The organism is Henriciella sp. (assembly GCF_029936995.1).
Taxonomy (GTDB): domain Bacteria; phylum Pseudomonadota; class Alphaproteobacteria; order Caulobacterales; family Hyphomonadaceae; genus Henriciella.
On the sequence record NZ_JAPYRE010000005.1, the window covers coordinates 109121 to 218446 of the forward strand.

115 protein-coding genes are annotated in these 109326 nt (G+C 60.2%); 59 read left to right on the top strand and 56 right to left on the bottom strand.

What is annotated here, in order from left to right:
• Positions 1–11 precede the first annotated feature (11 nt).
• The gene (gene lgt, locus Q1K31_RS12585) at positions 12–947 is read left to right on the top strand and encodes a prolipoprotein diacylglyceryl transferase (protein ID WP_300380067.1); all 936 of its coding nucleotides are present in this window, start codon (positions 12–14) and stop codon (positions 945–947) included.
• On the top strand, positions 944–1984 hold the full coding sequence (locus tag Q1K31_RS12590; protein ID WP_300380070.1) for an SAM-dependent methyltransferase: 1041 nt from the start codon (positions 944–946) through the stop codon (positions 1982–1984). Before lgt ends, Q1K31_RS12590 begins: the two co-directional genes overlap by 4 nt.
• Here the strand turns inward: Q1K31_RS12590 and Q1K31_RS12595 are convergent.
• Genes Q1K31_RS12595 through Q1K31_RS12605 form a run of 3 tightly spaced genes read right to left on the bottom strand, consistent with a single transcriptional unit; the run spans position 1981 to position 4451 of the window.
• Positions 1981–3294, bottom strand: coding sequence for an ATP-binding protein (locus Q1K31_RS12595; protein WP_300380072.1), 1314 nt, complete (start codon positions 3292–3294; stop codon positions 1981–1983). The two genes, Q1K31_RS12590 and Q1K31_RS12595, sit on opposite strands and share 4 nt — an antisense overlap.
• Positions 3295–3300: 6 nt before the next feature.
• A complete protein-coding gene (locus tag Q1K31_RS12600) occupies positions 3301–3978 on the bottom strand; it encodes a response regulator transcription factor (RefSeq protein WP_300380074.1) in 678 nt (225 codons plus the stop codon).
• On the bottom strand, positions 3975–4451 hold the full coding sequence (locus Q1K31_RS12605; protein WP_300380077.1) for a hypothetical protein: 477 nt from the start codon (positions 4449–4451) through the stop codon (positions 3975–3977). The genes Q1K31_RS12600 and Q1K31_RS12605 overlap by 4 nt, the downstream gene beginning before the upstream one ends.
• Before the next feature lie 53 nt (positions 4452–4504).
• Between Q1K31_RS12605 and Q1K31_RS12610 the strand changes: the two genes are divergently transcribed.
• The gene (locus tag Q1K31_RS12610; RefSeq protein WP_300380079.1) at positions 4505–5389 is read left to right on the top strand and encodes a branched-chain amino acid aminotransferase; all 885 of its coding nucleotides are present in this window, start codon (positions 4505–4507) and stop codon (positions 5387–5389) included.
• Between the two features lie 315 nt (positions 5390–5704).
• Here Q1K31_RS12610 and Q1K31_RS12615 read toward each other — a convergent pair whose 3' ends face one another.
• Positions 5705–6340: a peroxiredoxin gene (locus tag Q1K31_RS12615; RefSeq protein WP_300380081.1), complete on the bottom strand. Its 636-nt coding sequence runs from the start codon at positions 6338–6340 to the stop codon at positions 5705–5707.
• Between the two features lie 122 nt (positions 6341–6462).
• Between Q1K31_RS12615 and Q1K31_RS12620 the strand changes: the two genes are divergently transcribed.
• Positions 6463–6978, top strand: coding sequence for a histidine phosphatase family protein (locus Q1K31_RS12620; protein WP_300380084.1), 516 nt, complete (start codon positions 6463–6465; stop codon positions 6976–6978).
• Between the two features lie 89 nt (positions 6979–7067).
• On the opposite strand, the gene Q1K31_RS12625 is transcribed toward Q1K31_RS12620, so the two are convergent.
• Positions 7068–7262 carry a hypothetical protein gene (locus tag Q1K31_RS12625; protein ID WP_300380087.1) on the bottom strand — a complete coding sequence of 65 codons (195 nt, stop codon included), beginning with the start codon at positions 7260–7262 and terminating at the stop codon, positions 7068–7070.
• Between the two features lie 200 nt (positions 7263–7462).
• Positions 7463–7642 (bottom strand): DUF2256 domain-containing protein, encoded by a 180-nt coding sequence (locus Q1K31_RS12630; RefSeq protein WP_300380091.1) that lies wholly within the window; start codon positions 7640–7642, stop codon positions 7463–7465.
• 122 nt (positions 7643–7764) lie between these two features.
• Here Q1K31_RS12630 and Q1K31_RS12635 point away from each other — a divergent pair, with 122 nt between their 5' ends.
• From Q1K31_RS12635 to Q1K31_RS12675, 9 genes are all read left to right on the top strand, one after another.
• Entirely contained in the window at positions 7765–8772 is a 1008-nt protein-coding gene (locus tag Q1K31_RS12635; RefSeq protein ID WP_300380094.1) for an FAD-dependent oxidoreductase, read from the top strand.
• A 40-nt stretch (positions 8773–8812) separates the two neighbouring features.
• A complete protein-coding gene (locus Q1K31_RS12640) occupies positions 8813–10315 on the top strand; it encodes a glycosyltransferase family 2 protein (protein WP_300380097.1) in 1503 nt (500 codons plus the stop codon).
• A complete protein-coding gene (locus tag Q1K31_RS12645) occupies positions 10282–10515 on the top strand; it encodes a hypothetical protein (RefSeq protein ID WP_300380100.1) in 234 nt (77 codons plus the stop codon). Before Q1K31_RS12640 ends, Q1K31_RS12645 begins: the two co-directional genes overlap by 34 nt.
• Positions 10516–10579: 64 nt before the next feature.
• Complete coding sequence (locus Q1K31_RS12650) at positions 10580–11572, top strand: alpha/beta hydrolase (RefSeq protein ID WP_300380104.1); 993 nt, start codon at positions 10580–10582, stop codon at positions 11570–11572.
• 84 nt (positions 11573–11656) lie between these two features.
• Positions 11657–12028 (top strand): SnoaL-like domain-containing protein, encoded by a 372-nt coding sequence (locus Q1K31_RS12655; protein ID WP_300380106.1) that lies wholly within the window; start codon positions 11657–11659, stop codon positions 12026–12028.
• A 125-nt stretch (positions 12029–12153) separates the two neighbouring features.
• Complete coding sequence (locus Q1K31_RS12660) at positions 12154–13368, top strand: acyl-CoA dehydrogenase family protein (protein WP_300380109.1); 1215 nt, start codon at positions 12154–12156, stop codon at positions 13366–13368.
• A gap of 9 nt (positions 13369–13377) precedes the next feature.
• The gene (locus Q1K31_RS12665) at positions 13378–13662 is read left to right on the top strand and encodes a hypothetical protein (RefSeq protein ID WP_300380112.1); all 285 of its coding nucleotides are present in this window, start codon (positions 13378–13380) and stop codon (positions 13660–13662) included.
• A 10-nt stretch (positions 13663–13672) separates the two neighbouring features.
• Complete coding sequence (locus Q1K31_RS12670; RefSeq protein ID WP_300380115.1) at positions 13673–14809, top strand: acyl-CoA dehydrogenase family protein; 1137 nt, start codon at positions 13673–13675, stop codon at positions 14807–14809.
• 372 nt (positions 14810–15181) lie between these two features.
• Positions 15182–16771, top strand: a complete 1590-nt coding sequence (locus Q1K31_RS12675; protein WP_300380118.1) for an FMN-binding glutamate synthase family protein — start codon at positions 15182–15184, stop codon at positions 16769–16771.
• 12 nt (positions 16772–16783) lie between these two features.
• Here Q1K31_RS12675 and Q1K31_RS12680 read toward each other — a convergent pair whose 3' ends face one another.
• Together Q1K31_RS12680 and Q1K31_RS12685 are read right to left on the bottom strand one after the other, a co-directional pair.
• Positions 16784–18754 carry a transglycosylase domain-containing protein gene (locus Q1K31_RS12680; RefSeq protein WP_300380121.1) on the bottom strand — a complete coding sequence of 657 codons (1971 nt, stop codon included), beginning with the start codon at positions 18752–18754 and terminating at the stop codon, positions 16784–16786.
• 115 nt (positions 18755–18869) lie between these two features.
• Positions 18870–19346, bottom strand: a complete 477-nt coding sequence (locus Q1K31_RS12685) for a thioredoxin family protein (RefSeq protein ID WP_300380123.1) — start codon at positions 19344–19346, stop codon at positions 18870–18872.
• Between the two features lie 58 nt (positions 19347–19404).
• Between Q1K31_RS12685 and Q1K31_RS12690 the strand changes: the two genes are divergently transcribed.
• Positions 19405–20847 carry a sodium:alanine symporter family protein gene (locus Q1K31_RS12690; protein WP_300380126.1) on the top strand — a complete coding sequence of 481 codons (1443 nt, stop codon included), beginning with the start codon at positions 19405–19407 and terminating at the stop codon, positions 20845–20847.
• Between the two features lie 56 nt (positions 20848–20903).
• Here the strand turns inward: Q1K31_RS12690 and purB are convergent, their stop codons facing one another.
• On the bottom strand, positions 20904–22196 hold the full coding sequence (gene purB, locus Q1K31_RS12695; protein ID WP_300380128.1) for an adenylosuccinate lyase: 1293 nt from the start codon (positions 22194–22196) through the stop codon (positions 20904–20906).
• Between the two features lie 83 nt (positions 22197–22279).
• The gene (ispH, locus tag Q1K31_RS12700; RefSeq protein ID WP_300380131.1) at positions 22280–23230 is read right to left on the bottom strand and encodes a 4-hydroxy-3-methylbut-2-enyl diphosphate reductase; all 951 of its coding nucleotides are present in this window, start codon (positions 23228–23230) and stop codon (positions 22280–22282) included.
• Positions 23231–23346: 116 nt separating this feature from the next.
• Between ispH and Q1K31_RS12705 the strand changes: the two genes are divergently transcribed.
• The 5 genes from Q1K31_RS12705 to Q1K31_RS12725 all read left to right on the top strand — a co-directional run bounded on the left by Q1K31_RS12705 (position 23347) and on the right by Q1K31_RS12725 (position 27925).
• Complete coding sequence (locus Q1K31_RS12705; protein ID WP_300380134.1) at positions 23347–23913, top strand: hypothetical protein; 567 nt, start codon at positions 23347–23349, stop codon at positions 23911–23913.
• Positions 23914–23944: 31 nt separating this feature from the next.
• Positions 23945–25708, top strand: a complete 1764-nt coding sequence (gene argS / locus Q1K31_RS12710; protein ID WP_300380137.1) for an arginine--tRNA ligase — start codon at positions 23945–23947, stop codon at positions 25706–25708.
• Positions 25709–25877: 169 nt separating this feature from the next.
• On the top strand, positions 25878–26303 hold the full coding sequence (locus Q1K31_RS12715; RefSeq protein WP_300380140.1) for a hypothetical protein: 426 nt from the start codon (positions 25878–25880) through the stop codon (positions 26301–26303).
• Between the two features lie 95 nt (positions 26304–26398).
• Positions 26399–26746, top strand: a complete 348-nt coding sequence (locus Q1K31_RS12720) for an acyl-CoA thioesterase domain-containing protein (protein WP_300380143.1) — start codon at positions 26399–26401, stop codon at positions 26744–26746.
• Positions 26747–26935: 189 nt separating this feature from the next.
• Entirely contained in the window at positions 26936–27925 is a 990-nt protein-coding gene (locus Q1K31_RS12725; protein ID WP_300380145.1) for an alpha/beta hydrolase, read from the top strand.
• Positions 27926–27947: 22 nt separating this feature from the next.
• Here the strand turns inward: Q1K31_RS12725 and Q1K31_RS12730 are convergent, their stop codons facing one another.
• The 4 genes from Q1K31_RS12730 to Q1K31_RS12745 form a co-directional block, all read right to left on the bottom strand.
• A complete protein-coding gene (locus Q1K31_RS12730; RefSeq protein ID WP_300380147.1) occupies positions 27948–28871 on the bottom strand; it encodes a thioesterase family protein in 924 nt (307 codons plus the stop codon).
• A 104-nt stretch (positions 28872–28975) separates the two neighbouring features.
• Positions 28976–29461 (bottom strand): transcriptional repressor, encoded by a 486-nt coding sequence (locus Q1K31_RS12735; RefSeq protein ID WP_300380149.1) that lies wholly within the window; start codon positions 29459–29461, stop codon positions 28976–28978.
• A 58-nt stretch (positions 29462–29519) separates the two neighbouring features.
• Positions 29520–29960 (bottom strand): hypothetical protein, encoded by a 441-nt coding sequence (locus Q1K31_RS12740; protein ID WP_300380151.1) that lies wholly within the window; start codon positions 29958–29960, stop codon positions 29520–29522.
• A 138-nt stretch (positions 29961–30098) separates the two neighbouring features.
• Complete coding sequence (locus Q1K31_RS12745; RefSeq protein ID WP_300380154.1) at positions 30099–31280, bottom strand: acyl-CoA dehydrogenase family protein; 1182 nt, start codon at positions 31278–31280, stop codon at positions 30099–30101.
• Here Q1K31_RS12745 and Q1K31_RS12750 point away from each other — a divergent pair.
• Positions 31261–32091 carry a rhomboid family intramembrane serine protease gene (locus tag Q1K31_RS12750; protein ID WP_300380156.1) on the top strand — a complete coding sequence of 277 codons (831 nt, stop codon included), beginning with the start codon at positions 31261–31263 and terminating at the stop codon, positions 32089–32091. The genes Q1K31_RS12745 and Q1K31_RS12750 overlap by 20 nt on opposite strands.
• A 3-nt stretch (positions 32092–32094) precedes the next feature.
• On the opposite strand, the gene Q1K31_RS12755 is transcribed toward Q1K31_RS12750, so the two are convergent.
• Both Q1K31_RS12755 and Q1K31_RS12760 read right to left on the bottom strand, forming a co-directional pair.
• A complete protein-coding gene (locus Q1K31_RS12755) occupies positions 32095–33042 on the bottom strand; it encodes an NAD regulator (RefSeq protein WP_300380158.1) in 948 nt (315 codons plus the stop codon).
• Positions 33039–33665 (bottom strand): HD family hydrolase, encoded by a 627-nt coding sequence (locus Q1K31_RS12760; RefSeq protein ID WP_300380160.1) that lies wholly within the window; start codon positions 33663–33665, stop codon positions 33039–33041. Before Q1K31_RS12760 ends, Q1K31_RS12755 begins: the two co-directional genes overlap by 4 nt.
• 155 nt (positions 33666–33820) lie before the next feature.
• Between Q1K31_RS12760 and Q1K31_RS12765 the strand changes: the two genes are divergently transcribed.
• Positions 33821–33970 (top strand): hypothetical protein, encoded by a 150-nt coding sequence (locus tag Q1K31_RS12765; RefSeq protein WP_300380162.1) that lies wholly within the window; start codon positions 33821–33823, stop codon positions 33968–33970.
• Here the strand turns inward: Q1K31_RS12765 and Q1K31_RS12770 are convergent.
• From Q1K31_RS12770 to Q1K31_RS12785, 4 genes are all read right to left on the bottom strand, one after another.
• Complete coding sequence (locus tag Q1K31_RS12770) at positions 33967–34845, bottom strand: pirin family protein (protein WP_300380164.1); 879 nt, start codon at positions 34843–34845, stop codon at positions 33967–33969. The two genes, Q1K31_RS12765 and Q1K31_RS12770, sit on opposite strands and share 4 nt — an antisense overlap.
• A gap of 18 nt (positions 34846–34863) precedes the next feature.
• On the bottom strand, positions 34864–35982 hold the full coding sequence (locus tag Q1K31_RS12775) for a beta-ketoacyl-ACP synthase III (RefSeq protein ID WP_300380166.1): 1119 nt from the start codon (positions 35980–35982) through the stop codon (positions 34864–34866).
• Positions 35983–36104: 122 nt separating this feature from the next.
• Positions 36105–36314, bottom strand: coding sequence for a hypothetical protein (locus tag Q1K31_RS12780; protein WP_300380168.1), 210 nt, complete (start codon positions 36312–36314; stop codon positions 36105–36107).
• Entirely contained in the window at positions 36311–36913 is a 603-nt protein-coding gene (locus tag Q1K31_RS12785; protein ID WP_300380170.1) for a DNA-3-methyladenine glycosylase I, read from the bottom strand. Before Q1K31_RS12785 ends, Q1K31_RS12780 begins: the two co-directional genes overlap by 4 nt.
• A gap of 62 nt (positions 36914–36975) precedes the next feature.
• On the opposite strand from Q1K31_RS12785, the gene Q1K31_RS12790 reads away from it, so the two are divergent.
• Complete coding sequence (locus Q1K31_RS12790; protein ID WP_300380172.1) at positions 36976–37332, top strand: DUF488 domain-containing protein; 357 nt, start codon at positions 36976–36978, stop codon at positions 37330–37332.
• Here Q1K31_RS12790 and Q1K31_RS12795 read toward each other — a convergent pair.
• Positions 37329–38147 (bottom strand): folate-binding protein, encoded by an 819-nt coding sequence (locus Q1K31_RS12795; RefSeq protein ID WP_300380174.1) that lies wholly within the window; start codon positions 38145–38147, stop codon positions 37329–37331. The two genes, Q1K31_RS12790 and Q1K31_RS12795, sit on opposite strands and share 4 nt — an antisense overlap.
• 217 nt (positions 38148–38364) lie before the next feature.
• On the opposite strand from Q1K31_RS12795, the gene Q1K31_RS12800 reads away from it, so the two are divergent.
• The 4 genes from Q1K31_RS12800 to Q1K31_RS12815 all read left to right on the top strand — a co-directional run bounded on the left by Q1K31_RS12800 (position 38365) and on the right by Q1K31_RS12815 (position 42603).
• Entirely contained in the window at positions 38365–38814 is a 450-nt protein-coding gene (locus tag Q1K31_RS12800) for a hypothetical protein (RefSeq protein ID WP_300380176.1), read from the top strand.
• Positions 38815–38883: 69 nt separating this feature from the next.
• Positions 38884–40227 carry a dihydroorotase gene (locus Q1K31_RS12805; protein WP_300380178.1) on the top strand — a complete coding sequence of 448 codons (1344 nt, stop codon included), beginning with the start codon at positions 38884–38886 and terminating at the stop codon, positions 40225–40227.
• A gap of 109 nt (positions 40228–40336) precedes the next feature.
• Positions 40337–40954 (top strand): sulfotransferase family protein, encoded by a 618-nt coding sequence (locus tag Q1K31_RS12810; protein WP_300380180.1) that lies wholly within the window; start codon positions 40337–40339, stop codon positions 40952–40954.
• A gap of 239 nt (positions 40955–41193) precedes the next feature.
• Positions 41194–42603: a M20/M25/M40 family metallo-hydrolase gene (locus Q1K31_RS12815; RefSeq protein ID WP_300380182.1), complete on the top strand. Its 1410-nt coding sequence runs from the start codon at positions 41194–41196 to the stop codon at positions 42601–42603.
• Here the strand turns inward: Q1K31_RS12815 and Q1K31_RS12820 are convergent.
• Both Q1K31_RS12820 and Q1K31_RS12825 read right to left on the bottom strand, forming a co-directional pair.
• Entirely contained in the window at positions 42581–42949 is a 369-nt protein-coding gene (locus Q1K31_RS12820) for a hypothetical protein (RefSeq protein ID WP_300380184.1), read from the bottom strand. The two genes, Q1K31_RS12815 and Q1K31_RS12820, sit on opposite strands and share 23 nt — an antisense overlap.
• On the bottom strand, positions 42946–44622 hold the full coding sequence (locus Q1K31_RS12825) for a S41 family peptidase (RefSeq protein WP_300380185.1): 1677 nt from the start codon (positions 44620–44622) through the stop codon (positions 42946–42948). The genes Q1K31_RS12820 and Q1K31_RS12825 overlap by 4 nt, the downstream gene beginning before the upstream one ends.
• Positions 44623–44785: 163 nt before the next feature.
• Here Q1K31_RS12825 and Q1K31_RS12830 point away from each other — a divergent pair, with 163 nt between their 5' ends.
• Genes Q1K31_RS12830 through Q1K31_RS12840 form a run of 3 tightly spaced genes read left to right on the top strand, consistent with a single transcriptional unit; the run spans position 44786 to position 49039 of the window.
• Complete coding sequence (locus Q1K31_RS12830; protein WP_300380187.1) at positions 44786–45568, top strand: ion transporter; 783 nt, start codon at positions 44786–44788, stop codon at positions 45566–45568.
• Positions 45565–47430, top strand: coding sequence for a feruloyl-CoA synthase (locus Q1K31_RS12835; protein ID WP_300380189.1), 1866 nt, complete (start codon positions 45565–45567; stop codon positions 47428–47430). The genes Q1K31_RS12830 and Q1K31_RS12835 overlap by 4 nt, the downstream gene beginning before the upstream one ends.
• A 40-nt stretch (positions 47431–47470) precedes the next feature.
• Complete coding sequence (locus Q1K31_RS12840; protein WP_300380191.1) at positions 47471–49039, top strand: acetolactate synthase large subunit; 1569 nt, start codon at positions 47471–47473, stop codon at positions 49037–49039.
• Between the two features lie 106 nt (positions 49040–49145).
• Here Q1K31_RS12840 and Q1K31_RS12845 read toward each other — a convergent pair whose 3' ends face one another.
• On the bottom strand, positions 49146–49934 hold the full coding sequence (locus Q1K31_RS12845) for a hypothetical protein (RefSeq protein ID WP_300380192.1): 789 nt from the start codon (positions 49932–49934) through the stop codon (positions 49146–49148).
• 163 nt (positions 49935–50097) lie between these two features.
• Between Q1K31_RS12845 and Q1K31_RS12850 the strand changes: the two genes are divergently transcribed.
• Together Q1K31_RS12850 and Q1K31_RS12855 are read left to right on the top strand one after the other, a co-directional pair.
• A complete protein-coding gene (locus tag Q1K31_RS12850; protein WP_300380194.1) occupies positions 50098–51186 on the top strand; it encodes a class I SAM-dependent methyltransferase in 1089 nt (362 codons plus the stop codon).
• Positions 51173–51982 (top strand): SDR family oxidoreductase, encoded by an 810-nt coding sequence (locus Q1K31_RS12855; RefSeq protein WP_300380196.1) that lies wholly within the window; start codon positions 51173–51175, stop codon positions 51980–51982. The genes Q1K31_RS12850 and Q1K31_RS12855 overlap by 14 nt, the downstream gene beginning before the upstream one ends.
• A 41-nt stretch (positions 51983–52023) precedes the next feature.
• Here the strand turns inward: Q1K31_RS12855 and hemW are convergent, their stop codons facing one another.
• Together hemW and rdgB are read right to left on the bottom strand one after the other, a co-directional pair.
• A complete protein-coding gene (gene hemW, locus Q1K31_RS12860; RefSeq protein WP_300380198.1) occupies positions 52024–53190 on the bottom strand; it encodes a radical SAM family heme chaperone HemW in 1167 nt (388 codons plus the stop codon).
• On the bottom strand, positions 53187–53786 hold the full coding sequence (gene rdgB / locus Q1K31_RS12865; RefSeq protein ID WP_300380200.1) for an RdgB/HAM1 family non-canonical purine NTP pyrophosphatase: 600 nt from the start codon (positions 53784–53786) through the stop codon (positions 53187–53189). The genes hemW and rdgB overlap by 4 nt, the downstream gene beginning before the upstream one ends.
• Before the next feature lie 139 nt (positions 53787–53925).
• On the opposite strand from rdgB, the gene Q1K31_RS12870 reads away from it, so the two are divergent.
• From Q1K31_RS12870 to Q1K31_RS12885, 4 genes are read left to right on the top strand one after another with little or no spacing between them, the layout of a single operon-like run.
• On the top strand, positions 53926–54432 hold the full coding sequence (locus Q1K31_RS12870) for a DUF2975 domain-containing protein (RefSeq protein ID WP_300380202.1): 507 nt from the start codon (positions 53926–53928) through the stop codon (positions 54430–54432).
• Positions 54433–54449: 17 nt separating this feature from the next.
• The gene (locus tag Q1K31_RS12875) at positions 54450–54695 is read left to right on the top strand and encodes a helix-turn-helix transcriptional regulator (protein WP_300380204.1); all 246 of its coding nucleotides are present in this window, start codon (positions 54450–54452) and stop codon (positions 54693–54695) included.
• 55 nt (positions 54696–54750) lie between these two features.
• A complete protein-coding gene (locus Q1K31_RS12880) occupies positions 54751–55251 on the top strand; it encodes a CreA family protein (RefSeq protein WP_300380206.1) in 501 nt (166 codons plus the stop codon).
• A 53-nt stretch (positions 55252–55304) separates the two neighbouring features.
• Entirely contained in the window at positions 55305–55739 is a 435-nt protein-coding gene (locus Q1K31_RS12885) for a group III truncated hemoglobin (RefSeq protein ID WP_300380208.1), read from the top strand.
• Between the two features lie 32 nt (positions 55740–55771).
• On the opposite strand, the gene rph is transcribed toward Q1K31_RS12885, so the two are convergent.
• Together rph and Q1K31_RS12895 are read right to left on the bottom strand one after the other, a co-directional pair.
• Positions 55772–56497: a ribonuclease PH gene (rph, locus tag Q1K31_RS12890; protein WP_300380210.1), complete on the bottom strand. Its 726-nt coding sequence runs from the start codon at positions 56495–56497 to the stop codon at positions 55772–55774.
• On the bottom strand, positions 56494–57885 hold the full coding sequence (locus tag Q1K31_RS12895; RefSeq protein WP_300380212.1) for an MFS transporter: 1392 nt from the start codon (positions 57883–57885) through the stop codon (positions 56494–56496). The genes rph and Q1K31_RS12895 overlap by 4 nt, the downstream gene beginning before the upstream one ends.
• 112 nt (positions 57886–57997) lie before the next feature.
• Between Q1K31_RS12895 and hrcA the strand changes: the two genes are divergently transcribed.
• Together hrcA and grpE are read left to right on the top strand one after the other, a co-directional pair.
• A complete protein-coding gene (hrcA, locus tag Q1K31_RS12900; RefSeq protein WP_300380214.1) occupies positions 57998–59077 on the top strand; it encodes a heat-inducible transcriptional repressor HrcA in 1080 nt (359 codons plus the stop codon).
• Positions 59078–59092: 15 nt separating this feature from the next.
• On the top strand, positions 59093–59692 hold the full coding sequence (gene grpE / locus Q1K31_RS12905) for a nucleotide exchange factor GrpE (RefSeq protein WP_300380216.1): 600 nt from the start codon (positions 59093–59095) through the stop codon (positions 59690–59692).
• 31 nt (positions 59693–59723) lie between these two features.
• Here grpE and Q1K31_RS12910 read toward each other — a convergent pair whose 3' ends face one another.
• From Q1K31_RS12910 to Q1K31_RS12920, 3 genes are all read right to left on the bottom strand, one after another.
• Positions 59724–60650, bottom strand: a complete 927-nt coding sequence (locus tag Q1K31_RS12910; RefSeq protein WP_300380218.1) for a hypothetical protein — start codon at positions 60648–60650, stop codon at positions 59724–59726.
• Between the two features lie 67 nt (positions 60651–60717).
• Complete coding sequence (locus Q1K31_RS12915; protein ID WP_300380220.1) at positions 60718–61809, bottom strand: aldo/keto reductase; 1092 nt, start codon at positions 61807–61809, stop codon at positions 60718–60720.
• Positions 61810–61889: 80 nt separating this feature from the next.
• Positions 61890–62177, bottom strand: a complete 288-nt coding sequence (locus Q1K31_RS12920; RefSeq protein WP_300380222.1) for a DUF2061 domain-containing protein — start codon at positions 62175–62177, stop codon at positions 61890–61892.
• A gap of 336 nt (positions 62178–62513) precedes the next feature.
• On the opposite strand from Q1K31_RS12920, the gene dnaK reads away from it, so the two are divergent.
• Positions 62514–64427, top strand: a complete 1914-nt coding sequence (dnaK, locus tag Q1K31_RS12925) for a molecular chaperone DnaK (RefSeq protein ID WP_300380224.1) — start codon at positions 62514–62516, stop codon at positions 64425–64427.
• A 105-nt stretch (positions 64428–64532) separates the two neighbouring features.
• Positions 64533–65867, top strand: a complete 1335-nt coding sequence (locus Q1K31_RS12930) for a mechanosensitive ion channel family protein (protein ID WP_300380228.1) — start codon at positions 64533–64535, stop codon at positions 65865–65867.
• Between the two features lie 117 nt (positions 65868–65984).
• Here Q1K31_RS12930 and ctrA read toward each other — a convergent pair whose 3' ends face one another.
• From ctrA to Q1K31_RS12985, 11 genes are all read right to left on the bottom strand, one after another.
• Positions 65985–66710, bottom strand: coding sequence for a response regulator transcription factor CtrA (gene ctrA / locus Q1K31_RS12935; RefSeq protein WP_300380231.1), 726 nt, complete (start codon positions 66708–66710; stop codon positions 65985–65987).
• Between the two features lie 123 nt (positions 66711–66833).
• A complete protein-coding gene (locus Q1K31_RS12940) occupies positions 66834–67685 on the bottom strand; it encodes an AAA family ATPase (RefSeq protein WP_300380234.1) in 852 nt (283 codons plus the stop codon).
• A 1-nt stretch (position 67686) separates the two neighbouring features.
• The gene (locus tag Q1K31_RS12945) at positions 67687–68697 is read right to left on the bottom strand and encodes a flagellar biosynthesis protein FlhF-like protein (RefSeq protein ID WP_300380237.1); all 1011 of its coding nucleotides are present in this window, start codon (positions 68695–68697) and stop codon (positions 67687–67689) included.
• A 140-nt stretch (positions 68698–68837) separates the two neighbouring features.
• On the bottom strand, positions 68838–69098 hold the full coding sequence (gene fliN / locus Q1K31_RS12950) for a flagellar motor switch protein FliN (RefSeq protein WP_300380240.1): 261 nt from the start codon (positions 69096–69098) through the stop codon (positions 68838–68840).
• A 96-nt stretch (positions 69099–69194) separates the two neighbouring features.
• Positions 69195–69560: a hypothetical protein gene (locus tag Q1K31_RS12955; protein ID WP_300380242.1), complete on the bottom strand. Its 366-nt coding sequence runs from the start codon at positions 69558–69560 to the stop codon at positions 69195–69197.
• Positions 69557–70504, bottom strand: a complete 948-nt coding sequence (locus tag Q1K31_RS12960) for a FliG C-terminal domain-containing protein (RefSeq protein ID WP_300380245.1) — start codon at positions 70502–70504, stop codon at positions 69557–69559. The genes Q1K31_RS12955 and Q1K31_RS12960 overlap by 4 nt, the downstream gene beginning before the upstream one ends.
• On the bottom strand, positions 70501–71202 hold the full coding sequence (locus Q1K31_RS12965; RefSeq protein ID WP_300380247.1) for a hypothetical protein: 702 nt from the start codon (positions 71200–71202) through the stop codon (positions 70501–70503). Before Q1K31_RS12965 ends, Q1K31_RS12960 begins: the two co-directional genes overlap by 4 nt.
• 132 nt (positions 71203–71334) lie before the next feature.
• A complete protein-coding gene (locus tag Q1K31_RS12970; protein WP_300380380.1) occupies positions 71335–71610 on the bottom strand; it encodes a DUF1153 domain-containing protein in 276 nt (91 codons plus the stop codon).
• A gap of 218 nt (positions 71611–71828) precedes the next feature.
• Positions 71829–73007, bottom strand: a complete 1179-nt coding sequence (gene mnmA, locus Q1K31_RS12975) for a tRNA 2-thiouridine(34) synthase MnmA (protein ID WP_300380249.1) — start codon at positions 73005–73007, stop codon at positions 71829–71831.
• A gap of 188 nt (positions 73008–73195) precedes the next feature.
• On the bottom strand, positions 73196–73834 hold the full coding sequence (locus Q1K31_RS12980) for an HAD family hydrolase (RefSeq protein WP_300380252.1): 639 nt from the start codon (positions 73832–73834) through the stop codon (positions 73196–73198).
• A 61-nt stretch (positions 73835–73895) separates the two neighbouring features.
• Positions 73896–74624, bottom strand: coding sequence for a hypothetical protein (locus Q1K31_RS12985; protein ID WP_300380255.1), 729 nt, complete (start codon positions 74622–74624; stop codon positions 73896–73898).
• Positions 74625–74765: 141 nt separating this feature from the next.
• Between Q1K31_RS12985 and Q1K31_RS12990 the strand changes: the two genes are divergently transcribed.
• From Q1K31_RS12990 to Q1K31_RS13005, 4 genes are all read left to right on the top strand, one after another.
• Positions 74766–76184 (top strand): cytochrome ubiquinol oxidase subunit I, encoded by a 1419-nt coding sequence (locus Q1K31_RS12990; protein ID WP_300380258.1) that lies wholly within the window; start codon positions 74766–74768, stop codon positions 76182–76184.
• Positions 76185–76196: 12 nt separating this feature from the next.
• Positions 76197–77231, top strand: a complete 1035-nt coding sequence (cydB, locus tag Q1K31_RS12995) for a cytochrome d ubiquinol oxidase subunit II (protein WP_300380261.1) — start codon at positions 76197–76199, stop codon at positions 77229–77231.
• A complete protein-coding gene (locus Q1K31_RS13000; protein WP_300380264.1) occupies positions 77224–77382 on the top strand; it encodes a hypothetical protein in 159 nt (52 codons plus the stop codon). The genes cydB and Q1K31_RS13000 overlap by 8 nt, the downstream gene beginning before the upstream one ends.
• Before the next feature lie 99 nt (positions 77383–77481).
• Positions 77482–77817: a YegP family protein gene (locus Q1K31_RS13005; RefSeq protein WP_300380267.1), complete on the top strand. Its 336-nt coding sequence runs from the start codon at positions 77482–77484 to the stop codon at positions 77815–77817.
• Positions 77818–77823: 6 nt separating this feature from the next.
• Here the strand turns inward: Q1K31_RS13005 and Q1K31_RS13010 are convergent, their stop codons facing one another.
• On the bottom strand, positions 77824–78399 hold the full coding sequence (locus Q1K31_RS13010) for an NUDIX domain-containing protein (protein ID WP_367187587.1): 576 nt from the start codon (positions 78397–78399) through the stop codon (positions 77824–77826).
• A gap of 11 nt (positions 78400–78410) precedes the next feature.
• Positions 78411–79307 (bottom strand): acyl-CoA desaturase, encoded by an 897-nt coding sequence (locus tag Q1K31_RS13015; RefSeq protein WP_300380271.1) that lies wholly within the window; start codon positions 79305–79307, stop codon positions 78411–78413.
• 226 nt (positions 79308–79533) lie between these two features.
• Here Q1K31_RS13015 and Q1K31_RS13020 point away from each other — a divergent pair, with 226 nt between their 5' ends.
• Complete coding sequence (locus tag Q1K31_RS13020) at positions 79534–80079, top strand: cupin domain-containing protein (protein WP_300380274.1); 546 nt, start codon at positions 79534–79536, stop codon at positions 80077–80079.
• A gap of 107 nt (positions 80080–80186) precedes the next feature.
• Here Q1K31_RS13020 and Q1K31_RS13025 read toward each other — a convergent pair whose 3' ends face one another.
• Genes Q1K31_RS13025 through Q1K31_RS13050 form a run of 6 tightly spaced genes read right to left on the bottom strand, consistent with a single transcriptional unit; the run spans position 80187 to position 85919 of the window.
• Positions 80187–81596, bottom strand: coding sequence for an FAD-binding oxidoreductase (locus tag Q1K31_RS13025; RefSeq protein ID WP_300380276.1), 1410 nt, complete (start codon positions 81594–81596; stop codon positions 80187–80189).
• Positions 81593–82198, bottom strand: coding sequence for an FMN-binding negative transcriptional regulator (locus Q1K31_RS13030; RefSeq protein ID WP_300380279.1), 606 nt, complete (start codon positions 82196–82198; stop codon positions 81593–81595). The genes Q1K31_RS13025 and Q1K31_RS13030 overlap by 4 nt, the downstream gene beginning before the upstream one ends.
• 10 nt (positions 82199–82208) lie before the next feature.
• Complete coding sequence (locus Q1K31_RS13035) at positions 82209–83153, bottom strand: L-threonylcarbamoyladenylate synthase (protein ID WP_300380281.1); 945 nt, start codon at positions 83151–83153, stop codon at positions 82209–82211.
• Positions 83154–83177: 24 nt separating this feature from the next.
• Positions 83178–84383: a cytochrome b/b6 domain-containing protein gene (locus Q1K31_RS13040; RefSeq protein WP_300380284.1), complete on the bottom strand. Its 1206-nt coding sequence runs from the start codon at positions 84381–84383 to the stop codon at positions 83178–83180.
• Positions 84384–84389: 6 nt separating this feature from the next.
• Positions 84390–85244 (bottom strand): YceI family protein, encoded by an 855-nt coding sequence (locus Q1K31_RS13045; protein WP_300380287.1) that lies wholly within the window; start codon positions 85242–85244, stop codon positions 84390–84392.
• Positions 85245–85277: 33 nt separating this feature from the next.
• Positions 85278–85919, bottom strand: coding sequence for a YceI family protein (locus tag Q1K31_RS13050; RefSeq protein ID WP_300380290.1), 642 nt, complete (start codon positions 85917–85919; stop codon positions 85278–85280).
• A gap of 121 nt (positions 85920–86040) precedes the next feature.
• Here Q1K31_RS13050 and Q1K31_RS13055 point away from each other — a divergent pair, with 121 nt between their 5' ends.
• Positions 86041–87807: an acyl-CoA dehydrogenase gene (locus Q1K31_RS13055; protein ID WP_300380292.1), complete on the top strand. Its 1767-nt coding sequence runs from the start codon at positions 86041–86043 to the stop codon at positions 87805–87807.
• Positions 87808–87851: 44 nt separating this feature from the next.
• Here Q1K31_RS13055 and Q1K31_RS13060 read toward each other — a convergent pair whose 3' ends face one another.
• Both Q1K31_RS13060 and Q1K31_RS13065 read right to left on the bottom strand, forming a co-directional pair.
• Positions 87852–89060, bottom strand: a complete 1209-nt coding sequence (locus Q1K31_RS13060; RefSeq protein ID WP_300380296.1) for a nitrate/nitrite transporter — start codon at positions 89058–89060, stop codon at positions 87852–87854.
• A gap of 43 nt (positions 89061–89103) precedes the next feature.
• On the bottom strand, positions 89104–89736 hold the full coding sequence (locus Q1K31_RS13065) for a nitroreductase (RefSeq protein WP_300380299.1): 633 nt from the start codon (positions 89734–89736) through the stop codon (positions 89104–89106).
• Between the two features lie 184 nt (positions 89737–89920).
• Here Q1K31_RS13065 and Q1K31_RS13070 point away from each other — a divergent pair, with 184 nt between their 5' ends.
• From Q1K31_RS13070 to Q1K31_RS13080, 3 genes are read left to right on the top strand one after another with little or no spacing between them, the layout of a single operon-like run.
• Entirely contained in the window at positions 89921–90583 is a 663-nt protein-coding gene (locus Q1K31_RS13070; protein WP_300380302.1) for a TetR/AcrR family transcriptional regulator, read from the top strand.
• 22 nt (positions 90584–90605) lie between these two features.
• Positions 90606–91781 carry an efflux RND transporter periplasmic adaptor subunit gene (locus Q1K31_RS13075; RefSeq protein WP_300380305.1) on the top strand — a complete coding sequence of 392 codons (1176 nt, stop codon included), beginning with the start codon at positions 90606–90608 and terminating at the stop codon, positions 91779–91781.
• 6 nt (positions 91782–91787) lie between these two features.
• On the top strand, positions 91788–94916 hold the full coding sequence (locus Q1K31_RS13080; RefSeq protein WP_300380308.1) for an efflux RND transporter permease subunit: 3129 nt from the start codon (positions 91788–91790) through the stop codon (positions 94914–94916).
• Between the two features lie 10 nt (positions 94917–94926).
• Here the strand turns inward: Q1K31_RS13080 and Q1K31_RS13085 are convergent, their stop codons facing one another.
• On the bottom strand, positions 94927–96183 hold the full coding sequence (locus Q1K31_RS13085; RefSeq protein ID WP_300380311.1) for a TadE/TadG family type IV pilus assembly protein: 1257 nt from the start codon (positions 96181–96183) through the stop codon (positions 94927–94929).
• Between the two features lie 153 nt (positions 96184–96336).
• Here Q1K31_RS13085 and Q1K31_RS13090 point away from each other — a divergent pair, with 153 nt between their 5' ends.
• The gene (locus Q1K31_RS13090; RefSeq protein ID WP_300380314.1) at positions 96337–96876 is read left to right on the top strand and encodes a GYF domain-containing protein; all 540 of its coding nucleotides are present in this window, start codon (positions 96337–96339) and stop codon (positions 96874–96876) included.
• Here the strand turns inward: Q1K31_RS13090 and Q1K31_RS13095 are convergent.
• Positions 96873–98516, bottom strand: coding sequence for a choline dehydrogenase (locus Q1K31_RS13095; protein WP_300380317.1), 1644 nt, complete (start codon positions 98514–98516; stop codon positions 96873–96875). The two genes, Q1K31_RS13090 and Q1K31_RS13095, sit on opposite strands and share 4 nt — an antisense overlap.
• Before the next feature lie 140 nt (positions 98517–98656).
• Between Q1K31_RS13095 and Q1K31_RS13100 the strand changes: the two genes are divergently transcribed.
• The 6 genes from Q1K31_RS13100 (at position 98657) to Q1K31_RS13125 (ending at position 103212) form a co-directional block, all read left to right on the top strand.
• Positions 98657–99274 (top strand): PilZ domain-containing protein, encoded by a 618-nt coding sequence (locus Q1K31_RS13100; RefSeq protein ID WP_300380320.1) that lies wholly within the window; start codon positions 98657–98659, stop codon positions 99272–99274.
• A gap of 72 nt (positions 99275–99346) precedes the next feature.
• Positions 99347–100150 carry a serine O-acetyltransferase gene (cysE, locus tag Q1K31_RS13105; RefSeq protein WP_300380322.1) on the top strand — a complete coding sequence of 268 codons (804 nt, stop codon included), beginning with the start codon at positions 99347–99349 and terminating at the stop codon, positions 100148–100150.
• Between the two features lie 63 nt (positions 100151–100213).
• Positions 100214–100552: a hypothetical protein gene (locus tag Q1K31_RS13110; protein ID WP_300380325.1), complete on the top strand. Its 339-nt coding sequence runs from the start codon at positions 100214–100216 to the stop codon at positions 100550–100552.
• A gap of 105 nt (positions 100553–100657) precedes the next feature.
• Positions 100658–100867 (top strand): DUF3126 family protein, encoded by a 210-nt coding sequence (locus Q1K31_RS13115; RefSeq protein WP_300380328.1) that lies wholly within the window; start codon positions 100658–100660, stop codon positions 100865–100867.
• Positions 100868–100885: 18 nt separating this feature from the next.
• The gene (locus Q1K31_RS13120; protein ID WP_300380331.1) at positions 100886–101656 is read left to right on the top strand and encodes an ABC transporter ATP-binding protein; all 771 of its coding nucleotides are present in this window, start codon (positions 100886–100888) and stop codon (positions 101654–101656) included.
• Positions 101653–103212, top strand: coding sequence for an ABC transporter permease/substrate-binding protein (locus tag Q1K31_RS13125; RefSeq protein ID WP_300380334.1), 1560 nt, complete (start codon positions 101653–101655; stop codon positions 103210–103212). The genes Q1K31_RS13120 and Q1K31_RS13125 overlap by 4 nt, the downstream gene beginning before the upstream one ends.
• Before the next feature lie 52 nt (positions 103213–103264).
• Here Q1K31_RS13125 and Q1K31_RS13130 read toward each other — a convergent pair whose 3' ends face one another.
• Complete coding sequence (locus Q1K31_RS13130) at positions 103265–104065, bottom strand: PhoH family protein (RefSeq protein WP_300380337.1); 801 nt, start codon at positions 104063–104065, stop codon at positions 103265–103267.
• A gap of 244 nt (positions 104066–104309) precedes the next feature.
• Between Q1K31_RS13130 and Q1K31_RS13135 the strand changes: the two genes are divergently transcribed.
• On the top strand, positions 104310–104843 hold the full coding sequence (locus Q1K31_RS13135; RefSeq protein WP_300380340.1) for a gamma carbonic anhydrase family protein: 534 nt from the start codon (positions 104310–104312) through the stop codon (positions 104841–104843).
• A 9-nt stretch (positions 104844–104852) separates the two neighbouring features.
• On the opposite strand, the gene Q1K31_RS13140 is transcribed toward Q1K31_RS13135, so the two are convergent.
• The gene (locus Q1K31_RS13140; protein ID WP_300380343.1) at positions 104853–105401 is read right to left on the bottom strand and encodes a PAS domain-containing protein; all 549 of its coding nucleotides are present in this window, start codon (positions 105399–105401) and stop codon (positions 104853–104855) included.
• Between the two features lie 198 nt (positions 105402–105599).
• Here Q1K31_RS13140 and Q1K31_RS13145 point away from each other — a divergent pair, with 198 nt between their 5' ends.
• From Q1K31_RS13145 to Q1K31_RS13155, 3 genes are all read left to right on the top strand, one after another.
• Positions 105600–106538, top strand: coding sequence for a hypothetical protein (locus Q1K31_RS13145; RefSeq protein ID WP_300380346.1), 939 nt, complete (start codon positions 105600–105602; stop codon positions 106536–106538).
• 219 nt (positions 106539–106757) lie between these two features.
• Positions 106758–107897 carry a TonB-dependent receptor gene (locus tag Q1K31_RS13150; RefSeq protein WP_300380349.1) on the top strand — a complete coding sequence of 380 codons (1140 nt, stop codon included), beginning with the start codon at positions 106758–106760 and terminating at the stop codon, positions 107895–107897.
• The gene (locus tag Q1K31_RS13155) at positions 107875–109305 is read left to right on the top strand and encodes a TonB-dependent receptor (RefSeq protein WP_300380352.1); all 1431 of its coding nucleotides are present in this window, start codon (positions 107875–107877) and stop codon (positions 109303–109305) included. The genes Q1K31_RS13150 and Q1K31_RS13155 overlap by 23 nt, the downstream gene beginning before the upstream one ends.
• Positions 109306–109326 lie beyond the last annotated feature (21 nt).

A 109326-nucleotide genomic window follows, 5' to 3' on the forward strand; every position in this document is an offset into this window, starting at 1 on the left:
AAAGACGCCGCATGCATACACTCATGACCGCCGCGCTCAGTTTTCCGGAGATGAGTCCGGCCCTGTTCGAGCTGGATCTCGGCTTTCTAGGTCTCGGCAGTTTCCCGATCCGCTGGTATGCGCTGGCCTATATTGGCGGGCTTGTGATTGGTTGGCGCTATGCGCTCGCCATGGTCCAACGTCCCGCCCTGTGGGGCGGCAAGAGCCCGGCCACACGCGATGATATCGACGACCTGCTTTTCTATGTCACCCTCGGCGTGATCCTGGGCGGACGGATCGGCTATATCCTGTTCTACCAGCTTCCGTTCCAGTTCGAGAGCGTCCAGCGCGACCCATGGGGCCTGTTGCGCATCTGGGAAGGCGGAATGTCGTTTCATGGCGGCTTGCTCGGGGTCGCCATCGCTATCCTGCTCGTCGCGAAAGCGCGCGGTATCAAGCTGATGCCAATTGCCGACATTGCAGGTGTCGTCACGCCGATCGGGCTGTTCCTCGGCCGCTGTGCGAACTTCATCAATGCCGAACTCTATGGCCGGCCGACCGATGCGCCTGTCGGCATGGTTTTCCCGCAGGGCAATGCTGGCGGTACCCCGCCTGCCTATGACTGGCAGGCGAATGAATGGGTCTATACCGGTGCGGAAGTCGCCCGCCATCCGAGCCAGCTCTACGAGGCCTTTCTTGAAGGTCTCCTGCCGGCCATCATCATTTCCGTTCTGGTCTGGCGGTTCGGCCTGCTCAAGCGCAAGGGCCTCGCGGCCGGAATGTTCCTCGTGCTCTACGGTATCGGACGGTCGATCTCCGAACAGTTCCGCGAGCCCGACCGGTTTACGTGGGGGGTCATGCCGGACTGGCTGACTATGGGGCAGCTCCTGTCGCTTCCCATGTGGCTGGGCGGGGCCTTCCTGATCTGGAACGCGCTGCGCAAACCGCCGGAGCAGGCATCGGTGTGAGCCTCAAGGACGACCTCAAAGCCCTCATCGAAGCGGGTGGGCCGCTGCCTGTCTCGGCTTACATGAATGCCTGCCTGCATGACCCGAAACACGGCTATTATGCCACCCGACCGGGTATCGGGCGGGACTTCATCACAGCGCCTGAGATCAGCCAGGTCTTCGGTGAACTTCTCGGACTGTGGGCCTTGCATGAATGGCAGGCCATGGGGGCGCCTGCGCCTTCACGTCTTGTGGAAATTGGCGGGGGACGCGGCGCCATGATGGCCGACATGCTGCGCGCTGTTGGGCGTGCACGCGGCGGCGAAGCGCTGAGCGTGGCGATGAGTGAGGCCAGCCCGGTACATGCCGAACAACAGAAGCAGGCCCTTTCAGCCTTCCATCCGGATTTTCTGGGGGCCTTCCAGAGCCTGGGTGATGCGCCGTTCATCCTGATCGCCAATGAATGGCTGGACTGCCTGCCAGCACGGCAGTTCCTGAAAGGACAAGCTGACTGGCACGAAAAGGTTGTCGGGCTTGATGAGGCCGGAGAACTGGCGTTCGGACTGGCAGCGGATAAAGCCAGTGATGCACCGTCCGGGGCAGGCGAGGAGGCAGCAGAGATCCAGCCGGCCCTGGAAACGCTTGTCGATGTCCTGAAAGATGCCTTCGAGGCGGTTCCGGGACGTGCGCTCTTTATCGACTATGGCCCGGTCAACCATGTGCCGGGCGACACGTTGCGTGCCTTCTACAAGGGCGAACAGGTCGATCCGCTGGCCATGCCGGGCGTGAGCGACCTGACCGTGGATGTCGATTTCGGACGGCTGGCCCGGTTGGCCGGAAAGGCGGGGCTTGGCGTGGCTGGCCCTGTTGAGCAGGGGGCTTTTCTGATGTCGCTTGGGGCAGAGGCGCGCATGCAGGCGCTCATCAAGGCCAATCCGGACCGGGCAGAGGCCATCCATGATGGTGTGCGCCGGCTTGTCGATCCGGCAGAAATGGGAAGGCGCTTCAAGGTGATCTGCCTAAGCGCGCCGGGCCTGCCTGCGCCTGCCGGCTTCTAACTCGGCAGTCTGAGCCTGACCCGCAAGCCACCAAGCGGGCTGTCTTCCAGCCTGATGTCGCCGCCATGCTGGCGCGCGGTATCCCTTGCCACAGAGAGGCCGAGCCCGGTGCCGGGCACATTCTGGTTGCGCGCGGCATCAAGGCGGTGGAAGGGCCGGAAGGCTTCTTCGCGGCGGGCTTCGGGGATGCCCGGCCCGTCATCATCGACGACCAGTTCCGCCATGTGCGGCCCGTCAATGACTTCCGCTTCCACCTTCGTGCCATAGCCGAGCGCATTGGAGAGGATATTGGACACCGCCCGGCGTATAAGGCCGCGACGGGCAATGATGGAGACAGGATCAGTCCGGCGCAGCGTGACATCTCCTTCAAGCTCGCTGGCAATTTCGTTGACCAGCGTGTCGAAGCGGAAGGCTGCAGGCTGCTCGCCCTCCTTGCCGCTTGCAAAGGCGAGGTACTCTTCCAGCATTGCCGACATCTCTTTCAGGTCTGCCCGTGCAGCGCGGATTTCGTCTGTCTCTTCCATCATGGCAAGCTGTAGCTTGAGCCGTGTCAGTGGCGTACGCAGGTCATGGCTGATGCCTGCGAGCATTGTGGTGCGCTCCTCGGCAAAGGTCGTCAGGCGTGTGCGCATCTCCATCACGGCGCGGGCAGCATCGCGTATCTCGGTTGCCCCGGACGGGCGATAGTTCGGCAGGTCCCGCCCGCGTCCATAGGCCTTGGCCGCCTCTGTCAGCTTCAGCATGGAGCGGACCTGGTTGCGCAGGAAGCCAAGCGCCAGCGCGATGAGAATGCCGGTCGCGCCAATCACCCAGACGATAAAAATGTGGCCCGTGGTCGAGAAGGTCCGGTCCCGTTCGGCCATGAAACGCAGGATGTCGTCGCCATCCTGGACCTGTATCTCGACGGTTTCTCCATAGCCTGAGAGGTCGAACCAGAAAGGCTGGTCGAGCGCGACATCAAGTTCCCGTGTGAGAATTTCGTCCAGGGCCGTGAAAAAGAGCTGTTTCTGCTCTGTTGGCAGTGTCGCCTCCTCGATCACGGTCACATCCAGCGACATTGCTTCGCTGGCTTCCCGGCTGAGGGCGGTAAACTCGCCCGGATATTGCTGGCGGAGGCTGACCATGAACTCGATTTCGCTGGCCATGGTCTGGCTGAGCTTGCGCGAGGTGTGGCGCCAGTGGCTGTCATAGAAAATATAGGTCACTGCCGAGAGCAGCAGGATAACCGGCAGGACGACCATCAGCACCGAGCGCGGATAAAGGCCCCGGGGCGTGATGTCTCTCAGGCGGAGGGGGAAACGTTTCGGCATGACAGGTCAGTCCGGCATCAGCTTGTAGCCGACGCCGCGCACCGTCTGGATGTGAAGCGGCATCTTCGGGTCCGGCTCGATCTTGCGGCGCAGGCGCGTCACCTGCACATCGATTGAGCGCTCTGTCGCGCCGGAGGATTGCGCGGCGAGTTCCTCGCGGCTGACGGCCTCCCCGGCCCGTGCGGCCAGCATGGCCAGCAATTGCAGTTCCGCCTCGGTCAGCTTGATCCGCTGGTCGCCTTCGGTCAGTTCGCGGCGGCGGGAATTGAACACCATGCCGGACATCTCGATCTCGTCGGGAATGGGCTCGACATGCGTGCGCCGCAAAATGGCGCTGATGCGCAGGGCCAGTTCCTCCGGCTCGAACGGCTTGGGCAGGTAGTCGTCGGCCCCGGCTTTCAGCCCCTCGATCCTGTCAGCGGTTTCGCCCCGCGCCGTAAGCAGGAGGACAGGAGTTTTCACCCCGCCATCGCGAATGGACTCAAGCAGTTCCAGACCGGACTCGCCCGGCATCATGATGTCGAATATGCCGAGATCGAAATCGAACGTGGCAAGCAGTTTACGCGCATTGGCAGGACCCGTAGCGACGGTGACGCGATAGCCCTGCCTGTCGAGATACTGTTTCAGAAGCGTGCGGATACGGTCATCGTCATCGACAACCAGGATGTGTTGCGGTTCGCTCATCGTGTCAGTGCCTCGAGGACCGAGCGTGTCCCGGCGACAGCACTTGCCCCGGCTTCACGATACGCCTCACGCAAACCGGCGCGCAGATCGGAAATCACGGGTGTGAGCAGTTCTTCGCCTTCATCCGACAGCGAGAGCCGCCGCCGGCGGGCGTCACGTCCGCCGGGCTGCTTGTTGATGAGGTGCAGTTTGTCGAGCTCGCCAAGCAGGCGTGCCAGCGTTGGCGTGGTTGCGCCCGTCAGGTCCCGCAATTCGCTTACGGTCAGCCCTGGCTGGAAGCGGATCGTGATCATCAGGCGGAGGCTTGGCATGTTGAGACCGGTCCTGTCCTGGTTGCGGCGAAGCGCCGCTGAAACTGCCCGTTCACTCGCCAGTAAAAGCGCAATACCATTGTCCAGCTCCTCCTCTCGAAGGAACAGTCGCGGGTCTACCCGCCCCGTTTCGCCCGGCTTCTGGTTGACTTCGGATGCCACAATCTGAGAATGGAGCGGTTTTCCGGCAGAAGTTCAAGCAAGGACATACAAAAATGACTTCCATCCCGTATCATGACCGCGACGGATACATCTGGATGGATGGGCATTTCGTCCCGTGGCGTGAGGCCAACATTCATGTCCTGACCCATGGGCTGCACTATGCCTCGTCCGTTTTCGAAGGCGAGCGTGCCTATAACGGCCATATTTTCGAATCACGCCGTCATTCAGAGCGCCTGCACAAGTCTGCCGAAATTCTCGATTTCAGCGTGCCGGGTACGGTCGACCAGCTTGAGGAGGCAAAGGCCGAAGCGCTTGCCAAGTCCGGCCTCGAGAACGCTTACATACGTGCCTTTGCCTGGCGTGGCAGCGAGATGATGGGTGTTTCGGCACAGGAGAACCGGATTCATCTGGCGATCGCGGTCTGGCACTGGGGTGACTATTTCAAGGACAAGATGAAGGGGATCGCGCTGACCCACTCAAAGTGGCGCCGGCCTGATCCGATGACAGCCCCCTGTGATGCGAAAGCGGCTGGTCTCTACATGATCTGCACGCTCTCGAAGCACGCGGCCGAGCGTGAGGGCTATGCCGACGCGCTGATGCTCGACTGGCGCGGCCATGTTGCTGAAGCGACAGGCGCGAACATCTTCTTCCTGCAGGATGGTGCCCTGCATACACCGACGCCGGACTGTTTCCTGAACGGCATCACACGTCAGACGGCCATCAAGCTCGCCAAGGCACGCGGCATCGAAATCATCGAGCGCACGATCATGCCGGAAGAGCTGCCGAATTTCTCGGAATGCTTCATCACGGGCACTGCTGCTGAGCTGACCCCGGTCCGTTCTATCGGGGACGTGACCTATACGCCGGGAGAAGTGACCGAGGCACTGGTGACGGATTACTCCGATCTTGTGAATGGCAAGATCAAGATGCCGGCCTAAGCGGTGTTCGGCACGGCCCGGCCTTCGGATAAGACCGGTTCTGTGTTATAAGGCGTGCATATCCAGAGAGGTGTGTCATCGCTTTGAAGGGAAAGAAATCCAGAAGCCAGAAGGCTTTGAAGCGGCTGAGAACGCTTCGCTCAATCTATGAGCAGCCTCAGTCCCTGCGCAAAAAGTTCGGCCTGAAACGCCGCAAGCTCAGTAGTAGCCAGAAGCTGATGTGGTTGCTGTCTTCGAGATAGGCTAGAAGGACCTGCAATAAAAAAAACCGCGCCGGGTTTCGGCGCGGTTTTCATTTTTCTGGCTGGGCTGTCTTTACTTATCCGGCTGCGGCGTCGTGCGCAGATAGGGTTTCAGCGTCTTGTAACCTTTGGGGAACAACTTGTCGGCATCTTCATCCGAGACGCTCGGCACAATGATCACATCTTCACCCTGTTCCCAGTTCACCGGGGTTGCCACCTTGTAGCCATCGGTCAGCTGAAGCGAGTCGATGAGGCGCAGGATCTCATTGAAGTTACGCCCGGCACTCGGCGGATAGACGATCGAGGCGCGAATCTTCTTGTTCGGGTCGATCACATAGACGGCACGCACAGTCACTTTCGCATCCGCATTGGGATGGATCATGTTGTAGAGCGTCGCAATCTTCTTGTCCGGGTCCGCGATCATCGGGAAATTGACGGCACAGCCCTGGGTCTCTTCAATATCACCGACCCACTTATTATGATCTTCGAGGCTGTCGGCGGAAATGACGATGGCTTTCGCGTTGCGCTTGGCCAGCTCATCCTTCAGCTTTGCCGTATACCCGAGTTCTGTGGTGCAGACCGGTGTGAAATCTGCCGGGTGTGAGAAGAACACCGCCCAGTCGTCACCGATCCAGTCGTGGAAATTGATCTTGCCCTGGGTTGTTTCCGCTTCAAAATCAGGGGCAGTATCGCCTAGCAGAAGGCTCATGGAAGTCTCCAGTCATTGCTTTGTCTGGGATGGAAGATGGTCTGGCTGGTGCAAGCCAACAAGCTTTACGGACTTACTCCGTTGTTTAATTTTACTAAGCGTCAAAAGGCACTCTCATACGCATGAAACGACTTATCCTGATGCGCCACGCCAAGACGGAGCCCTGGAATGAAGGGCTAACCGACCGCGACCGCAAGCTGACCCCGCGTGGACATGGCGACGCTGAAGCCATGGCCGTGGCCCTGCAACAGCAGGACTGGGTGCCGGATGTGGCGCTCGTTTCCAGTGCCCGGCGCACGCGTGAGACCTGGCAGCACCTGACGCTGGCTTTCCCGGACTGCAAGCGCATCGTGACCGATGACCTGTATCTCGCCAGCATTACCGGCATTGAAGATCTGATAGCCGAACATGCCAGTGATGCCCGCACCCTCATGATCATCGGGCACAATCCTGGGCTGCACGAACTTTCCGGAACCATACTGCGGCAGGCGGGAACGGAAAATCACAGTGCAGCCATGCGCCTGGCAGCGAAGATGCCAACCTGTGCCGCTGCGCTGTTCGAGCGTGAAGACGAAGGCGATTATGTTCCCGTGCTCTTCAAGCTGATCGATTTTCTCAAGCCAAAAAATCTCGTCTGACATGAATAACCGCCCTGCCGGGCGGGGCAGGGCGGTTGGTCAGGGCTGACCGGGCAGGCGCATCATTTGCCCTGTCGCCCCGGTTCCGGCTAGTGGCGCACGGAGCGCCGGTTGTGCCTGCGGCGGCGCTGGACCAGAAGGCTCGGTTTCCACGCGAGCGTGTCGTTACTCTCCGGTGTGCCAGCCATCATTGGAGAGGCCGATGGGCCTTCGTTGCAGGCGAGCGTAAAGGCGTGAAAGCCATTCTCGGAAGCTGTTGAGCTCTGGGAGGTGAGCAGTGTCATTATTGTTTCTCCTTCGTTGCAAGTTTCCGGTCTTGATGCCGGTCTGTTTCAGTCTGTCGGCGCCTCGGTATCTGCGGCGTCGATGAATATGATATAGATCAAGTATTATCGAAAATCAATAATGAATTTTTGAAAAACAACAAATCTGATGTAAATCAAAGTGCTTTCTATATTGTTTTTCGATATTTCCTAGCCTCCGGCTAGTCGGGAAACCTGCGCCGGCACCGTTCGGAGCAGAATCGCACCTCGTCCCAGACCGCCTTCCATTTCTTGCGCCATGCAAACGGGCGCCCGCACTGCGCGCAGGTTTTCACGGGTAGATGTCCTTTTCCGCGCTTTCCCGCACTCTTGGCGGTATGTCCCGAACCTCTGCGTGCCATATGCGTCTCCACGTTTGTCTGGGTGAGCTAGCGTGACAGTAGATCCTGGCCAGATGCGCTCTTGTCATTCCCTGGGCCGGGCTAGTTTCTTCGTTCATGAGAGATCGAGGCGGGTATAAAACATGACCACGGCAATCATTGGCGCTGGTATCGCGGGGCTCAGTACTGCGGCGGAGATGAAAAGCGCCGGGCGAAAGATTAGAGTGTTCGATAAGGGCCGTGGCCCTGGCGGCCGATTGTCCACGCGCCGGGCTCAGACGCCGCTTGGCGAAATCCGGTGGGACCATGGCGCGCAGTATTTTACTGCACACTCGGATGCTTTTCAGGATGAAATTGCGCGCCTGCGGGCAGCTGGCGCCGTCACGCGCTGGCGGCCAAGACTGGCCGATATACGCCGGGGGCGGGACGGCTGGACCCTCGGCGTGCAGCCATCAAATCCTGAGGAAAAGGCCCTTTTTGTCGGAACACCCGCCATGAACAGCGTGATCAAGGCGTTGGCCGGCAGCCTCGATGTCGAATGGGGCCGGCGGGTCTCGGAGATTAAATGCGGAGCAGAGGGGAAGTTCCTGATATTTGAAGATGGTTCAGAAGAAGGTCCATTCGAGCATGTGATCAGTGCTGTACCTGCTGAGCAGGCTGCTGAGCTGCTTATCGGGACAAGCGACCGGCTGGCCGGAGAAGCAGCTGCGGCACATTCGGCACCATGCTGGGCGGTGATGCTGGCATTCGGGGCTGCCGTTCCCGTCAACTGGGATGCGGCAAGAGTATCCGGTAACGCGATAAGCTGGGCTGCGCGGAATCAGTCAAAGCCGGATCGTGGTAGTCACGAAAGCTGGGTCTTACATGCCAGCACTGACTGGAGCCGGGCCCATACCGGTATGAGCAGGGAGGATGTTGCCGACAGGTTGAGCCATGAATTCCTTGATATGTCCGGCATGCGGGCAGGCCCTGTGCATGTGAGCGCACACCGCTGGCTTTACGCTAAGGTCGAACAGGCGGCTGAGACCCTATATGGCTGGGATCCGCAGACGGGAATTGCTGCGGTTGGAGACTGGCGTTCCGGCCCCCGTGTGGAGGCTGCCTGGTTGAGCGGGCGCGCCTGCGGAAAATTTCTAGTCAGGATTGTATAAGTAACTTGAAATTAAGTCCGAATTACAATTTCTTCCCGGCATGGGTGATGGGGCGCACGCAGGCTTAACGGTCATTCCGTTTGCCAGAGAGGGAACCGGGCCGACCGGCAAGAGCGGGGCAGGCGGTACGCTTGGGGAAGCGATCGCCCGTTCTGAAGCCCTGCCGCCTGAGCTGAGTGCGCGGAAGGTTCTTTCTGCTGCGCAAAAGACCACGGCCTTGCTTATCCTGTCGGGTGGGCTGGCCGCTTTTGTCTTGCAACCATACTTTACCTCGCTCGCCCTGCGTTTTCTCTTCTGGTCTGTGTTCTTCCTCATCGTGAGCTGGCGTTTCGGTCTGGCTGTCGCCGCCCTCAGCCAGCGCCTGGTCCGGGAGGCGCCCGCAAGGCATGCAGCGGACGAAGAGGAAACGGAGCTGCCCGTCTATTCGGTGCTGATTGCCCTGCGCGACGAAGCGGGGATGATGCGCCAGCTGGCTGAAAGCCTTTCCAGGCTGGACTGGCCGGCAGACAGGCTCGAAATCTTTCTCCTGGTCGAGGAGGATGATCCTGAAACACGTGAAGCTGCCGAAACTGCAATGTTTCCGGCCGGTACGCATATTCTAACCGTCCCGGCGGGTGTTCCCCTCACAAAGCCACGCGCGCTGAATTATGGCCTGGCGCGAGCCCGCGGCAGATATGTCACGATTTATGATGCGGAAGACCGGCCGGGTCCTCAACAATTGAAGCAGGCGCATGAGGGTTTCAGGCGTTTTGCCCCGGATGTGGTCTGCCTGCAGGCTCCTCTTGTTGCCACAAATGGGGCATCGAGCTGGATCGCCTCGCAATGGGCGCTTGAGTATGCGGTGCAGTTCGGCCTCTACGTGCCGGCACTTTCAGCGCTAGAGCACCCTGTGATGCTGGGAGGGACCAGCAACCACTTCCTGCGCGAGGATCTTGTCTCGATGGGCGGCTGGGATGCCTGGAACGTGACCGAGGATGCAGATCTCGGCATCCGTGCTGCCCGGCTTGGCGCGCGCACGCGAACCATTACGAGCCCGACCCTGGAATCGGCACCCGAGAGTTTCTCCATATGGCTCAAGCAGCGTGGGCGCTGGATAAAGGGATACATGCAGACATGGCTGGTCTGTATGCGCAAGCCGGTGAGCCTTGTGCGGGAGCTCGGCCTGATGCGCTCGATCAGCCTTCAGCTGACGCTTGGTGGAAGCATTCTGAACGCCTTTCTCTATGGCCCGATGACGATCTATGTCGTTGCCGGGCTTGTTTTCCCGGATGTGCGTCTGGATACGATCAGTTTCGCGCTTTTCAGCTTTGGCTGGTTTGCCAGCACGCTCTGTGACTTCGCCGCGCCGGGCCGCTGGTCTTTCACGCGTGTGCTTGCGGCCCTGACGCGCCCCCTCTACTGGCCCTTGCAGACGCTGGCTGCGGTAAATGCCGTTTACGGGCTTGCAGTCAAACCCTTCTTCTGGGCAAAGACCCCGCACCGTCCTGAAGAAGAGGCCGAGCAGAGAGCATGGCAGGCTGGATCATCACAATTACCGTCATAGTCATTGGCGTGGCCGGTATCGTCATGGCAAATTTCAGGATGGGCAAGATACGCAAGGATGGCCGTCCCAATCAGGTGCCGTGGGGCATGGTCATGGTTTTCTGTGTGCTGGCCATCTTCATGGCCGTGGTCCACGGGATAAACCTTGCAGGCTTCGAGACCGGCCCGGAGCATAGCCTGCTCGGGCGTTTCGGCAGATAATCCGAGACCCTGTTGCGTGTGGCGCCTGATTGAAGGACAAAGCCCGCGAGCAGGGAGTAATGACATGCGGATAATCCTCAGCGCACTGGCGGTTCTGTTCAGCACACCGGCAGCACAGGCCGGCCCCATGCTGGCTGATTTCGAATATCCTTGGCCGGTAGAGCGCCACGCCCTTGTCAGTCAGGGACAGGCGCTTGAAATGGCCTATCTCGATATCAGGCCGGAAGCCGACAATGGCCGCACCGTTGTCCTGCTGCATGGCAAGAATTTCTGCGCCGCCATGTGGGAAAAGACCGCCCGTTTCCTTCTTGAGGCCGGATACCGCGTGATCGCGCCGGACCAGATCGGTTTTTGCAAGTCCTCAAAACCTCAAGGCTACCAGTATGGCCTGCACACACTGGCGGCGAACACGAATGGCCTTCTGAAGGAGCTTGGGGTCGAAAAGCCTGTCATCATGGGGCACAGCATGGGCGGCATGCTGGCGGCACGCTATGCGCTCCAGTATCCCGATGAAACCGGGGCGCTCGTCATGCTGAACCCGATCGGGCTGGAAGACTGGCGCGCCAAGGGTGTGCCGGAGATCACTGTCGATGAGCTTTATGAAAGCCAGCTCAAGACCACGCGTGAAGGCATCAAGGGCTATCAGCAATCGACCTATTATGTCGGCAACTGGCAGCCACGCTATGACCGCTGGGTGGATATGCTGTGGAGCATGTACCAGGGAGAAGGCGGCAACATCACCGCCTGGCATCAGGCCCTGACAGCCGACATGATCTTCAACCAGCCGGTCGTGCACGAATTTCCCGCCATCGCGGTGCCAACGCTCCTTCTGATCGGGGAGAAGGACAACACTGCCCTTGGCAAGGGCCGGGCGAGCGAAGCGGTGCGGGCGCAGCTTGGCAATTACACCGAACTGGCGCGTGCGACCGAGGCAGCTATTCCTGACGCGACACTGGTGACGTTTCCAGAGCTTGGCCACAGCCCGCATGTCGAGGCTCCCGAAAAGTTCCTGCCCGCTTTGAGAGATGGGCTGCGCGCTCTCCGCGCGACCGAGTAGAAAGTCTCCACTTGGCCGTATTCTGCTTGTGCTGTGCGGCGTTCTAGTATAGAACATAAAAAGAACAAAATGGGAGGTGGTGTCATGGACCGGAATGAACTTAAAGCCCTCGGCGAGCGTGTCGTCGCGGCCAACAATGATGGCAGCTACAAATCGTTGCTCGACAGTGTTTATGCCTCCGGTTGTGTCTCCGTGGAATCGGCGCCGATGCCGGATGGCAGCGCGGAAACAGCCGGCCTGGAAGGCATTGCCGGGAAATGGGCCTGGTGGGAGGACAATCACACGGTTCACGACACGAAGGCGACCGGGCCGTTCCTGCATGGCGATGACCGCTTCGGCGTGATCTTCGAGATAGACGTGACCGTGAAAGAGTCCGGCGAACGCATGCAGATGCAGGAAGTCGCCGTCTACACGGCCCGCGATGGCCTGATCGTTCGGGAAGAATTCTTCAATTAGCCACAGTAGCGGGTAATTGGCTGCGTCAGATAGGCTCTGACGCAAAGGAAGGCTTGGACCTTGTCTTCAGCTCACGCTAGTGTGCTATCAGCAAGTATAGAGAGAGCCCGGAGGAAGCCAAACCCATGCCGTACGATACACCGTCTGACCTTGAAGCCTTCCGCACCGAAGTGCGCGAATGGCTTGATGAAAACTGCCCGGAATCCATGCGCACTCCCATGCCGGAAGACGAAGTTGTCTGGGGCGGGCGCCGCGAAAAGTTCAAGAACCCTGACTCGAAAATCTGGCTTGAGCGGATGGGCGAGAAGGGCTGGACGGCGCCGACCTGGCCAACCGAGTATGGCGGTGGCGGGCTCTCGCGCGAGCAGGCCAAGGTGCTGGATGAGGAGATGCGCCGCATCAATGCGCGCACGCCACTTTTCTCCTTCGGCCTCTGGATGTTCGGCCCGGCCCTGATCGAGTTCGGCAATGAAGAACAGAAGAAGCGTTTCCTGCCGGATATCGTGATGGGCAAGACGCGCTGGTGCCAGGGTTACTCCGAGCCAGGTGCAGGCTCTGACCTCGCCGGTCTTCAGACCAAGTGCGAGGACAAGGGCGATCATTACCTGATCAACGGTCAGAAGGTCTGGACGTCATATGCCGATCAGGCCGACTGGATTTTCTGCCTGGTGCGCACGGACAGCTCGGTGAAACATGAAGGTATCAGCTTCATCCTGTTCGACATGGAGAGTGAAGGCGTGGAAACCCGCCCGATCAAGCTCATTTCCGGTTCGTCGCCCTTCTGCGAAACCTTCTTCAACGATGTAAAGGTCCCGAAGGACCAGCTCGTCGGCGAGGTGAATGGCGGCTGGAAGATCGCCAAGCGCCTGCTGCAGCATGAGCGGTCCTCCATCTCGGCCAGCGGTTTTGGTTCGGCCCGTGGTTCCGGCATGCTCGGCCCGGAGGAATATGCCAAGATCCATGTCGGCACCGACAAGGACGGCAAGGTACTCGACGGGGACCTGCGCGGACGCATCGCCGATCACATGATGTACGCGAAAGCCTTCAATCTGACGGTCAGGCGCTCCGGCGAGCAGGCCAAGGCCGGCCAGGAAGTCGGCCACACCGCGTCCATCATCAAGTATGCCGCCGCCAAGATGAACCAGGACAAGTTCGAGCTGATGATCGAGGCGCTCGGCACGGAAGGGCTCGGCTGGGAAGGCGAGGGTTTCGACAAGGGCGCGAAGATGGCGACCCGTGGCTGGCTGCGCTCCAAGGGCAACTCGATCGAGGGCGGCACGAGCGAGGTCAACCTCAACGTCGTGGCCAAGCGCGTGCTCGGCCTGCGCGAGCACCAGTAGAGACTGGAAATGCCGACATGGGTGTACCTGCTTGTGATCATCGGCCTGCCTGTTCTGGCAGGCGTGATCAACGGGCTTATTCGGGAGCGGACCGGGCTGCGCAAGTTCGTCTGGATGGCAGCAGCCGCTCCCGTGGTGATCTATCTCGTGCTCGGCATGGCTGCCGGTCAGCGCATGCCGGTGGATGTCGTCCTGATTTTCGGGGCGATCGCCTTTTTCTGGCTCGCGCTTGGCTGGACCAGCAAGAAAATTACCAAGGAAGTTCGGGACGCAGTTCTCGATAATATGGGTTGAGGAACAAAAGATGACGTTTGTACTGACTGAAGACCAGGAGATGCTGCGCGATACCGCAGTGAATTTCACGCGAGATGAGCTGCCGGTAAAGCACCTGCGCACGCTCCGCGACAATGGCAAGAACGGGGTCGACGCTGAAGCCCGCCAGAAACTCGCGGAGCTCGGTTTCTTCGGCGTGCTGATACCGGAAGAATATGACGGGGTGGGCATGGGGCTCACTGCAATGGGGCAGGTCATGGAAGCGCAAGGCCGCACGCTCGCGTCCACGCCGCTGCTCCAGACGGCCTGTATCGGCGCGTCCGCCATCCTGCTTGGCGGCACTGAAGCCCAGAAGAAAGAATGGCTGCCAAACATCGCCTCCGGAGAAGTGACGACCGCACTCGCACTGGACGAGGGCAGTCACCACAATCCCACCGGCGTTGCCACTGAAGCCGAGAGCAATGGGCAGGGCTACACGCTGAACGGTGCGAAAAAGTATGTTCAGGATGGCCACCATGCCGATGTCTTCATCGTGGTTGGGCGCACATTTGGTGAAGCCGGCGACACCCACGGCCTGACGCTGTTCCTTGTCCCGCGGGATGCCAAGGGCGTGAGTGTCCAGACGCTGAACACGGTCGACAGTCACGGCGCAGCGCATCTCACACTGGAAGACGTGCAGGTTGATGAAGCCCATGTCCTCGGCGCGCCCGACAAGGGCCACGATATCCTTGAGCCCGTGCTCGATCGGGCCCGGATCGCGCTCGCAGCAGAAATGCTTGGCTCATCGCTTGCCGCTTTCGAGATGACGCTGGAATACCTCCAGACCCGCAAGCAGTTCGGCCAGCTGATCGGTTCATTCCAGGCGCTTCAGCACCGGGCCGCGCAGATGTTTACCGATATCGAGCTGACCAAGTCCTGCGTGGCTGCGGCGCTCTCGGCTGTCGACGAGCAGCGCAATGATATTGCCGAGCTGGCAAGCCTCGCCAAGGCGCGGGCAGGCGAGACGGTCCATCTCGTTTCGAATGATACGGTACAGCTGCATGGTGGTATCGGCATGACCGATGATCACGAGTCCGGTTTCTATATGAAGCGCGCGCGTGTGCAGGAAGCCCTGCTTGGCTCAGCGAGCTTTCATCGTGACCGCTATGCCCAGATGAACGGCTTCTAGGCCAGCAAAACAGACCCTGACCGCATAAAAACAGACCGGAGCTTCTTATCGAAGCCCCGGCCTGTCTGCCGTGCATAGTGAATGGTCCGGTTACGCATGCACGGCACCAGACGTATCTGGAACAAAGATAACACCAGAGCGGCAAACGCGGTTCCACGCGAACGGAAATTAGATAGCTGATCCTGTGGACAGATTTACGCAGGAAGCCCTGTTTGGCGGTACTTGCAGTGGTCTGAGGATGGTCTGACGACGGGCCAGAAAATGCTGCTGCAAGGTCCCGGCACTGCATGCCCTGTCACATCAGGCAACCATTGAAGCACAACGCGCGAGGGCTAAGGTAAGTCTCCTGAGACAAGGAGATTGCCACCCCTCATGCATCGTTTTCTGCCACTCGCCGCCGCGTTACTCCTGACTGCGTGTTTCGCCGTATTATTGACGTTCAGTGCCTGGTTCGCCGTCGGGCTCGTGATGTTCGCCGCGCTTTCCCTGCTCGGTATTTACGATGTCTTCCAGACCCATCATACGCTGTGGCGGAATTTTCCGATCCTGGCGCGCATCCGCTGGATCATGGAGGAGCTGAGGCCATTCTTCAGGGCCTACATGGTCGAGAGCGAGATGGAGGGCCGTCCTTTCAACCATGAGCAGCGCGCCATGGTTTATCGCCGGGCAAAGGATGTCACCAGCGTCGAACCTTTCGGTTCACAGCTGGAAATCGACAGGCCGCCTTATGAGTGGCTTTCACACTCGGTTGCTGCGCAGACCCCGGCGACGTCTGATCCGCGGGTCATTGTCGGGTCGGACTCCTGTGCGAAGCCTTATTCGGCGAGCGTGTACAACATTTCCGCAATGAGTTTCGGTGCCCTGAGCGCCAGGGCGATAGAGGCGCTCAACCGAGGTGCGGCGATGGGCGGGTTTTATCATGATACGGGTGAAGGCGGCGTCTCTGACTATCACCGCGCCGGCAATGGCGATCTCGTTTGGGAAATCGGCTCGGCCTATTTCGGCTGCCGCACAAAGGACGGCAGGTTCGATCCCGAGAAGTTTGCCGAAACAGCCCGGTCCGACCAGGTGAAGATGATCGAGATCAAGCTAAGCCAGGGCGCGAAGCCCGGGCATGGCGGTGTCCTGCCCGGCGCGAAAGTCACGGCGGAAATTGCGGCTGCGCGCGGAATCGAGATTGGCCAGACCTGTATTTCCCCACCAGCACATTCGGCCTTCTCGACGCCGCTTGAGATGATGGAATTCGTCGCCCGCCTGCGCGAGCTTTCAGGCGGCAAGCCGGTTGGTCTCAAATTCTGTGTCGGCAATCGCTGGGAAGTTCTCGCTATGTGCAAGGCGGCGCTCGAGACCGGCATTGCCCCGGACTTCATGGTCGTGGATGGCGCAGAAGGCGGCACAGGGGCCGCACCGGTCGAGTTCCTCGACCATGTCGGCTCTCCCCTGCGTCAGGGGCTCGTGCTGACGCGGAACGCGCTTGTCGGCACAGGCCTGAAGGGGCGTGTACGGCTGGCTGCCTCTGGCAAGCAGATATCGGCGTTCCAGATCGCGGCCTCCATGGCACTCGGCGCAGACTGGGTGAATTCAGCCCGCGGATTCATGTTCTCGCTGGGCTGCATCCAGGCCAAGCATTGCCATGACAATACCTGCCCGACCGGGATCACGACGACAAACAAGGGCCGCCAGCGCGGGCTTGTCATTCCCGACAAGGCAGAGCGTGTCTGCCAGTTCCAGAAGAATACGGTGCACGCGCTCATGGAAGTGGTAGGGGCCGCCGGATGCCAGCATCCATCGGAACTCACGCCGCGCCATATCATGCACCGGGTAACTGAAGACATCGCAGAGCCCGGCCACAGGGCTTACAAACTACTCGAAGATGACTGCCTCATTTCCGATCCATCAGGCACGCACCTGGCGCGGGAATGGTCGCTGGCCCAGTCACACAGTTTCGAGCCGGCGCGCTAGCGACTGGCCAGTTCAGTTGGTCGCCGCGCCTGCAAAGGCCTGGCTGAGATCGCGATAGAATGAAATACGCTGGCGCTGGCGCGGCGAAAGGGTGACGAGCGAGTCGGCTCCCGCAAGCGGCTGGGGCTCAAGGTCCTGATGAGCCAGCACCATCATGTCGTGCCACAACCGGGCAGGCAGGCCGCCGCCTGTAACCCGCGACATTGGGCTGTCATCATCATTGCCGACCCAGACGGCACCAACGCGAACCGCTGAAAAACCGGCAAACCATGCATCGCGCGATTCCTGGCTGGTGCCGGTCTTGCCGGCCAGCTGCCAGCCGTCGATCCGGGCCCGTGTGCCGGTACCTTCAGCGATGACGCGGGTCATCATGCCGACCATGGTTTCAGCATCTTCCTGATCATAGACGCGTTCGGGATCGTATTGCGGGCGCTCATAAAGGACATCGCCGCGCGAGTTGGAGATGCGCTCGACGATATAGGGGTCCATGCGTTTGCCGCCCGTCATGAAGACGCCATAGGCGCGCGCCATGTCCTTCAGGCTCACGCCCTGGCTGCCCAGTGCGATCGAGGGCAGGGGCCGCATGTCGCTGGTAATGCCGAAGCGTTTCGCCAGCGCGATGATTGATTCCTCACCGACTTCCTGTCCCAGCTGTGCGGCGACCGTATTGATGGAATCGCGCAGGGCTTCGGTCAGGGTCATGGCACCGGCATGAACGCGCGAATAGTTCTGAGGAGACCAGCCATCAATCGTGACCGGGCGGTCGCGGCGGATGTCATACGGGGTGATGCCGGACTGTATCGCTGCGGCATAGACAAAGGGCTTGAAGGCCGAACCCGGCTGGCGGCTGGCCTGCGTGGCGCGGTTGAACTGGCTCTCATTGTAATCGACCCCGCCATACATGGCGAGAATCCGGCCCTTAGGATCCATGATGATCGCGGCGGCCTGGCTGGCATTCTGCTTGCTGCCTTCCTCCTCCATGCGCTTGGCGAAAGCATCGTCAATCCCGGCCTGAAGCTCGGAGTCGATGGTCAGCTGGACGATAAGGTCGCCAGGCAGGGTCGGCAGGATTTCATTGATGCGTTCGGTGGCGACATCCAGCGCATAGCCGAACTGGGGATCGCGTTCTGGTGCGTCAGCAAGTGAGATGTCCTCGGCCTCGGCGGCTTCAGCCTCTTCCGGCCTGATGAAACCGGCATCGACCATTTCCCTAAGGACATAGCGCTGGCGTGGCTTGGCGTCGGTCATGTTGTCGGTCAGGGCAAGGCGTGAGGGGGCCTTGGGAAGAGTGGCGAGCAGGGATGCTTCGCCGATCGTCAACTCCTCCGGCTGCTTGCCGAAATAGAAGCGGGAGGCAGCCCCGAGCCCATAAAAACCGGCACCGAAATAGATGCGGTTGAGATAAAGTTCGAGCACTTCGTCCTTGCTGAGGCGTTCCTCGAGCCGCCGGGCGAGCCGGATTTCCTGCGCCTTGCGTTTCAGGGTCTGCTCAGGCGAAAGGACGAGATTCTTGACCAGCTGCTGGGTAATGGTCGAGGCACCAGAGACGGTCTCGCCAGCCGTGACGTTCGCCCATACGGCCCTGGCGATGGCGCGCGTGTCTGCGCCATTGTGTTCGTAGAAGCGTTTGTCTTCAGCGGCGATGAAGGCCTGCGGGACATGCGGTGGCAGGTTTTCGAGCTTGATGGCGCGGCCATAGCGCGGGCCGCGAATCGCCATGGTCTCGCCATTGGTATCGGTAAACTCGATCGCCTGCTCCCGGCCGGTTGCCCAGAGTTCGTCATTCGAGGGCAGGGACGGCATGCCGCGATAGAGGCTCTGCCAGTAAAGCCATACAACGATCAGCGCGATGAGGCAGAGGCTGAAGCCGGTAATCAGCGTCCATTTGAGGATCGGCCTATGGGACAGGAAACCGCCGCCATTGTCTGAACCGAGGGTGGGCGGACGGCCTGACTGGCTCCGGTTTGGGGGTCTTGCTGCCACGAAGCTCCTTCCAGTCCAGCTTTCGCCTCTCGGGTCGCGCTAATGTAATCTAATTGAGGCCATGTGAAGGCAGTGTGAATTTTCAAACGCCACGACAGGCAGATGTGTTGCAAATCTATCCCGCTCGACCTGCACAATCTGCATGGGCTGGCACTTGCCCGGCTTTTGCCATGCCGCGGCTCGTGGCCGCTGCGAGCTTCAGGCGTCCAGCCATTTCGCGGGCCGAGAGGTCGCTCGTCAGGCAGTCGAGGGCCGTGCCTGTATCCGCATCTATGACAAAGGCGAGCCCGGTGCGGGCTTTGTGCTTCTCCCATATCCATGTCGCCTTGTGCAGACGCAGGCGGGCTTCTGTTGCGGCAGACAGGCCGCGCCGGGCTTCGTCACTGGCTGTCATGGCGGTCAGGTCAATGTCGATGTAGCGAACCGTGCCGGACGGCGTCTCCTCAAGCGCACGAGCCAGCGCCGGTTCGAGGACATGACATCGCGCGCACCAGTCTGCTGTCAGGGCGATCACCTTGAGCGGCGCCTCACCGAGAGCTGCCTGTGGCGTGGCCAGGGCAAGCACCAGGAGGGCTGGAACACAGCGTATCATTTTACTCGCCGCCCGCTGGCCTCTAAGACAAACCAGAACCAGACCTAACAAGGATGTCATGCTCGATTTTCTGAATGACCTCATCGGAGGCAAGATCCTCATTGCCGTGCTTATTCCGCTCGGCCTGATTTTTACACTCTGGTCGAGGGGGGTCCAGTTCAGACTGTTCGGCTCCATGTTCTCCGTACTGGGACAAGGCTTCCAGCATGAAACCGACCAGCCGTCCTCCTTCCAGGCACTTGCCCTGTCTGTGGCCGGCCGTGTTGGTGGTGGTAACATCGCCGGTGTCGCCGCCGCCCTGGCGCTTGGCGGGCCGGGGGCGATCTTCTGGATGTGGGTGGTCGGCCTGGTCGGCATGGCGACCAGCTTCTTCGAATGTACGATTGCCCAGCTCTACAAGCAGAAGGAGCCGAATGGCGACTTCCGCGGCGGGCCGGCCTATTACATCAAGCACGGTCTCGGGAAGAAGCTCGGCAAGGGCGCGCCTGTCATGGGCTTTGTCTATTCGCTGCTTCTGCTCGTCACGTTCGGGTTCGCGTTCATCTGCTTCCAGAGTTTTGCGACTACCAGCTCCATCGATTCGGCCTTTGGCGCGCCCCGCATCGGGTCGGGCATCGTTCTGGCCCTCCTGATCAGTGTCGTCATCTTTGGCGGCGTCCGCCGGATTGCCAGCGTGGCGGAGGTCATCGTGCCGGTCATGGCGGTCTTCTATGCGCTGCTCGGGGCGTTTGTCCTGCTGACACACCTGCCGCAGATCCCCGGCGCATTCATGGAGATCGTGACCAGCGCCTTCGGGCTCAATGAAGCCGTCTCCGGCGGCATGGGCGCTGCCATCATGATGGGCGTCAATCGCGGCCTGTTTTCCAATGAAGCGGGTCTTGGCTCGGCCCCGAACGTGGCCGCAGCCGCCTATGTCGAGCATCCGGCCCAGCAGGGCATGGTCCAGTCGCTGTCGGTCTTCATTGATACGATCATCATGTGTACCTGCACGGCGCTGATCATCATCTTGTCATCGCAGTCCTATCTCGGTGTCTCCGATGACGCGCAGGGTGTGCTGACACAGCTTGCCCTGGCAGATCATGTCGGCGTCTGGGCGGAGTATTTCATCGCGGTCGCGCTGTTCCTCTTCGCCTTCTCCTCGATCATGTATTCCTACTATCTCGGGGAGAATGCGGTCGATTACTACATTCCGGACAACAAGCTTGCCGTGATGATCTACAGGGCCGTGGTGATCGGCTTTGTGCTGCTGGGGGCGACCATCCAGCTGGCAGACGTGCTGAGCTTTACCGACATCACGATGGGCCTGCTGGCACTGGTGAACCTGCTCGCCGTGGCGTTGCTGTTCCCCATCGGGCTACGCATCATGCGGGACTTCGACGAGCAGCGTAAGGCAGGCGTTAAAGTGCCGGTTTTCGATGTCGAGAAGTTCGATGATCTCGATCTCGACAAGGCGGCCTGGCAGCTGACAGAGCGCGAAGGCGTTGAGATCGACAGATCATAAAAGAAAGGCCGGTCCAGTGCGGACCGGCCTTCGTCTACTCGCGAGTGCTTGGGCGTCTACCCGAAGACGCGCGTGAAAATGCGGTCGACCTGCTTGAAATGATAGTCGAGGTCGAACAGGGCTTCGAGCTCATCATTGCTGAGTTTGGCTGTAACGTCGCCGTCGGCCTTGAGGTGGTCGAGGAAGGCGCCTTCGCCAGCCCAGGTCTTCATCGCATTGCGCTGGACGAGCGTATAGGATTCCTCCCGGCTGACACCGGCTTCGACAAGGGCAAGCAGGACACGCTGCGAGTTATGCAGGCCACCCATGCGCTCCATGTTCAGCATCATCCGGTCTGGATAGATCAGCAGGTTCTCGACAACCCCGGCAAGACGGTGCAGCGCGAAGTCCAGGTGGATGGTCGCGTCCGGGCCGATGCCGCGCTCGACGGAGGAATGCGAGATATCACGCTCATGCCAGAGCGCCACATTCTCCAGCGCAGGCGTGACCGCCGAGCGGATCAGGCGGGCCAGCCCGGTCAGATTTTCCGTCAGCACCGGATTGCGCTTGTGCGGCATCGCGGATGAACCCTTCTGGCCCTTGGAGAAGAACTCTTCGGCCTCGAGCACTTCGGTGCGCTGGAGGTGGCGGATCTCGGTGGCCAGCCGCTCGACCGACGAAGCGATGACGCCGAGCGTGGCGAAGAACATGGCATGACGATCACGCGGGATAACCTGCGTGGAGACCGGTTCCGGCTGAAGCCCGAGCTTTTCAGCGACATATTCCTCGATGCGTGGATCGATATTGGCGAAGGTGCCGACTGCGCCGGAGATCGCGCAGGTAGCGACTTCCTCGCGGGCGGCAACGAGGCGCGCACGGCCGCGGGCAAACTCGGCATGGAAGGTGGCGAGCGTCACACCGAAGGTCGTCGGTTCGGCATGGATGCCGTGACTGCGGCCGATCTTGGGGGTGTATTTATGCTCCTCGGCGCGCTTTTGCAGCGCGTCCAGAACGCGGTCCATACCCTTGAGAAGCAGGTCGCTGGCGCGCACCAGCTGCACATTGAGGCAGGTGTCGAGCACGTCAGACGAAGTCATGCCCTTGTGCAGGAAGCGGGCGGGCTCTCCGACATGTTCGGCAACATTGGTCAGGAAGGCGATGACGTCATGCTTCACCTCGGCCTCGATCTCGTCGATCCGCTCGACTTCAAAGCTGGCTTTCTCGCGCACGGCCTTCGAGGTGCCTTCGGGAATCTGGCCAAGGCTTTCCATGGCCTCGGCGGCGAGCGTCTCGATCTCCAGCCAGATGCCGTATTTGCTTTCCGGCGACCAGATGGCGGTCATGTCAGGGCGGGCATAGCGTTCGATCATGGGTGTCTCCGTCTGTTGCGCCGGGTTCTACGCATGTAGGCGGAAGGGGCAAGACCTTTGCTGAGCAATGAAGGGTTGGAAGGTCAGACTTCCTCCGCCAACACCCGTGGCAGTTTGAAGGTTACCGTTTCCTGCGCGGTGGTGATGTGCTCGACCTCGATGTCAAAACGCGCGCGGCAGGCGGCGATAAGGCCCTGGACGAGGTCTTCCGGCGCTGAGGCGCCTGCTGTCAGGCCGAGCGTGTCCACGCCTTCGAACCAGTCCCAGTTCACGTCCAGTGCGCTGGCGACAAGACGCGAATCCTTTGCCCCGGCGCGCTTGGCCACTTCCACGAGACGTTTGGAGTTCGACGAGGTTTCCGCCCCGATGACGAGGAAGAGGTCGGCCCCGTCGGCCATCGCTTTCACGGCTTCCTGGCGGTTGGTGGTTGCGTAGCAGATGTCTTCCTTGTGCGGTGTGGCGATGCCGGGAAAGCGCTCCTGCAGGATATTCACGATACTGGCCGTGTCATCGACAGACAGCGTGGTCTGGGTGACGAAGGCGGTATTGGCCGGATCCTGCGGGGTGAAGGCACGCGCATCGTCCTCTGTCTCGATCAGCGTGATCGCGCCATCCGGAAGCTGGCCCATCGTGCCGATAACTTCGGGGTGGCCGGCATGGCCGATCAGCACGATCTCGCGGCCTGCCTTGTGATGACGCTCGGCCTCGACATGCACCTTGGAGACGAGCGGGCAGGTCGCGTCGACATAGATCATCTCCCGGCGTTCGGCCTCGGCAGGCACCGCCTTGGGCACACCATGCGCGGAAAAGACGACCGGCCTGTCTACCGGGCACTCGTCCAGTTCCTCGACAAACACCGCGCCAAGCCCTTCAAGGCGTGAGACGACATGCTGGTTGTGCACGATTTCATGGCGCACATAGACGGGCGCGCCCCATTTCTCGAGGGCTTCCTCGACGATCTGGATTGCGCGGTCGACGCCCGCACAGAAGCCGCGTGGGGCGGCGAGCCGGATTGTAAGTTTGCGCCGTTCCATGGTCTTCCTCCTGCAGTGCAAGCAGATCGGGCGTTGCGCCATCGGCTGGTGCCCGGTAACACTCCCCCATTACATGGAGAGCCTGAAGGTTCAGGCCAAGAGTGACAAGGCATTCAATGATGCGCGTATTTGCCGTAATTGCAGCCGGACTGATGCTTGCCTCCTGCGGGAGCAACTCTGTGAGCCGGGCGCTGGACTCCCGCCAGAATGCCGGGCCATGCCCGCCAGCCTCGATTCTTTATGATGCCTCCCGTGTCGTCGAGCTTGATGGGGCAGGGCAGGATTACAACAATATCACCTACACCGGCGAGATGACCGATGTGGAGATGTTCTGCCGCTATGTAGACGACCAGCCGCTGCGCGCGTCCATCGAGATTGATTTCGCATTCGGCAAGGGGCCGCAGGCGACAGCGAACCAGCACCAGTACACTTACTGGGTGGCCGTGACGCGCCGCAGCTCCAAGGTTCTGGCCAAGCAGTACTTTTCCGTGGATGCCAATTTTGCCGATGGCAAGGTCGATGGCCGGACGGAAGTGGTCGAGGACATCGTAATCCCGCGTCTGGATTCGACGATTTCCGGGGCCAACTTCGAAGTGGTTGTAGGCTTTGATCTGACCGATGAGCAGCTGACCTTCAACCGCGAGGGCCGCCGTTACCGCCTCGACGCAGGCTCAGGCAGCTAGACAGCAGAAACAGGACAATCCGGGGACCAGCATGAGCGATCTCGCCACGGAACTTTCGGCGGCGTGTGCGGCCGCGTTTGAAGCTGAAGGCTTTGAAACCCGCTGGGGCGCGGTGCGCCGCTCCGACCGGCCGGAGCTGGCCGATTTCCAGTGTAATGGCTGCATGGGCGCGGCAAAGTCGCAGGGGCTCAATCCGCGTGAGCTGGCCGCGAAGGTCGCCGAGCGGATCAGCGGGCAGGGACCGATCGAGCGGGTCGACGTTGCCGGGCCGGGCTTTCTCAATATCCGGGTCAGCGGCGAGGCGCTGTCGAAACAGGCGGAATTCATCCGCGCGGATGAGAAAGCGGGCGGCGGCAGGCTGGAGCAGACTGAAAAGGTCGTGATCGATTTTGGCGGGCCGAACGTGGCCAAGCCGATGCATGTCGGACACCTGCGTTCAGCCGTGATCGGTGACACGCTGGTGCGCCTGTTCAGTTTCCTCGGGGATGATGTGACAGGGGATGCGCATCTTGGTGACTGGGGCCTGCAGATGGGCCATCTGATCACGGAGCTTTTTGCCGAGCAGCCCGATCTCGTCTATTTCGACCCCGATTTTTCCGGTCCGTACCCGGACGAACCGCCGGTCACGATTGACGATCTCGGACGCCTCTATCCGCAGGCGTCGGCCAAGGCGAAGGAAGACCCGCAGCGCAATGAGGCAAGCCAGCTGGCCGTGGCAGAGATGCAATCCGGCCATCCAGGCTACCGCGCGCTGCTGAAGCATTTTATCGATGTCTCGGTCGAGGCGCTGAAGGTCGATTACAGTTTTCTGGGGGTCGAGTTCGACCTCTGGAAGGGCGAAAGCGATGTCGACGGGCTGATTCCTGGCATGGTCGAGGACCTGAAGGACAAGAAGCTCGCCCGCATGGATGACGGTGCGTGGATCATCGATATTGCGCGCGACGGCGACAAGAAGGAAATGCCGCCCTTCATGCTGATCAATTCGCGCGGCGGCACCGGCTATCACTCCACCGACCTGGCAACCATCGTTGATCGGATGGACGAGATCGGGCCGGACCGTATTCTCTATGTCGTCGACCAGCGTCAGGCCCTGCACTTCGAGCAGGTCTTCCGCGCAGCCGATCTCGCCGGGCTTATCAGCGAGGACAGGCTGGAACATATCGGCTTCGGCACGGTGAACGGCACTGATGGCAAGCCTTTCAAGACGCGTGAAGGCGGCGTGCTGCGCCTGTCGGACCTCAACCGCATGGCGCTTGAGGAAGCTGAAAAGAAGATCGGCGAGGCCGGGCTGTCCGGCGATATCAGCGATGCCGAGCGCGGCAATATCGCCAAGCTGGTGGCGCGTGCGGCCCTGCGCTTTGCCGATCTCCAGAATGTGCGCACCACAAACTATGTCTTCGATCTCGAGCGCTTTACCAGCTTCGAGGGCAAGACCGGGCCGTACATGTTGTATGCCGCGGTGCGGATCAAATCCCTGTTGCGCCGCGCGAAAGAGGCAGGCAACGCGCCGGGGCCTGTCAGCATCGAGCGCGATACAGAGCGCGCGCTCGTGCTCGCCATGGACGGGTTTGCCGGGGCACTCGCTCATGCCCATGCCAAGCGCCAGCCGCATGTCCTGTGTGAACATGTCTATTCACTCGCCCAAGCGTTCAGCGCGCTTTATGCCGATGCGCCGATTGCGAACGCAGATGATGAGGCAGTGCGCGCCTCACGGCTTGGCCTGTGCGAGGCGGTGCTGAAGCAACTTGAAGCCGGGCTTGGCATTCTCGGCATCGAAGCGCCGGAGCGGATGTAGCCTACGCCGGCGATTCCTTAACGAAACAGCCGCAAATCTTTACGCTTCCTAACAGGCTTTAAGACTTCGCGTTCAAAAATGAATGTGAAGCGGCCCTGCTGGTAACCTTAACGCAAGGGCCTCACGCATACGCTGCCCATTCAAGGCGCAGACATATGAGGAGGCTGCCATGCTGTATGACCTGATCAGGTTCACGGCGAAGAAGACCGGGCTGAGCGATGCTCAGGCGCGCCAGGCGCTGGGCATTCTCTTTAACACCGCAGAACGCCAGGGCGCATCCATGGTCCAGGTCGTTTTCGACCATGTGCCGGGCGCGCGTCTCCTGTCGACCAGTACGGGCATCCAGACGGGGGCTGCCACCGGCCCGATTGCCCAGCTGATCGAGCAGACACCGGGCGGGCGCCGTCATATGGCCATGACCATGTTTTCCCGTTTTCACGAAATCGGGCTGGGGCATGAACAGGTGTCACGCCTGTTGGGCTGCGTCGGCACGTATATGAAGAAAACTCACAAGGTCGATGGCATTGGCCATCTTGGTGACCTTGTGGCTGTTGATGCGGCGCATGAGGACGTGCCGCACCGCGCGGTTGCCTGACAAGGCCCGCTTCGGTTTCGACTTCAGGAACGGCCTGTACGCTCTCCATGCGGCAGGCCTTTTCTTTTGGCAGCGCCCGGACTAGCAAACAGGCCATGACAAAAGATGCTGGCCTGACCGATTCCCTGCCCGACCTTCAGATCAAGGCGCCCGGCGATGCCGTTGCGAAGCTGCCGGAGGGCGCCGATGAGTCCGTACTCTCGGCCCTCATCATTCGTGCCATGCAGGCACACGCCGATTCGCTTGCCGAGGCCCGGCAGGCTAGGACTGTCTCTGTCAGCCTTGACATGACCGGCAAACCCTTTGCCGGCGGCGAGGTCTCTCTACGCTCGAAAGTCGACCGGCAGACACGCACCATCATTTTCATGGGCGGTGAGCTGTGTGTGCAGGGGGATGTCATTCAGAAGGCGACGGCTATTTTCCGTCTGACCGAAGCAGGCTAGGCAACTGCATCTCGCGCAGAGAGTTTTGTGAACATTGCAGATGTGAAGCTTTACAAGCCGCTGTGCTCTGCACAGGATCGCGCAGCATATTCGCATGCATGGCCGCCTGAGCGGACCTATATGTGTGTGGTGTGAGGGCTTAGGGCAGGAAGGGCAGATGATGCACCAATCGATATTGGGTGTGGCCTGATGCGGCGGTATCAGACCGAGACGCCTGAAGGCGAGATGAAGGCTATCGAGTTCGGCAATCCCGAGATGGACACTGCCGCGATATGGCTGCACGCGACCGGTTTCAACGCCATGACCTACCAGTCCATACTGGCGCCGCTGGGCCAGCGCACACGTGTGGCCGCGCTGGATATGCGCGGACATGGACGCACGACCCTTCCCGCAGAGCCGAAGTCCCTGAAATCCTGGCACACCTACCGTGATGACGTGATCGAGTTCCTCGAGAAAACGGTCACGAAGCCTGTCGTCCTGAGCGGTCATTCGATGGGTGGTTGCGTGGCGCTTCTGGTGGCGGGCAAGCGTCCGGACCTCGTGAAGGGCCTTGTTCTTGTCGACCCGGTCATCCTGTCAAAGCGCTTTTATTTCATGAAGCACGCCTTTCCGTTTCTCGGCCCGCTCATGAGTGCCGGCAATGGCATGTCCCGCCAGGCCCGCAAGCGCCGGGCAGAGTTTGCAAGCCCCGCTGACGCCAAGAAAGCTTACAAGGGGCGCGGGGCCTTCAAGACGTGGCGTGAACCCTTCCTGGAGGACTATCTCACGGATGGCCTGACCCGCACCGAGGGGAATGAGGCCGACAGTGATGGCGAAAGCTGGCGGCTTAGCTGTGACCCGGCCTGGGAGGCGGCGACATTCAATGCGCAGCGCAACCAGCCGTGGGGCGCGCTGAAGACAGTTCGCGCGGAAAACATCCCGACAGTAATCCTGCGGCCGACGCAGGCGCCTGTGATGACGAAACGGGTTACCAATCTCATCATCTCGAAATATCCGGGGATTATCCTGAAGGAGCGTCCCTACACCTCGCATTTCCACCCGATGGAAGTGCCCTATGAGGTGCGCAGTGAGCTTTCGACAACGATCTCACGCCTGATTGACGGGTTCTCTGCTGCCGATGAAGGCGCGGTGCGTCGCAGCTTCCACGGCTCCGGAGAGTTCGGAGATTTTGACCGTTAGGCCCTGCTGGCGCCAGTTGCGATCAGAGTGAGAGATTGCCCGGCGCGAGACTGGCGAGGTCATCCATCATGCCGGCGGGTGTCGCGATCACCTTGCGTTCATTCATGTCGAAGGTGACGGCGACAACTTCAGCCGTTATCCAGGGCCGGCCAGTCAGGGGGTCCAGCACCCAGTGGACCAGCGAGTGGGTTTTCTCCTCGGCCTTCGCCAGTGCCGTACGCACCTGGAAAAGGTCGCCTGCGCGCGGCCAGCGCCGGTAGATGATCCGGTTTTCCAGAACGGCGGCGCCCATCTTGCGGCCCGGCACCGAATTGGCGACGCGGGTGCGCCAGTCATAGAGCAGGTTCGGTACTGAATCTGACACCCGCCCAATGAACCATGACGGCGCCATGCGTCCGAACAGGTCACAATGCTGGGGCGGGACCATGCCCTGTCCGATAACACTCACTCCCTGCGCGTCGGCAATTTCTTTCGAAATATCCTCATCCGGCAGCGGCGTCTTTTCCACATCCAGCCCGCGCGGTGCGGTCTGCGCAGGCGGGGTGTCCCTGAAACTTTCCAGCGCGGCGCGTGTGCGATCACTCCAGCTGAAAGGTTTCAGCGTACGCGCATCGACATGCTCCAGACGTGTGCGGAAGGCAGCGGCTACCGTCCCGTCGCCATGTGTCAGTTGCTGGTAGACGGTTGCCGTCGTGTCGTCTGTTTCAAGCACGCAGCCTGTCATCGAAAGCGGACGGCCGGGATGGACTTCGCGTATGAAGCGGATGTGCTGTTCACGCGGGATCAGCGTGGAAGGGGCATTTTCGCGGTAGATGTGGCTGAGATGTGAACGCCCGGCCAGCATGCCGAGCCCTTCGAATGCCTTTTCGAGATAGACGCGCACATTCATGTGCCCCATCTCGTCGCAATCCCACGTATTCGCGCTTCCCTTCCAGAGATCGATCAAGGAATCAGCCTCCACCTTGCTTCAATCCGGAGGGGTAGCGCCGGGCTGTTGCGTGCGCAATACGAAAGGCGAAATCACTTTGGCCGGGCGGGCACGGCGTGGCCTCAGGACGCGCATTTCCGGCAAAGTCCGCGCGCCTCGATCACGGCGTGATGCATCGCAAAGCCTGCCGCCTCTGTTTCTGCCTTGAGGGCCTCGGTCGTGGTGATGGCATGAAGTTCTTCCGCACCCCCACATTCCTCGCAGATGAGAAAAACGGCAGAGTGCTTATGGCTGGCATGGCCGCAGGCGACATAGGCGTTGAGGCTTTCGATCTTGTGGGCAAGCCCCACTTCCTGAAGGAAATCCAGCGCCCGGTAGACAGTCGGCGGCTTTGCCGAGCCTTCGCCATCGAGATTGGCAAGCAGGTCATATGCCTTTGAAGGCTCGGCGCTTTCCAGCAGCAGGCGCAGCACCTTGCGGCGAATCCTTGTCAGCCGCTGGCCCTTGCGGATGGCCAGCTTCTCGGCCTCTTCAAGAAAGGCTTCGACATCCTGCGGGCTGCAGGGTGTGTTGACGTGGACATGCGTATGCGGGTCAGCTTGAGCCATCCGCGCCAATGTCGGACGTTTCGGCGCAGATTTCCAGCCCTAGCTTGTGGCAACCGGATCAGACGGCCGGGCAGACACCATCATTCTCGCCCATTTCGGTCAGCATCTCATTCATCACTTCGTTAAAGGATGAGAGGATATCGGCGAAGGATTCGTCCGCGTCGCCGTCACCGTCTTCCGGCAGGAGCGAGCCTGAGACGAGTTTGTCGACAGCCTCGCGCGCGTTTTCGTCGGTTTCTTCCATACGTTCTGAGACCTTGGCAAAGAAAGCCTGGATGTCTTCGCGGTCATCGCCATCATCCTTCAGCGTCGCGCCAAGGCAGGTGCAGACCGCATCAGGGGTCGTCCCAGCAGCGCGCAGGTCTGTATTCAGTGTCATATCCCCCATGACGAGCTTGCACTGGGAGAACATTTCGCTCTTTTCCTCGCTGCTTTGCCCGCAGGCCGTCAGGATGAGGGCGGCACCGGAAACAAGGCCGGCAAACATTGCTGTTTTCATCTGGTAAACTCCATTCCCGCACGCGCCACCGGGGGCGCTGCGCAACTTGATTGCGATGTGGGAGGTTAACGGACGGACAGAAAAAAGGGTTCCGCCCACGGCGAGATTGCTTTGGAGATGCTACGGCGTCGGCCTGATCTACAGGCCGAGTTGCCGGGCTGTGAGATCGCGCATGATCTCTTCAGATCCGCCACCGATCGCCATGACACGAACCTCGCGGTAGATCCGCTCGACCCTGTGGCCGCGGATGAAGCCTGCCCCACCGAGGATCTGCATGGCCTCGCGGGCGCAGAATTCCATCGTTTCCGTGGCCTGTACCTTCAACATGGCAAGTTCGGCGATCGGGGCTTCCCCATTCTGGACGCGCCAGGTGCATTGGTCGAGAAAGGCGGTTGTCGCCCAGACCCGCTGGGCCATCGAGGAAATCTTGTGACGAATGACCTGATGGTCGGCCAGCCGCTTGCCGAAGGTCTCGCGCTGTTTGGCCCAGGCGGCAGCTTCCTCGATACAGACCCGCGCATAGGCAGCAGCCTGTGCCGCCATGCCAAGGCGTTCGCCATTGAAATTTGCCATGACACCCAGAAAGCCCTTGTCGACCTCGCCGATGAGGTTTTCCGGCGGCACGAAGACATCATCGAAGTGAATGGTCGCCGTGTCAGAGGCCCACCAGCCCATCTTGTCCAGACCCGTGCGTGAAACCCCTTCCGATTCCAGGTCGATGAGCATAAGCGACACCCCGCCCATGCCCGGTCCACCTGTGCGTACAGCCGTAGTCAGCCATTTCGAGGTCATGCCGCCTGTAATGTATGTCTTCGCCCCGTTGACCACCCAGCCATTGCCGGAGCGTTTGGCACTGGTCTTGAGCTGGGCGACATCGGAGCCAGCACCGGGTTCTGTGATGCCGAGGCTGATCTGTTTTTTGCCTGACAGGACTTGCGGTGCGATCTCGCGTTTCATGTCTTCGCTGCCGCCGACCATGACAGGCGGCAGGCCGATACCGTGGATCATCAGGGCGGACGACACACCGCCGGCACCCATGCGGGCAAGCTCTTCAGAGGTAACCGTGCCGTGGAAGCGGTCATACTCTGTGCCCGCACCGCCATACTCTTCCGGATAGCCCATGCCGATCAGGCCGGCTTCGGCCGCCTTGGGAAAGACATCGCGTGAAATCCGGCCAGCTTCTTCCCACTCGTCGATATTGGGAACGAGTTCCTTCTCCACGAAGCTGCGAACAGAGTTGCGCCACATGGCGTGGGTGTCGTCCATCCACGGGGCAGGCGCGCGGAGGCTGTCGAAGGTAATGTCGCGATATTTTGCCATGTGCACGATCCTGACGCCTGAAACGGTAAACTCAATCCGTGACGTCGGGATATGGCGTGCGCTTGCAGGCGACACGCAGGCACAGACTTTAACGCGTCACTGTCTGCCCCATATCTCCATGGTGCTTCGATACACATCCTCTTCCGACGGCCTGGAGCGTCCGCGCGAGCCGGTTTTCAATGGCTTTCCGGCCATAGTGCTGATCCTGTCAGCAGCAATAATCGGCGTGTCGGCTATCGGCTTTCTGGCCGGCGATGAAGTGCTGAACTGGCTCTATTATGCTTTCGCTCTGATCCATGATCCGCAGATAAACTATATCGGCAGGCCGTTCGGCGCGATCGGGCCGGTCTTCCTGCATGTCTTCCTGCATGGCGGGCTATTCCACCTGATCATGAACATGACGGTGATGGTCGCTTTCGGTCCGGCTATCGCAAAAGCTATGGGGCCGGGCATGAAAGGGGCGGTCGGTTTCCTGCTCTTCTTTTTCCTGTGCGCCGCAGCTGGCGCACTGTTTCAGCTCGGCTGGTCATGGATCGTCAGTGAGAAGATTACCGCTATCGGGGCTTCTTCGGCCCTTTCCGGGTTCTTTGCAGCAGGCGGCTGGCTTATGGGCGGCTTGAGGGGCGCGGTCCGGCTTTCGGCTCCGTGGCTCGTTATCAACGTTGTGATCGCTGTGATCGGCAATGCGATCACCCAGTCCCTGTTCGGGATGCAGCTTGCCTGGGCGGCCCATATTGGCGGGCTGGCCGGAGGGTTCGTGCTATTTCCGTTCATTGTGGCGCTGTTCAATCCGCGCCTGCGGTTGCGTTGAGGGCTAGCCGTCGCGCCTGATGGCGGGCGTGGCGATGCCAAGCGCGGCGCTGCGGCGTAGCTTCTCGCGGCAGAAACGGTAAAGCTCGGCCGGGCGCCCACCGGTCCGGTCCATCATCTCGCCTGTCCCCTCGACAAGCCCTGTCCGGTCCAATGCGCGGCGGAAGTTCTGTTTGTGAAGCCGCTGTCCCAGTATGCCTTCGCAGGCCGATTGCAGGGCTGAGAGTGTAAACCGTTCCGGCATCAATTCGAAGATGACCGGGCGATAGCGGATTTTCCCGCGCAGGCGGCCCATCGCGGTGGCGAGGATGCGGCGGTGGTCGGAGGCCATTGGCTCACCCAGCCTGACATCCGGCAGGGGCAGTCCGGCATCGCGTGCACATTCTGTGACGAGCCCGGCCTCATAGAGAAGTTCGTAACGTTCAAGAACGCGGCTGTCGGCCCATTCCTGGCCGTCCAGGCCAAAGGCCAGGTTGACGCGTGACTGGCGGGTCTCGTGTCCGGCGGCCCACGTCTGCAGGCGCGGGACGATGGTATCGTCGATAATGGCCGGGCGTCCGCCACGATGGTCTTCCCACGGAAAATGCGCATACCAGCCCCGCCAGCTCGCCTTGAGGCGTTCCGGCAGGCGGGTCTGGTCAGGTGTCAGCCCGATATAGCCGACAGAGACGACACGCGCATTGGCCGGGGCATCGGCCAGTGTGGCCTCCGGTGTCTCTCGGTCCCGGTCCCCGAAGGTGTAAAGTTGTTCGACATAGCCAAGGTCAAAGCCCGTCTGTTCGCGCACCCAGCCATGCAGGGCAAGTTCGAAAGTCCGGTGCCGGCCCGGGTCGAATGTCCCGAAGGGCAGGGCCGACAGCCCTTTGTCACGGCGGATGACGAGGACGCACGGCTTCTCGCCATCCATGGCAACGATCACGACAGACAGGCCAATGATGAGGGCTGTCGTCACCGGCGGCCCTCCATCTCTGCAAGCAGGGTTTCATGACGGGTCATGAAGGATTTCTGCGCGGTGATCGGGGCTTCCGGACTGAGCTTGAGCTCGATTGTGCGTGGCGGTGAACCGAAGAAACGGTCTGCCTCGGTTTCGCTGAATCCGGCAAGCTGCGTGGCTTCATACCAGGCGCAGACATGATCGGCGCGCTTTATCAGGCGCTTCAGGCTTGCAGGCATACGGGCAGGCAGGCCGAACCGGATATGGATCGACTCAGTTAGTCTGTTCTCGATATCCTTGTAGCTGTCACCGAGCACCGCCTTGAAGGGCGAGATCATGTCTCCGATCACGTATTCGGCGGCGTCATGATGCAGCGCCATAAGGCGTTCTGAGGGTTTCAGGCCCGGCTCGAGCACGGCGCAGACCGATTCCACGACCACACTGTGCTGGGCGACCGAAAAGGCATGGTTGCCGAGGGTCTGCCCGTTCCAGCGGGCGACCCGGGCGAGGCCATGGGCAATATCGTCCACTTCGATATCGACCGGGGATGGGTCCAGGAGGTCGAGACGCCGCCCGGAGAGCATGCGTTGCCAGACACGTGCAGGCGCTTTTTTCGATACGGGGGAGGGGCGTGAACTCATGGGCCCTGTTTAGCTCATTGGGGAGCGGGGTAAAGAAAAGGGCGCATTTCAGTTACGAATCGGGCTGTATTGGCCTGCATCTTGCGAAGGTGTCGTTAAGGGTCTCAGGCGATAACAGATCCTGCCAGACGATAATAAAACCGAGGCGTGATGATATGGTGGATATGGTGATGAATGCGGCAGGTAATCCTGCAACAGCATGGTGGGTTCTGGCCGGGGCGGCCGTGATCGTAGTGATCGAGGCCGCCCATTCCAGCCGGCGGGTCCTATGGGGCGACATCGGTGAAGACGAAGACTGGGCCTAGGTTTTCGAGGCCTCTACAGAGTCCGGCGCGCGATTGAATTTGCCCTCCTGATAATCCGAGATTGCATCCCGGATTTCAGCTTCGGTGTTCATGACAAAAGGCCCGCGCGCCACAATCGGCTCATTGGTCGGTTCTGCGTGACCATACAGGACGAAGCTGTCCTCCTTCGAAACAATCTCGATTGAATCGCCGTCTGGTGAGAAGTCAGCCAGCTTGTGGGCCTCAACCCGCTGTCCGCCGGTCTCGATGCTGCCACGCACGACATAGAAGAAGACGTTACGTTCTTCGGGTGCGGGCAGGGTGATAGTTGTTCCCGCTGGCAGCGACACCATCGACATGAAAACGCCTGTCAGGGACTCTACCGGCCCTGGCCTGTCTTCATAGGTGCCTGAAACGAGATGAAGGACCGCCCCTTCGTTCGTAGTGATAGCCGGGATCGCCTCAGCCTGAACACCGGTATAGCGTGGCTCGGTCAGTTTCAGTTTTGCAGGCAAGTTCACCCAGAGCTGAAGGATTTCCAGATTCCCGCCTTCACGCTTGAATTCGTCCGGCGACAGCTCGGCATGTATGAGCCCTGAGCCAGCTGTCATCCACTGCACGCCGCCCGCATGGATGATGCTCTCATGCCCGCCTGTATCCATATGGGCGAGACTGCCTTCGAGGATGAAGGTCACAGTCTCGAAACCCCGATGCGGGTGCGGCCCGAAGGGCAGACCATTATTGCCGCGCGTATAGGTCTGCGGGCCGTGATGATTGAGAAACAGGAACGGGTCGACTTGATCGACGCCCGGCCCGGGCAGAGGTCGGCGCGTAATAAGGTCGCCTATGTCATCGCGGTGGGCGGGATATGTGGCTTTGAGCTGTCTCTGGGTCATACGCCTTAAACAGACAGGTTAGCCCGCGCGTTCCACGAACACCGTGCCGGCTGAATAGCCCGCGCCGAAAGAGCAGATCAGCCCGGTGTCGCCGGGCTGGAAGTCTTCGGAATGCTTGTGGAAGGCGATGATCGAGCCGGCAGACGAGGTGTTGGCGTACTCGTCCAGCACGGTCGGGCTTTCATTCTCGCTCGCCTCATGGCCAAGCACGCGCGATGAGATCAGCCGGTTCATGTTGGCATTGGCCTGATGCAGCCAGAGACGGCGCATCTGTTCAGGTTTGAGCTTCAGCCGCTCCATTTCTGACAGGATCATCTCCGAAACCATCGGCACGACTTCCTTGAACACCTTGCGGCCTTCCTGGACGAACAGCTTGTCATGTGTGCCGATACCGGACGGATCGGCCCGGTTCAGGAAGCCGAAATTGTTGCGGATATTGCTGGAGAACCTGGTCTTCAGCTGGGTGCCGAGGATTTTCCAGTGATCGTCTGGCGCGATGTCTTCAGCCTCCACAAGCACGGCCGTGGCAACATCACCGAAGATGAAATGGCTGTCGCGGTCAGTCCAGTTGAGGTGGCCGGACGTGATTTCCGGGTTCACCATGAGGACCGATTTCGCGTTGCCCGCACGGATATAGTCGGCCGCTGTCTGAATGCCGAACGTGGCAGATGAGCAGGCGACGTTCATGTCGAAGGCAAACCCGTCAATGCCAAGCGCTTCCTGGACCTCGATGGCCATGGCCGGATAGGCGCGCTGCATGTTGGAAGCCGCACAGATGACCGCATCGACGTCTTTTGCGTCGCGGCCAGCGCGCTCAAGCGCTTGATTGGCCGCCAGAACAGCGATTTCAGCCAGTATGGAAAGCTCTTCGTTCGGGCGTTCCGGAATTTTCGGGCGCATATAGTCCGGGTCGACCACGCCGGTCTTCTCGACGACATAGCGCGACTTGATGCCCGAGGCTTTCTCGATGAAATCGACAGAAGAATGCGTTTTCGCTTCCAGCGTGCCGGCCTCGATTTCAGCCTTGTTCTCGCTGTTCCACTTGTCGGCCCAGGCGTTGAAGCTCTCGACGAGTTCGGCATTCGTAACGGAATGTGGCGGGGTCCATAGACCTGTCGCGGAAATGACGGGGTTCATGTGTCGTGCCCTCCCAAGCGTCTGACCTGTAGTCCCTGACGAGATTCGGTGTCTGGCGGGGAAATTAGACCCGTGTGGGCAGGGCGTCGAGCCTCGGGCTGCTCTACGGGGCCAATGGCCTCTCAGTCCTCTTCGCGGTCATCTTTCTCGCGGCGCTTTTCCTCGCGCCAGTCGGCTTCGGCCTGGCGGGCGCGTTCATAGCAGTCGAGCCGGTCTTTCGAGTCGACGATGTCGTCACATGCCGCGCTGTTGTCGACATAGGGGCGCTGCCAGCTCTCGCAGCCACCGAGCATGAAAAGGCCGGCGATAGCCATACCAGTTACTGTCTTCATGCGTGCTTCTCCTGGACTTCCTTGTGGCGCGGGCAGCGCGTTTCATGATCGTTGACCATGCCGACCGCCTGCATGAAGGCGTAGACGATGACCGGGCCGCAGAACTTGAAGCCCTTCTGTTTGAGCGCTTTCGAAACGTCTTCCGAAAGTGGCGTCTTGGCCGGGACTTCGCTGACATCGCGTAGCTGGTTCACGATCGGCCTGCCGCCCGTAAAGGCCCAGAGCCATTCGGAGAAGTCATCGCCATTTTCCTGCATGGCAAGATAGGCGCGGGCATTGCCGATCATGGCCTGTATCTTTTTCGGGCTGCGGATAATACCCGGATTTTGCAGTGCTTTTTCGATGCGCTCCTGATCCCAGCGGGCAATGCGCTCTGGCACGAAACCTTCGAATTCTTCCCGCATGTTCTCGCGTTTGCGCAGGATGGTGATCCAGGACAAGCCCGCCTGCATTCCGTCGAGCTGAAGCTTTTCCCAGAGTGCGCGGGGGTCGTATTCCGGCACGCCCCATTCCTCGTCATGATAGGCGCGGTAAAGCGCGTCATCTGCCGGTGCCCAGCGGCAGGGCAGGGAGGTGTCAGGCGAGAGGTTCAGTCCCATATGGATTGAATGGCAGGCTGCGGCAGGCTTGCCAAGACAGTAAGACGTGAAAGGCAGGCGAGATGAGCGATATTCGTGTAAAGCGGGCCTATGAGAGTGCGGATAAATCCGATGGGGCACGTTACCTGGTAGACCGGCTCTGGCCACGCGGGGTTTCTAAGGAAAAAGCTGACCTGACGGACTGGCTGAAAAGCGTCGCGCCGAGTGACGAGTTGCGCCAGCGTTATCATGAGGGCGCGCTGAATTGGCCCAATTTCGTCAAGGCTTATGAAGCCGAGCTTGGCAAGGATGAAGCCGCAGAAGGCGTGCAGACGCTAAAGGAAGCAGCGAGCAAGGGCCGGATCACGCTGGTTTTTGCGAGCAAGCAGACAGAACAGAATAACGCAACCGCGCTGCGGGATTATCTGCTGAAGGGCTAGTCGGCCCCGGACGGTGCGAGCGCTGCGGCCATTTCATCCTTCAGCCAGCCGGTCTCGACAAGCTGGACAGGGCTGTCTCCCGCCAACAGGCTTTCCCCGTCTTCCAGCGCCTTGGCGAGACGGTCGACGCGCAGACGCGCAAGGGCATGGGTCGGGCTGGCGCTGGTGATGCTGCCGAGCGTGCCGCCCGCTGTAACATCCTGTCCGGCCTCGAGATTTTCACCTTCCAGAACGACGGTACGCTTGCGCAGTTTGCCCCGCCTGTGCATGCGTGAAACAACTTCCTGGCCTACGAAGCAGCCTTTTTTCAGGTCGACGCCGTTCATCCGGTCCATGTTGATTTCCCACGGAAAGACTTCCGCCCCGGTGAAATCGAAACCCCATTCGCTAACGCCTGCGGGGATGCGGATCGCGTCCCAGTCTTCCTGGTTTAATTCAGGCGCGTCACCGAGTGCGACGATGGCGCGCTTTGGAAGATCGGGTGAGCGCGGATCGGCTGTGCCGTCATCTGTAATGGCCACGGCCTGTTTACCATCGACATCGATCTCGACCTTGGCGCGCAGGCGGAACATCTTGAGCCGCTTGGAAAGGTCGCCGACCGCATGTGTGGCGGTGTCCAGGAGGGCGCCGTTTTCGGTGCGGTGCGCGATATAGTCCGCGATGACCTTGCCCTGCGGAGTGAGAAGCGCGCCGTAGCGGGCTTCACCCACCTCCCAGTCATGGGTGTTGCTGGTCACCAGGCGCTCGAGCATGGCGAGCGTGTCCGGGCCGTCGAGGACGAGGATGGAGCGGTTGGGGAGGATCGAGGTTTCCATGGGAAGGGATTTAATATCTCCACCCGGATGCACCACCCCCGGTCCATGAAATAAACGGCCTTTTGATGGTGTGACAGCGGTGTAGCGGTGGTGTGAGGACGGTCCGGAATCGCGTGGTTCTGGCCCGGCCTTGCCATACGGGCCATGTCAGAAAAGGATGAAGTCAGGCGCGGGCGATGATTCGGACCGCCCAAGTCCGGTGCAGGAGGGGTTGACCTTGAGAGCTTTCGTGATCCCGGCCGTTCTTGGCCTCGCTTTCATCTCAAGTGGCTGTCAGAGCCAGAAGTCACGCAGCGCCTGTGAGCAGGATGTCGAACGCCTGAAGGGCGCGATCGACAGGACGGCAGGTTATCTCGAAGAGGTGAGGCCTGAGCTGAAAGCCGGATTTCTGGCGCTCGATGATTGCGATGTGCGCTTCCGGGCCTGCGAGCCGGCGCTGTGGCTTGAGCGCGCCGAGGCGATGCGGCTGGAATATCTCGATGTGCGTGCCCGGTTTGCCCGCGCTGTTGATGTCTACCACCCTGACGCCTGTGTGGCGTATATGCGTGGCTACAGCCGCAACGCACCGCAGCCGCGTACTTATAATGGCTTTTACTATTCGCTCGAAGAGACCGGCGACCAGATCGACGAACTGATCGAGCGCTTCAACAAGCGGGTGCGGACTTAAGGTCTCAATTGATGCTTTGAATGTCACCCTATTGGTGACATCGCGGCTTCAGAAGCGCATAACAGGGTCATGAGCGAGACGTATGACCTGATCCTGAAAAACGGCACCGTGGTGTCGCCCGGTGGCGAAGAGCAAGTGGACGTCGCGGTGCGCGGCGGCAAGATCGTCGCCATCGGCAAGTTCGACGCAGCCAGCGCGGGCGAGACCTATGACGCGACCGGCCTGCACGTCCTGCCCGGCGTGATCGACAGCCAGGTCCACTTCCGTGAGCCGGGGCTGGAATACAAGGCTGACCTCGAGACCGAGGCGCGCTCTGCTGCGCTCGGCGGTGTGACAGCCGTTTTCGAGATGCCGAACACCAACCCGTCGACGACGACACCGGACATGATGCGCGACAAGCTCGCCCGTGCGAAGGGCCGTATGGATGTCGACCATGCCTTCTATGCCGGGGCGACGCACGAGAACACGCACCTTCTTGGCGAGATGGAGCAGATGCAGGGGTGCTGCGGGGTGAAGGTCTTCATGGGGGCCTCGACTGGTGACCTGCTGGTCAAGGATGATGAAGGTGTCGAGGCGGTGCTGCGCGCAATCAAGCGCCGGGCGGCCTTCCACTCCGAAGACGAGTACCGCCTGGAGGAGCGCCGCCATCTGGCCCGCGAAGGCGACTGGCACAGCCATATCGAGGTGCGCGACGTGGAAGCGGCTGTTTCCTCGACAAAACGCCTGCTCAGGCTCGCGCGCAAGACCGGCAAGCGGATTCACGTGCTGCATATCTCGACGGCGGAAGAGATGGACATACTGCGTGACGCGAAGGATGTCGCCTCTGTCGAAGTGCTGCCGAACCATCTGACGCTGGCCGCGCCGGATTGCTATGATCGGCTGAAGGGCTTTGCCCAGCAGAACCCGCCGGTGCGTGAGCAGCGCCATCAGGACGCGCTCTGGCGTGCGCTCAATGCCGGGATCGTCGATGTCGTGGCGACAGATCACGCCCCGCACACCCGCGAGGAGAAGCTCAGGCCCTATCCGGCCTCGCCGTCGGGGATGCCCGGTGTGCAGACCTTCGTGCCGGTGATGCTGACGCATGTGAACAATGGCAAGCTCTCCCTGCGCCGCTTTGTCGAGCTGACGAGTGCCGGGCCGCAGCGCGTCTTCGGCATCGCCACCAAAGGGCGGATTGCGGAAGGCTATGATGCCGATTTCACGGTCGTGGACCTGAAGCGCAAGGAAACGATCACGAAGGAATGGTCGAAGGCCAAGTGCGGCTGGACGCCCTATGATGGCTTCGAGGCGCAGGGCTGGCCAGTGGCCACCATTGTGCGTGGCAATTTCGTCATGCGCGACGGCGAGATCACCCAGAAGGGCGGCGGCAGGCCGGTCGCCTTCAACGAGACGCTGGAGCCGGCCGGGGTTTAGGCGTTCTCGATATTTAGGGTGTCGCTTTCCGATTTTCCCGTTAACATCCCTGCCTTGGTAACTTCGAGCCCTTCGAATTGGGCGGGTTGCCTGAATGGGTGGGACGATTATGAAAATTATTGGTGCCGGCCTCGGCCGGACGGGGACGATGTCGTTGAAACTGGCGCTTGAGCAGCTGGGTTTCGGACCGTGCTATCACATGGAAGCCGTCTTCAATGATCTCGAGAAACGGGTTCCGCAGTGGAACGGTGCGCTGGCGGGGAAGCCAGACTGGGAAGAGATTTTCGACGGCTTTTCCAGCAGTGTCGACTGGCCGACAGCTGGCTTCTACGAGGAGCTTTACACAGCCTATCCGGATGCGAAGTACATCCTTTCAACACGCAGCCCGGAAAGCTGGGCGGCGAGTTTTGGTGGCACAATTGCAAAACTGATTGAGGACCGGGAAAATGCGCCCCCGCACATGCAGCCTTGGCTGGAAATGGCGCACGGGGTTATCGCGCGAACAGGGTTTCCTGACGGACTGACTGACGCCGAGCTGATAGAGCGGTTCGAGGCACATAATGAGGCGGTCAAACAGACCATCCCGGCTGACCAGTTGCTTGTCTTCGAGGTCAGGCAGGGTTGGGGGCCACTCTGCGACTTCCTTGGCGTCGAGGCACCGGACGAACCCTTTCCGAGAACGAACAATCGGGCTGAGTTCTGGGATCTTGTTACGGGGCAGAATTAGAGCGCTGGCTCATTGCAGTATTCACCGACATGGTCGACGGCATGCTAAAGGATATGCCGGAATTGACCTATGGGGTCAGTTGCAGGCTGAGGAGTAAGCGAGGCGTGATCCTCCGTAGCTTCATGATCTCATCGAAACCCCAAATTTCCATCCACCCCTGACTCCTGCCGCGATATGAGTATGGTTGGCGCAAATCACGTGCGCGCGGCCCTTCCGCGTGCCAGATGAAAGGGACTTCCATGATTTCCAGACTGAGCCTGCTTGTTTCCGTTGCTGCGCTGGCCATTGCCCCGGCGGCGGCCGCGCAGGAGCGCACCGCGCATGAAGAGATGGCGCGCGACATCTATGAGAATGTCGTCGAGATCCGCACCGCACGCGGGCAGGAGAAGGTGCCGGAGATGGTCAGCTATCTCTCGGAACAACTTAGCAAAGCGGGCTTCAGCGATGAGGACATCCAGGTCCGTGATTATGACAATGACGGCGAGGCGACGCAGGGCCTGATGGTCTGGTACCGCGCCGATGGCGAGGCTGAGCAGAAGCCCATCGTCATCCTCGCGCACATGGACGTCGTTGATGCGCTGGCGAAGGACTGGGAACGCGCCCCCTTCGAGCTGACCGAGGAAGACGGCTATTTCTTCGGGCGCGGTACCGCCGATAACAAGTATGGCGTGGCCAACCTCGTCTCGACATTTATCCGGCTGAAGGAAGAGGGCTGGAGCCCGAACCGTGACATTGTCCTGGCTTTCTCAGGCGACGAGGAGACCGGCATGGTGTCCACGCGCGCACAGGCGAAATACACCGCGGAGAATATCGACCCGGCTTTCGTGCTGAACAGCGATGCCGGGGGCGGCGCACTCGGCGAGGACGGCAAGGCACTTTATTACAGCGTGCAGGCCGCGGAAAAGACCTATGCAACCTTCGAGCTGACGATCAACAATCCGGGCGGGCACTCCTCGCGGCCGCGCGATGACAATGCGATCTACGAACTGGCCGATGCGCTGAAAAAGATCGAGGCACATAAGTTTCCCGTCCGTTCGAGCGAGCTGACGCGGGCCTATTTCGAGGCGGCCAGCGCGCGCAAGGGCGGCGTGCTTGGCGCGGCCATGGCGGCGTTTGCGGAAAACCCGGACAATGAGGATGCGATTGCGGCCCTGCGCGCCAATCCCGAAACACGCGGCACGACGGGCACGACCTGCGTGGCGACCATGCTGGAGGCTGGCCATGCCGAGAATGCGCTGCCGCAATCGGCCACGGCGACGGTGAACTGCCGCATTTTTCCCGGTGTCGGCATCGATGCGACGGAAGCGACGCTGAAAGAGGTTGTCGACAATGAGGATGTGAAGTTCGAGCTGATCTCCGACCTCGTCGAAAGCCCTGAGTCGCAGGTGCCGGATGAGGTGGTCTCTGCGCTGGAGGTGGCCCTCGCCGAGCGGGGAATGGAGCTTGATATCTTTCCGCACATGTCCTCAGGTGGCACGGACGGGATGCATTACCGCAACCGCGGCTATGACACGGTGGGGATTTCAGGTGCCTTCGCCAAATCCGGCGATACCTATGCCCACGGGCTGAACGAGCGCCTGCCGGTCGACAGCTTCTATGACGGCCTCGACCACTGGTACGTCATCCTCAAGGAACTGGCTGGCAGCTGATGCCGTCGAGGCGGTAGCTTTCCCCTGTTTCCTGGCGGACCAGGAAACAGGCACTGCCATTGGTGACGATATCGAAGTGTGTAGGCACGGCCGGGCTCCGCGTCTCGTTTGGCCCGAGCGGCGGCGGCAGGACGCTGAGGCTTGTCGATGCCGTCAGGTCTTCCGGGCCGAGCCGGATGCGGGCGCGCCCGAGAGCGTCAGAGAGCACTTCCTTTACACTGGCCAGCGTTGCCTCATCGGGACTGGTCAGCGTCGCAGGCACGCGTTCGCCGCCTGTCTGGCAGGCGGCGGTTCCAAGCCCGAGCGTGGCGGCGAAGAATGCTGTAAAGGTGGCCTGAAGGTTCATCGTGTCCGCTCATTGTATTCGCCGGGCATGGTCATGTCGCGATTGGTTTCGAAGACTGGCGCGGCAGGCTTGTCCAGCGCGACGCCGTCGTCAATCTGGCGGCTGTCTGCACTTGCGGTTGTCTTCTCCCCGCTTGAGCTGGCGGGTGGGGCCGGGCAGGTGCCGTCATCGCGGTATTGAAGGGCAGCGGCCAGAAGAGGTTCGCCCGCCTGTCCAAGCTGTTCGGTGAGTTCGTCACTGACGCGGCAGCCTGGTGTCTGCACGCCGAAATCGAATGTGGCATTCTGGGGCACAAAGCCGTCGGCATAATCGCCGAAGCCCTTGTCGTTCACGCCCTGGAACTGGATCGAGTAATAGGTGCGCCCGCAATTGCCGGTGGGGTAGAAACCGAAGGGCTTGCCGCAGGTCGTGTCGCCGATCAGGACGACTTCGATGTCAACGCCACGCAGGGCGTTGATGACGGACTCGCTGGCGCTGCATGTACGTCCTGTCGACAGGACGTAAACGCGATCAAGATCGAGGCTTGGCAGAGCCGTCCCGTTGGCAACGGAAAAGCCCTGACCCGTCGTGTAGAACGGGATGGGGTCATTCCGGTTGCCGGTGACCGGATTGATGTTTCCGGCAGCGGCGTTGAAGCGCAGCTGTTCGAAAGCCCGACCGCTGGTCGCGGCATCCCCGGCAATCATGTAGGAGAGCTGACTGGCCACTGCGAGCAGGCCGCCGCCATTATAGCGCAGGTCGAGGACGAGATCGGTCACGTTCTCGCTGGCCATCGTCTGCATGGCATCGCGGATCTGCTCTTCCGAAGAGAACGGGCTGAATGTCGTGAAATGGATATAGCCGACCTTGCCACCCGGCGTGTCGAGCACGGTGGTCGACTGAACCGGCTGGCGCGTAATGTTACCGGCTGTGAGGCTGATCGTGCGGGTGTCGGAAGCCCCCGGGTCCTGCACTGTGAAGGTGTGTGTTTCCCCTGCCGTATCTGGAAAGAGCCCGGCATTGATTGTGTCGATCTCAGCCTGCGTATTGGCGTTGACGACATCGACCCCGTCCACGGTCAGGATCTCGCTGCCGCGGATGAGATTCTGCACACCATTCACTTCTTCCGCGGCAGGTGAGTCCGGTTCGGAGTAGATCACGCGAACTTCGCGCGGTGGTGTGTTGGCAATCAGGACAAAATTCGCGCCATAGCCGGGTTCGGGCTCGGAGTTACGTGCGCGTAGATACTCTTCCGTCGGCTGGCTGAAATGGAAATCATCCTTCGGGGCGCCGGAGGCGGTGGTCTCGCTGGTTTTCAGCCGGTCGAAATAGGTGACACGGTTGTTGTAATCGTACGGATCGAGGTCAGGCACCTCATCGGGCCAGAGATAGGTCTCATTGGTCCAGGAGCGCAGCCAGAACAGCTCTTCCACCAGGCTGCCCTGTTCATCCGGAAACGGGTCACCCTCGATATTCGTCCCCGACCGCGGGGTCTCGCACTGGTGCCTGAAGGTGCTGGCCTCCTCGAACACGCCAGGGGTGTAATCGGGCCCTGATGGTCCGGCCGGAGGAGGTGGTGGTGGAGGTGGTGGGCTTGCCCCGCCTCCGCCGCCTCCCCCGCCGCCACAGGCGGACAGTGTTGCAAATGCTGCCGCAGCCAGCAGCGAGACGGAGGGCGCGGTCGTCTTCAGCATGAGGTCTCCCTGACAATTCAACCCTGACGGTAGCGTTGCACGGAAGGGGCGCAAGGCCTGTTCATCAGGGGATACGTTCTGATTTGTCATTCCGGTCCGGTACGGTCTAGATCGTGTGAGACAGCAATACGAACAGCCGGGCAAACGGCACAGGGCAAGTGGCATGAGCGACCGAAGCGGTCTGAACAGGCAGATTTTCTGGCTCTATGAGGGCACGGGCACGGCGTCCTTCTGGTTTCGCTGGGCGCTGCTGATCTTCGACTTCGCGACGATTGCGTATTTTCTCTGGGCCCCTTTTGCCGAGAGCGGGCGCACGCACTTCCTGATCGACTATGTGATCGGTGCGATCATCGCACTCGACCTGGCGGCACGGTTCTACATCGAGAAGCACAGGCTTCGCTTCTTCACGCGCTGGATCAACTGGGCCGACATGGTGGTCGTGGTGACGATGTTTGCGCCGCTGCTGGTGTCGAACTTTGCGTTCCTGCGCATTCTGCGTGCGGTGCGGGCCGTGCGGGCCTTCACCTTTATCCGGCGGGTAAAGGTGCTGACGCCGTTCTTCCAGCGCCATGAACGGATCATCGACAAGGTGACGAATCTTGTCGTTTTCGTCTTCGTGATGGCCGCGATCGTCTATGCCACGCAGGTTGGGCGGAACGCGGATATCAGCACCTATCTGGACTCACTCTATTACACGGTGTCGAGCCTGACGACGACGGGCTATGGCGACATTATCATGGAGAACCAGTTCGGGCGCCTTCTCTCGGTGCTCATCATGGTGCTCGGCCTGTCGCTTTTCCTGCAGCTCTTGCGTGCCATCATGGAGCCGGACTATAAGGTGGACTGCGAATGCGAGACCTGCGGGCTGAGCCGCCATGACCGTGATGCGATCCATTGCAAGCACTGCGGCGAGCCAATCAAGATCGAGACAGAAGGAATTCAATGACGTCTGACATCCCGTTCCGCGAGATTCCCTACCTGCCGCAGAAGCTGGAGGTCGAACACCGCGAGGATGGCTGCATCCTGCTCAGGAATGGCCAGCCGAAACGTCCGCACCCGCCGCACATGCTGGCCCCCCTCGTCTATTGGGCGGCGACCGATCCGGACCGTGTGTGGCTGGCCCAGCGCGACCCGGACGACCCGTCGAAGCCGGGCTGGAAAAATATGACCTATGCTGAGGGGCTTGCCCGTATCCGTGAGCTGGCCCAGGGCTTTGTCGATGCCGGGGCAGGGCCGGATAGCCCGGTCATGATCCTCTCGCGAAATGCCATAGAGAATGCGCTCGTCATGTATGCTGCGATGTGGGCCGGCAGCCCGGTTGTGCCGGTCACCCCGGCCTATGCGACACTGAGCCAGGATTTCGCGCGGCTCAACCATATCGACAATCTCACCAGCCCGGCGATCATCTATGTCGAGGACGGTGATGAGTATCAGCGCGGCCTGGACGGCATGGAGGTCGGCGACCGGCTGGTGCTTTACCGCAAGAACAGGCCTTCCGGTGTGACCAGCCAGTCTCTGGAAGAGTTTGCCAAGGTCCCGACCAGCTTTGTCGATCTTGCCTATGACCGCTTGAGCGAGGAGACGGTCGCGAAATACATGCTGACCTCGGGGTCCACAGGTGAGCCGAAAGCGGTGATCAACACGCATGGCAACATCGCCTCCATGGTGAAGATGATCCGCTCAGTCTGGGATGTTGAGCGGCTCGAGGCGCTTTCGGATGGCCCGCAGGTCATGGTCTCGTTCCTGCCCTGGAGCCATACTTATGGCGCACATTCCATCCTGCATTCGATGACGGACTGGGGCGGCACTCTCTACATTGACTGGGGCGCGCCGACGCCGGCCCGCCTGCCGGAGATGCTGCGCAATCTGCGCGAAATCGCGCCGACCCAGCACACCACTGTGCCAGCGGCCTGGGCGGTGATCGCGACCGAGCTGGAACAGGACCGTGAACTGGCGAAGACCTTCTTTTCGCGTATCATGGTGATGGCCTATGGCGGGGCGTCGATGGGGCAGGACATCTATGAGCGGATCCAGAAGGTGGCTGTCGATGTCACCGGGGAACGGATCAGCCTCAGCGCGGGGTATGGGGCGACTGAAACCTCCCCCACCATCTCCAATGTTCACTGGCCGAGCGACACGATGGGGCTGATCGGGCTTCCCCTGCCGGGATGCGAATTCAAGCTCGCGCCGGTCGGCGAGAAGATGGAGTGCCGGGTGCGCGGGGAAGGCATCACGCAGGGCTATTTCCGAAATCCGGAGAAGACCGCAGAAGCGTTTGACGATGAAGGCTTCTACAAGCTCGGCGATGCGGTGAAGTTCGCCGATCCGGACAATCCGGAAAAGGGCCTCGCCTTCAATGGCCGGATTGCCGAGGAGTTCAAGCTTGCCAACGGGACATGGGTTTCGGCGGGCACCGTCCGGGTGAAGGCCGTCGAAGCTGTGGGCGGACCACTCTCCGACGTGGTCGTCTGTGGGCTGAACGAAAACGAGATCGCGCTGCTCGGATTTCTCAATGAGAGCTGGTGCCGCCGCAAGACCGGGCGCAATGTCGGCCTCGACGAGCTGGCGCATGACGAGACCGTGCGTGGAGCCGTGAAGGAAGGGCTGCAGGAACATAACCGGCGCCACCCCAATGCCGCCGCACGGGTGTCGCGCATCCTGCTGCAGCCCGACATGCCGAAGGCCGATGCCGGTGAGATCACCGAGAAAGGCTATATAAATCAGGGCCGGGTGCAGAGCCTTCGGGCAGGCGAGGTCGAGCGCCTCTATGCGAGCCCGCGCGACGAAGAGATTATCGAGATCAATTAAGGACGGTGGAGACAAGCCGTCCGTACAGGGAGTTTCAGACATGGCCGATAGCGACACGACAAACCTTACAGGCGCAGATGCGCTGGTCTCGACACTGGCGGACAATGGTGTGGATGCCTGTTTCGCCAATCCGGGCACATCGGAGATGCACCTTGTCACCGCGCTCGACCGGGAGACGCGGATCAAGTCCGTGCTTTGCCTGTTCGAGGGCGTGGCGACCGGGGCGGCCGATGGCTATGCCCGGATCAAGGGCGAGCCGGCGATGACGCTGCTGCACCTCGGGGCGGGTTATCTCAATGGCGGGGCGAACATCCATAACGCCAAGCGCGCCAAGACGCCGATGATCAACGTCATCGGCGATCATGCCGTCGATCATCGCAAGTATGATGCCCCGCTGAATTCCGACATCATGGGCATGGCGGGGCCGAATTCGGTCTGGATCAAGTCCGCTGACAGCGTGAAAGTGACCGGCAAGCTGGCGGCGGAAGCCTGGAGTGCGAGTTTCGGGCCGGAGCCGGGGCCGGTTTCGCTGATCCTGCCTGCGGATTCGGCCTGGACCGAGGGTGGGGAGAAGGGCGGCGATGCGAAGCGCCCGCCGCTGCGCCAGACACCCGCGAGTGTCATCGACGCCGCGGTCGAGGCGATCGGCAAGGCGAAAAGCCCGGTCATCCTCATCAACGGGACAGCGCTTGGCGAGGAGGGCCTTCAGGCTGCTGCACGCCTGAAAAAAGCGGGTGTGCGGATCATCACCGACACCTTCTATGCCAGGATGCGCCGCGGCGCGGGCCTCTTCAGCCCGGACCGGATGCAGTATTTCGCCGAAGGCGCGATGGAGGATCTTGAAGGCAGCGATCTGATGCTGACGGCGGGCACGCATCTTCCAGCGGCTTTCTTCGCCTATCCGGGCAAGCCGAGCCTGCTCGTGCCGGAAGGCTGCGAGACGCTGGACCTTGGCGGAGCCGATACAGACAGCGCGGCCTCCCTGAAGGCGCTCGCCGATGCAATGGGCGCGAATGAGGCGGCCGATCCGACGCCGCTGAAAATCCCGGAGATGCGGACCGGCGATCTCGATGCGCGGGCCGTTGGCGCGAGCGTGGCCCGCCACATGCCTGAGAATGCCATCGTCTCCGATGACGGGGTGTCGAATTCCATGCCGGTCTTCCTGTCGAACATCGGGGCCGAGCCGCATGACTGGATGGGGCTGACAGGCGGCGCCATCGGGCAGGGCCTGCCGCTGGCGCTTGGCGCAGCCGTGGCCGCACCGGACCGTAAAGTCATCGCGCTGACCGGCGACGGGGCCGGCATGTACACCAATCAGGCATTGTGGAGCATGGTGCGCGAGGGCGTCGATGTGACGACCATCGTCTTCGTCAATCACACCTACCGCATCCTGAACATCGAACTGGCGCGTACTGGCGCGGGCAATCCCGGCCCGGCGGCGAAGGACATGCTGGAAATCGGCGGGCCGGACATCGACTGGGTGAGCCTCGCGGAGTCCCTCGGTATGCCCGCCACAGCGGTCACGACGGGCGAGGATTTCGATGCGGCCTTTGAAGAGGCGATGAAGAATACCGGCCCGCGCCTGATCGCCGCGATTGTGCCGGGGTGATCGGCCGCGACCATCGGAATGGATGCGAGGGCGCCTCTTGAGAGCTCATAAAAAAGGGCCGCGACGGATCGCGGCCCTCGTTCAGGGGTGATTTTTCGATCTTGACCTAGTCTACAAATTCCCAGCGGTCGCCGCCGACATTACAGGCGGTGGCAGGCTGGCTGCCGCGATAGACGGTGCGGCACTCGCCGGTGTTCTGAGGGGCGGAATAGCCGGCATTGTAGCCTTGCGTGGTCGCGCCATATTCCGGGTTGTTCCAGGCGGGATTGCTCTGGGGTGAGCTGCCATAAAGCTCTTCACCGGGACGCAGGTCATAGGCGTCCTGATTGTAGCTGTCATTATACGTCACGCGACGGGCATTGTTGTTTTTCCAGGCATTGCCATAGGGCTGGCGGGTCGGTGCAGGAACGTTAGAGCCGCCATAGCGGTGATTGTCCTGGCGACCATAGGCCTGCTGGTTACAGTTCGTGGAACTTCCTGCCAGAGCGCTGCCTGCGACACCACCGATCAGGGCACCGGCAATCGCGCCAGCAGCCTGGTTGCCGTCATCATTGTCGCGGTAGTGGCGGCGGCCATAGCCACGATGATAGCCACGCCCATAACCGCGGTTATATCCCCGTCCATAACGGGAATAACGGTGGTGGCCACGACGGTAGCGGTTGTCATCATCGCCATCTGCCAGTGCTGCGCCCAGGAGCCCGCCTGCCACGGCGCCGAAAAGGCCGCCTGCGGTCTGGTTGGCGCGGCGTTCGCGTTCGCAGTTGGCGTCGTAATACCCCTGTGTCTGCTGGCCATAGCCATTATAGCCATAGCCAGAATGTCCATACTGCTGGGCAGCTGCCGGAAGGCTCAGGGTAAGTGCAGCGGCGCTGCCGAGAATTGCCATGCGAATCATGGGGTTAACTCCTTTCACGACGGGGAGGGCGTCTTTGCCCTTCGTCTTCAGGCTGCACATTAACATATTCACCTGAATGCAGGCTGAAGAGTAAATCGCCGTATATTCAATGCACTAAACGTGCCACTGGACGCATGGTTGCTGCTGCCCAATATTGAGGGACATGGGATTACTCGACGAAACAGGAAAAAATGTCGGCCGGGCGCGCTACACAGCCGCGCAGGGTCTTCGCTCGGCCTGGTATGGCGCACAGTATGTAATTGCCAAGCGCCGCTCCGCAGGGTTCAACCGGCCCGGCGAGCCGCCATTCAAGCCGACCAACCCGGTCGACACGAAAGAGCTCCGTGCGAGTTATTTCCGGCTGTTTGCAAAAGACCGCGCCAACATTGAGGCGGGGCTCTATCCGCCGCCGGAAGATGTGCGCATGGCGGACATGGGAAAGGCGGTGCGCCGGGCTGGCTATTTCCTGAAGGATGTCGCCGAAGTCGACCGCAGACGTGTCGCGCGTGACGGAACCGAGGTGCGTGAGCAGCTTGAGGGCTCGAACCGCTATCCGGCGTATTACCGCCAGAACTTCCACTACCAGACCGATGGCTGGCTGTCTGACGAGAGTGCGAAACTCTATGATCATCAGGTCGAGGCGCTGTTTACCGGCGCAGGCGACGCGATGCGCAGGGCCGCGCTGGCCGAGATTGCGCGTGAAGTGAAGGGCCGCGACCAGCGCGATGTCACGCTGCTGGACCTCGCCTGCGGGACCGGGCGCTTCCTGCGCCAGACGATGCGAGCCTTCCCGCGCCTGAAGGCTGCCGGGCTGGACCTGTCGCCCAACTATGCCGAGCGGGCGCGCGAGATGGTCGCCGACTGGCCGCATGTCGAGATCATCGAGGGGCAGGCAGAGACAATGCCGCTGGAGGACGCCTCGCAAGATATTATCGTCTCGGTCTTCCTGTTCCACGAGCTGCCGGAGAAGACACGCAAGCAGGTCTTCCAGGAAGCGGCGCGCGTGCTGAAGCCGGGGGGCGTGTTCATTATCGCTGACAGTCTCCAGTTCGGCGACAATGAGGGCCTGGATGGCATCCTCGAATATTTTCCGGAAGGCTTTCACGAGCCCTATTACAAGGCGTATCTGGCCTATGATTTCGCGCCGCCCATGAGCGAGGCGGGCTTCGCGCTGGAACGCACAGAGATCGCCTTCCTGACCAAGGTGAATGTCTGGCGCAAGGCCGGGGAGGCAGAGCATGGCGGGGAATAGGCTTGTCCTGATTACAGGCGCATCTGCGGGGCTGGGTGCGGAATTTGCCCGCCAGTATGCCGCCAAGGGCTGGGACGTGGCGCTGACCGCACGCCGGGCCGACCGGCTGGATGCGCTGGCTCGTGAGATCGAGGAAAAGTACAAGGTCGCCACGCTGGTCATCACGCAGGACCTGGCCGCCGAGGGTGCCGTCGATGCCATTCTCGGTGAGCTGAAAGAGGCCGGGCGGACGCCTGACGGGCTGGTCAATAATGCCGGCTATGGCCTGCCGGGGACGTTCTTCAATACGAGCTGGGAAGAGCAGGAAGCCTTCCTGCGCGTGCTCTATCATGCGCCCATAGAACTTGTTCACAAGCTGCTTCCCGGCATGGCGGAGCGCGGTTTCGGGCGGATCATCAATGTCGCTTCGCTTGCCGGGTATGCGCCGGGCTCGAATGGCCACACGCTCTATGCCAGCGTGAAGGCGGGCCTGATCAAGTTCTCCGAAAGCCTTCAGGCGGAGGCGAACGCGGCGGGACATGACATCAATTGCTGTGCGCTTTGCCCCGGCTTCACATTCACCGAGTTCCACGATGTGAATGGCACGCGTGAAATGGCCAAGGACTCCCCCGAGTGGATGTGGATGGAGGCTGGGCCTGTTGTGACGGCGGGTATGCAGGGCGTCTCGCGCGGACAGCCTGTTGTCGTTCCAGGCGCGGTGAACAAGGGCGTCGCGACGCTGACGCGGATTCTGCCCGAACCGCTGGGCCGCGAGATCATGAAACGGCAGGGCAGGCGCTTTCGCAAGACGGAGTAGTCAGACCCCGCCACCACCCTGTTTTAACAGGGCCTGGCGGGTCACGGCGACAGCTCGGCCGCGACACGGTCGGCCAGCAAGCGGCCTTCGCGCGTCAGGGTGATATGTCTGCCGTCCTGTTTCAGCAGGCCGGCTTCTTTCATGCCGCTCATGGCATCTGCTGGAACCGGGATGCCGGTCAGCTTTTGCAGGCGGGTTGTGTCAAAGCCTTCATCAGAGCGCAGGCCGAGGGCAAGGAGTTCGCGCGCATTGTCGAGCGGTGAAAGTTTTTCGCCTGCAAGACCGTCGGTACTGGAGACCGCTGTTCTATAATCTCCGGGTCTGAGCGGAGCATGTGTGACAAGGCGCTGACCATCAAGGGTGAGGCGCCCGTGTGCGCCGGGGCCGAGACCGATCCAGTCCCCGCCACGCCAGTAGGTGAGATTATGGCGCGAGTACATCTCCGGCGCGCGGGCATGGTTTGACACTTCGTAAGCTGGCAGCCCATGCGCCTCGGCGACTTGCTGGGTCAATTCATAGAGATCGGCCTGGTCGTCATCCGGCATCGGGATGAGTTCGCCGCGTTTGGCACGTTTACCAAAGGCAGTTCGCTCGGCGATTGTCAGTTCGTAGAGCGAAAGATGCGGTGCGCCGAGGCCGAGTGCCGCGGAGAGTTCCTTCTCCCAGTCTTCGGGCGGCTGGCCGGGCCGGGCATAGATCAGGTCGATCGAATGGTTGGGGAAATGGCGGGCGACCCGTTCGACCGCGCGCTGGGCCCCGACGGCGTCGTGATCGCGTCCCAGAAAGCTGAGCGCCTCATCGTCGAGGGACTGGATGCCGATGGAAAGACGGGTGATGCCCGCATCTGACCAGGCCGAAAGATCGGCGGAGAGCACGTCATTCGGATTGGCCTCCAGCGTGACTTCGGTGTCCCTCTCAAGGCCGAACAGGGTCTCGGCTTGCTGGATAAGGCCTGCAATGTCTTTCGGTGCCATGAGAGAAGGCGTGCCGCCGCCGAAATAGATGGAGCTGAGCCGAGGGTGGCTTTCCAGCGTACGGGCATGGCGGGCAAGATCGTCGGACAGGGCCTTTACCAGCGCATCATTATCCCTGTCCTTCGCCGCATAGACGTTGAAGTCACAATACGGGCAGATCTTCGTGCAGAAGGGCCAGTGGATATAGAGGCCGAACCCGTAAGCCGGGCCGAAGGGCAGCGCGGTGGAAATCAAAGCAGCGCGGCCCTGAGTTTCCTGAAAGCGTCGGCGCGGTGGCTCATGGCGTGCTTCTTCGCCGGGTCCATCTCGCCAAAGGTGTCGCTCTCGCCTTCAGCCACGAACATCGGGTCATAGCCAAAGCCTTTCTCGCCACGCGGGGGCCAGACAAGCTCGCCGTGGACCTCGCCTTCATAGACCTTTTCATGGCCGTCCGGCCAGACAACGGCGAGCGCGCAGACGAATTTTGCACGACGGTTGTCTGCGTCCATCCTGGCCAGTTCCGCTTCGACCTTTTCCATTGCCATATTGAAATCGCGCGGCTCACCGGCCCAGCGCGCGGAATAGATGCCGGGCTGGCCATCCAGCGCCTCGACAGCCAGGCCGCTGTCATCGGAGAGGGCCGGAGAGCCTGTCGCTTTCGCCGCCGCGCGTGCCTTGAGAAGGGCATTGCCAGCGAAGGTCTTTTCGGTCTCTTCGGGTTCGGGCAGGTCCAGGTCAATGGCGGAGACGACCTCCAGCCCGGCTGGTTCGAACAGGTCCTTGAGCTCCCTGACTTTTCCCTTGTTGTGGGTTGCCGCAACGAGACGGCCTTTTCCGAGCGTGCGAGTCATGGATGTATGTGGCTCCAATCTTGCTTTCTGACTGAATAGTATTATCGTTTAACGGTAAATTACGTGTTTGGGCCCAGAAACCCTTCTCATGATCGAGGTTTTGAAGACTTAAGATATGACGATCCGGAAGCAAAACTCCATGGCCGCAGTCCTTTCAATGCTGATGCAGGTCGTCATCTGGATCGCCGTCATATGCGGCATCGCCGCCTTTCTTCTTATCGGCGCCGGCCTTATCGGCAGCCTGAATGGCGGGGTGATCCGCATTCCTGGCATGGAAGCCTATGTGGAAGGCGTAAAGCCCGGACAGTTCGTTGCCGGACTTGCAAGCCTGGTCGTGTTCGCGCCGGGCATCATCTATGTGTGTGTCCAGCTCAGGCGCATCCTTTCGACGCTGGCGGCGGGCGACCCGTTCGTGCCGCAGAACGGCCCGCGGCTGACCCGGATCGCCATTGCCATCGCCCTTGTGGAGCTTGGGCGCTATCTGACCGTTATACTGTTGAACAGCTTTGTAGACCTTGGCACCGACCAGCCGCTGAGGCTCAGCATTAATCTTGCCGCGTGGGCTGCCGTTGTGGCGCTTTTCATCCTTGCGCAGGTCTTCCGGGAAGGGTCCCGGCTGCGTGAGGAAGAGAAGATGACGATTTAGGAGGCCGACCAGACAATATGGCCATTCGTGTAACTCTCGACCGCGTTCTGCTTGAGCGCCGCATGTCCCTGACGGAACTTTCCGACAGGGTCGGCGTCACGCTCGCCAACCTGTCCATCCTGAAGACGGGCAAGGCCAAGGCGGTGCGTTTTTCCACGCTGGAATCGCTCTGCCGGGAGCTCGACTGCCAGCCCGGTGACATTCTCATATTCGACGAGGAAGACGGAGACGCTGCAGCCGCCGATGACGAGGAAGCGGCCTGACCGTAAGGCCGTGGGTCGCCGGAACCTCTGCCCCCGGCAACAGGTTCATCTTTTCATGAAAACCTTATCCAGACTCAGCGCGCTTGGTGCGGCGGGCCTTGTCCTCGCCGCCTGCGGGGGCGACCGGGAAGCGGGCGAGTTCAAGAATGACTGGCTTGGCAACGAGATCAAGATCGACCGTCTGCAAGATCCGAAAGTGCCGGGCATTACCTGCCACATCGCCTATTTCGACCGCGGTGTCTGGGACCGGCTGGGCAAGGGCAACTGGTTCGAGGACCCTTCCAACTCCTCGATCTCGTGCAGCGTGACCGGGCCGGTGACGATTGGCCGGATCGACCTCGACCGGTCGGGCGAGGAAGTCTGGGACCGGGGCCGCTCGCTGATCTTCAAGCAGCTCGCCGTGCGCCGCATCTATGACCGCGAAGCGGACGCGATGATGTATGTCTCGTTTTCGAGGAAGCCGGTCGACGGCTCGGCAAAGATGAGCCTGTCGACCGTCCCGCTCTGGGATGTGGAGGTCAGCTGGGAAGGCCGGGAGAAGCCTGTGGGCGAGTAGGCAGGCGACATGCCGCAGTTACATGGCTGCGTGGCCGGGGGCATATCTATCTTATGACTTTCAGGGTTCGGAGTGCCGCTGCACGGCGGGAAGAGATTGAGGCCAATGCCGCCCGGCTTGGCATTGATGAGGCGTTTATCTCTACGCTGGTCGACACCTTTTATGCGCGTGTCCGCGCCCATCCCCGGCTCGGCCCGATCTTCAATGACGAGATCGGGGATGAATGGGACGCCCATCTCGCCAAGTTGAAGGATTTCTGGGCCTCTGTTGCGATGAATGCCGGGCGCTATTCTGGTAAGCCGGTGCCTGCACACACAAAACTGGACGGTGTATCAGCGGAAGATTTCGTCATCTGGCTCGGTCTTTTCCGCGAGACGTTGGAAGACCTTTCCGACAGTGAGGAAACGGTCGACTATTTCATGCAGCGCGCCGAGCGCATCGCCCGTAGCCTGAAGCTGGCGATGTTCGGGCTGGAGAGGGTGGACTAGTCCACCCCCAACCCTCACCGCGTTCGGGCGATTTACCCAATCGCCTTCTTCTGTGCCTCGAACAGCTCCGTGCAGCCCTTTTCCGCAAGACGCAGGAGGGTCTCGACTTCAGGCCGGGTCATCGGGCGTTCTTCGCCGGTACCCTGGATTTCGATGAAACCGCCATCGGAACTCATCACGACATTCATGTCGCCTTCGCCGCCGGAGTCTTCGGGATAGTCTAGGTCGAGCACGGGGGTGTCCTGGAACAGGCCGACGGAAATGGCAGAGGCCTGTTTCTGGATCGGGTCAGCCTTGAGGACTCCTTCCTCACGCATGTATTTGCAGGCCAGCGCGAGGGCGACGAAACCGCCGGTAATGGCGGCCGTGCGCGTGCCCCCATCGGCCTGGATGACGTCGCAGTCGATCGTGATCTGGTTTTCGCCAAGGGCATTGAGGTCGACGACCGAGCGAAGCGAACGGCCGATCAGGCGCTGGATTTCCTGCGTGCGGCCAGACTGCTTGCCGCGGGCGGCCTCGCGATTGCCACGGGTGTGGGTGGCGCGTGGCAGCATGCCGTATTCGCCGGTGACCCAGCCCTTGCCCTGTCCGCGCAGCCACGGCGGGACATTGTCCTGCCAGCTGGCCGTGCACAGGACATGGGTGTGGCCGAACTTCGCCAGGCAGGAGCCCTCGGCATAGCGGGTCACATTGGTTTCCAGAACGATGTCACGAAGCTGGTCTGCGGCGCGGCCCGAAGGGCGCACGAGATTGGTCATGGGGCGTCTCCTTTGTTCACCGTGGGGTGAAGCGCTTCGAGATTGGCTTGTCCACCCGCATTGATGGCGGCAGCTGCTTTCGCCTGTTCGGCGCGCGTGATGGGATAGCGCCAGAGGAGAAGCGCGGCGATGGCATAGGAACAGACCGGCACGCCGACGAAGACCATCATCAGCCCGCGTACCGTCTCCGGCGAATTGTCGCCGGACGGATTGAAGCCGACCAGAACGCCGAGCAGGATGTAGGGGATGCCGATGGCGAAGCTCGCGCCAGTCTTGTAGGCGCCTGACATCAGCGAATAGAAGAGCCCGGCCCGGTTAGCGCCGCCGCGGACTTCCTCGGCCTCGACAAGGTCTGCCATCATCGAGCGCAGGAGGATGAAGGGGGTGCCGTAGCCAAAACCGGTGACCAGGGAAGCGACAATAAGCGGTACAAGACCACCGCCCATCATGGCCAGCGGCAGGTAAGAAATATAGGTCAGCGCTGACCAGAGCGCGACAAAGCGCATCGCGATGAATTTTTCGGTACGCTTGGAAATCCAGACCCAGAACGGCATGGCGGCAAAGCCGGCGATGAAATGGATCATCAGGATCAGTGAAGCGAGGCCACTGCTAACGCCAAATCCCCATTCCGCGGCGAACAGGAATGTTCCTGCTGTACCTGCAATGGCGATGCCGATGAAGATTTCCGCGGCGAGTAGCCGCCAAAGCGTGGCTTCCCGCAGAGCCTTGAGGATGGCTTTCGGATGGAAGCTGGCGCGGGGGGCATTGGGGTCTGGCTGCGGGTCTGGAACGAGCCAGACGGCAGCGCCGATGGTGATTGGAAGGGCTATCAGCAGGAACCAGCCCATAATTGATATCTGGTGGGCAAAATCCACGTCCCCGGCCTGCGCCAGGATCTGTGGCAGGGCCAGCATGACCAGCATGGTGACAATGGTGAAAAGTTCCCGCCACATGAACAGGCGCGAACGCTCATCATAGCTGCGCGCAATGGAAGGCGCCCAGGCCTGGTGCGGCGTCGCGATCATCGTGGTGCCGATGTAGAAGAGGAAGAGGATGATACACAGGAAAATCGGTGAGACAGGTGGGCCTATGGGGTTATATAGGAACCAGACGGCCGGTAGCAGGACCGGCACGGCACCAAGCAGCCAGTGGCGGACCTTGCCGAGTCTTGAGGGCTTGGTATCGACCAGCCAGCCCATGACCGGGTCTGAGAAAAGGTCCCAGAAACGCAGGATCATGAAAATCAGGCCGACGACGGCAGTCCCCATCCCCATTTCACGGGCATAGAGCGGGGCGATAAAGACCGCCATGGGCAGGCCGACGGCCCCGAAGGGAATTCCGACGGAGCCATAGGCGACAACTTGTCGAAGAGGTAACTTAGCTGGCACGCTTGTCATGTGCCCCATGGAAGCCGATTTGAGACTGACGGCCAAGAGAAAAACGACTAATGAAACTGGAGATTGCAAACATCGAGAATTCAACGGCCAGGGATGCACCGAGATGAGTGACCAGCGTTTACATACCGGCCTGTTGCAGAGCCTGGACGACCGTTCGCGCGCGATTTTCCGCGAGATCGTCGAGACCTATCTGGAAACCGGCGAACCCGTCGGCTCGCGCACATTGTCCAAGAGCGGCATCAGCCTGTCACCAGCCTCGATCCGGAATGTCATGTCGGACCTGACAGAACTTGGTCTGCTCGATAGCCCGCACGTTTCGGCGGGCCGGATGCCGACACATATCGGGCTGCGCCTGTTCGTCGACGGTTTCCTCGAGATCGGTGAGCCTTCCGGGGATGACCGGGCCGAGATCGAGGAACGGCTGCGCTCTGGCAACCGTGACATGAAGGGCCTGCTGAAAGAGGCTTCCTCCATCCTGTCCGGACTTGCGGGCGGGGCAGGGCTTGTGAGTTCTCCAACGCGTGAGCGGCCTGTGCGCCATGTCGAGTTCGTGCCACTGGCGACGGGCGAGGCGCTCTGCATCCTCGTGGACGAGATGGGCGACGTGGAAAACCGGCTGGTGAAGATACCGGCCGGGCTGCCGGCAACAACGCTGATGGAAGCGGGCAACTATCTCGCCGCCCGCATGAAGGGGAAGACACTGCGTGAGGCGGCACAGGCCATTGGCGAGGAAATCGCCGAACGGCGCGCCCAGCTGGACCAGGCTGCGACAAGCCTTGTCGAGCAGGGGCTGGCCGAATGGGCCGGCGAAGTGCCCGGCGAGGAGCGCGCCCTGATCGTGCATGGCCGGGCGAATCTGCTGAATGACCCGGCAGCGGCTGAGAACATGGAACAGGTGCGCCAGCTGTTTGACATTCTGGAGCGCCAGCAGGGGCTTCTGGATGTGCTGGACTCCACCCGTGAGGCAGAAGGCGTGCGGCTTTTCATCGGTTCTGAAAACAGGCTTTTTCCGTTATCCGGTTCAAGCCTGATTGTGGCACCCTATATGAACGCCACGAGACAGGTAATCGGCGCACTCGGTGTGATCGGCCCGACCCGTCTGAACTATGCGCGTGTGATCCCGATGGTGGATTACACGGCGCGTATTGTCGGGCAGATCCTCGGCGAACGCCAGAAAACGTGAGAGTAGACAAGAGTTATGAACGAAGACCAGAAGAGACCTGAAGAGGCTGTCGAGACGGAAACCCTGGACGCAGGCAGCGAAGAGTCCGAAGCGCTGGAAGAGGCGGCCGTCGCGGACAATCAGGATGTGGACCCGGAAACCCGGATTGCCGAACTCGAAGGCGAGGTAACAGCCCTGAAGGATCAGGTGCTGCGCGCTCATGCGGAAATGGAAAACATCCGCAAGCGCTCTGCCAAGGAAGTGGCCGATGCACGCGTCTATGCGGTCGAGAAGTTCTCCAAGGACCTGCTCAGCGTATCCGACAACCTGCTGCGCGCGCTCAGTGCCCTGCCGGATGAGGAGCGCTCTGCACTGACCGAAGCCGGGCAGAACCTGCTGGGCGGTATCGAGATGACGCAGAAGGAGCTGCACAGTGTGCTGGCAAGACACGGTGTCACCGTGATCGATGCCGAGCCGGGCGCGAGCTTCGACCCGAACATGCATCAGGCTGTCAGCCAGATTCCGTCCGATCAGCCGTCCGGCAAGATCGCGGAAACCTTCCAGTCAGGCTGGAAAATCGGCGACCGCGTCCTGCGCGCAGCGATGGTGGCGGTGAGCTCGGGGCCGGCGAACTAGAGACATATTGTGAGGCGCGAGAGGCGGGCAGCTATTCTTCTGCCGCCTCGACGCTCCACGCCGTGACGGTCCCCGGCAGCCAGTTAGGGACGATGACGGTGCCGTCGATAATGGTGAGGTCGTTCTGGAGGATACCTTCTTCCTGCGTGTTCAGGAGTTCGTGTGTCTCGCCATCCTCGCTGACGAACCAGACCTGTCCCGGCCAGGCGGACACGAGGTAGCCGCCGTCTGTGAGGCCGATGCCGTCGGCGTTTTCCATGCCGGTGGCAATCTCGCTGAATTCCTGGGCTTCGGTCACTTCATAGAGCGTGCCCGAACTCATCGTGGCGACCAGAAGCCGGTCACCATCGCCGAGCAGGCCGTTCACGCCCTTGAGGCGGTCATCCTCCAGCCACACGCTGGCTTCATCTCCATTGATCTGCCAGATGCGCCCGCCGGAACTGTCGGACACCAGGACACTGGCATTCCAGGTCGTCATGTCGTTGAGGCCCTGCGCGCCGTCTATTTCCATGGTGTTGAGCAGGGTCCCGTCGGCGGGATCGACCATGTGAACCCGGTCAATGTCTGCGACGTAGAGAATGCTGCGGTCGACGACCATGCCCTTTGGGGCGTCCATGCCTGTGGCGAATTCAGCCGCGAGGACGTCGCCATCTGGTGAGACCTTGGAGATCCAGCCGGAGCCATCCTTCTCGCTTCCGTCGCCACCGACATTGGAAATGAAATATGCCCCGTCCGGTGCGGCAGCGACGCCTTCGGGCGCATTGAAACCGCTGGCTTTCCATTTCTCGGTGAGGCTCACAGGGGGAGGAGCTGTCTCTTCGGAGGCTTGTTCCTGAGCCTGCGCGTCTGTGTCCGTTGTGACTGTTCCGGCTTCTGTATCACCTGCTTCCGGTTCGTTAGCTGGCGTGCAGGCGGCGAGCAGCGTGCCCGCCAGAAGGCTTGTGAGGGTCAGTCTCATCGGTGTGCTCCTGAAAATGGCTTCACACCGATCTGACCACACGCCTTACTGGCGGGCAAGCCGGAAGCTATTCGACCTGGGCTTTCCGGTCGGCCTGCTGACGTTCCAGCATCCAGCCGGGATACTCCGGTTTCAGGGCAGAGACCTCGTCCAGGCTGGCGAGTTCTTCTGCGGTAAACTCGATATCGATAGCACCGAGATTGTCCTTCAGCTGGTCAAGCGTGCGCGCGCCGATAATGACGCTGGTCACATGCGGACGCGACAGGAGCCAGCCAAGCGCAACCTGCGGGACAGTCGCCTTCTTTGCCTTTGCGATGTCGCGCATGACATCGATGATGTCGAAGCCCTGTTCCTTGTCGATGGGCGGAAAGTCGAAGACGGTACGGCGCGCATCGTTCGGCCCGTCGCTGTCACGGGTGAACTTGCCTGACAGGAAGCCACCTGCAAGCGGGCTCCAGGGCAGGATGGCGAGATCCTGGTCCTCGGCCAGTGGAACGACCTCGCGTTCGAGCTCCCGGCCTGCGATGGAGTAGTACATCTGCGCACTCTCAAAGCGGTGAAGGCCCTTCTCGCGGGCATAGGCAACCGCTTTCATGGTGAGCCAGGCTGGCATGTTGCACAGGCCGACATAGCGCACCTTGTTATGGCGGATGAGCAGGTCGAGCGCTTCGACGGTTTCCTCGATCGGTGTCAGCGGATCAGTGCCGTGGACCTGGTAGAGGTCGATATAGTCCATGCCGAGCCGGTCGAGGCTTTTCTCGACGCCGTCCATAATATGCTTGCGCGACAGGCCGGAAATGTTGACGGCCTGATTTTCACGGCGCTCTGCCTCGGCCTTGACCTTGTCTGAAGCGTCTTCGCTGACAGCCATGGAGACACGTCCGAAAACCTTGGTGGCCACGACGATTTCATCCCGTGGGAGATTATTGTTGCGGATGGCCTCGCCGAGCATCTTCTCGGAGATGCCGGCGGAATAGACATCGGCGGTGTCGAAGAAGTTGATCCCCGCATTAAAGGCGGTGCGGACCAGTTCGTCAGCGTCTTCCTGCTGTTGCTTGCCGATGTATTTCCAGAAGCCGGTCTGGCCGCCGAAGGTCATCGTTCCGAGACAGAGTTTCGAGACGACGAGACCCGTGCGGCCGAGTTTCGTGTATTTCATTGGAATTGTCCTTCCTGCGGTCTTGTCCGGGCCACGGATGTGGGGCGGGGGTGGCGCGAAGGCGAGGGCATGAAGAAATTTTATGCTGGCAGAGGCGCGCGGCCGACTGTGTGCCTGTCGGCATATTCCTGAATACGGATCAGTGTGTGAGCGCAGCCATGTGCAGAAGCGACAGGAGCACTACGGCCGGGAATCCACTTTTCCCACATGCGTTCATGGATCGCGTAGGCGATTGTCTGGAAGACTGGTTCAACAAGGCCAATGCCAAGTGCAATCCGCCAGCTGCCTGTAAGCCCATAGGCTACGGCGAATGCGACGATCAGGTGCATCAGACTGTAACTGAGTGTTTTCAAAGCGGTACGTGGCATCGGGGCCTCTGGAGACGTTGCCAGCAAAAATTATGGCGAATGAGAATAGTTTTCAAATTGATCGTAACAGGTGTTACGATAAATGTTGTCTATAGGGGCTGGTGTGCGTTTGCCGGTTAAGCGGAGTCTGCCAGGCCCACTCAGATGTCACCACGGCGTCACTCAAATGTGAGGATGCCTCTTGAGCCTGCGAAAGGCCTTCCCATATCGCTGCTGAAGACACGCTCGAATGAAACGGGCGCGACATTCACATTCCATAGAGCTGCTGTTCCGGGTGCTGCCCGCCAGACCAGGAAACAAGGAGCAGCGGCGGCTTAAAGAAGAGAGTGAACTGAAATGGGAAAAATCATTGGTATCGACCTCGGCACCACGAACAGCTGTGTTGCCGTCATGGATGGCAAGGAAGCCAAAGTTATCGAAAACGCTGAAGGCGCGCGCACAACGCCGTCGGTTGTCGCTTTCACAGAAGGCGATGAGCGGCTTATCGGTATGCCGGCGCGCCGTCAGGCTGTCACCAACCCGGACTTTACCTTTTATGCGATCAAGCGCCTGATCGGGCGTCAGTTCGATGATCCGACCGCGCAGAAGGACAAGGAAATCTCACCCTTCGAGATCGTGAAAGGCTCCAATGGAGATGCCTGGGTGAAGGGCCGCGACAAGGATTACGCGCCGCAGGAAGTCTCCGCTTTCATCCTGACCAAGATGAAGGAAACTGCTGAAGCCTATCTCGGTGAGGAAGTCACACAGGCCGTCATCACGGTACCTGCCTACTTCAACGACGCACAGCGTCAGGCCACCAAGGATGCCGGCAAAATCGCAGGTCTCGAAGTCCTTCGCATCATCAACGAGCCGACCGCAGCTGCACTGGCTTATGGCCTCGACAAGCAGGAAGGCAAGACGATTGCCGTCTATGACCTTGGCGGCGGTACGTTCGACGTCTCGATCCTCGAGATCGGCGACGGCGTGTTTGAAGTGCTTTCGACCAATGGCGACACCTTCCTCGGCGGTGAGGACTTTGACCTTCGCGTGGTCGACTTCCTCGTCAGCGAGTTCAAGAAGGATCAGGGTATCGACCTGTCCAAGGACAAGCTCGCCCTGCAGCGCCTGAAGGAAGAGGCCGAGAAGGCGAAGAAAGAGCTTTCTTCCGCTTCGCAGTATGAAGTGAACCTGCCTTTCATCACGGCCGACCAGTCCGGGCCGAAGCACCTCAACATCAAGCTGACCCGTGCGAAGTTCGAGAGCCTCGTCGAAGACCTTGTGAAGCGCACCATCGAGCCGTGCAAGCGTGCCCTCAGTGACGCTGGCAAGTCCACCTCCGAAATCGACGATGTGGTCCTCGTTGGCGGTATGACACGTATGCCGGCCGTACAGGCGTCGGTGAAGGACTTCTTCGGCAAGGAACCGCACAAGGGCGTGAACCCGGATGAGGTTGTTGCTATCGGCGCGGCCATTCAGGGCGGTGTCCTGCAAGGTGACGTGAAGGACGTTGTCCTGCTCGACGTGACCCCGCTGTCGCTCGGCATCGAAACGCTGGGCGGTGTGTTCACCCGCCTGATCGACCGCAACACAACGATCCCGACCAAGAAGTCGCAGACCTTCTCGACCGCTGAAGACAATCAGCCGGCCGTGACGATCCGCGTCTTCCAGGGTGAGCGTGAGATGGCGGCCGACAACAAGATCCTCGGCCAGTTCAATCTGGAAGGTATCCCGGCTGCCCCGCGCGGCGTGCCGCAGATCGAGGTGACCTTCGACATCGACGCCAACGGCATCGTCAACGTGTCCGCCAAGGACAAGGCGACGAACAAGGAGCAGAAGATTACCATCCAGGCATCTGGCGGTCTCTCCGAAGACGAGATCAACAACATGATGAAGGATGCCGAATCCAACGCCGAAGCCGACAAGAAGCGTCGCGAACTCGTCGAGGCGAAGAACTCCGCCGAAGCCCTTGTCCACCAGACCGAGACCCAGCTCTCCGAGCATGGCGACAAGGTCGAGGCCGATGTGAAATCCGAGATCGAGGCGGCAGCCGCCGACCTCAAGACAGCCGCCGAAGGTGAAAACCTCGAGGACATCCAGGCCAAGCACCAGGCGCTGATGACAGCGGCTATGAAGCTCGGTGAGGCAATCTATGCCAGCCAGCAGGAAGAAACGGCAGAAGCTGACGCCAAGGCCGATGCGGCCAAGGAAGATGACGATGTCGTCGATGCTGACTATGAGGAAGTTGATGACGAGGACCGCAAGTCGGCCTGATCGTTTCCGGCATAGCTGAAACAGACGCCCCGCAATCACTTGCGGGGCGTTTTTTTATTGGTAGTACCAAGGGCCACGAATAGCTGCCTGTGAGGGGACTGCATCATGGAATTTGTGTCGACGCTCGAAGCCTTCTGGGAACAGGTCGAGACTGTTTTTACCACAGGCTTCCTGGGCCAGCCGATCGGGCGCGGTGTCATGGCACTGGCGATCCTTGTCGTGGCTTTCCTGCTGCGTGGGCTGGTGGCCAAGGCGATCGCGGCCACGATCGGAAAGATGGCCGGGCGCACGAAGACAGACTTTGACGACCAGGTCGTTTTCGCGCTGAAGAAGCCGCTTACACTGTTGCCGATTGCAGCCGGTGTGTTCTTTGCCGCCCAGGCGCTCGGCGCGTCGGGTGAAGTCGATGTCTTTATCGCCAATCTGACACGCTCGATCGTGATCCTGGCCATTTTCTGGGGCATGTTCAGGGTCATCGGGCCGCTTCTGGACTTGCTGAAGGGCCTCAAGAGCGTGATGGGGGACACGTTCCTCGACTGGATGAAGCGTATCATCAAGGCGATTGTCTTTTTTGTCGGGGGCGCAGCGATCCTGGATGTCTGGGGAGTTCCGGTCCTGCCTTTCCTGGCCTCGCTGTCGCTCCTGTCTGTTGCCGTCGCGCTTGGCGCACAGGACCTGTTCAAGAACCTGATTGCAGGGATGACGATTATCGGTGAACGCCGGCTGGCCAAGGGCGACTGGATCTTTGTCGACAATGTCGTTGAGGGGTTCGTCGAGGATGTCAGCTTCCGCTCGACCACGGTACGCCGTTTCGACAAGGCGCCGGTCTATGTGCCGAACGCGAAACTTGCGGACAATCCACTGACCAACTTCTCGCGTATGACGCACCGCCGGATCTACTGGCAGATCGGGCTTGAGTACCGCACGACTTCGGAGCAGCTCACCACGATCCGCAAGGCGATCGAGGATTATATAACGTCGAATGATGACTTCGCTCCGGCCGCCGAGGTGTCGACACTGGTGCATATCGACGAGTTCTCCGACTCGGCTGTGACCATCATGGTCTACTGTTTCACCAAGACGATCACTTGGGGCGAGTGGCTGGCCATCAAGGAACAGCTGGCCTTCTTCGTGAAAAAGACCGTCGAGGCGGAAGGGGCGAGCTTCGCCTTCCCGAGCCGCTCGCTTTATTTCGAGAAACTGCCGGATGGCTTCGGTCCGGAAGCGTTCAAGCCGCCCCATGATGATGACGACGAGGAGTCTGAAGAAGGTGGCGACACGCAGGCTGATGACGTCGAGGAGGAGATTCCCGACAAGCATGTCAGCAGGAGTACCAAGGCTTCAAGGCGCAGCGGCGCAAAGCACGGTAAGGGACCTCACCCGCATGGCCGTGGTGTAGAAGGCGAAGGCGGTGATGTCGGTGGCGATGAGGGGGAGTAGCGTCCGCGTGTATGAGGGGGCGCCTGACTGCCGGACAGCGGCAGGACATGCAGCCCAAAAGAAAACCCCGGTACATGGACCGGGGCTTCCTGGGTGTTCTGATGTCGAGAAGAGGGATCAGGCCGCGACGAGCGCCTCGTCCTTGTTCTTCTTCGGGTCACGCAGGACATAGCCGCGGCCCCAGACTGTCTCGATGTAATGCTCACCCTGCGGATTGTCCGCCGTGGCTGTCGCCTTGGCGAGCTTCTTGCGGAGCTTACAGATGAAGACGTCGATGATCTTCAGTTCCGGCTCGTCCATGCCGCCATAAAGGTGGTTGAGGAACATTTCCTTTGTCAGCGTCGTGCCCTTGCGCAGCGAGAGCAGCTCGAACATCTGGTATTCCTTGCCAGTCAGGTGAACGCGGTCGCCTTCGACCTCGACCGTCTTGGCATCCAGGTTGACCAGAATGTCGCCGGTGCGGATGACGCTCTCAGCGTGGCCCTTGGACCGGCGAACGATTGCCGTGATCCGGGCAATCAGCTCGTCCTTGTTAAAGGGCTTGGTTAGGTAATCGTCTGCACCATAACCGAGTGTCTTAACCTTTGCTTCAATATCGGGATTGCCCGACAGGATCAGGACCGGCGTATTGATACGGGCCATGCGAAGCTGCTTAAGGACGTCGTAACCGGAAATATCCGGCAGGGAGAGGTCGAGAATGATCAGGTCATACTCGTAGACCTTGCCCAGATCGACGCCTTCTTCACCGAGATCGGTGGTGTAGATATTGAACCCTGCAGCCTTGAGCATCAGCTCAATACTGCGGGCGACCGAGTTGTCGTCTTCAACCAGAAGAACTCTCATGTGTGCGCTCCCGAATCACTCTAGCGACACCGTAGCCGCCCCATTAACCAATGTGAATCTACGAACCGTTCGTTACCAAGACTTTAACGTGGATAACTCAGCGGCTATTTTTGTTCATACCTCTTAATAATGTAGCTCCTCGCCGCGCCGGCGCGTGATAAGCGTCTGTGCGATGGCGATGGCATCCTTGACCGGCTGGGCCGAGGCATCTGTCGAAATCAGCGTGCGCTGGCTGCGAATGGCTTCGCGCACCTTTTCGTCCCGCATAACGATACCCGCCAGCGGAGGCCGGAAACCGAGGAACTTCTTGCAGGCCATGGAAATGGCTTCATAGGTCTGCTGGCCGGTTGCGCGGGTCTGGGCCTGGTTGATGATGATGCCCTGTTCGACTTCAGGCGCATAACCGCGCAGCACCTTGATGAAGGCGTAGCCATCGGTCATCGAAGACGGGTCATCGGTAATCACCATCAGGGCCTTGTCAGAAGCGCGAGCCAGTCTCATGCAGTTCGACTCGATTCCGGCACCGAGGTCCAGGACGACCTTGTCGTACTGGAGCGCAAGCGCGGAGAGGCCGGCTGCAAGGCGGGAGACCTCTTCCGTCGAGAGTTCTGCCAGTGCGCCTGAGCCGGAGCGGCCCGGCAGGACATCGAAACCACCCTGGCTGGCACCGCCATCGACATTGATGACGGCATCTTCAAGCTCGATCCAGCCTGCGATGACGGCCGCGAGGTCCGTCTCCGGCGCGATACCCAGCTGGACATCGACATTGGCGAGGCCAAGGTCGCCATCGACCAGCAACGTGCGTTGGCCTGCCTGCGCAAAGGCGCTGGCAAGCGTGATGGACATAAAGGTTTTACCGACCCCGCCCTTTCCGGACGCGACCGAGATGACCTGACCTGGTTCCACGCGCCGCCTTGGGGCCTTGCCCTGCGACCTGCGTGGCCGGTCAATGGATTTTGGGAGCATGAAGCTCATCTCATGCAGCTCCTTTCAGCGCGACATCAGCTGGAGATTCTTCCAGCAGGATCCGAGATAGCCGTCCCGGAGCGGCCGGAATAAGTCCGCCTCCGATAAACGGCGTGATGGCAAGATGCGAGAAGGCGAGACCAGCGCCTGACAGGGCCGCAACGACACCACCGCGGCGGCGTGTTACATCGAGTTTGGTTACGATGGCCCGGCGCACGCCGACCTCGGCGAAGGCCCGGGCTGCTTCAGCCTGGTCTTCTGGGTGGCCTTCTGCCGACATGATGAGGACCGGTTCAGCGTCTATGGCGTTGATCAGGTCCCCGAGGCTGGCCATGTCCTCCTCGTCATAGGGGACGATGGCCGGAAGATCGATAACACAGCGATGGCCGCCCCGGCGGGCATCACGTAGCATGTTGAACAGGTCGTCTGGCGTTCTCGCCGTACGGACCTGACGTTGTTCGAGTTCGAGGTAGGCCGCCAGCTGCGCACCACCTGCTGTGGCATCGAGATCAGCGGCGACTGGAAGTATCTGGGTTTTGGCAACCGCGGCGCGGCGCGTCATCTTGGCAGCTGTTGCTGTACGGCCATGACCGGGCGGGCCGACAAGAAGAATGTCATGAGCGGGCAGGGGCGCGATCGGATCGCACGTGATCAGCGCGTCGAGGCCGGACGCCATGATTTCTGCCGGATCCTGCGTGCGCGCACTGGCGGGCATACCCGCGTCAGCAACACGTTCGGCAAACCTTTGCGGTGCGCCATGCCAGGTCAGTGCATCGCGCACACGATTGCGCAACGGGTTGTCCTGAGGGCGTCCGGGGGCGGGCTGTCTGTTGTTAATACGGCTGAGGAAGCGTGGCTCGCTCGGAACCATGCCGCCTCCCAGCTTGTCAGTTGCCGCACGAACTTCAACACCACCCGGGACTTCCCGCTCAGACAGGATGATGGCGTCGTCCCCCATCTCCGCGAAGATCATGGACTTGGCGGCCTCGAACGTCTCGGCTGCGAACATTTTCATGCGCATAGGCAAATCACTCCAGTTCCAGATTCGGAGCCTCGCGTGAAAAGGTTAACGAAATCTGTTAATCTATTAGGGAAACAGAAATTGCCTGTGAATGAATTGGGTTAATGCAGTCGGGGTCTGTTGCCCGGCTATGTGCGCGGTCAGGCGGCGCGTTTTTCGTCGACGATTTCAGACAGTTTGACCCCTAATTGCCCATCGGCGACGACGAGACGTCCACGGGCCATAAGGCGGTCTGATACATATATGTCGACCGGTTCGTTGGTGCGTTTTTCAAGCTCGACAATTTCGCCATCGCCAAGCGCCATGAGTTCGTCCAGGGACATGCGTGCCTCGCCAAGCACGACATCAACACGGACGGGAACGTCCATGAGGCTGGATTGAAGTGCACGATTACCGGACATGCCTTACTCCACGATGCCGCTGGCGAATCAGTAGCCTCCTCCGGATTGGTTACCGAGGAATGAATGGCTGTCTGCTGGCGGGATTGTCTGTGAGCGTCAGCTTTGGAAGAGATCGCCCTGTCCGTCAATGAGTTCAGCAGCAATATGGCGCACACGTTTCAGTGCGTCCTGTCTGGCATCATCAGAAAGCGAAGCAGTTTCAAGGGTCTTTGCAAGCTCAACAATATGCCCAAGCGCGGTTTTGAGCCCGCTGGCTGAAGCGCTCATGGCGTCTGCATGGAGCTTCAGTTGCTCATCCTGAACAAGACTGGCTGTGCTGCTGCGTGTATCCTCGAGCAGCGCGGCAAGCTCTGCGATGCTGATCGAGATGCGGTCCTCATCGGCTGGCTGGACAGATTGCGGGGCTTCGAAATCGGCCCTGAACTCGAACGGCGTTACCGTTTTTGCAGCGCGTGCCGTCATTCGATCAGCTCGTCTTCTTCATCATTCGCGGCAAGGATTTCGCCACGCTTGGCAAGCCTGCGGGCAATGGCCGTGACCTCGTTACGGGCTTCAAGAATGGCCGAGCGCCGGACCGGGCCGAGACCGTCAATTTCAGAGCTCAACAGCTCACCGGCGCGCTTGGTCATGTTCCTGAGGAAAACCTGTCGAACGGGTGTCTTTGCACCCTTCAGGGCAATCGCCAGAACGCCCCGGTCAACGCTTGAGAGTATGGTTTGCACAGCGCCCGGATCGAGGGCGGAAAGGTCATCAAAGGTAAACATCAGGGCCCGGATGCGTGTCGCGCTTCCCGGTTCATCCCGGTCCAGCGCGGACATGAAACCCTGCTCCAGGCGGGGGTCCAGCCGATCGAAAATACGCGCGACATTTTCGGCACCTTCGCCGGATTGTTGCCCGCTGCGGCTGGACACGAGATCATTCATTGCCGCTTCAACGACTTTCAGGGCCTCACCGCGTACGCGGCCGAGATTCATCAGGCGCCGTAATGCCGTGGTTGCCAGCGGGCGAGGCATCAGCCGGACAACATGGGCTGCCGTTTCGGGCCCCAGGCGTGAAAGAATGACACCGACAAGCTGGGGATGTTCGTGTTCAATGAAGTTGGCGATGATCGCTGGGTCGAGCCTGGCCATCCGGCTCCAGACACTGATGCCTGAGTCCCCCTGACGGTCAGGGATACTTGTGAAGGCTTCGATGAGAGCGGCGGTGTCGCCACCTGGTCCGGATGCTGCGCCTGCTGGACCGTTCAACTCCATTGCAGTGCTCAACTGACTGGCTTCATCCGGCGAGAGTTCAGCCCAGACCGCCGAGGCAGAGGGGCCAAGGGCCTTCATCAAACGGGCCGCACGTTGTGTTCCAGGGCTGCTGGAGGGCAGTGGCGGGCTCATCTTGGTGGCGGGCAAGCTCATCCTGTCTCTCCTTCATTCATCCAGCCGCGAAGTATGCGGGCGGTATCCTGCGGGTGTTCCCGGGCAATGCGCTGGGCTTCGCCATGAGAGTCCGGCTGCGCGTGCTGTGGTTCTGCCGGCACGGCATGCAGATAAGGCGTGCCCCCTTGGCCTGGCCTTGAAGCCTGTGGGGTCTGTTCGGGCGCCGGCTCTGAAACGGGGGCACGGTCAGGCCCGGCCTGACGCCTTGGCGCGAAGGCCAGAAAGCCGAGCAGACCGCAGATACCAGCCAGGAGGCCGAGTTCCATGAAATCGTTTCTCTGCAGGCCACCCGCTGTGCCGGGGGCGAATGCCATGTGTTCGATGCGAAGGCTGTCAGTGGGCGGATCAAACCCTGTCGCGGCAGTGAGGATTGTCTCGATGCGGGATGTTGTCGCGACACTGAGGTGTTCGCCTGTCTGCGGCGTATCGGCAAGGATCAGGAGGTGGCGATTGCCGTCTTCATCCGTATGCCCGGCAAGACGGAATGCGTTCTGGCCGAGGACAGGCTCAAGCAGTGATTGAAGCTGGCTGATTTCGGGGGAGGGGCTGGCCGGCGCGGTTGGCGTCTCGGTGAGGCGTGTGTGTCCACGCCATGCCAGCAGGCACGCGGCAAGACCAAGCGCAATCAGCGCCACCTGCCGCGTGCCTTTAGGCATATTGGAGTTCATTGCTGACATCAGCCTGCCTCTCAGCTGTACCACGTGTGAAATGCACGGGACGTTCAGCTGGGAATTTGGCGTGTCAGCGTAAACGGCGCTTTAACGATACCGCACGGGCGCCACTGATGGAGTTCCAGATGCCGTAACTGTTTAAGAGGCGCGATACTGCTGCAGGCGGGTGGCGCGCAGGCCTTTCGTGCCGTGCTCGTCGAGAAGCTGGGCCCAGCCATTCAGCTCTTCTTCGCTAAGCGCGTAGCGCTCGCATGCCTCACTCCGGGAAAGAAGTCCGCCGCGGACGGCCGCGACCACTTCAGCCTTGCGGCGCGTGACCCAGCGGCTGATACCGGGGGGAGGAAGATCCTCCCGCGTCATTGGGCGACCATCCGGGCCCTTTACACTCAACGTCTTCGCATTCTGCTGCGCCATGAGATTCACCATCATCTATATTTTTCTTCACGGTAGAAACCGGAGACGCTTTCTGCGCCCAGAAGTGGTGTATCCCAGGCTTCTTAAATCAGTTTTCAGCAAAGCCTGTGAGTTTTCTTGAAAATTAAAAATGGCTCTGGCGGTCCCGTTAAGGCTGTTACACGAACCTGTCCCGTCATGGATCACCTGTCCTGAAACCGGACAGGTTTATCCATTTTTTAGGCCGGAATCCGCTCATCTGCCGGAATTGTGGAGGCAATGAAGCCGCCGCCCATTACACGAGTTTCACATGAAAAATCGTACAGGACGCAGGCTTGCCCCTTTGCCACCCCTTCTTCCGGGATCGAGAAGTAAACAGCGGGCTGGTTTTCGTGCCAGCCGAGCTTCGCGGGAAGCGGCTCACGGGTCGACCGGACACGCGCGAGGACGGGCCGGGCCTCATTGCAGGCAGCTTCGAGTGTGCCGTCCCCCAGCCAGTTCAATTCTTCCATGGTGAGCCCGGCGGTCAGCAGGGCTTCACGTGGACCGACAATCACCCGGCGGGTGGCTGCGTCGATCTTCACCACGAAGAGGGGTTCGCCGGTAGCAATGCCCAAACCGCGGCGCTGGCCGATCGTATAGTGGATCACGCCCTTGTGCTCGCCGAGCACGCGTCCGTCGATATGCACGATCTCACCCCCGCGGCCGGCACGGGGGCGTAGCTTTCGCACGACATCGGCATAAGAGCCCTGCGGGACGAAGCAGATGTCCTGACTGTCGGGCTTGGCCGCGACGGGCAGGTTGTACTTGTCGGCCAGTTCGCGCACTTCCGTCTTGGGCAGGTTGCCAAGCGGGAAGCGCAGAAAGCCCAGCTGCTCACGCGTCGTGGCGAACAGGAAGTAGGACTGGTCGCGGGAGGGATCGGCCGCGCGATGAAGTTCCGCGCCGTCTTCTCCATCCGCCCGGCGGATATAGTGACCGGTCGCCAGGCAATCGGCACCGAGTTCCTTTGCCGTGGCCAGGAGGTCCTTGAACTTCACTGTCTGATTGCAGCGGATACAGGGGATGGGTGTCGAGCCGGTCAGATAGGTGTCGGCAAAGTCTTCCATGACCTGTTCACGGAAGCGGCTTTCATAATCCAGCACATAGTGTGGGATACCGACCTGGTCGGCGACATTGCGGGCGTCATGGATGTCCTGTCCGGCACAGCAGGCCCCCTTCTTCTCGATAGCTGCGCCATGGTCATAGAGCTGCAGCGTGATGCCAACGACATCATAGCCTTCCTCGGCCAGCATCGCTGCCACGACAGAGCTGTCCACGCCGCCGGACATGGCGGCAACCACACGGGTTTCGGATGGGGGCTTGGCAAATCCAAGCGAATTGAGCCCGCCAGTACTGGCGGTCGTCAGATCGGTCATTTTTATCCTCCAGCGGGTTCAAGGCCCGAAGCAGAAACAGGGGTGTATCGGCACCGACCGTTCATGGAAACACGGATCGGGCCGGATCGGCGTGTATATAGTCCAAAGGAACGAAATTGTCAGGGGTGCGGGCTCAGCAGGGCCGTCAGGGGCTCAACCCGTTTGAGGGCCAGAGACTGGCATACCCTTCAGGCTTGATCGCCCTTCCCGATATCGAGCCCGATCGCCTTTGCGAGGGCCTCATGGCCATCGGGGGTGAACAGATGGGCATCCCAGCCATGTTCACGGGCCGCCGCTACGTTCTCTTCCATGTCATCGATCAGGATGATGCCGCGCCTGGTGTAGCCAAGACTGTCCTCGATGTGGCGGAAATAGGCGAGGTCGGGTTTGGCCAGGCACATGCGCCCGGCTGCGAAGACATGATGCATGTGTTCTCCAAAACCCTGCGCCTCGATCCAGTCGGCACGATAGACTTCATTATTTGTGGCAATCACGTTGATCGCCCCGGCTTCGCGGGCCTGGCGCACGATGGAAAGCGTCTTCGTGTCTGGCAGGTGGTCCTTGTCGAACCAGTAATCGACGACTTCTCCGGCGCGGTCGGGGACGCCCTCGCCCGCGGCCCATTCCCCGACGAGTTCATGCAGGTCCGCCTCGCCGACCATGGCTTTCTGGAAACGCCCGGAGAAGAGATAGTTGGCCAGCGAGCGTATGGAGAGGCCTGTATCCTCCTCGAAGGTTGTCATCCAGAGGAAGATGCCATCACGGACATTCGCGTTCAGCACGCCGTCGAAATCCCAGGCGATGACTTTGTGTTTTAGCTGGGACATGGGCGCCTCCCTGAACCTGGCTGGAACCTACGCGGATCAGAGCGGATTTCCAGCCCTGCCATCAGACAAGCGCACTGCCTTTCAGCCGGGTGGCAACAGGGTTGCCCTCCGTTCTGGGCCACTGGCCGATAATTTCGGATGGTTCGTACAGAGACTGGAAATACTCGAAAGTTCTATGGCTGTAATTGGCGCGGATCGCTTCTTCCATGGGTTCGTCTATGTACAGTAATGTCCAGACAAGATCCGGGCTGAATACGGTCCGGACCATGTCATCGGCCACCGCTCCATTCCCGGCCAACCGGGCCATCTTGTGAAAGACATGAACAAAACGGCGTCGCGATGAGTCCAGGAGTTCGAATTCGTCCTGCTCTTCAGGGGTCCGGTCTGCCTTTTCGCGCAGGAGGCCATACTTTCCGAGCGTGCCTTTCAGCTCATACTCGCGAAGCACATTCGAGGCCTGCCGGAATTCTTCCGAGGCTATGTCGTCCATGAAAGGCATGACGATCTGGAGTGTCAGGGCCTGTCGCTGGTTCTCCGCCATGCGTGCAAGCTCCTGCTTCTGTATGGCAAGAGCCTCCATCTGGGCGCGCGTGCTGAGCAGGATTCCGATGAGTGCGAAGCCGGAGAAAAAGGCGCTGGCGGCCCCGAACATGCCGCCATAATGAGAAAAGCGGGCCGTATACTCGTCACTGAAGACATCAAAGATACCGAGAAAAATCGGCACCAATCCAAAAAGAAGCCAGATCAGGAGGGCTCCGAAAGTGAGCCGAAGCCAGGGAAGTTCGTTCATGATCTCTTCAATGGACTCATTTCTTCGTCCCGTCACCTCTGTTCATGAGCCGCGCTATTCCGCCGCGCGTCAGTCTGTATGCTTTTGCCGCGACGTGCCGGGTTTGATAGTCTCATCACAAAATCAACAAAGGCCATGCCAATGGAATTCGATGCGCTGATCCTGTCGCGGCTCCAGTTCGCTTTTGTCATAGCATTCCATATCATGTTCCCTGCCTTTACGATTGGTCTTGCGGCCTTCCTGGCCGTCTGTGAGGGCATGTGGCTCTGGACCAGGAAGAGCGTTTTCAAGCGGCTCTATATTCACTGGGTCAAGATTTTTGCGCTCGCCTTTGCGATGGGCGTCGTCTCCGGTGTCGTAATGTCCTACCAGTTCGGCACCAACTGGTCTGTCTTTTCCGACAAGGCGGGAAGCGTGATCGGTCCATTGCTGGCTTATGAAGTTCTCACCGCTTTCTTCCTGGAAGCGACATTCCTCGGCGTGATGCTGTTCGGCTGGAAGCGTGTGGGCAACAAGCTGCACTTCATCGCGACCTGTGCGGTGGCGATCGGCACGACGATTTCGGCCTTCTGGATCCTTTCGGCAAACAGCTGGATGCAGACACCGGCAGGTTATGCGATCGACGAGACGACCGGGAATTTCTACGCGACCGACTGGCTGGCCGTGATCTTCAATCCGAGTTTCCCGTCGCGCTATGTCCACATGATGCTGGCCGCGTTCATCACCACCGCGGCGGTGATCATGGCGGCAGGCGCCTGGCAGGTGATCCGGCGGCACTCCAGCCAGCCGACACGCTGGCAGATACGCATGGCGGCGGGAACGCTCTGTCTCCTCATGCCGCTTCAGATCATTGCGGGGCACTGGTCCGGCGAGGTCGCGCATGAGCATCAGCCTGCGAAGATTGCGGCGATGGAAGGCTGGTGGGAGACGCGCGCGGTGCAGCCGACAGTCCTGTTTGCGCTGCCTGATGAAGAGAATGAACGCAATATCGCAGAGCTTTCGATACCGGGGACGAGCCCATACCTCTTCTTTAATGTTGAAGGAGACCTTGAAGGGCTGAAGGCCTTTCCGGAAGACGAGCGTCCGCCTGTCTGGCTGGTTTTCTGGGGCTTCCGCATCATGGTGGGCGCCGGGCTGGCCATGCTGGTGCTCGGCATATGGGGCGCTGTCCTGTGGTGGCGTGACCGGATCGACAGGCCGGGCATCTTCCACTGGCTTGCCATTCCCGGGGGCGCGCTCGGCTTTGTTGCCGTCATCAGCGGCTGGGTCGTCGCGGAAGTTGGCCGGCAACCCTACACGGTTTATGGCGAGCTCCGGACCGAGGACAGCCTTGCGCCGGTCACGACCGGGCAGGTGGCGACCTCGCTGATATTCTTCATGGTGGTCTATGCCATCATCTTCACTGCCGGCACGGTTTACATGGCGCGGATTGCCACGCGCGGCTTCGGCGATGATCCGACCGATCCGCCTGAGCGCGAAAACCGTGCGCCAGGCAGCCCTCTCGGCTCAGTCAGCGAGAAGGCGAAAGTGCCGACGCTCAAATCAGAACCGGACGAATAGGGGGAAGACGATATGGATCTGCCATTAATCTGGGCCATTCTGATTGCCGGCGCTGTCATGCTCTATGTCGTGCTCGATGGCATGGATCTCGGTATCGGCATCCTGACGGGTTTTGCCAAGAATGATGAGGAACGAAACCTCATGACCGCCTCGATCGAGCCGGTCTGGGATGGTAACGAGACCTGGCTTGTGTTGGGCGGCGGGGGCCTCATGGCTGCCTTTCCGCTCGCCTATGCGATCCTGATGCCGGCTTTCTACCTGCCTGTCCTGTTCATGCTGGCCGCCCTCATCTTCCGGGGTGTGGCGTTCGAGTTTCGCCACAAGGCCGTGCGGGCGCGGACAAGGTTTTTCTGGAACAATGCCTTCTTCATCGGCTCTCTGGTGGCGGCCCTTTCGCAGGGGCTGATCCTCGGTGGTTTCATACAGGGCGTCGATGTTGAAGGCCGGTCTTTTGCCGGTGGCACGTTTGACTGGCTGACCCCTTTCTCCCTGCTTGTCGCGGTGTCCGTGGCGGTCGGCTATGTGCTGCTCGGGGCCTGCTGGCTGGTATTGAAAACGGAAGGCGAGGCGCAGCGCCGGGCGCGGCGTCGAGGGCTGTTGGCATTGATCGGCGTGGCGGTCTGCTTTGCGGCGGTAAGCCTCGCGACGCTGTCCATTGATCCACGCGTCACCGCGCGCTGGGGCTTTTCCATGTCCAGTATCGAACCGGAAAAACTGCTTCCTCTTTCCCCAATTCCATTGGCGGGCATGATCCTTGTCGTGCTGGCTGGACGGGACCTGATGCGGAAAAACAAGGCGCCGGACTGGCGGCCATACCTCTTTGCTGTTGGCGTGTTCCTGTCGGGCTATCTGGGTCTTGCCATCAGCCTGTTTCCATATCTCGTGCCGTTTGAAATCGACCTCTGGCAGGCGGCTGCACGCGACAATGCGCTGGCATTGATGCTCGCCGGGGGCGGGATCATGCTGCCGGTGATCCTGATCTATACCGGCTATGTCTATTCCCTTTTCTGGGGCAAGGTTGATCCAGACGAGGCCTATCATGACTGATTTCATCAAACCGGAAGGCCCGGACGAAACAGACCGCAAGCCACGCTCCCTGGCGCGCAGGCTGGGGTGGTTCTTCGCGATCGCCGCGATGAGCCTGATTGTCGTGGTCGTGGTGGCCTATGCCCTGCGTGGCCTGCTCTTCATCGGCTGAAGCGTCCCGAATAGCCGGCTTGCCTTGACGTCAGGAACGACCGGGGGCAACCAGAAGGAAGGGACTTAAGCCCTGAAGCCGTAACAGTGAGGACAGGACATGGCTGCCAAATTCGAACTCTATACCGATAATGCGGGCGAATACCGCTTCCGTCTGAAAGCCGGCAATGGCGAAAACATTCTTGCAAGCGAGGGCTACAAGGCCAAGGCCAGCGCCGAGAACGGTATCGAGTCCGTCAAGAAGAATGCATCCGACGATGCACGCTATGAGAAGAAGGAAACATCTTCCGGCAAGCACATGTTCAATCTCAAATCGACCAATGGCCAGGTAATTGGCACGTCCCAGTCCTATGAGAGCACCTCTGGGCGCGATAACGGGATCGATTCTGTGAAGAAGAACGCTCCGGGCGCTGAGGTCAGCGACCTGACGGCGTAGTTTGCCCTAGCTGATGAGGGAGAGCTTCAGGTGCTGGAGAAGCAGGATGGTCTTGGCGTCGATAATGTCGCCTGACGCGATCATGGCGAATGCTTCATCCAGCGCCACTTCGAGAATTTCGATGTCTTCTCCCTCATCGGCAATCCCGCCCCCTTCGGAAACCTTGTCTTCCGGGCTGTAACGGGCGGTGAAACACCAGATGCGCTCAAGAACGCTGCCGGGGCTTGAATAGGCCTTGCAGACATATGCCATATCGCTGAGCTGGTAGCCGAGTTCCTCGCGGGCTTCGCGGCGGGCGCAGGCTTCCGGGTCATCCTCGTCGAGGACGCCGGCGCACGCCTCAAGCAGTGGGGCGGTATCACCATTCAGGAAAGCAGGCAGCCGGAACTGTTTCAGCAGCAGGACCGTCCCGCGTGCCGGGTCATGTGGCAGGACAGCAACCGCATTGCCCCTGTCATAGACTTCACGGTTCTGATGGTTCCAGGTGCCATCGCGGCGCTGGTAGTCGAACTCGTACCGTGACAACCGCGCCCACTCATCGGAAAGCACGGTGTGGCTGATATTTTTCAGCCGGTCTTTCAGGGGCTTGCCGTTCAAGCGAAGCGGGGGGCGATCTTGAGATTTTTCACCCAGCCCAGCTTTTCGTAAAGGAGAAGCATGGTGCCGTTATAATCCACGATCCGGTTCCAGACGCCCTTGCGCGGGCGGTGAAGGGCAGAGACCGGATCATCATGATGATGATCGTGGAAGGCTTCGCCGCCAGTCAGCAACGCCATCATGTGGTCAGCCCATTTAGGCGTATTGAGGTGGCCAAGCACGTTGATCCCGTAATTGGTGGCGTGGAACTGGATGGCGCGTCCGATGACGACACTGGCGTGAATGATGCCGGTCAGCACGAGTGAGCCACCAGCTGCCCAGACGATGAGGTAGATCGCAGCCGGAATGATCAGGTGAATGACCAGCGAAATGGAATTGTAGAAGCCATCCATCCAGGTGATGATCGGATGGGTCTTCAGCCAGATTGGCATCGGTCGTGTAAGGTCCTTCCTGTCGCGGAAGAGAATCCAGCCAACCCAGGCCCAGCGCTTCGATTCGAACGGATTGTGCGGGTCGCCGGGGCCGTCCGCAAAACGGTGGTGCTGGGAATGGTAGTTTACCCAGTCTTTCACATTGCCCTGCATGGCGATCATCAGGTTGATCATCGTCAGGACCTGTGCCGGCCAGCGCATCTCGCCGGCGCGATGCTGCATCAGCCGGTGGAGCGGGCCAATCCCGGCATTGCAGACGAAAATCGTGAGGGCGACGACGCCGAGCGAGAGCGGCAGGTACCAGAGTTTCAGTTCAATGTGGGCAATCGCAAAGCCAAGTGCGAGCATGGTGATCAGGACAGCCAGACCGAGGGCCGGATAAAGGAAGGCGGCGAAGAAGCTCGCGAAGTTGAATGTCGTCCAGTTCTTGGGGATCGCTAGTGAGCGCGGGATTTTTGGCATCAACTCCTCCGGAGGCCTCTCTGGCTTAAGGATCATTCTTGACCTTAACCGTATAGAAGATTCTTAAGAATGATTTTCAAGGCGGAAAAGAGGCAATGTGTTCGCGTGGCTGTATTCTGACAGAAACGTGAGAACATCCTGCGCAGGGGGGATGCCTGAAGGGTGCGAGACAAGCGACTGCTTATGTGTCACTTTTCCTGAAAGAGAATAATTGAGGGAGATGAAAATGGCTGACCAGGATGGTTTCAAGCTGCGGCGTATTGTGACTGGGGAAAACGCCGAGGGCCGGTCGTATATCATGATAGACGCAGCACAGGCCGACGAATTTCGCACCGGCGAACTTGGCGGCCTGTTCGAAATCTGGACCGACGACACCACCGGACCGGTCGATACCCTGGACGCGGCCGATCGCGGGGCCGGCAAGCCGCAGCTGTCTCCGCCGAAAGGTGGCGTAAAGATTCGCTGGTTTGCCATAGAGCCGTCGCCTGAAGGTGTACCGCCGGAAAAGATGCGCGAAATTACCCGTGCAGCCTTTGTCGAGATGGGAGCAGGCGAGCACCAGCCCGATACAAGCCGTCACCCGGCCATGCACAAGACGGACACGTTAGATGCCATCATTCTCGTCAAAGGGCAGGTGCGGCTCCTGCTGGATGAGGACGAGACGGTGATCGGACCGGGAGATGTTGTGGTCCAGCGGGCGACAAACCATGCCTGGGTAGTTGAAGGTAACCAACCGGCGCTGTTCGTGGCGGTTCTTGTCGACAGGTCCTGACAAAGTTTCAGGTTTGTTCGGTTTCTGTCCGCAGACATTGCCACAGGCTTTCACGCATCCACCGAATTTCAAGAACCCTGTTCACCGTCGTGGCGGTCCGGCGGTATTCAGATGCTGACGACCCGGCCGGGGTTCATGATACCTAGAGGATCAAGCGCGGTCTTGATGGCCCGCATGCTGTCGGTTGCAGCCTGCGGGCGGATGCCTGCAAGCTCGTCGCGTTTCAGCCGTCCAACGCCATGCTCGGCACTGATCGAGCCGCCAAACGCCATGGCCTGCTCGTGTACAATGCGCGTGATCTCGCCAGCATGGTTGGCCAGCACAGGGCTCGCGGCATTCTTCGGCTCGCAGGCGGAATAGTGGAGATTGCCGTCCCCGACATGGCCGAAAGCAACGATCTCAGTCTCGGCAACGACCTTGTGGATTTCATTTTCCGTCACATCGAGAAAATCCGGAATGGCAGAGACAGGCACGGATATGTCATGGTTGAGGGCAGTGCCATAGGCCCGCTTCGAGAGCGGAATGGTCTCACGGATGTGCCAGAAGCTTTCGGCCTGCTGGCCACTTTCGGCAATGATGACATTGTCGGCGAGGTCTTTTTCTATGGCATCCCCGAGCGCTTCCATCAGGGTTTCACGGGCCTGATCCTCGCGGGCCATGGAAACTTCGACCAGTACCCGCCAGGGCAGGTCCGAGGGGGCAGGGTCGCGCGTGTCGGCGACATCGGCTTTCACCATCTCGATGGCATTAGCGGGGATGATCTCGAAACTCGTCACCGTGTCGCCGGCATGGTCCCGCACCAGTGAGAGCAGATCGACGACATCGCTGGCGGACTTGCAGATCACCCATCCGGTTGCCTTGGCGACTTTCGGGAAGAGCTTCAGCGTGGCGGCGGTAATCAGGCCGAGCGTGCCTTCCGCCCCTGCGAACAGGTGCTTCAGGTCATAGCCTGTATTGTTCTTGCGCAGACCTGACAGCCCGTCCCAGACCTCGCCGGAAGGAAGGACGACTTCGAGGCCGAGCAGCAGGTCGCGCATCATGCCATAGCGCAGCACGGCAACGCCGCCGGCATTGGTCGAGATCAGCCCGCCGATTGTGGCCTGGCCTTCCGAGCCAAGCGACAGGGGAAAGAGGCGGCCTGCTTCATCGGCAGCCTTCTGTGCGTCCACAAGTGGGGCGCCAGCCTCGATGGTGAGGGAATTGTTGCGGGTGTCGAGTCCCCGCACGGCCTTCATGCGGCGCATGGAAACGGTGATTTCGCCATGTGGTGTGCCACCATCGACAAGGCCTGTATTGCCCCCCTGTGGCACGAGCGCCACGCGATGTTCAGAGCAGAGTCTGACAAGCCCTGCGGCCTCCTCTGTCGTGCCCGGCATGGCGAGAAAGGGCGTTTCGCCGGGCCAGGTGCCCCGCCACGGGGTCGCTGCCTCTTCCAGCTTGGCTGTGTCCTCACTCCAGCCCTTATTGCCGAGCAGGGCCTTGGCGTCCTTCAGGAAGGGTTCAGGTGGGCGGGTCATTGGTCACGCTCCATCATTGTTGAAATGGTTGGGTCGCCGCCTGCTGCTTTCAAGCCCGCGCCCGCGCTCTGGCGGACATCGGCCGGTTTGTTCTGGCCGACCTTGGTGATGCCCTCGAGACGCTCAGGAGAAAGCGTGAAGGCAGTGATCCCGCCCAGCATACGCTCAAACTTGCCGGGGCTCATCTTCTGGCGTGTCCAGGCCGGCTTGGGGGCGAGGCTGTTTTCAAAGCGCGCAGACAGCGCATCCAGAAGCTGGGCGGCGCCGTCATCATCAAGGGCTGCGGCGGGGCCTTCAGCCTCCACGGAAAGATAGTTCCAGGTCGGCACCTGGTCCTCGATGCCATACCAGTCCGGCGAGATGTAATCATGGGGGCCTGAGAAGACTATGAGGGCCCGGCATGTCCGGGTGATTGCCTGGCAGGCCGGGTTGGGTCGGGCGAGATGGAAGCGCAGGGTTGCGTCGTCACCACGGAGGACAGGCGTATGGGCGACATGAGAGCGGCCTTCGCAAACGCCAATGACCAGCGCGAAGGGCCAGTCATCAATACGCCGGAAGAGTTCACTGCGGTCAGTTTCCAGAAAGGGGGGAGCCGGATGCATGGCCCAAGGTCTAACCCTGATTGGCGGCGCGGGCCAGACGGTCGTTGATGGCCGCGCCAAGGCCCTCCATGGGAATCGGGGCGACGGCGATACGCTCATGTGTGCCATCGAGTTGGCGCATCATGGCAAACAGGTTTGCGGCCGCTTCTGCAAGGTCCCCTGATGGAGAGAGATTCAGTGTTGCCTTGTGGCTGCTGCTGGTGCCGAAACCCAGCAGGGCTTCGCCGGGTTCGACTGTTTCGACATTCAGGCGCAGGCTCGCGTCTGGCGCATAGTGGCGCAGGAGCTGGCCGGGAGAAACTGGCCGGCCCTCGTCGCCGCCTTCGGCAAGGCCCGGCCAGACGGCGTCTATGGCATCAGGGGTAATCGTGCCTTGTCTCAGAAGGACAGGCGTCTCTCCACGTGCGTCGATGACCGTGGATTCGATGCCTTCCGAACAGGGGCCGCCATCAAGGATAAGATCTATCTTTTTACCAAGGTCGGCAGCGACATGGTTGGCACGTGTCGGACTGATGCGTCCGGACGGGTTCGCGGACGGGGCGACAAGGGGTGTGCTCAGGGCCTGAAGGAGAGCGCGCGCGGCCTTGTGGGCGGGCACGCGCAGGGCGAGTGTGTCGAGCCCGGCGCGTGCCAGGTCGCAGACGGTCGTTGTGGAGGTGGCATTAACGACAAGGGTTAGCGGACCGGGCCAGAAGACTTTGGCAAGCCTCATGGCTTGCGGTGAGAAGGCGCCCTGGGTGAATGCGGCTTCACCAGATGCGACATGCGCGATCAGCGGGTTGAAGACGGGACGTTCCTTGACCTCGTAGATCCGGGCAACGGCCTTGGGGTTTGTGGCATCGCCTGCCAGTCCATAAACGGTCTCTGTCGGCATGGCGACAAGCCCGCCACCGGCGAGCAGGTCTGCAGCCTTGCGGATGGAGGCCGCATCAGGAGGAAGAATGGGTGCCGTCATGCTGGACCGTGCCGTAGCACCCAATCAGCCAGTGCGCGAGGCCGTAACACCGACCTCTATCAGGACGTCCTCGCCGACCCACTCGCCGCCGGGGTCCGATTTCTGGCCAAGATCAAGCGGGCCGCGCTGGACCGTGGCTTCGCCCTGCATGTTCGCTGTTTCACCGTCGATCTGGAGGTCAAAGGTGAAGGGCACATTCACGGTACTGTCCTTGATTGTAATAGCGGCATTGGCCGTGTAGCCGTCTTCTGTCTTACGGAAACCCGTCAGGTCCACCGTTGCGGCAGGGTGGCCGGATGGATCGAACCATTCGGGAGACTTGAGGCTGTCTGTGTAGAGTTTCTTGTTGGCTGTTGCCGTGCTGGTCTGCACGCTCACCCGTGCGCGCGCCCTGTCGAGATTGTCGGGATCGAAGAATATTTCCGCCGACCAGTCGCTGAACTCGCCACTATAACGGTTGCCTTCATGTGTGCCTGAGAAGGCTATTGAAGACGCCTCGTAATCGACATCCCAATTGGGTTCGACCTGGTTTGCCGTTACTTCTTCTCCGGGGCTGGCCGGTGTGGCCTGTGAGCTGGAGCTGCCGGTGAAAAGGCCGGGGCCGAATGCAATAATGACGAACAGGGCAATAGCTGTACCGAAAGCCAGGAAGTAGCCCTGCGGTGGCGGACGTGGCCGGTCAGGGCTGCCGAATATACCCGGAAGCATGCGTTTCAGCACGCCCGCCTCAGCGGTGACTTCATGTTTCAGTGCGCCAAGTACGTGCAGCGCCAGAAGCCCTATCAGAACCCAGGCGAGCTTCGAGTGGACATTCAGTATTATGGAATGGCCCAGTTCGTTGGAGAGAAAGCCGACACCGGGAATATCCGGCCAGCTGACAGCCCCGAAAATCACTGTCGGTATGTCAAAATCATAGGAGGTCGAGACGACGAGCCAGCCGGTCAGCGGCATGAGAAGCATCAGGGCATAGAACATGAAATGGACGAAACGGCTCAGCGCCTTTTCGTGATGTTTCATGCCCGCCGGCAGGGGCGGGACAGGGTTCATCAGCCGCCATATGATGCGCGCCACAGTCAGCATCAGGATTGTGATGCCGATCGACTTGTGAAGCTGGAACCGGAACTCGTTGTCGTCCATGTTCCAGCCAAGCCAGATCATGAAAAGGATGCCTGCCGCGATCAGCCAGTGAAGGACGATCGCGACGGCACTGTAGCGCGAGGTTGCAGTCATGAAGGTCTAGTTTTCCTCAGTGATATCCTCGTCGCCATTAGCAGCATCATTGCTGTCAGTTGAAGTTTCTGTTTCGTCATCTGCACCCTCAAGGGCAGCTGGCTCATCCTGAAGGAATTCGCCCGAGAATTCGATCGTGACCTCATCGGAGATCATACCTTCGAGAGATTCCTGTCCGAACTCCGAACGGCTGATCGTGCCGGTTGCGTCGAAACCGATAAGATCGCGCTCGCCATACCAGGGCAGGTTGGCGACGCCATTATAGGTGACATCCAGCGTGACGGGTTTTGTCTGGTCCAGGAAGGTGAGGTCACCGGTGACACTGCCCGTATAATCGCCCGTGCGTTCAGAGCTGGTCGAAACGAATGTGATTTCCGGATACTCGCCAGCGTTCAGGAAGCGGGCATCCTTTGAAAGGGCTTCCGGCCAGCTTTCGAACTCGCTATCAGGATGGCCTTCCTTGTAATCGCCCGGATAGGCCACGTTCAGGGCCATCGGATTGATGGTTGCCTCGATGGAGGAACTCGCCGGTTCCTGCGGGTTGAAGTCGATCGTTGCATCGAACTCGGTAAAGTCGACCGTGTATTCCGACAGGCCGTTATGCATGACCGTGAAGGAAAGGAAGGCATGGTTTGGCTCGAGGCTGTAGGTTGCCTCGGCGGCGCCTTGCAGTTTTTCGGCCCGTTCGGATTCACTGCCTGCCGCATCGCCGCCCATGGCACCGTCCGCGTCCATTTCCCCGGTGGCTTCGCCATCGGCTGGCGGTGTTTCGGCGTCTGTAGCGGGTGCGTCTTCGGCGGGTGCACATGCCGTGATTACAAAGGCGCTTGCTGCGCCAATCAGGAAAGTCTTCAGTTTCATCTCATAGCCCCTTTGTCTGTTACGGGTTCCAGCCTATTCGCTCTGCAGGAATTCGCCGGAGAACTCGATTTTCACCTCGTCGGAAATCATGCCCTGAAGCGCATCCATCCCGAATTCTGAGCGGCTGATCGTCGTTGTCGCATTAAAGCCCACCAGATCGCGTTCGCCATACCAGGGAAGATTGGCCATACCGTTATAGGTTACATCAAGCGTGACAGGCTTTGTCTGGCCGCGGAATGTGAGGTCGCCTGTGACCTGTCCCGTGTACTCGCCAGTCTTCTCGACACCGGTCGAAACGAACGTGATCTCGCCGTGTTCGTCGGCATTGAGGAAGCGGTCACCCTTGGACAGGGCTTCGTTCCAGCTCTCGAAATCGCTGTCGGGATGGCCTTCCTTGTAATCGCTGGGATAGTTTGCCTCGAGCGCCATCGGGTTGATGGTCATCTCGATGGAGGAGCTGGCCGGGTCCTCGGGGTTGAAGTCCAGCGTTGCGTCGAAATCCGTGAAGTCGACGGTGTATTTCGACAGGCCGTTATGTTCGACTGTCCAGGTCAGGAAGGCATGGTTCTGGTCAAGTTCGTAAGTGTCTGCAGCGACCCCTTCCAGTGTCTGTTCGGCGAGCGCCGGCGCAGCAATAAATGCCAGGGCGGCGGCAGACGTGATGATTGAACGCATGGACGAAACTCCTCTTGAATGAATGGTATCAGTCTACTGCAAACGTATACGGACCTCGCATCCAGTCCAGTTCTGGCCTATGTCGAATAAAGGCATAGCACATATCCCGGAGTAGCATCAGATGGCGTACAAGGCACCTGTCGAAGATATGATTTTTGCGTTGCAGGAGATCGCCGGCATTGGCGGCCTTGAAGGTGATGGATATCCTGAATTCGATACAGAGCTTATCGCGCCGGTTCTGGAAGAGGCCGGTAAACTGGCGTCTGACGTGCTTGCCCCACTGAACCAGACCGGCGATGCGCAGGGTGCGCAGCTCACAGGGGATGGTGTCGTTGCGCCGCATGGCTTTCGGGATGCCTACAAGGCTTTTGCTGAAGGCGGATGGATGGGGCTTGCCGCGCCAGCCGAGTGGGGTGGGCAGGGCCTTCCCAAGACGCTTGCCAATGCGGTGTTGGAACTTTTCCACGGCGCGAACATGAGCTTTGGCCTCTGTCCGATGCTGAGCCTCGCGGCGATTGAGGCACTGGTCGAACATGGCAGCGAAGCCGACCGGAAGAAATACCTCCCCAAGCTCGTCTCCGGTGAATGGACCGGCACGATGAACCTGACCGAACCGCAGGCCGGATCTGATGTCGGCGCGCTGAAAACCAAGGCGGTGCCGAATGGTGATGGCAGCTATTCGGTCACAGGCCAAAAAATCTACATCACGTGGGGCGACCATGACATGGCGGAGAACATTATCCACCTTGTGCTCGCCCGTCTGCCGAACGCACCTGAAGGCTCGAAGGGGATTTCGCTTTTCGTCGTTCCGAAAGTGCTGGTGAACGATGACGGCTCTCTGGGGGAGCGCAACGGCGTCAGCTGCATCGGCCTGGAAAAGAAGATCGGCATTCATGCCTCACCTACCTGCGTCATGGAGTATGATGGCTCGCAAGGCTGGCTCGTCGGTGAGGAAAACCGGGGGCTTGCCTGCATGTTCACCATGATGAACTCCGCGCGCCTGAACGTTGGTCATGAGGGCGTGGGCGTCGGCGAAGCGGCGTACCAGACGGCGTATGAATATGCGCAGGAACGCAAGCAGGGCCGCGCTGAAGGTGTCGATGGGCCTGCGCCTATTCTGCACCATGCCGATGTACGCCGCACGCTGACCACGATGCGCGCGAACGTCATGGCAGCGCGGGCGATCTGTTTTGCATGCGGTGTGGCCGCAGATGCATCGGAAACAGCTGAGAATGAGGAAAGCCGGGAAGCCGCGCGCCTGCGTGAAGATCTTCTGACGCCGATTGCCAAGGCCTGGTCGACGGATATGGGGGTCGAGGTGGCCAGCCAGGGCGTCCAGATTCACGGCGGTATGGGCTTCATGAACGAGACGCTGGCTGCCCAGCTCTATCGAGATGCCCGCATCGCGCCGATCTATGAGGGCACGAACGGAATTCAGGCCATCGACCTTGTCGGCCGCAAGCTCGCTCTTGCGGACGGCAAGGCGATGGCGGACATGATCGCGGAAGTTCGCCAGACGGCCCGCGAGGCCCGCGAGACGAACGACCCACAGCTGGTGCAGATCGCCGACCGGGTGGCCGCCGCCGCCGATGCGCTGGATGAGGCGACCGTCTGGATGGTCGCAGCGATGAAGGAAGACCGGGAAAAGGGGCTTTCGGGGGCTACGGCCTATCTCGATCTTGCCGGGGATGTCATTGGCGGGCATTTCCTGACCCGCGGTGTTCTGGCGGCGCGCAAGAGCGGAGGTGTCATGCGCGGCCGTATGACAGCGCTGGCGGGCTATTTCGCCGAGACATCGCTGGCTGAAGCGCCGGGGCGTGTCTCAGGTATCACGCGCGGCGGCGATGCCTTCCTGCAGGAAAGCGAAGCCCTGTTCGGCGTGTCCTAGTGCCTTCCCAGGCTCACTGCTGACACAATGCTGTCAGCGACAGTTCACTGCCGGGCAAGTAGCCTTGGCGAGATGAAGGCGAGGATGATACAGGCCGCGATACACCAGCCACTCATCCAGACGAGCTGTACTGGCAGGCTGACGCCAAGGTCGATCAGTGCGCCTGTCAGGCCTGGGCCGAGTGCGGTGGAGAAGACCATGGCGGCAACGATGACCGCCCGTATAGCACCCAGATGCTTCACCCCATAGAGTTCCGGCCATAGCGCGCCAACCAGTGTCGCGGTGAAGCCGTAGCTTATGCCGACCAGAAACATGAAGACATAAACGCCCCAGTCGGGTGTCAGATAGGCTGCCGTCGCGCTGGCAACAGCAAGCGGCAAGAGAAACCAGGGCAGCAGGCGTGTTGCGCCGAACCGGTCTATGAGCTGTCCGCAGACAAGCGAGAAAATGACGGTCGTAACAGCCTTGATCGGGAAGGCGGCGGCGAAAGCGAGCGGCGTATATCCGCGCAGCTCGACCAGATAATCCTGATGGAAGAAGATGGTCGTGCCGATGAAGGGCGGTGCGAGGACGCAGGCAAGCACGGCATAGAAGAGCGGGTCCCGCAAGACTTCGGGCCGCGTCCAGTCCCGCGCGGTGCGTTCTGCCGGGCCGTCATCTTCGACGTTTTCACCAGCTATGCGCTCCACACGCCAGAGCAGGTGTATTGCGGGCAGGGCGAAGATCATCAGCGCGGCAATCGCGACAATCCAGGCCATCTGCCAGCCGGCCGCCGTTGCGATGAGGGCGAAGCTTATGGGCAGTAGCGCTTCACCAAACTGGTGGCCCGGCACGACAAGCGATGTCGCCCGTCCACGTCCGGCGGCAAACCAGCGTCCGGTCTCGGTCAGGGCTGTGTGGCTCATCATGCCCTGTCCGAACAGGCGCAGAAGATAGAGGGCGACCACCATGACAGCCACATTCGGGGCATACGCGATAAGCAGGCAGGCTGCCGAGAGGCTCGGGATCACGAACCACGCGACCTTGCGACCGGGCATATAATCCAGTGTCCGGCCGAGCCAGGGCAGGGTCATGGCGCTTGCAAGCGTGGCGACCATGTAGGTCAGGCCGAACTCGCCATCGCTGAGCGAGAACTTCGCGCGCAGCTCTTCGCCGGACAGCCCAATGAAGAAGGTTTGCCCGAAAGATGAGAAGAAAGTGAGCAGAAACCCGCCGCCGATCCAGCGGGCATTCTGTCTGAGGAAGCCTAGCATGACCGGTCCCGGATGGCGGTTACAGGCACAGGCAAGTAGGGGTTCAGTCCGTCGCTGTCCAGCGCTGTACAGGTGTGGCTTCCGGGCGCGCGCGCTCTTGCGGGTCCATGGTAGCGGTGCCGAGATAGATGAAGCCAGCGATACGTTCGCCACGCTCAAGACCGAGTACTTTGTTGATTCCACTGGAAAAGCTGATCCACTCCGTCAGCCAGCATCCGGCCCAGCCTGCGGCATTGGCGGTGAGCAGCAGGTTGTAGCACAGCGCTCCGGCCGAAAGTTCCTGCTCCCAGATGGGCGTCTTGTTGTCATCCTTCGGACTTGAGATGACCGCCACGACCGTGGGGGCACGCATGAGGAGGCCACGGGTTTCTTCCAGGGCCTTGAAGCCAGCCTGGGGCGCTTCTTCTTCCTGTACGCGCGCGGCGGCATCTCCGAATTTCTCGCGGGCTTCACCCTCGAAAACAATGAAGCGCCATGGCTCAAGGCGTCTGTGATCGGGCACGCGTGTCGTGGCTGCGAGGAGTTCATCCAGTTGCTGTGGCGTCGGGCCGGGCGTCGAGATGAAGGCTTTGTTGGCCGACCGGCGCAGGGCCAGGAAGTCGCGAGCCTCCTGTGAGGGGTGCTGGGCGGGCATTGAGGTGCCAACGGACGGTGCGGTCGGAAATGTATCTGTCATGACGGCTAGATAGGCCTGAAAGAGACCGATTGGTAGCCTCAATCCACGGCTTAATGAGAATAATTCTCATATATTTTTGTCATGAATAAATTATGCGAGTAAACGCTGTTCACAAAATGAACACCCTTTTCTTTTGACGCTTTTCGCGTTACATATCTGTCAGGTCCGGAAACAGGCAGCCATCATGCAAGATACCGATCAAAGCCCTGCCGAACGCCGCCGCCTGCGCGTGCGTGGGGCCATACTCGAAGCCGCCGAGCGCGTCTTCGCCCTGGAAGGGGCTGACGGTCTTTCCATTCGCCGGATTGCCGATGAAATCGATTATTCTCCGGCTGCTATCTACAAGTATTTCGGTTCCAAGGAGGAGTTGCTCAACGAGCTCAAGGAAGCCTTTTTCGGCCGGATCCTGGAAAGTGTGAACACGATCGTGGATCGCAGCGAACCTTTCGCGAAACGGGCCCGCAAATGCACGGCCGGCTATATTCGCACCGCGCTTGAGAAGCCCCATCATTATGTGGCGGCCTTTGCTGGCGTTGCACCGGAGATGCCAATGTCAGGAGATCTGGCCGGCTTCAGCGAGAGCAACCGGGCCAGGGCTTTCGGTATCCTGACCGACCTTGTCGAGGAAGGGCTGGAGTCAGGCCACTTCCGGGCCGATCTGCCGCTTCTGGAAACGGCGAAATCGATCTGGGCTTCGATGCATGGCCTCGCGATGATGATCGCTCACTTCAATGATTTTCCGTCCATGGCCACCATGCCAAGTGAGATGAGCCAGGACCAGTTCATTGATTTTCATGCCGATCTTGTCGTCCGGAGCCTCGAAGCCGGAACGGAAGGGGCGCGTTAGAGCGCAAGAGGGGAAGTTGACCATGTCAGACCATCAGCCCAGCGCCAGTCGTGAAACGCGGCCAGGTCTCCTGAAAGGCCTTCTCTTCCTGGGCGTGATAGCCGTTTCGGTCGCGTTTCTTGCGGCGTTCGTGCTTTCCCAGCGCTCTGCGGAAGGCCCGCTTGTCGTCGAAGAGGCGCCAGCGCCGCTCAGTGTCGATGTGATGCAGGCCGAATTGAAGTCAGCCCTTGATCTTGAAGAGAAGTTCTCTGGCCTGGTGCGGGCCAGACGCAGCAGTGATCTCGGCTTTTCCGGTGGCGGGCGGATAGCCGACGTCACGGCCGATGTTGGCGACAGGGTGCGCGCGGGCCAGACGCTCGCCGTTCTGGACACACGTGCGCTTCGCTCACAGCTCGCTTCTGCCGAGGCGCAAGTGGCCGAAGCGCAGGCCAGTCACAAGCTGGCCATGTCGACCGTCGAGCGCCAGCAGACCCTGCTTGAAAAAGGCCATGTCGCCCAGCAGCGTGTGGATGAGGCGGCTGCACAAGCCTCAACCGCGCAGGCCCGGATAGATGCCGCAAAAGCCCAGGCGGAGTCCCTGCGTGTCCAGATCGACCTGGCTCGCATCACCGCACCTTATGCCGGCGTGATCACCGAACGGATGTATGACGAAGGTGCGATTGCGTCACCCAGTGCGCCTGTGTTCAAGCTGGTTGAGACCGGTGCCCTTGAGGCCCGTATCGGCCTGCCGTCTGCGGTTGCGAGCGAGCTTGAAGCGGGCAGGATTTATACATTGCGAAGTGAACAGGCCGATGTCGGCGCGCGGTTACGCAACGTGACCGGCGTGATCGAGGCGGGCCAGAGGACGGTTACGAGTACGTTCGACATCATTGAGCCTGAGAACGTCTCTGTGGGCGCGGTGGTCCGCCTCCAGATGTCCCGCCAGGTACAGGAGCCGGGACTTTGGGTGCCCGTTAGTGCGCTGTCTGAAGGCCAGCGTGGGCTCTGGTCCCTCTACATTGCCAAACGGGAGGATAATGGCTGGCGGGTGCGCCCTGGCCTTGTCGAGATCGTGCAGAACGAAGGCGACAGGGCTTATGTGCGTGGTGCTGTTTCGGAGGGGGACCGTATCATTATCGACGGTCTCCAGCGGATTACGCCAGGCCAGAGCGTCTCGCCCCGGTTTGGTGAAACGGCCGAAACAGCAAACGGGGGCTAGGTCGCGATGCGCACGCTCTTCTATCGCCTGCCCCGTCTCAGTGTTCTCTTTATCCTCGTCGCCATTGCGGGGGGGCTTGCCTCCATCCTGACGCTGGGGCGCCAGGAAGACCCGACACTGGTCGAACGGTTCGGCTTTGTGTTCACGACGCTGCCGGGCGCGGATGCCGAGCGTATCGAGGCCACGGTCACAGACCCTGTCGAGTCGGCCTTGCTCGAGCTGCCGGAAGTCAATGAAGTCCAGTCGGTCTCGCGTGCCAATGTCTCCCAGCTTTCGATCGAGATCGACGAGGGCCTGTCAGCTACCGAAGTGGACAATGCCTGGACACTGATCCGGGCCCAGGTCGAGAATGCGCGTGCGGAGCTTCCTCCCGGCACCAGTACGCCAGATGTGCAGCGCATGTATGTGGGCGCGTCGACCATGCTTGTCGGACTCGTCTGGGAAGGCGAGGGCGAGCCCGAAATTTCCGTCATGTCGCGCTATGCGCAGAACCTCTCTGATCGCTTCCAGAACCTTGCCGGGACCGAGGAGACGGAAACCTTCGGCATTCCTGAAGAAGAGGTGCGGGTGGTCATTGATCCGCAGGCTTTGGCAGCTGCCGGTCTGTCCATGGAGGAAGCAGCGCGCCTCATCGCTGCGGCAGACGCCAAGACACCGGCCGGGCAGGTCAGGGGCAACCAGTCGAATGTCGGCCTTGAGATTGGCGGGGCGTTCGACGGCATTGCGCGGATAAGGTCTGTCCCGCTTCTCCAGCGCGATGACGGGTCGGCCCTGCGGGTCGGCGACGTTGCTGATGTGCGCAAGGGTATAGAAGAGCCGGCTTCGGTGATGAATTTCACCGACAACAAACGCTCCGTCGCGGTTGCAGCCTTCATCCAGCCGAACCAGCGGGTGGATAAATGGGCCGAGACGGCACGCCAGCTTGTGGGCGAATTCGAGGCCGGTTCGCCTGATGAAATCGACGTCCGCATCCTGTTTGACCAGAGCGTCTACACCGAGTCCCGGCTGAACGGACTGGCTAAGAATCTCGGTTTTTCGGCGCTAATCGTGTTTCTCGTACTGTTTGTCGTCATGGGCTGGCGGGCGGCACTGGTGGTCGGTTCAGCCTTGCCACTGACCGTCGCGCTGGTGCTGATCCTTTTCAATCTGTTCGGCTATCCTTTGCACCAGATGTCGGTAACGGGGCTCGTCATTTCGCTGGGTCTCCTGATCGACAATTCGATTGTTGTCTTCGACGAGTTCGATCAGGAACGTGCGCGGGGGCATACGATCGTCGAGGCGATCGATATCTCGGTCGGCAAGCTTTTCGGGCCGCTCTTTGCTTCCACCCTGACAACGGCACTTGCTTTTGCGCCCATCGCCTTCATGCCGGGTTCAGCCGGAGAGTTCATCGGCATGATCGGGACATCGGTGATCTTCTCGGTGTGCACGTCATTCCTGCTTGCCATGACGATTACGCCGTTCATGGCCGGGCGTCTCGACCGCAAGCGCCAGCCGGGTGAGAAGAAGAACTGGTTGCGTGACGGGGTATCGCTTGATGCTGTGACAGACGGGTATCGCTGGACTGTGGGGGCAGTGCTCCGCTTCCCGGTCCTGGGCCTGCTTATTGGTTTTGTACCGACAATTGCGGGGTTCATGCTCGGTGGGAGCCTGCCGCTGCAGTTCTTCCCCCAAACCGAACGGGATCAGTTCCAGGTCGAGATTACGCTGCCGCCGACAGCGACCATTCATGAAGCCCGCCGGGCGAGCGATCGGGCCACCGAACTGCTCAGCGCCTATCCGGACGTGGAAATGGTGAATTTCACGCTCGGTGAACCCGCCCCGCGTGTCTATTATAATTCTTTCAACAATACGCAGGGCGTGCCTGGTTTCGCGGCCGGCTGGGTGCAGCTGACGAATAACGATGCGACGCGTGCCATGGTGCGGGATGTCCAGGACCGGATGCGTCAGGAGTTTCCGCAGGCGCAATTCCTGGCACTGCCTTTCGAGCAGGGGCCGCCTGTCGATGCGCCGATCGAGTTCTTCATTCGTGGCAACAACCTGGAGACGTTGAACCGGCTGGGAAATGAAACCCGGCAAATCCTCTCCAGCGTGCCTGGTATCACCTATACGCAAGGCAACCTCCAGCTTGGCGCGCCGGTCATTACGATCCGCGCGGACGAGGCGGCCACGGCCATGTCCGGCGAACGGCTGGTCCAGCTTGCCAATGATCTTCGCGCGGAACTGGAAGGGGTGCCGGCTGGCTCCATACTCGAGGGCATAGAGGAAGTGCCGGTCCGTGTGATAGCGCCGGAAGAGCGCCGCGCCGGGCTGGCAGACCTGCGCGCCAAGACAATCGGCAATTCGCCAACAGGCACAGGTGCGCCGATAGCCTCCCTCGGCGAGATTACGCTTGATCCGCAGACCGCCGTGATCACGCGGCTCAACGGGCGACGTGTGAACCAGATCTATGGCTTTACCGAACCCTATTCCCTGCCATCGCCCGTCATGGCGAAGTTCGAGACCGCCCTGGAAGAAGCCGGTTTCGAACCGCCACCGGGCTATGATGTCATCATTGGCGGGGAGGCGCAGAACCGGTCCGAAGCGTTGACCAACCTGGCTTCGCTGGCCATTCCGCTGATCCTCGTCATGGCGGGGGCCGTCGCACTGGTCTTCAACTCTTTCCGTATGGCCCTGGTTATCCTGCTGACAGGGGGCATGTCGGTCGGTCTCGCTTTTGGCGGGGTCTGGATGTTCAACCTGCCGCTAGGGTTTAATGCGATCGTCGGATCGCTCGGCCTGCTCGGCATCTCGATCAACGGGTCGATCGTGGTGTTGTCCCTTTTGCAGGGGAACGAGGCGGCCCGGCGTGATGATATCATTGCCCAGCGCGAGGTCGTGGTTGCCGCTACCCGTCATATCGTGGCGACGACGCTGACGACGATGGGCGGGTTCGTGCCGATCATCCTGACAGGGGATGTCTTCTGGCTGCCGCTGGCCACGGCGATTGCGGGCGGCGTTGCGGGATCAGCCCTGCTGGCGCTTTATTTCGCGCCATCCGTATACCGGATCATGACAATGAAACCGGTGCAGCGGTTCTGGCGCGGCACGACAGGCCGCGGCTGGCAGCATCCATATTCCCAGCCAGCCGAGTGACCTGGTCAGGCTAGCTTGAGACCCTGAGCTCGCCAACATCTTCATAGTCGGGGCCTTCCATGGTGACGCCGGGCGTCAGCTCCCAATTGGTCTGGTTCAGTTTCAGCGTGTTGAACACCATGGTCATCTCGCGGGCACGCCAGATGGAGTTCGAGTTATAGATGGCGTCACGGCTCGGCAGGTAGACAAGCCCCTCGATCTGGAAGTCCTTGGAGTCGTTGAAAATGAAGTTGGATTTCTTCAGGCCCGGCGCCTCGAACATCATGAGGCCTTCATACGGCCCATTTGCCGGTGGTGTGAGCCCAGAGGTGACAGCACTGTTGAACTGAATACCCGACTTGCGGGTGTGGAAATAGAAACTGATGCCTTCGCCATCCCACTGGCCACCATTCACGTTCCACTTCGCGCCATTCAGCACGTAGAGGCCGGGTTCGAATGTCACATTCGTTCCATTATTGAAGTTCATGTGGCCGCAATATGTGCCCGGATGCAGGGTGACGTTGCCGCCATTGTAGTTCTTGCTGGTGTAGTCGCAGCTGCCGGGCGATATGGCGGGCATTGTCGCGGCGAAGGGATCGGGTTCGGTCTGGCACGAGGTTTCCAAGCCTTCAATCGGACCATAGTTATTCGTTACGCCTTCACCAGCGACGCAGATCGATGCGAAATCGATGTCGATATTGGAGCTGAAGCTGGCTGCATGCTTGTTGCGTGACTGAACCTGGATGGAGCAGCCAGGCGCGGAAACGGTTGCCTGCGCGTTGAAGGTGAGGGCGTGATTGGCGCTCTCGTCCATCACCCAGATACAATTATCGCCTGTCTTCTTGGGTATTGTCACAGAGGCTTTCATGCGCAGCGGAAAGCTGCCGACGCCCAGAAGGGAGGAAAAGGTCGAGCTGACCTCTGCAGTGGCCGTACCATGATAGACGAGACCCTTCTCCGTCTCCTCGACGCGGAACTGCGCCTTGGGCGAGTGCGACGACATATCTGCTGCATTCGATGTGAAATATGTTTCAGCGACCTGTTGGAAGCCGTCTTTTTTCTCGTGAGCGGCAGAGAGGAGACTGGCATCTAGAGCCGCCCTCAAATCGGCCTTTGCATTTGAGCTGCGAGTCATGTCGACGGAAAAGCCGACTATCCCGACGACAGGCACCGCGAGCAGGGCAAAGATCATTGCCGTACTGCCATTGCGTGAGCGCTGCAGGCGTTCTGCAAGTGTCTTGATAGTATGGCCTGTCGTGCCGGGCCATGATCGGGAAGCATGCGACATGGAAGCCCCCATTTGCCGGTCTGAAAACTGTCCGGAAACTAGGCAGCGCACTTTTACAGGTTGGAAAGACAGGCGCGTAAATTTGATTGAAATTTTACCCATTCGCGGCAGGCTTGCCAGTTGAAAACCTGATTCAATATGGAAAGCCGGGTCATGTCACATGAGGAGGCGCTTCACCTTGGAGACATTGATCCGCCGAGGTGGCGGGTAAAGGTGAATGACAGGGTCTATGGGCCTTACACGCTGGGGCAGATGCAAACCTTCCGTCGTGAAAGACGCATCGGACCGAACACGCTGGTGGAAACGGAAAAGCCGGATGTATTCCGTCCCGCCTCTACACACAAAGCCCTGTCTTTCCTGTTCGAGGAGACCGGTGCCAAAGCTTCCGATGCAGCGGGCGACCCGGCCAATTACCTGATTGTTGCGCAGCTCGATGAAACACTGCCGATACAGCTTGTCGAAGTGCTTAACAGTCTGGGCAAGTTCGCCGATGTCATGCCACGCGTCTGGGCCTTGCGTTCTGCGTACGGACAGGGACAGATCCGTGACTGTCTACAGGCCGCGATCGGGCCAGACGAGCAGGTCATGATCGCCAACGCGACCACGGGCCGGCTGGCCTGGCTCAATCTTGGCCCGGACGCCGACGCGCATATCCAGCGCATTTGGGACGCCGAGATAAAGCCAGACGCCTAGGCGACTTCTTCAATCTCTGCCGGGGCAGGTGCCGGGTTACCCAGGATGAGGTCGGCCGCTTTTTCTGCGATCATGATGGTCGGGGCATTCGTGTTGCCGCCAATCAGGGTCGGCATGACAGACGCGTCGACGACGCGCAGGCCCTCTATGCCGCGCAATTTTAGATCACCATCCAGCGGGGCGCGCTCATCTATTCCCATGCGGACCGTGCCGACAGGGTGATAGATCGTCTCGCCGGTTTCCCGGATGAAAGCATCAATCTGTTCATCGCTGCGGACATCGGTGCCTGGAAGAAGCTCCTCGCCGCGCAACGCGCCAAAAGCTTCCTGGCTGGCAATGTCACGGCACATCTTCACGCCTTCACGCATGGCCCGGCGATCTTCTTCGGTCGCGAGATAGTTCGGGTCGATGATGGGGTGATCGAACGGATCACTGCTGGCAAGCGTCACGGTGCCCCGGCTTTCAGGCCGTAGCTGGCAGGCATGGATCGTGAAGCCGTCGGCATTTACTTGCTGGCGGCCATGCTCGATCATGATGGCATTGACATAGTGGAGCTGGAGGTCCGGGCGGTCGAGACCTTCGCGTGATTTCAGGAAAGCGCCCGCCTGGAGGAAATTGTCCCGCCCCGGCCCTTTCTTGCGCAAGAGGTAGTTCAGGCCAACGCCGATCTTCTTCAACCCGGCCTGCTGGGAATAGGCAGAGAGCTTCTGTGTCATCTTGTTGATGACCGTAACATCAAGATGGTCTTGCAGGTTTGCCCCGATATCAGGGACATCGGCGACGACAGGAATATCGTGCTGTCTGAGTTCCTCAGCCGGGCCGATCCCGGAAAGCTTGAGGATCTGCGGAGACTGGACGGCACCGGCGCACAGGATGACTTCGTGGCGTGCTTCAATCGTCTGGGCTTCGCCGCCCTTGCTGTCGGCCACTTCCACGCCATGGGCGCGGCCATTCCGGGTCAGGATACGGTTGACCAGCGCTGTTGAGCGAACGGTCAGATTTGTACGCTCATTCATGACGGGGCGCAGAAAGGCAAATGACGTGCTCCAGCGTTCGCCATCATTGATTGTGCGCTGATACGGGCCCATGCCTTCCTGCTGGGCGCCATTGAAGTCTCTCGTGACGGGGTGGCCGGCCTGCTCCCCGGCCTTGATGAAGGCATTGTAGGAGACTGAGTCGAGCGGGCTTTCCTCGACTGCCAGCGGGCCTTCGGTCCCGTGGTGGACTGACGTCTCTCCGCGATAGCCTTCCGACCGGCGGAAATAAGGCAGGACATCGCTATACCCCCAGCCGGTAAGGCCGGACTGACGCCACTGGTCATAGTCGCGTGCGTGGCCGCGAATATAGATCATGCCGTTGATCGAGGAAGAACCGCCCCAGCCCTTGCCACGTGGCCACCAGAGCTTGCGTCCGTTCATGTGTTCCTGAGGGCTCGTATAGAAGCCCCAATTGTGCGGGTTGGCTTCCTTGATCAGGCTGCCGACACCGGCCGGCATACGTACCATCAGGCTCTTGTCCTTGCCGCCGGCCTCGATCAGGCAGACCGAAATATCCGGATTTGCGCTCAGCCTGTTGGCAAGAACGCATCCTGCACTGCCGGCCCCGACGATAATGTAATCATAGCTTTCTTTTGTACTCATGGCTGGACGCTTCACTTCCCGGTTTATGGTCTTGTTTCAAAACATGACGATAGTGTCAGTTTTACAGAATCCTTCAACCATTTATGAACGACACGTGGATAGCTTTATAATTTCATGCGTCCCGGCCCTGATGAGGCCTCATGCAATGGAGCGCGACCTTGCAAGCCAAGCCCCGGCCTCGAATGCAACCGCTGGCACGCTTTGATCTACACAAGGATCGCCGGGCGAATGTGCGTGTGAACCTGGAATTGAGTGGGCGCTTCCTGAGCGAAGGTGCGGAAGACCACGGGCTTCTCACCCGCAATATTTCCTGTGGCGGTGCCGAACTGATCGCGCATGACCAGCCAGAAGTCGATACGCCGGTGATCTGTTATCTTGATGATCTGGGCCGGCTGGAAGCGAAAGTCGTACGCCAGACGGCGAATGGCTTTGCGGTGAAATTCAATGTCACGCCGCGCAAGCGTGACAAGATTGCCGACCGTCTGACGTGGCTGGCGAACTACAAGGAACTCGGCCTTGATGACGAGCGTGAGTCGCCACGCCATGCTGCCGGTGGACCCGCGCTGGTTACACGGGCCGACGGCCGTGTCCTGCAATGCCGGACGATCGATATATCCTTGTCCGGGGCAGCCTTCGAAGCTGATGGTCCTGCTCCGCCAGTCGGCGAAATCATAACGGTCGGCAACCTGCGCGGCGAGGTCGTACGTACGCTGCAAAACGGCTTTGCCATCCGTTATGTTCACAAGGGCGAAAGCTGATAATCGCATTCAGGCCTTGAACCGGCCATGAGAACTTGCCACTTCAACTCTCCGGACACGGAGGCGGTAACCATGGCTGACAATCCCGATATTGGCGCTCCGCCGCCGCCCTGGAAGCGATTGAGATTCGAAGCCAAGGCAGCTGCTGCTGATGAGCCGGCACTGGCAAGTTATCTCGATGCAGCCATTCTTTCGCACGATACGATCTGCCAGGCACTTGCTTTCCACCTGGCTGAGAAACTCGCGGGTGCGGAAATGGGCGCCCAGCAGATCCGACACATTATCGCGACAGTTTATGAACATGAGCACGCGCTGGTGGAGGCTGCCGAACTCGACATGCAAGCTGTCCTGGAACGCGACCCAGCCTGCCGCGGGATGCTCCAGCCCTTCCTCTTCTTCAAGGGGTTTCTGGCCCTCCAGACCCACCGGATAGCTCACAGGCTCTGGCGTGAAGGCCGCGAAACGCTGGCTTTCCATTTCCAGTCCCGTGCGAATGAGCTGTTTAGCGTAGACATTCATCCGGCGGTTAAAATGGGCAAGAGCGTGATGCTCGACCATGCCTCAAGCATCACGATCGGTGAAACCGCTGTTGTCGGCGATGGCTGCTCGATACTGCAGGGCGTGACCCTCGGCGGGACAGGCAAGGAAGTCGGAGACCGTCACCCCAAGATCGGCAAGGGCGTTCTCGTTTCTGTCGGGGCCAAGGTGCTTGGCAATATAACGATTGGCGACGAGGTGAAGATCGCCGCCGGCAGTGTCGTGCTCAAGGATGTGCCGGCGCGTACGACCGTTGCAGGTGTTCCAGCCAAGGCGGTTGGCGGGGAAGGCAGCCAGCCTGCCCGCGACATGGACCAGACCATACCCGACGGAAAATAACACGGCTTGGTATTTGTCGCTGCGTGGGCTTAAGCTCACGCCGGGCTGACAAGGATACGTGCCATGCTGAAACTGCTCGGAGGGTTTTCGCTCGTCACGTCGAAAATCTTCATCACCTTCTTCACGGTGATTTTCCTTCTTATGCTCGGTTTCGCGTATTTCCCCGAGCAACTGAACCGTCTGTCGGATTTCACCAACTGGATCGAAGGACAGATCCGCGATCCGGACATGGATGACCGGGGGAAGTTCCTCTTCCGGACACTGGTCAACGAGAATACGATATTCGGGATCGTTATGACGTTGATTGCCCGTGCGGTTGTGGAGTTTGTCTTCTGGTTCTGTGCCGGGTTGTGGCGCCTGGTTAATCCTCCGGAAGAGGCAAGCCCGAAAACGGCAGCCTGATACTGTGTTTGTATATGGGTGAAGCTGACAAAAAAGCCCGCCCGGCATTTAAGCTCGCCGTCTTATGGCGTAAGGCCTTGAGCCGGAAAGAGACAGGAGACAGGAATGGAAAAGGAAGAGACACTTCGTCTGGAGTCCTACCTCAAGGAAAAACTCAATCCGGGCATCCGGCTTGTGACGCGTACACAGACTGATGACTCAGTCGAGGTCTATCTCGGGGCAGAGTTTATCGCCGTGATCTACAAGGATGTGGATGAAGGCGAAGTCGCCTACCAGTTCCAGATGACGGTACTGTCTGAAGACATTACAGGCTGAGCCTGAAGGGGAGCCGCCATGCTTCTGCGTGCTGACCGGCTCACCAAGACCTTTGCGGACACGGTAGCTGTCGATCAGGTGAGCTTTGAGCTCAAGGCAGGTGAAACCCTCGCCCTGATCGGCCACTCCGGCTGCGGCAAGACCACGACACTGAAGATGCTGAACCGGCTGATCGAGCCGGATAATGGCGTCGTGGAACTCGACGGGGCGGTTGCTTCCGGCATGGCCGGGCATGAATGGCGACGCCGTATCGGATTCGTCATCCAGAATGCCGGGCTTTTTCCGCACAAAACCGTTGCGGAGAATGTGCTTGTGACGCCAGGCCTTCTTGGCTGGGACAGGGCACGCCAGCAGGCCAAGCTGCACGAGCTTCTCGACATGGTCGGACTGCCGGCACGTGACTATGCTCACCGCTATCCGGCAGAGCTGTCTGGTGGCCAGCGCCAACGTATCGGGCTGGCCCGCGCGCTCGCCGGAGAACCGGATATCGTGCTGATGGATGAGCCTTTTGCCGCGCTCGACCCACTGACAAAGGATGGCCTGATCGCAGATATTGCCAGGCTCAGGCGTGAGCTTGGTTTTGCCTCCGTACTCGTGACGCATGATTTCGGGGAGGCTTTGCGCCTGGCTGACCGGATCGCCGTGATGGATGGTGGACGGATCGTCCAGACTGGCACGGCCCGGGACCTGATTGCCTCGCCTGCAAACAAAGTGGTTGAAGATTTGCTGGCTGCACCGCGCCTGATGGCGGCGACTGTCGGAAGGGCTTTCGGGGAGGGCGGTTCGTGAGCGGTCTGTTCGCAGAGGAATGGGCCGTCTTTCCGGGCCATTATGCCGGGCATCTGAGGCTTGCGCTTGGCGCGCTCCTGATGGGACTCATAATTTCCGTGCCATTGGGCACACTTGTTGCGCGCCGTCAGGTGTTTGCAGGCCCGGCCCTGGCCGCGGCGAGTGTCGTGCAGACCATTCCGGGACTGGCCCTGCTGGCCCTGATGGTTCCACTCATGGGCGGGATGATCGGCTTCTGGCCGGCATTCACAGCGCTCTCGCTCTATTCCATTCTGCCCATACTCAGAAATACGATCGTGGGGCTTCAGGGCGTAGACCAGGATGTCCGCGAAGCTGCGCTGGCGGTTGGGATGACGGCGAACCAGCGTCTGCGCGAGATTGACCTGCCACTGGCGGCACCTGTCATCGTGGCGGGGTTGAGAACCGCTTCCGCCTGGGTTGTCGGAACGGCGACCCTGTCTACGCCTGTCGGAGCAAGAAGCCTCGGCAACTATATTTTCCAGGGCCTTCAGACGCGCAACTGGGATGCGGTGCTTTTCGGCTGTCTCATTTCGGCCGCGCTGGCGCTGGCTCTGGATCAGGTGATCGGGCAGTTCGAGAAGGCAGCCCTGAAGCGCTCACGCCGTCATGCCCTGGCAGGTGGTATCGGGCTTGCGCTTGTGATTGCACCGGCGCTCAGCCTGTTCGTGGAGGGAGGTACAAGCAGGAGGGCTGCCGGAAATCCGGAGCGTCCTGCGGCAACTGTTTCTCTCGAAGGCCAGACAATTACTATCGGTGCGAAGGGGTTCACGGAGCAATATATCCTTGCGGATCTCCTGAAACGTACCCTCGAAGCGAAAGGCGCAAGGGTTGAAATCCGCGATGGCCTGGGCACCACGGTCGCCTTCGATGCACTCGCGAGCGGGGAGGTCGATGTCTATGTCGATTATACCGGCACGATCTGGGCGGCCTTGATGAAGCGCGATGACCCGGCCCAGCGCTCTGCGATGTATGCCCGGGTGAGTGCATGGCTGCTGAATGAGCGCGGTGTCATGGCGTTCGGCAAGCTCGGTTTCGAGAATGCTTATGCTTTTGCGACCAGCCCGCAGACGGCGGCAGGCAATCAGCTGGAAACCATAGCAGACCTGTCGGGCAAGGACCTGGCGATTGCCAGCGATCCGGAGTTCTTCGGCCGGTCTGAATGGACGCGGACACGCGATGCGTATGGCCTTCAATCGCTTGACCCCCGCAGCATGGATTCCGCCTTCATGTACGATGCGGTGAAGAATGGCGAAGTCGATCTTGTCACAGCCTATACAACGGATGGCCGCATCGACGCGTTCGACCTGGTGCTTCTGGAAGACACATTGTCAGTATTGCCGCCCTATGATGCTTTCATTCTTCTCTCGCCCGAGGCTCAGGAGAGTGCGGCGCTTCTCAATGCTCTGGAACCTCTGCAGGGGGCGATCAGCACCGAGCTTATGCGGGCCGCAAACTCGAAGGTCGATCTTGAACGCCAGAGTGTTAGTCAGGCTGGCGCATGGCTGTATGAAGAGGTCAGCCCAGCGTCCGAATAGAAAACGGGCGGCCGTTCTGGCCGCCCGGTCCGGTTATATCAGTGTGTCTCTGCTACAGGACATCCAGCATCTGGGCCACGAGCGGGTGGCGCACGATGTCCTTGCCTTCGAGGTAAACGACTTCGGCATCGGGAAGGTTCTCCAGTTTCGTTGCTGCCTGGCCAAGGCCTGAAAGCTCGGGCAGGAGGTCGGTCTGGGCCGGGTCGCCCGTGACGGCCATTGTCGAGTGCCAGCCAAGCCGGGTGAGCAGCATCTTGAGTTGGGTGTAGGTGCAGTTCTGGGCTTCATCGATGACCACGAAAGCATTGTTCAGTGTGCGTCCGCGCATGAAGCCAATCGGTGCAATCTCGATAAGGCCTTCGCCCATCATGTGCTTGAGCTGCTGGGGTGACAGCCTGTCAGCCAGGGCGTCATAGAGCGGGCGCAGGTATGGCGCGAGCTTGTCTTCCATAGCGCCCGGCAGAAAGCCGATCTGCTCACCGGCTTCTACGGCCGGACGTGACAGGATGATGCGGGCAACCTTGCCCTTCTGAAGCGCTTCGACCGCCTTGCAGATGGCAAGATATGTCTTGCCGGTTCCCGCCGGGCCAAGGGCGCAGACGAGCGACTTCGTATCGAGCGCGTTCATCAGGCGGGCCTGATTTTCTGATCGCGGTTTGATGTTTTTCTGGTAACGCTGGTCGCGTGGCGTATTCGGATTTCTTATCTTGTCGGCATCGTCGGGATGCCACCCGCCCTGGATGGCATACAGCCGGGCCTCATTGCGCGATTTCCCTCCCAGTTCCGGAAAGAAGCCCATGGCTTCCAGTTCGGCATTGGCACGCTGACGCTTTGCAGAGGCTTTCTTACCCATGTGAGGTTCTCCATTTTGGGCATAAAAAAACCGCCGGGCATAATGCGCGGCGGCGGCGGAAAGCGGGGGAAAAGGAGGCACCGGGCCCATCGGCAGGGCCGGGCGGTGTATCTGGCAGAGACGGTCTTGGGGCCATCGGCACTTGCCTCCCGAATCTCTCAACGATTAGAGGATAGCAGGGTTAAAGGCGGATTAACCAGACAATCCGCCGGCGAAACGAAAAAAATCCAGGAGGATTGAACAAATGGCACTTTACGATCTCGATGGCGTCAGGCCGGTAACGCCCGACAGCGGAAACTACTGGGTGGCCGAGAATGCGACTGTCCTCGGACGGGTCATCCTGAAGGAAAATGCAAGCGTCTGGTTCAATTCCGTCCTGCGTGGAGATAATGACCCGATCGAGATTGGCGAGAACTCCAACATTCAGGACAATTCGGTCCTGCATACCGATCATGGTGTCCCGCTGACCATCGGCAAGGACGTCACGGTCGGTCACATGGTGATGCTTCATGGCTGTACCATTGCTGACGAGACGCTGATCGGTATCGGTTCGACCATCCTCAATGGTGCCAGGATCGGCAAGAACTGTATCATAGGGGCCCATTCCCTGATCCCGGAAGGCAAGGAAATTCCCGATAATTCGCTCGTCATGGGCGCGCCGGGCAAGGTCGTGAAAGAACTGACGCCCGAACAGGTTCAGGTGATCAAGGGGTCTGCGCAGGTTTATGTCGACAACTGGAAACGCTTCAAGAAAGGCCTGAAGCGCATCGACGGCTAAGCGTGCGCCCTAGTCGTTGCTGGCGACAATTTTCACACGTGGTTCTTCGCGTCTGAGGTCTGGCGGGAATACGGCGGTCAGGCGATGACGCCAGACCGGACGGCCCTTGAGGCGGTGCTCGCCGCCAAGGGTCTGGTAAAGGCCCAGGACGCGTGCGCCTCCATCGAGATGGGGCGGGCTGGCCAGAGGCGCGAGGATCAGCTCGACGTCGAGCCGTTCGCCGGTAAGGTTTTCTGCGCTGGCCCGCACGATTCCCGGTTTGCGGGCCTGGAGTGCGGATTTCAGCAGGAGCGACAGCATTTCACGATCGTGGCCCGTCCAGAAGCCGAGGAAGTTGTAATCGGCCAGCTGCCGACCGAGCGACACTTCGATCTGTGCGCCGGCCGTTCGGAACACCCAGTCGTCATTGCTGGCATCCTGAAGGACGAAGAGACGCGAGACGAGATCGGGATGATCCTGTGTCGTCGGTCCGTCCACCCCGTCATTGGAAGGCGCGTGCATGCGCTGCCAGGCTGAAAGGAGGGTCTGGCTGTTGGGGTGAAGCGTAGTGTCCAGCATGCGGGCCTCTTCTGGGCTATTGCGGTTTGTGTCTGTGCGGATGGATGCCGCGTTGAAGCGACCTGTCGCAAAGACCGGGCCAGTCTCCGGGCTGTTTTAAGGGTGTTGCGATTGCGTGAATGGGACATTTTTCCCGATTGGCGCGAGAAACGGCACGGAACATGCATCTTGTCAGGCGAAGAGCCACGGAGACATTTCATGCGCGTTTCAACACGAAACATTCTGGCAGGCGGTGCTGGCCTGGCAACCCTGCTTGTTATTGGCGGTAGCGTCGCATTTGCAGGCGGTTCCGGTGGGGGGCATGGTTGCAATAGCTGTAAGCCACCCCCGCCGCCTCCACCGACTTATAATCCGAAACCGAAGACGCCTTGCTGTACGGTCGGGCGGGGACACAAGGTCGTTGTGCCGGGCGTCAATGTGAATGTGCATGGCGTACGCGTGAATGTTTCGGCCGAAAGCCACCTCAATGTTTCAGCAGGGGCGTCGGCATCCAGTGATGTGGTCGCTTTCGCAAGTGGCGGCGGTGGCGGTTTCGGTGGTGCTTCTGCCGTAGCGACTACGGCGATTGATGCCCTGAATGTCGAGGGCGGTGCTGAAACCTATACCGAAACCGTGACAGAACAGGTTCCGACCCTCGAGGAATACTGCGTCGATGAAGTCAGCTACCGTACGGTTCATAAGGCCGTTCAGGCTGTGTGCATCGATGACAAGGGCGCACCGCATCCGGCTTCACAGGTCGAATCGGGGCAGTCTGTCCCTGCAAGTTACGAAGGTGAGCTCTTCCGCTGCATGGCAGGAACGCGCATGCAGGTGACGATTGGCGGTATTGAGGCTGGGGAAGCCAGCTTTGATCACGGCAGAACCCTGTCCTGCGCAAAGGGTGAGGCGCTTGTATATGGCACGGGCGGTCAGCTGACCTGCCAGCCGGAAACACCTCAGCGCAACTGTAATGAACGTTCGCTGCTGCGCCGGTATGGCCCGGGTATAAAAGTCATCGAGAGCAAGGCGGCCGAAAAGGTGTGCATCCCGCATCAGCGGACCGTGATGAAGGAAGTGACTCGCGAAGTCGAACGCGTGCGGGCAGCCGAAGCGAAATCGATGGTTTTCGATGGCGGTGTCGGGCAAGGAGTATACTAAGAACCGGTCTTGCTCAGACTGTTGCAACGACAGCACAACAAGAGAAAGCCCCGCTGTTTTGGCGGGGCTTTTTTTGGAATTGTCTCAAATTCTTACTCTGATTTAATGCCGTGCGACAAAGTGGCTGGGTTGCGTTATTGCATGGCTTTGCTAGTGGCGATCTAGAGTCCGTAAGAGGCTCGCCAATCATAATAAAATGATCATTTGAGGAGACGTGAGATGAAGTTAGCTCCCAGAGCTTTCAACCCCCAATCGACTTTCAGGAGCGCCTTGTGCCTTGGGGTAGGATTTGCGGCCCTGGCAATGGCCCCGGTCGCCACTGCGCAGGCCCAGGAGGATGAGACACAGCAGGAAGAAGGCGCAAATGACAGTCAGCGCCGCCTGAACAGCGTTGTTGTTGAAGCAACGCGACGGGCTGGCACGACGGTGCAGGATGTACCGGTTGCAGTGACCGCCTTCGATGCAGCCCTGCTGGAAGATACAGGCGTGGCGCGCCTGAACGATATCGAGCAGATCGCTCCGACCGTGCAGATTTCCCAGACGGAATCAGCAGCTTCGGGCACGAGCATCTCGATTCGTGGTGTTGGGACCGGATCGAACAACCCCGGCTTCGAACCGGCTGTCGGGGTCGTGATCGACGGTGTCTATCGCACCAAGACAGGGATCGCCCTGTCAGAGATGCCAGAACTTTCCAGCCTCGAAGTGCTGCGTGGTCCGCAGGGGACGCTGTTTGGCCGCAACACCTCTGCCGGTGTTGTTTCGGTGAATACTGCAAAGCCGCAATTCGATCCCGAGGCCTATGTCCAGATCGGTGCCGGCAATTACAATATGTATGATGTCGAGGCCATGGCGACAGGCCCGATTGCGGATAATGTTGCTGCGCGTGTGGACGTGCTGCGCCGGGCACGTGACGGCTACATTGATGACGTCAATTCGGGCCGCGAATTCAACAATCTCAACCGTTTCCTTGCCCGCGGGCAGCTTCTGTTCGAACAGGATCAGGCCAGCTTGCGGGTTATCGGCGATGTGGCCCGTACCAATGAAGACTGCTGTGTTGGTGTGAACTTCAATCCAGGACCGCTTGGTGCTGCCGTGAATGCTGGCGCGGCGATGGCCGGGCTTGTCGGTATACCGGATGCATCACCGGATGAGTATAAAGTAGCGATTTCGCCGAACCGTGATGTCTCCGACGATGTCGAGGAATGGGGGATTTCTGCGGAATACCGCAATGAGGTCTTTGACGGAACGAATCTTGTTTCGATCACCTCCTATCGTGACTGGGACGCGCTGCGCGACCAGGATATCGACTTTTCCGGCATCGACCGTGCCTATCGAGATGGCACGACAATTGGTGATTGAGACCTTCACGCAGGAAGTCCGCCTTCAGGACACGTATGGCAATCTCGACTGGCTGGTCGGTGCCTTCTACATGAACCAGAAGACGACCTATACCGATACGATCCGCGTTGGCACACAGGCCAATCTCTATACCGACCTCGTGGCGGCAGGCGCTGCCGGTGGGCAGATTTTCGGCAGTCTTGATCCGACGGGGACGCAAATCCCGTCCCTGCTTGGCAATATAGATCCGGCTACAGGCCAGCCTGTTCCGCCCGGAACACCCGGGTCGGTGCCGTTCTTCGTGCCCGGTTTTCAGCCTGGGCAGGGCCAGAACAGCGACAACTGGGAACAGACCACCAATGCATTCGCCCTGTTTACGCATAATGAGTACGCCGTTTCCGATCGCCTGACGGCGACGTTCGGCCTGCGTGCGAATTATGAGGAGAAAGAGATCGAGTACGATCTCAACGGAACCGTCACGCCATGCAGCTTCTTTGCCCAGCAGCCCGGTGTGGCCCAGGCGCTGGGTCAGCTTGCGCTGCTGGTCTGCAATCCGGCTATCAATACTGAGTTCAACGGGACCGACAGTGACAGTTTCGATGATACGACGCTGAGCGGCACTGCGAAACTCGCCTATGAGTTCACACCGGACTTCATGACCTATGCCTCTTATTCACGAGGCTACAAGGCGGGCGGTTACAACCTTGACCGTCAGGGCTTTGACAGTGTCCTCTTTGGTGGGGATGGGGCTCAGCCATCAGACCTCAAGTTCGAGGCAGAAACCGTCGACGCCTATGAGCTTGGCTGGAAGGCAAGTTTCCCGAATGCCAATGCGACACTGAATGGTGCGCTTTTCTATCAGGATGTGTCGGACTTCCAGGAGAACCTGTTCAGCGGCTCCAATTTCCGCACATTCAATTCGGATGTGGAAAGCTATGGCCTCGAGCTTGATGGCTCGCTCTCTCCGGTCGAGGGCCTGACGCTCCAGGGCGGCTATGCCTACACCAAGGCCGAGCGCAAGGATGGAATCACTGTGCCGGATGGTACGGGTGGTGTTCAGGCGCTGGCAGCAGGCGGTGTGCAGCTGACCAATGTGCCGGAGCATGTCGTGACGACGCAGGGTACATATGTGTTCGGCCTCTCCGAATCGCTGAATGGGCGCCTGCACCTGAATGCCCGCTACAATTCAGAATCGGCTCTGGCAGAGACATCGCGCGGGCTGACCGATAATGACGGCTATGTACTCGTCGGCGCGCGGGCTGGTATCCAGTCGGCAGACGGACGCTGGGAATTCTCTGTCTTTGGTGAGAACATCACTGACGAGTATTACGGCATGGTCGCCTTCGGCGTACCGGAGCAGACCGGGACAAACGCGGTCTATCCGGGTGTGCCGGCCATGTATGGTGCTGAGCTGAAAGTGAACTTCTAGGCACCTGCACTTACTGTTAAC

Bases quoted from the DNA above. Each gene is read 5' to 3' on its own strand.
- lgt (WP_300380067.1), top strand. From the start codon at position 12: ATGCATACACTCATGACCGCCGCGCTCAGTTTTCCGGAGATGAGTCCG.
- Q1K31_RS12595 (WP_300380072.1), bottom strand. From the start codon at position 3,294: ATGCCGAAACGTTTCCCCCTCCGCCTGAGAGACATCACGCCCCGGGGC.
- Q1K31_RS12600 (WP_300380074.1), bottom strand. From the start codon at position 3,978: ATGAGCGAACCGCAACACATCCTGGTTGTCGATGACGATGACCGTATC.
- Q1K31_RS12610 (WP_300380079.1), top strand. From the start codon at position 4,505: ATGACTTCCATCCCGTATCATGACCGCGACGGATACATCTGGATGGAT.
- Q1K31_RS12615 (WP_300380081.1), bottom strand. From the start codon at position 6,340: ATGAGCCTTCTGCTAGGCGATACTGCCCCTGATTTTGAAGCGGAAACA.
- Q1K31_RS12620 (WP_300380084.1), top strand. From the start codon at position 6,463: ATGAAACGACTTATCCTGATGCGCCACGCCAAGACGGAGCCCTGGAAT.
- Q1K31_RS12625 (WP_300380087.1), bottom strand. From the start codon at position 7,262: ATGACACTGCTCACCTCCCAGAGCTCAACAGCTTCCGAGAATGGCTTT.
- Q1K31_RS12630 (WP_300380091.1), bottom strand. From the start codon at position 7,642: ATGGCACGCAGAGGTTCGGGACATACCGCCAAGAGTGCGGGAAAGCGC.
- Q1K31_RS12635 (WP_300380094.1), top strand. From the start codon at position 7,765: ATGACCACGGCAATCATTGGCGCTGGTATCGCGGGGCTCAGTACTGCG.
- Q1K31_RS12640 (WP_300380097.1), top strand. From the start codon at position 8,813: ATGGGTGATGGGGCGCACGCAGGCTTAACGGTCATTCCGTTTGCCAGA.
- Q1K31_RS12645 (WP_300380100.1), top strand. From the start codon at position 10,282: ATGGCAGGCTGGATCATCACAATTACCGTCATAGTCATTGGCGTGGCC.
- Q1K31_RS12650 (WP_300380104.1), top strand. From the start codon at position 10,580: ATGCGGATAATCCTCAGCGCACTGGCGGTTCTGTTCAGCACACCGGCA.
- Q1K31_RS12655 (WP_300380106.1), top strand. From the start codon at position 11,657: ATGGACCGGAATGAACTTAAAGCCCTCGGCGAGCGTGTCGTCGCGGCC.
- Q1K31_RS12660 (WP_300380109.1), top strand. From the start codon at position 12,154: ATGCCGTACGATACACCGTCTGACCTTGAAGCCTTCCGCACCGAAGTG.
- Q1K31_RS12665 (WP_300380112.1), top strand. From the start codon at position 13,378: ATGCCGACATGGGTGTACCTGCTTGTGATCATCGGCCTGCCTGTTCTG.
- Q1K31_RS12670 (WP_300380115.1), top strand. From the start codon at position 13,673: ATGACGTTTGTACTGACTGAAGACCAGGAGATGCTGCGCGATACCGCA.
- Q1K31_RS12675 (WP_300380118.1), top strand. From the start codon at position 15,182: ATGCATCGTTTTCTGCCACTCGCCGCCGCGTTACTCCTGACTGCGTGT.
- Q1K31_RS12685 (WP_300380123.1), bottom strand. From the start codon at position 19,346: ATGATACGCTGTGTTCCAGCCCTCCTGGTGCTTGCCCTGGCCACGCCA.
- Q1K31_RS12690 (WP_300380126.1), top strand. From the start codon at position 19,405: ATGCTCGATTTTCTGAATGACCTCATCGGAGGCAAGATCCTCATTGCC.
- purB (WP_300380128.1), bottom strand. From the start codon at position 22,196: ATGATCGAACGCTATGCCCGCCCTGACATGACCGCCATCTGGTCGCCG.
- ispH (WP_300380131.1), bottom strand. From the start codon at position 23,230: ATGGAACGGCGCAAACTTACAATCCGGCTCGCCGCCCCACGCGGCTTC.
- Q1K31_RS12705 (WP_300380134.1), top strand. From the start codon at position 23,347: ATGATGCGCGTATTTGCCGTAATTGCAGCCGGACTGATGCTTGCCTCC.
- argS (WP_300380137.1), top strand. From the start codon at position 23,945: ATGAGCGATCTCGCCACGGAACTTTCGGCGGCGTGTGCGGCCGCGTTT.
- Q1K31_RS12715 (WP_300380140.1), top strand. From the start codon at position 25,878: ATGCTGTATGACCTGATCAGGTTCACGGCGAAGAAGACCGGGCTGAGC.
- Q1K31_RS12720 (WP_300380143.1), top strand. From the start codon at position 26,399: ATGACAAAAGATGCTGGCCTGACCGATTCCCTGCCCGACCTTCAGATC.
- Q1K31_RS12725 (WP_300380145.1), top strand. From the start codon at position 26,936: ATGCGGCGGTATCAGACCGAGACGCCTGAAGGCGAGATGAAGGCTATC.
- Q1K31_RS12735 (WP_300380149.1), bottom strand. From the start codon at position 29,461: ATGGCTCAAGCTGACCCGCATACGCATGTCCACGTCAACACACCCTGC.
- Q1K31_RS12740 (WP_300380151.1), bottom strand. From the start codon at position 29,960: ATGAAAACAGCAATGTTTGCCGGCCTTGTTTCCGGTGCCGCCCTCATC.
- Q1K31_RS12750 (WP_300380156.1), top strand. From the start codon at position 31,261: ATGTCGCGATATTTTGCCATGTGCACGATCCTGACGCCTGAAACGGTA.
- Q1K31_RS12745 (WP_300380154.1), bottom strand. From the start codon at position 31,280: ATGGCAAAATATCGCGACATTACCTTCGACAGCCTCCGCGCGCCTGCC.
- Q1K31_RS12760 (WP_300380160.1), bottom strand. From the start codon at position 33,665: ATGAGTTCACGCCCCTCCCCCGTATCGAAAAAAGCGCCTGCACGTGTC.
- Q1K31_RS12765 (WP_300380162.1), top strand. From the start codon at position 33,821: ATGGTGGATATGGTGATGAATGCGGCAGGTAATCCTGCAACAGCATGG.
- Q1K31_RS12770 (WP_300380164.1), bottom strand. From the start codon at position 34,845: ATGACCCAGAGACAGCTCAAAGCCACATATCCCGCCCACCGCGATGAC.
- Q1K31_RS12775 (WP_300380166.1), bottom strand. From the start codon at position 35,982: ATGAACCCCGTCATTTCCGCGACAGGTCTATGGACCCCGCCACATTCC.
- Q1K31_RS12780 (WP_300380168.1), bottom strand. From the start codon at position 36,314: ATGAAGACAGTAACTGGTATGGCTATCGCCGGCCTTTTCATGCTCGGT.
- Q1K31_RS12785 (WP_300380170.1), bottom strand. From the start codon at position 36,913: ATGGGACTGAACCTCTCGCCTGACACCTCCCTGCCCTGCCGCTGGGCA.
- Q1K31_RS12790 (WP_300380172.1), top strand. From the start codon at position 36,976: ATGAGCGATATTCGTGTAAAGCGGGCCTATGAGAGTGCGGATAAATCC.
- Q1K31_RS12795 (WP_300380174.1), bottom strand. From the start codon at position 38,147: ATGGAAACCTCGATCCTCCCCAACCGCTCCATCCTCGTCCTCGACGGC.
- Q1K31_RS12805 (WP_300380178.1), top strand. From the start codon at position 38,884: ATGAGCGAGACGTATGACCTGATCCTGAAAAACGGCACCGTGGTGTCG.
- Q1K31_RS12810 (WP_300380180.1), top strand. From the start codon at position 40,337: ATGAAAATTATTGGTGCCGGCCTCGGCCGGACGGGGACGATGTCGTTG.
- Q1K31_RS12815 (WP_300380182.1), top strand. From the start codon at position 41,194: ATGATTTCCAGACTGAGCCTGCTTGTTTCCGTTGCTGCGCTGGCCATT.
- Q1K31_RS12820 (WP_300380184.1), bottom strand. From the start codon at position 42,949: ATGAACCTTCAGGCCACCTTTACAGCATTCTTCGCCGCCACGCTCGGG.
- Q1K31_RS12825 (WP_300380185.1), bottom strand. From the start codon at position 44,622: ATGCTGAAGACGACCGCGCCCTCCGTCTCGCTGCTGGCTGCGGCAGCA.
- Q1K31_RS12830 (WP_300380187.1), top strand. From the start codon at position 44,786: ATGAGCGACCGAAGCGGTCTGAACAGGCAGATTTTCTGGCTCTATGAG.
- Q1K31_RS12835 (WP_300380189.1), top strand. From the start codon at position 45,565: ATGACGTCTGACATCCCGTTCCGCGAGATTCCCTACCTGCCGCAGAAG.
- Q1K31_RS12840 (WP_300380191.1), top strand. From the start codon at position 47,471: ATGGCCGATAGCGACACGACAAACCTTACAGGCGCAGATGCGCTGGTC.
- Q1K31_RS12845 (WP_300380192.1), bottom strand. From the start codon at position 49,934: ATGATTCGCATGGCAATTCTCGGCAGCGCCGCTGCACTTACCCTGAGC.
- Q1K31_RS12850 (WP_300380194.1), top strand. From the start codon at position 50,098: ATGGGATTACTCGACGAAACAGGAAAAAATGTCGGCCGGGCGCGCTAC.
- Q1K31_RS12855 (WP_300380196.1), top strand. From the start codon at position 51,173: ATGGCGGGGAATAGGCTTGTCCTGATTACAGGCGCATCTGCGGGGCTG.
- rdgB (WP_300380200.1), bottom strand. From the start codon at position 53,786: ATGACTCGCACGCTCGGAAAAGGCCGTCTCGTTGCGGCAACCCACAAC.
- Q1K31_RS12870 (WP_300380202.1), top strand. From the start codon at position 53,926: ATGGCCGCAGTCCTTTCAATGCTGATGCAGGTCGTCATCTGGATCGCC.
- Q1K31_RS12875 (WP_300380204.1), top strand. From the start codon at position 54,450: ATGGCCATTCGTGTAACTCTCGACCGCGTTCTGCTTGAGCGCCGCATG.
- Q1K31_RS12880 (WP_300380206.1), top strand. From the start codon at position 54,751: ATGAAAACCTTATCCAGACTCAGCGCGCTTGGTGCGGCGGGCCTTGTC.
- Q1K31_RS12885 (WP_300380208.1), top strand. From the start codon at position 55,305: ATGACTTTCAGGGTTCGGAGTGCCGCTGCACGGCGGGAAGAGATTGAG.
- rph (WP_300380210.1), bottom strand. From the start codon at position 56,497: ATGACCAATCTCGTGCGCCCTTCGGGCCGCGCCGCAGACCAGCTTCGT.
- hrcA (WP_300380214.1), top strand. From the start codon at position 57,998: ATGAGTGACCAGCGTTTACATACCGGCCTGTTGCAGAGCCTGGACGAC.
- grpE (WP_300380216.1), top strand. From the start codon at position 59,093: ATGAACGAAGACCAGAAGAGACCTGAAGAGGCTGTCGAGACGGAAACC.
- Q1K31_RS12910 (WP_300380218.1), bottom strand. From the start codon at position 60,650: ATGAGACTGACCCTCACAAGCCTTCTGGCGGGCACGCTGCTCGCCGCC.
- Q1K31_RS12915 (WP_300380220.1), bottom strand. From the start codon at position 61,809: ATGAAATACACGAAACTCGGCCGCACGGGTCTCGTCGTCTCGAAACTC.
- Q1K31_RS12920 (WP_300380222.1), bottom strand. From the start codon at position 62,177: ATGCCACGTACCGCTTTGAAAACACTCAGTTACAGTCTGATGCACCTG.
- dnaK (WP_300380224.1), top strand. From the start codon at position 62,514: ATGGGAAAAATCATTGGTATCGACCTCGGCACCACGAACAGCTGTGTT.
- Q1K31_RS12930 (WP_300380228.1), top strand. From the start codon at position 64,533: ATGGAATTTGTGTCGACGCTCGAAGCCTTCTGGGAACAGGTCGAGACT.
- ctrA (WP_300380231.1), bottom strand. From the start codon at position 66,710: ATGAGAGTTCTTCTGGTTGAAGACGACAACTCGGTCGCCCGCAGTATT.
- Q1K31_RS12940 (WP_300380234.1), bottom strand. From the start codon at position 67,685: ATGAGCTTCATGCTCCCAAAATCCATTGACCGGCCACGCAGGTCGCAG.
- Q1K31_RS12945 (WP_300380237.1), bottom strand. From the start codon at position 68,697: ATGCGCATGAAAATGTTCGCAGCCGAGACGTTCGAGGCCGCCAAGTCC.
- fliN (WP_300380240.1), bottom strand. From the start codon at position 69,098: ATGTCCGGTAATCGTGCACTTCAATCCAGCCTCATGGACGTTCCCGTC.
- Q1K31_RS12955 (WP_300380242.1), bottom strand. From the start codon at position 69,560: ATGACGGCACGCGCTGCAAAAACGGTAACGCCGTTCGAGTTCAGGGCC.
- Q1K31_RS12960 (WP_300380245.1), bottom strand. From the start codon at position 70,504: ATGAGCTTGCCCGCCACCAAGATGAGCCCGCCACTGCCCTCCAGCAGC.
- Q1K31_RS12965 (WP_300380247.1), bottom strand. From the start codon at position 71,202: ATGTCAGCAATGAACTCCAATATGCCTAAAGGCACGCGGCAGGTGGCG.
- Q1K31_RS12970 (WP_300380380.1), bottom strand. From the start codon at position 71,610: ATGGCGCAGCAGAATGCGAAGACGTTGAGTGTAAAGGGCCCGGATGGT.
- mnmA (WP_300380249.1), bottom strand. From the start codon at position 73,007: ATGACCGATCTGACGACCGCCAGTACTGGCGGGCTCAATTCGCTTGGA.
- Q1K31_RS12980 (WP_300380252.1), bottom strand. From the start codon at position 73,834: ATGTCCCAGCTAAAACACAAAGTCATCGCCTGGGATTTCGACGGCGTG.
- Q1K31_RS12985 (WP_300380255.1), bottom strand. From the start codon at position 74,624: ATGAACGAACTTCCCTGGCTTCGGCTCACTTTCGGAGCCCTCCTGATC.
- Q1K31_RS12990 (WP_300380258.1), top strand. From the start codon at position 74,766: ATGGAATTCGATGCGCTGATCCTGTCGCGGCTCCAGTTCGCTTTTGTC.
- cydB (WP_300380261.1), top strand. From the start codon at position 76,197: ATGGATCTGCCATTAATCTGGGCCATTCTGATTGCCGGCGCTGTCATG.
- Q1K31_RS13000 (WP_300380264.1), top strand. From the start codon at position 77,224: ATGACTGATTTCATCAAACCGGAAGGCCCGGACGAAACAGACCGCAAG.
- Q1K31_RS13005 (WP_300380267.1), top strand. From the start codon at position 77,482: ATGGCTGCCAAATTCGAACTCTATACCGATAATGCGGGCGAATACCGC.
- Q1K31_RS13015 (WP_300380271.1), bottom strand. From the start codon at position 79,307: ATGCCAAAAATCCCGCGCTCACTAGCGATCCCCAAGAACTGGACGACA.
- Q1K31_RS13020 (WP_300380274.1), top strand. From the start codon at position 79,534: ATGGCTGACCAGGATGGTTTCAAGCTGCGGCGTATTGTGACTGGGGAA.
- Q1K31_RS13025 (WP_300380276.1), bottom strand. From the start codon at position 81,596: ATGACCCGCCCACCTGAACCCTTCCTGAAGGACGCCAAGGCCCTGCTC.
- Q1K31_RS13030 (WP_300380279.1), bottom strand. From the start codon at position 82,198: ATGCATCCGGCTCCCCCCTTTCTGGAAACTGACCGCAGTGAACTCTTC.
- Q1K31_RS13035 (WP_300380281.1), bottom strand. From the start codon at position 83,153: ATGACGGCACCCATTCTTCCTCCTGATGCGGCCTCCATCCGCAAGGCT.
- Q1K31_RS13040 (WP_300380284.1), bottom strand. From the start codon at position 84,383: ATGACTGCAACCTCGCGCTACAGTGCCGTCGCGATCGTCCTTCACTGG.
- Q1K31_RS13045 (WP_300380287.1), bottom strand. From the start codon at position 85,244: ATGAAACTGAAGACTTTCCTGATTGGCGCAGCAAGCGCCTTTGTAATC.
- Q1K31_RS13050 (WP_300380290.1), bottom strand. From the start codon at position 85,919: ATGCGTTCAATCATCACGTCTGCCGCCGCCCTGGCATTTATTGCTGCG.
- Q1K31_RS13055 (WP_300380292.1), top strand. From the start codon at position 86,041: ATGGCGTACAAGGCACCTGTCGAAGATATGATTTTTGCGTTGCAGGAG.
- Q1K31_RS13060 (WP_300380296.1), bottom strand. From the start codon at position 89,060: ATGCTAGGCTTCCTCAGACAGAATGCCCGCTGGATCGGCGGCGGGTTT.
- Q1K31_RS13065 (WP_300380299.1), bottom strand. From the start codon at position 89,736: ATGACAGATACATTTCCGACCGCACCGTCCGTTGGCACCTCAATGCCC.
- Q1K31_RS13070 (WP_300380302.1), top strand. From the start codon at position 89,921: ATGCAAGATACCGATCAAAGCCCTGCCGAACGCCGCCGCCTGCGCGTG.
- Q1K31_RS13075 (WP_300380305.1), top strand. From the start codon at position 90,606: ATGTCAGACCATCAGCCCAGCGCCAGTCGTGAAACGCGGCCAGGTCTC.
- Q1K31_RS13080 (WP_300380308.1), top strand. From the start codon at position 91,788: ATGCGCACGCTCTTCTATCGCCTGCCCCGTCTCAGTGTTCTCTTTATC.
- Q1K31_RS13085 (WP_300380311.1), bottom strand. From the start codon at position 96,183: ATGTCGCATGCTTCCCGATCATGGCCCGGCACGACAGGCCATACTATC.
- Q1K31_RS13090 (WP_300380314.1), top strand. From the start codon at position 96,337: ATGTCACATGAGGAGGCGCTTCACCTTGGAGACATTGATCCGCCGAGG.
- Q1K31_RS13095 (WP_300380317.1), bottom strand. From the start codon at position 98,516: ATGAGTACAAAAGAAAGCTATGATTACATTATCGTCGGGGCCGGCAGT.
- Q1K31_RS13100 (WP_300380320.1), top strand. From the start codon at position 98,657: ATGCAATGGAGCGCGACCTTGCAAGCCAAGCCCCGGCCTCGAATGCAA.
- cysE (WP_300380322.1), top strand. From the start codon at position 99,347: ATGGCTGACAATCCCGATATTGGCGCTCCGCCGCCGCCCTGGAAGCGA.
- Q1K31_RS13110 (WP_300380325.1), top strand. From the start codon at position 100,214: ATGCTGAAACTGCTCGGAGGGTTTTCGCTCGTCACGTCGAAAATCTTC.
- Q1K31_RS13115 (WP_300380328.1), top strand. From the start codon at position 100,658: ATGGAAAAGGAAGAGACACTTCGTCTGGAGTCCTACCTCAAGGAAAAA.
- Q1K31_RS13120 (WP_300380331.1), top strand. From the start codon at position 100,886: ATGCTTCTGCGTGCTGACCGGCTCACCAAGACCTTTGCGGACACGGTA.
- Q1K31_RS13130 (WP_300380337.1), bottom strand. From the start codon at position 104,065: ATGGGTAAGAAAGCCTCTGCAAAGCGTCAGCGTGCCAATGCCGAACTG.
- Q1K31_RS13135 (WP_300380340.1), top strand. From the start codon at position 104,310: ATGGCACTTTACGATCTCGATGGCGTCAGGCCGGTAACGCCCGACAGC.
- Q1K31_RS13140 (WP_300380343.1), bottom strand. From the start codon at position 105,401: ATGCTGGACACTACGCTTCACCCCAACAGCCAGACCCTCCTTTCAGCC.
- Q1K31_RS13145 (WP_300380346.1), top strand. From the start codon at position 105,600: ATGCGCGTTTCAACACGAAACATTCTGGCAGGCGGTGCTGGCCTGGCA.
- Q1K31_RS13150 (WP_300380349.1), top strand. From the start codon at position 106,758: ATGAAGTTAGCTCCCAGAGCTTTCAACCCCCAATCGACTTTCAGGAGC.
- Q1K31_RS13155 (WP_300380352.1), top strand. From the start codon at position 107,875: ATGGCACGACAATTGGTGATTGAGACCTTCACGCAGGAAGTCCGCCTT.